The organism is Georgenia alba, from assembly GCF_042665525.1.
GTDB classification, from domain to species: domain Bacteria; phylum Actinomycetota; class Actinomycetes; order Actinomycetales; family Actinomycetaceae; genus Allobogoriella; species Allobogoriella alba.
Genome location: NZ_JBHTCQ010000002.1, coordinates 223,525 through 337,692 on the forward strand (window position 1 = coordinate 223,525; position 114,168 = coordinate 337,692).

Below are 114,168 nucleotides of genomic sequence, written 5' to 3' on the forward strand. Positions count from 1 at the left end.
TCCCTCCTGGACCAGCCCGAGCCGTTGAACTTCCAGCCGGAGCTCGCCACCTCGATCGACACCGAGGACAGCCAGACCTACACGGTTCACATGAACCCCGAGGCCACCTGGTCCGACGGCGAGCCGGTCACCGCCGAGGACGTGGCGTTCACGCTGAACCTCGTGGCCCACCCCGACTCGTTGACCGCCCTCGGCACCAACATCGCATCTCTCGAGGGGACCGACCCCGTCACCGGCAAGCTTCCGGACGGCCAGACCGAGATCCCGGGAGTGAGCGTCGTCGACGAGCACACCCTCGAGATGCGGATGGCCAACCCGGTGGACCCGAACCTGGTCAAGGAGCTCATCGGCAGCCGGATGTTCATCCTGCCGTCCCACCACCTGGCGGACATCCCGCCGGCGGAGTTCGGCGAGAGCGAGTTCGCCCAGCTCCCCGACGTCGGGTCCGGCCCGTACACGATCTCGAACTACACCGACGACGTCTCGATCGAGTTCCAGGCCCGCGAGGACTACTACGAGGGGACCCCGCAGGTCCCGAGCATCGCGGTGCGGATCATGCCGGCGGCGAACCTCACGGGCGACCTGCAGGCCGGGGCGATCCACATGAACTCCGGCGGCGGCATCGGGAACATCCCCGTCCAGGACCTGGAGACGGTCGAGGGACTGCCGAACGTGGACCTCCGCATGGACGAGAGCCTGAGCGTGCAGTTCATCTACTACAACACGGCCAACCTGGACGTGGAGGTCCGTCGCGCGCTGTCCCACGCCATCAACCGGCAGCAGATCGTGGACCAGCTGCTGCGCGGCAACGGCGAGGTCATCGACGGCCCGTACACCTCGCAGCACCCGTACCTGGACGAGAGCCTCGAGCTGCTCGAGTACGACCCCGACCTCGCCTCCCAGCTGCGTGAGGAGAGTGGCTTCGACGGGACCCTGGACTTCCTGGTGCCGACCGGGAACCAGGTCCGTGAGCAGTCGGCGGACATCATGGTGCAGAACTTCGAGGCCGCCGGGTTCGACGTGGAGCAGACGAACGTCGACTTCCCGACCCTGCTGAGCATGGCCCGCGAGGGCGACTACGACATGCTGCTCATCGGCAACTCGTTCAACATCGAGCCGGACGTGTCCTTCATGTACGGCACCGGCGGCTCGCAGAACTACACCGGCTACTCCAGCGAGCGGGCGGACGAGCTGCTCGCCGCCGGCAGGACCGAGCCGGACCCGGAGGTGCGCCGGGAGATCTACAACGAGCTCCAGGCGCTCATCCAGGAGGACCTGCCCCAGCTCAGCCTCTACTCCGACCACGCGGCCTCGGCCGTGAGCACCGAGGTGGGCACCGGCGGCCCGACCCCGTTCTGGCGCGGCTCGCTCGCGAACCTCCCCGAGTGGAGCTTCGGCCAGATGTGACCCCCTCCCGCTGAGACGGCAGGTGCTCTGTGGGACGTCGCTCTCTCGTGGGACCGCGACGTCGTGGGACCCGCTGTGCCGAGCCGCCCGGTGACGAGATGTCCGACTCCGTCCGAGTGAAAGGTGCCCCGTGGGGTTCGTCGACGACGCCGCAACGATCCAGGAGGACCTCGTCGCCCTGCGGCGGCGCCTCCACGCCCGGCCCGAGGTGGGCAACGACCTGCCGCTGACACAGGCCGCCGTCCTCGAGGCGCTCGACGGGCTGCCGCTGGAGATCACGACCGGCGAGCGGGTGAGCTCGGTCGTCGCCGTGCTGCGCGGCCGCGGCCCGGTGGCGGGCGAGCGGCGCACGGTGCTGCTGCGGGGCGACATGGACGGCCTCCCGGTGACCGAGGAGACCGGGCTCGACCACGCCGCGACGACCGGCACCATGCACGCCTGCGGGCACGACCTGCACGTGGCCGGGCTGGTCGGCGCCGCACGGCTGCTGTGCGCGCGGCGGGACACGCTGCCCGGTGACGTGATCTTCATGTTCCAGCCCGGCGAGGAGGGACCTGGCGGGGCGCTGCCGATGATCGAGGAGGGCCTCCTGTCCGTGGCCGGCGGCGCGGTGGACGCGGCGTTCGCCATCCACGTCTTCGGGATGCTGGAGCGTGGCGTCTTCACCACCCGGCCGGGCCCGATGATGGCCGGGTCGAACCAGGTGCACGTCACCGTGCACGGCCGCGGCGGCCACGGCTCGATGCCCTACAGCAGCGTCGACCCCGTCCCGGTCGCGGCCGAGATCGTGCTCGCGCTGCAGTCGTACGTCACCCGGCGGATCAACGTCTTCGACCCCGTCGTCATCACGGTCGGGAGGGTCGAGGCCGGCACCGCCGTCAACGTCATCCCGGACACCGCCACCCTCTCCGCGACGGTCCGGACCCTGTCCACGGCGTCCCGCGAGCAGCTGCAGCGCGAGTTGCCGCGGCTGGCCGAGGGCATCGCCTCCGCGCACGGCTGCACGGCCGAGGTGGAGTTCATCGTGGGCTACCCCGTGACCGTGAACGACGGCGAGGCGCACCGGCACACCGTGGCGCACCTGCGTGAGCTCTTCGGCGAGGAGCGGGTCGTGCCCATGCCCGAGCCGCTCATGGGCTCGGAGGACTTCTCCTACGTGCTCGACCGCGTCCCCGGCACGTTCGTCATGCTCGGTGCCCGCCCGGCGGACGTGGCCGCGGAGGACGCGCAGGCCAACCACTCCGCCAAGGTGGTCTTCGACGACGGCGTGCTCGGCGACCAGGCGGCCGCACTGGCGTCGCTCGCGGCCTCGACGCTGGAGCGGCTCACCGCGCGCTGAGCGACCGGCGAGCCGGACGGCCCGCCCTGCCGCCGTCCGGGAGCCGTCGGCGCGGTCGCCCTGGAGGACGGCACCTTCCTCGACGTCGCCATGGTCGAGCGGGCGCGGGCGGTGCTCGGCCTCGCGGAGCCGGCCCCACGGGGCCTCACCGGTCGTTGACCGCATGCGATCCCGGGGACCCGTGCGGGCCCGACGCAACCGGATAGCTGGGGCCTAGCTGTTGCGGGTCAGGACGTTGAGGTCGCCGTGTAGTGATCGGCGAGTTCAATGGCGAGGTCGCGAAGCCGATCCTTGGCTTCGCGCGGACTGTGCACCGTGATTGAGCTTCCGAAGGGAAGGAGCGCACGAACGTCCTCCAGGGACTGGAAGTAGATCGTGACTTGACCGCTGGCATCGCAGCCGTCCTCGTTGGCCCTGAGGAGCTGCTGGCCGAAGATCCGCTGAGCCCGCTCAGCTTGGGATGGATCGATGGTGGCGCTTACTTCAACGGCGTGGTCGCGTTCCCACTGCTCCAGGAGCGCATCGACGACCGAGGTCAGGGTCTCACTCTTCCGGGTGCGTCGTGGACGGGCGAGTTCGGACCATGTCGCGATCCGCTCAAGTCGGTACATGCGCGGCACCCGCGCATAGTCAGCCACCAGGTACCAGGTTCCGGCTTTGTCCAGCAGCCCGTATGGGTCCACGACGAACTCACGTGAGCCCGGACCTCGTGCGCTGGCGTATTCGATGCGCAACTGCCGGCCACGCCGCACTGGACCAATCAGTGATGCTGGCGTTGGGCCATCGGCTCTGGGTTGACGCCACGCGCGACTGTCCACGTGGACGATCTCGGCGAGTGGCAGGAGCCCCTCGGCGCGACTGGCCCGTGTCGCTGTGATCTTGGCAAGCGCGCGTTGGCTCTCGCCCGCGGCATTGAGGTCCGATCGCTGCCTCTCGTCCAGCCCGGTCAACGACAGGTGTTCGCGTTCACCAGGAGTGAGTCGTGTGAGGTCGAGCCCTGCACCGGGCAACATGGTCACCCCTCCCAGGCGTCCCCGTTGCGTGGTCAGGGGGAACCCTGCATCGCGGAGCCAGTTCAGATCGCGGGTGACGGTTCGGAGTGAGACCCCGAGCGCCGAGGCAAGATCCTGCGTGGTCACGGCCTCCCGCGACTCGAGCAGCAACACCAATGAGAAGAAGCGGTCCGGGGTCACTCGCCCAAGTCTTTCATTAATTACGACAGGATGCGGCGCATATCGCGGTCAGGCTTGAGAGTGCCAACGCAGAGCCCCAGGAAGGGAACAACCATGACCGCATCCGTCGTGACCATCGTCTACGTGAACGACGCGCCCGCCGCAGCTCGCTTCTATGGCGACCTGCTCGACATGAGCCCGTCGTTCGAGACGCCGGGATACATCGCCTTCGATCTTGGCCCCGGCGCTGACCTCGCCCTCTGGGCTGGCCAGTTCGAGAACCTCTCATCCGAAGTCCCTCGCACTAGCGAGGTCTGCCTTGCCATCGATGGCGGCCCCGACCAGCTCGACGAGATCTTCGAGGAATGGAACGCAAAGGGCGTCACGATTCTGCACGGTCCCAGCGAGGCGGGCTTCGGACGCACCTTCCTCGCAGTCGATCCTGACGGGAACCGCATTCGGGTCGCACCGCAGGACTGAGACCGAACCATCCGACATCGACAGGCGCGACGTCCCGCAAGCTCCGGCGGTGTCGCGCCTGTCGTTGGCTCACAGTGAAAGGACGACGAGTGCCTCACGCGAATGCACCTCTCAGCTTCGAGGGACGCCGACGGCTGATCGACCGGTGTCGCTCACGCCCCATCGCCCACGTCGCCGCACAGATGGGCATCTCCCGCTCATGCGCAAGCAAGTGGGTCAGCCGGTGGCGTCGATACGGAGACGCTGGCCTGAGGGACCGTTCCTCGACGCCACACCGCAGCCCTGGCGCGACACCCTCGTGGGTCATCGAACACATCGAGTCCTGGCGACGTGAGCACAAGTGGTCAGCCGAACGGATCACAGCCGAACTGGCCGACCTCGGGTTCTCGACGAACCGCCGGACCGTCAGCCGTCACCTGGCCCGACTTGGCCTCGGCAAGCGCCGGTTCATCGATCCTTGCGGTGAGAACAATCGCAAGGCAGGAACGATCACCGCCCGCCGGCCCGGGCACATGGTGCACCTGGACGTCAAGAAGGTCGGCCGAGTCCCGGACGGAGGCGGCTGGCGTGTGCACGGCCGCGACAGCGACCAAGCCAAGGTCGCTGACCGTGCGAAGTCAACCGGAGCACGTCGCGGCTATATCTACCTGCACTCCGCTGTCGACGGATTCTCCCGGCTCTCTTATACCGAGCCGCTGCCCGATGAGAAGGGAGCGACCGCGGCTGCCTTCCTCGCCCGCGCGAAGGTCTGGTTCGCAGCTCACGGCATCAATCACATCCAACGGATCGTCACCGACAACGGGGCCTGCTACCGATCCGGCGACTTCACGCGAATCGTCGGTAAGCGGACCCGGCACCAGAAGACCAAGCCCTACACTCCGCGCCACAACGGGAAGGTGGAGCGCTACCAGCGCATCCTGGCTGAGGAGTTGCTCTACGCCCGCGAGTTCACCAGCGAAGATGCTCGCTCAGCGGCTATCGAGGTCTGGAACATCCACTACAACTACCACCGACCTCACAGTGGAGCCGACGGCCGACCGCCAGCCTCTCGACTCCAGATCGGCGTCGCCAACGTCCAGCCCGCCTACACCTAGCGCCGGAAATAGATTGGCGGTCAGGTACCGATCGGACGGACCGTGTCCGTGATCGGCAAGCGGACCCGGCGGCGTCGAGCACGCTGCCCAGGGCCGACAAGAGGCGATGGGGCCGTCACGCGGCTCGACCGCGACGCGTGAACGGAGGGACGATCGATGAAGTCACGGACGCGCCTCGGCGCGACCGCTACGGGTGCGGCGATGCTGCTCCTGCTCAGCCCTGGCGTTGCCCAGGCGCACCCCGAGCGGTACGACGAGTACTACGAGTACTTCGACACGGGAGACGAGTGGATCCCGTGGCACGACACCCGCTGGGTGCCGCAGGGCCTGACGAAGTGGGGCGAGGACACGCTCGTCATCTCCTACTACGACATGTACGGCGAGGAGCCGAGCCGGATCGGCATCATCGACCGCGAGTCGGGCGAGTACGTCAAGGGCTTCCACCTCGACACCGACGGGCACGTCGGAGGTCTCGCCATGACGGAGGAGTTCTTCTGGGTCTCGACCGGCGGCGAGCTGCGCCGCTACGAGCGGACCGACCTGAGCGTGCAGCAGAGCGGCTCGACCCTGGAGGCGGAGGAGGCCGTCGACGTCGAGGCGAGCTCGTACGCCTACGCCGAGGGTGAGAACGTCTGGGTCGGCAACTACAACGCCGACGACTGGGACTACATGTATCGGTACGCCGTGGACGAGGAGGGCGGCCTCACCCATCAGGAGACGGTGCTGACGCCGTCGGCGATCCAGGGCGTCGTCGTCACCGACGACACGATCGTTTGGTCCCAGTCCGAGGGGCGGACCAACGACAGCTACATCATGTCCTGGCCCCGCGGGGTGGAGTACAACCGTGACTGGGACATCGGCAACGCCGTGGTGTCCCCGAACATGTCCGAGGGCATGGTCATCGCGGGTGGCGAGCTCCAGGTGGTCTACGAGTCGGGCTCGGACGCGTACAACGGCGGCGACGGTGAAGCCGCCGACTACATCATCCGCAGCGTCCACCACGGACAGATCCCCACATTGCCGTGAGGCGCGAGGGAAGGGGAACCATGAATCACGTACACACGTCCAGACCCTCACGCACGAGGATTCGTCTGCTCGGCCGCGGGGCCTGTGTCGTCGCCGTCGCTGCAGTCACCGTGCTCGCGGCGTCGCCCGCGTTCGCGGCGCGGTCCGACCCTGCGCCGCAGGGTGGCGATCTCGAGCAACGCTCGCTCCGGCCGTGGCACGCCGACCTCGTCGGCACCGAGGGTGACGATCGCGCCGGTGGGATCCTCGCGCTGGCGGACGGCGGCACGGTGGTGGCCCTCAACGTCCCCGCCCCGTACGAGGATGTGCCGCACGACGGTGGCGTGGACGCCGTGCTCGAGCGGCGCGACGCCGACGGCGGGGTGGTCTGGCGCCACGCCGTCGCCACCGCGGCAGACGATCACGTCCAGGACATCGCACCCGGACCCGACGGCGGGGTCATCATCACGGGCTACACGACCGGCAACCTCGACGGTGAGCACCCCGGCGTCAGCACCGAGGACGCCTTCGTCGCCGCCGTCGGAGCCGACGGCGAGCGCCTGTGGACCGTCCAGTTCGGCTCCCGGGACGCGCCGGACCGGATGAACGCCGTCGTGCCCGACGGCGAGGGACGCGCCTACGTCGCGGGCTACACCGAGGGCGTCGGGCTCGGCGGCCCGGGCAACCAGGGCAACCAGGACATCTACTACGCCCGCGTGGACGCCGACGGCACTGGCCTGACGACCACGCAGACCGGGGGAGAGAGCGACGAGGCCGCTCTCGCCATGGTGCCGGCGCCCGGCGGCGGCGTGTTCATGGGCGGGAGGACGGACGGCGACGTCGGCTTCGACGGCAACCACGGCGGCGAGGACGCCTGGGTCAGCCGCGTCACCTACATGTTCGAGGACTGGGTCCACCAGTTCGGCACCGCCCAGGACGAACGGGTCACCGGTCTGACGACGACGGCGAACGGCTCCGTCGCTGCGGCCGGTCAGACGGCCGGTCGGCTCGGTGAGCGCTCCGCGGGGGACAACGACGCCTTCGTCAGGACGCTCGACCCCGGGTCCGGCGATCCTCGGTGGACGCGCCAGCTCGGGACGTGGAGCGACGACCGGGGAGTCGACGTCCTCGACCGCCCGGACGGCTCGCTCACCCTGGTCGGCAGCACCGAGGGCTGGTTCGGCGGGCTGATCGGCGACGTCGACGTGTTCGTCGCGGACCTCGCCGGGGACGGCACACCGACCGCCGTGACTCAGACCGGGTCACTTGCTCGCGATGGCGTCGACGAGCGTGGTGTGCCGAACCTCGACGCCGCGGCCGGTCCGAACGGGTCGTTGGTCCTCGGCGGTCTGACCTACGGGGCACCGCACGGGGAGACGAATGCCGGCGCCGGTGATGTGTTCGTCTCGTCCATGAGGTGAGTCGGACCGGGCGGACGGACGCCGCACGCCGCAGTCCCGCAGAGCCGCACGGCTCTGCGGGACCGTCGGGACCGCGCCCGTCACTCGGGCCGGTACGTGGTGCGTCGTCGGGGGTACGTCCGCCGGATCGTGCGGCGTGCCCGCGCCACCTCGGCCTCGCGGACGAGGTCGCGGTGACGGATCTCGTGCAGGAACAGCCAGTCGTCCATGGTGCTCTCCGGGCCCCGTGCGGTGGGCCTCAGGCCCGCCGGCCCCAGGTGACGGCGTGCACGGGCGTGAGACTCACCGAGCCGATGTCGGTGAATCCGTGGCGCTCGAGCAACGCGTCGTAGGCGGCGCGCGGCAGCAGCTGGTCGTCGATCTGCGCCTCGAAGAACTGGATGCCGGACATGACCCGGCCGGGCACCGTGCGCAGCCCCTCGTCCGACTCCGGGAAGGGGAAGTCGGAGATGACGAACCACCCGCCCGGCACGAGGGCCTCGCGCACCAGCTCCGTGACTCGGTCGATGTCGCGGCACTCGTGCATCGAGATGTTGTTGACGACCACGTCGACCGGGACGTCCACCCGTAGCTCCTCGAGCGGACTCACCGCGACGGCGATCCGGTCTGCGAGGCCCGCGTCGGCCAGCACCCGGCGGGCGGACTCGACGGAGTGGGCGTCGCCGTCGACCCCGGAGACCGTGGCCGCGGGGTAGGCGCCGGCGAGGCGCACCAGGCCATAGCCGGAGCCGCAGGCGGTGTCGAGCACGTGGCCGCCACTCTCGAGGCGCGCCGCCAACCCGGGGACGTGGCTGAGGCCGCCCGGGACGAGGCGCGTGTAGAAGGGCCGCCCGGTCTGGGCGACGCCGGCCGTCCACGCCGGGCTGGTCTCGTCCCACCACAGGCGCTTCCCGGTGGCGAGCTCCCGCTCGAACCGGCCGAACACCTCGTCCTGCTCGACGACGGTGAACAGGCCGCCGACGAAGGCGGGGGAGTCGGGGTCGAGCAGCAGCGTCGCCACGTGCGGGGCGAGGCAGTAGCCGCCGCCGGCCCGCTCGAGGACGCCGGCCGCGAAGGCCGACCGTGTCCAGACGGAGACGTAGAACGGGTCAAGCCCGAGGGTGCCGGCGAGCTCGTCCGGGCTCGCGACGCCGGCCGTGGCCAGCTCGCGCACCAGGCCGGTGCGCAGACCGATCGCGATCGTGCGGTGGGCGATGTAGCCCGCGGCGTGCTGGAGCAGCTTGGGGGCCTGGTCGGCGATGGTGAGCGCCGGCTCCGGCTCGACGGCGGTCGCGGTCGCGGTGGTGGTCGTGGTCGTGGTCTGGTGGTCGTTCATGGTGAGTCCCTTTCGTCGTCGGGGGATTGCAGGAGCCACGCTCCGCCGTCGTCGAGCGGCGCGGCAGTGCACGGACCGGAACCTGGCCGGTACTGGATCTGTACTGCGCAAAGTGCTCCGGAACCGGCCCGGGCGCGCGTACCGTTGCTGCGTCGAGAAGGAAGTGCGCGATGGCCGGATATGGGCAGTTCTGCCCGATCGCCAAGGCGATGGAGCTGCTGGACGAACGGTGGACCGTGCTGGTGCTTCGCGAGCTGCTCGCGGGCAGCACCCACTTCAACCAGCTGCGCCGTGGCCTGCCGCACATGTCGCCCGCGCTGCTGTCCAAGCGCCTGCGCACGTTGACCCGTGCGGGTCTGCTGGTGCGGCGCGCCGACCACGGTGAGGTGCGCTACGAGCTGACCGAGGCGGGCCGGGAGCTGGGACCGATCGTTCAGGCCCTCGGCGGCTGGGCCGTGCGGTGGATGCCCGACCTCGGGGACCTGGACCTCGACCCGCACCTGCTGATGTGGGACCTGCACCGGAACATCGACCTGGCGGCGGTCCCGCCCGGACGCACGGTCATCCACGTCGCGTTCACGGATGTCACGCACTCGGCGCGCTGGTGGGTGGTCGTCGAGGACGGCGCGGTCGACCTGTGCGACTTCGACCCCGGCCACGGGGTGAGCGTCACGCTGACGACGGACCTGCGGACGATGGTCCTCATCTGGCGCGGAGACGTCCCCTGGCCGGAGGCCATGCGGGACGGCAGGCTCACCATCACCGGGCCGAGCCAGGCCCGCCGCGGCGTGCTGCGGTGGCTCACGCTCTCCCCGTTCGCCGCGGTGGCCAGGCCGCCCGCTCCTGCGCCGACGGTCCGGGTCCCCGAACCCGCGTGAGGGACTGCCGCTCGGCGGCGACGGGCGAGCACCGTAGGCTCGAGGCGACCGGCACGGGAGGAGCCCCGCGTTGCCTCGTGACCTGACGCTGAAGGCGATGAACGCGGTGCATCGCGCCTGGATGAGCGTGGCGCGCGGACGCGGCGGCTGGCGCGTGCTGAGGATGCCGGTCCTGGAGCTGACGACCACGGGGCGACGCAGCGGCCGCCCCCACCGGGTGCTGCTCACCTCTCCGGTCCAGGTGGACGGCACGTTCGTGGTCGTCGCCTCCCGTGGCGGCGACGACCGCCCGCCCGCCTGGCTGCTCAACCTCGAGGCGGAGCCGCGGGTCGAGGTACGCCTCGACGGCGGCCCGGTCCGGGCGGCCCACGCCCGAGTGGCGACGCCGGCCGAGCGCCGGGCGATGTGGCCGCGGGTCACGTCCGCCTACCGCGGCTACGCCCACTACCAGGCCCGCACCAGCCGGGAGATCGCCCTGGTGCTCATCGAGATCCCTCCGGGCCGGCCCGGCTCGTGAACAACCCTGGCTCGTGAACACCCCCTGGTGAAATCGATTACTTTCTCGATAGGGTCTGCTGCACAGCACACGTGGTGACTCGAGGACGAGCCCGTCCGCGAGGCTGGCGCCGACGAGGGAGTGAGCCAGGATGATCGACCGGAGAGCGATGCTGCGGGGCATGGCCGTCGTGGCCGGGGGAGGCGCGGTGGCCGCCGGACTGGGCGGGTCCGCCGCCGCACGACCCGGGCTGAGGATCCGCAAGATCGCGAACCTCACCGGCCCGGGCCTCACCGACGAGCTCGGCATGCCGTGGACGGACCTCGGCATCCCGGCCCGCACGCCGGACGGCAGGACGCTCTACGTCTTCGGCGACACGTTCTCCGGCCCCGGCTGGGGCGAGGGCAGGTGGATGTCCCCGACGGCCCTGTGGTCCGAGACCCGGGGGCTGCCCTCCGGCGTGACGTTCTCGGGCGCCGTCGGCGGGGAGCACGCCGAACAGCTCCTCGACTACGAGCACGGCGACGAGATCTCCACGATCATCCCCTCCGACGTCATCACGCTCGGCGACACCATGTACCTCCACGGCGTGGCCAACCAGGGGTTCGGCAACGTCATCTGGAGCGGCATCTGGTCCTCCACGGACAGCGGCGCCACGTGGCAGGACACCGGTGCCCGGTTCGACGCCGCCGCCTATGACGAGGCCTGGCAGCTGTGCACCTGGGAGGTCGGCCCGGACGGCTGGCTGTACGTCTACACCACCGAGTTCCTGCGCGAGGGACCGATGATCCTGCACCGCGTCCGCCCGCAGGACATCGCCCGCCCCGAGCGGTACGAGCCGTGGGGCCAGGACGCCGGCGGCTGGGGCTGGGGCAAGCCCGCGACGTCGGTGACGGGCGAGGAGATCATCGGCGAGATGTCGCTGCGGTACCTCGACGGACGCTGGCTGCTGACCTGGTTCAACCCCGCCGACTACCGCATCGACGCCAAGATCCTCGACCACCCGACCCAGCCCTGGGACGTCGGCCCGCGGGTGACGCTCCTGCACGGCACGGAGTGGGGCCAGGAGGACGACACGCACGTGGCCCAGCTCTACGGCAGCTACATCATTCCCGGCTCACGGCTGAACGACGTGCACATGACCGTGAGCCAGTGGAACACCTCCGACAACAGCGTCTACCGCGTCATGCAGTGGCGGGTGCAGGGGCTGGCGCACCTCTGACGGACGGCGCCGACCGAGCCGGCGCCGGCACGCCCGGCTACACCCGTGCCGGTGCTCGCCAGAGGTTCAGCACGCGCGCGAGGACGAGCAGGACCACGAAGCCCGCGCAGAACGCCAGTCCTGTCGCGAGCGCGCCGTAGGAGACCGCCAGGAGGGGGACGACGGCGGTGACGAGGCCACCGCCGACGAACGGGCTGAAGAACGGCGCACGGAGCGCATACGCCCGGCCCGCGACGGTCTTGAGCTCCGGGTCCGCGGTCCGCAGCAGCATCAGCCCCACCGAGGCGACGCCGGTGGTGCTGCCGAAGTTGATGATCGACTGCTCGAACCAGTCGCGCTGGAACACCCGCGGACCGATCCAGAAGAAGTACGCCAGTGCCAGCAGTGCCGCGACGACCAGGAGGACCGCGAGCGGTGCGGCGTTCTCGACGACGACCGGGAGCTCGATCGAGGCGACCGCCGAGACGACCAGGAAGTCGAGCGCGACCCCTTGGATCGTGCGGAAGACGCGGGACTCGATGGTGCGGGCCAGCCGCGTACGAGCCACGACGAGCTGCACCAGGGCGCCGCCGATCATCGCCAGCGGGAACAGCGGCATCCCGGGGATGACCATGTCGATGACGTGCTGCAGCACCCAGCCGATCATGATGGCGAGGCCGACGAGGGCGAGGTGGAGACCGAGGGTGTCGACCAGGTCGCGGCTCACGGTGACCTGGCCCATCGGCTCGCGGCCGTCGTCGGGAAGGATGTCCGACGTGGCCGCTCCGGCACCGGCTCCGCCGTGCCGGTACGCCTGGACGTGGTTCTTCCGGATGCCCCAGTTCAGCAGGACCATGCCCATGCAGATGCCGAACACGAGCCCGACGGTGGCGGAGGTCTGCCCGAGCGACGCCCCCTCCTCCCAGCCTTGCCCCGCGAAGACCTCGGACATGGCTCCCGCGGTGCCGTGACCACCCGGCCAGCCCACCTCCACGAGCGAGCCGAACATGTCGTTCACCCCCCAGAGCGGCACGAGGAGCACGGCCGTCACCACGAGCGGGACACCGATCATGAGGCAGGAGCCCATGTATCCGTACAGCAGCTGGGGAGCGACGAGGGAGTAGGTCTCGCGGAGGCGGGGGAGCGTGACACCCATGAGCATCGGCGCGAAGACCACGGTCGCGAGGACGCCGGGCATGTCCGCCCATGCGCTGACGACAGGGTCGGTGAAGAGACCGGCCCCGTGGGGGCCGAGAGCCAGCCCGATCGCCCCGCCGATGAGCGCGGCGGGCAGGACGAGGCGGCGTAGCCAGCCGATCGCGAGCCGGAGCAGCACCCCGGCGAGGATGAGGACGCCGAGGATTCCGACGGCGAACAGGAGGGTGTCGAGACTGCCAACGGCATCGGTGGGGGTCATGACGATCTCCTCGGGTGCGTCAGGGGACAGGGGTGAATCGGCGGTAGGCGAGCCCGGTCAGCGGCTCCGGCCGGTCGCCGGTGAGCAACCAGCGTGCGAGCAGGAGCGCAACGGCCGGCGCGATGGCGAAGCCGTGACCCGAGAACCCGGACCCGACCAGCAGGTTCGTGGTGGGCGGCAGGACGTCGATCACCGGGAGGTCATCGGCGCTGTACGTCTCGGCTCGGCTCGCCTCCGCCGTCTGGAGAGTCGCGTCGGCGAGGTCCGGGTAGACCGCGCGGGCCTCGGCGAGGTTCCCTCGGATCGCGCTCTCGACCGTCGAACCGGCCCCGGCCCTCTCGTCCCAGACACCCCGCCAGCCGCCGGTCACCATCAGCTCGTGCGGCCCGAGGGTCTTCAGCGACAGGGCACGGTTGTGGTGGCCCACGAGATGCCGGACCGGTGAGGTGCCCGTGGTCCGGACGGTCAGCGCCTGGGGCACCATGCGCCAGAACGGCAGGGGGGCGCCGTCGACCGTGGCCGCCAGCGCCGCGGCTCCCGAGTTGTTCAGCAGGACGACGGCCTCGTCGGCCTCGTGCGTCTCGCCGGACCGGGTCACCACGCCGGTGACCCGGTTCCCGGAACGGATCAGCGACGCGACCGGCGTGTGCTCCTGGACGACGGCGCCCGCCTGCCGCGCCGCGGCGGCGAGGGCACGCGTGGTCGCGGTGTGGTCGGCGACGCCGTCGAGCGGGCTCCACAGGCCGCCGCGGACGGCCGGTGCGACCCCCGGCTCGAGCTCGCGGACCTGACGCTCGTCGAGCGCCTCGGTCGGCACGCCGAGGCGATCCTGCCGCCATGCGAGCGCGCGGAGCGCGGCGAGGCCGCCACGCATCCCGGGCTGGTCCTCCTCGAACAGGTTGAGGCTCCCGACGCGTTCGTACCCGGTGTCGGCGTCGAGCTCCTCCGCGAGGCGTGGCCACAGGTCGTACGCGAGGCGCATGAGGGGGAGCTCCGTGGCGGCCCGGCGGTTGCCCCGGACGCCGCGCTTGCCCGGTCCGCCGGACGCGCCGCCCGCGACCTCGCCGGCCTCCAGGACGAGGACGTCGGCGCCCTGCCGCGCCAGGTGCCATGCGGTCGCGCTCCCGTAGATGCCCGCACCGACGATGATGAACCGATGCCTCATGAACCGATCCGGTGCCCGGTTGTGATCCACGCCATGCTGCGGCACTGTAGTGACAACTACAGAAGCGAGTCCAATAAGAAATGAACGCGACATCGCCGGAGCCTGCCCTCGATGCCCGGGTGGCCGCTCGTGCCGGAGCGCTCTCGCGCCAGGAACGGGCCGTCACCGAGTACCTCCTCGCCCACCCGCAGGAGTTCGTGACCTCCTCCGCGGCGCGCATCGCCGCCGCCACGGGCACGAGCGATGCGACCGTGGTCCGGACCGCCCGGTCGCTCGGCTACTCGGGCCTGCGCGAGCTGAAGCAGGCCGCCCTGGCCAACGTCGCCGCTCCCCGCGGCTCGGCCGCGCGCATCGAGCGCCGGATCGATCGCGTCCACGACGCCCCCGGGCGGGTCCTGGACCAGGTGCTGGCCGACACGGCCGCGGTGGTCCACGGCGTGACGGACGGCCTGGATCCGGCGGCCTGGGACCGGGCGGTGGACCTGCTGGCCGGCGCCGAGCGTGCCTGGGTGTACGGCATAGGCCCGGCCGGGCTCGTCGCGCAGCACCACGCCCTCGACCTGACCCGCCTCGGGCGTGACGTCACCGTGGTCACGCAGACGGGCTTCTCGCTGGCGGACCCGCTCCTCGACCTTCGGGGCAGCGACGTCGTGGTCGTCTTCGCCCCGCTGCGGATGTTCCACGAGATCGATGTCGTGCTGCGCCGGGCCGCGGAGGTCGGGGCGCACACCGTCCTGGTGAGCGAGGCGCTGCGAGCGGAGGTGGTCGACCGCGTGGATGCGCTGCTCACCACACCCGAGACGGCCGGCACGGCCGCGAGCGAGTACCTCGGCAGCTTCGTCGTCGCGCACGCACTGGCACTGGAACTCGCGGCGCGGGACCGGGTCGGGTCCGTGGCCGCCTGGGAGCTGCTGCTGCGTCTCCGGAACGAGATCGCGGGCCCGACGGACTGAGGTGGGGCGCACATCTCGGCCCCGCCCATGTGGCGGCGGGCCGCCTGCCACCGGTCAGTGGCTGCCGCGCAGGCGCCGCTGGATCTTGCGCGCGTGCGGCTCGAGCACGCGGGCGACCGCCTGGGCGTCGTGCGAGGTGGCCAGCCGGGTCCGCGGGGCGGAGGCCACGAGCGCGGCGCGCGGCAGGCCCAGCCCGTCGAGGATCGGGTACCCGACCGCGACGACGTCGTCCTCACCCTCGCCGATCTGGATGGCCCAGCCTCGGTCCCGGACCCGGTCCAGCTCGCAGACCAGCTCCTCCCACGTCTCGATCGCCGACCAGGGCACGTGCGTGAGCCGGTGCGTCGGGAAGCGCCGGTCGAGCTCTTCGGGCGGGAGGCAGGAGAGCATCGCCCGGCCACCGGCGGTGGCGTGCGCGGGCATGGTCCGGCCGATGGGGCTCGTCACCCGCACCGCCCGGTCGCCCTCGAGCGTCTCGACGAACCGCACGTCGCGGCCCTCGAGGACCACCACGCTGACCGTCTCGCGCAGCTCCTTGCACGCCTTGGCCACCTGCGCCGCGCCCGCGTCCCGCAGGGCCGTCGCCCGCGTCAGGCCGAGCGAGAGCTCGTGCAGCGCCGCGCCCGTCTCGTACATCCCGCCCGAGCCGTCCTGCCGCGCGAACCCGAGCTCGCAGCACGTGGTGAGCAGCCGGTGTGCCATCGACGGGCTGATCGAGAGCTCGCCGGCCACCTCGGTCAGGGTCGCCCGCCCACGCTGCGCCAGCAGCTGGACCACCCGCAGCGTGCGCTCGGCCGACTGCAGCACCGGTCTCGAGTAGTTCCGCACAGGGGAAACCCTTCCGTCCAGAACCCGCGACATCGCGGGACTGCGGGCGCCCGCGGGGGGCGGTTGTCCGTCGGTCCTTCCTGCCAGGGGAACCGGGGCACGACAGCCTTGTCACCCGTGAGAGCCGCTGGTGGGATCACCCTACACACGCACGGGCACCGCCCGTCGTGACGTTCCGACGAGGGAGTTGAACGTGAGTCTGGCGACCGACACCGACGTCGCGGCGCGCGTGGCGGAGCTCGCCCAGCGCGTCGCCGTCCTCGAGGCGCAGCAGGCGGTCCGGCGGCTGCAGCACCAGTACGGCTACTACCTCGACAAGTGCCTCTACCAGGAGGTCGTCGACCTCTTCGCGGACGACGGCGAGGTGCGGTTCTGCGGCGGTCTCTTCCGCGGCAAGGAGGGAGTGCAGCGGCTGTACGTCGGGCGGTTCCGGCAGCGGTTCACGGCCGGCCTCAACGGCCCGCGGTTCGGGTTCCTCCTGGACCACCCGCAGCACCAGGACGTGGTCACCGTGGCACCCGACGGGCTCTCCGCCCAGGGCCGCTTCCGATCGATGATGCAGGCCGGTCTGCACGACGACGCCAAGGACACCTTCCCGGGGACCGCGTCCATGGACCAGTGGTGGGAGGGCGGCATCTACGAGAACCGGTACGTCTGCGACGACGGCGTCTGGAAGATCCGGCTGCTGAACTACCGGCCCGTCTGGCACGGCCAGTTCACCACCGGCTGGGCCCACCAGAAGCCGATGTCCCGGTTCTTCGAGAAGACCTACCCGGAGGACCCGCTCGGACCGGACGAGCTCCTGGACGACGGCTACGAGTTCTTCCCCAACACCCAGGTCTTCCCGTTCCACTACCCGCACCCGGTCACCGGCCGCGAGGTGATCTCCGAGGACGACGACGCGGCCCGGCATGCCTGAGGAGCTGCCGGCCGCGACCGCGGTCGGCGCGGGCGCCGCGGTGAGCGGGGGCGAGCCGCTGCCGGTCGACGACCCCGCCACCGGCGAGGTCGTCGGCTGGTGCGTGCCGAGCGACGGTGAGGCAGTCGACCGCGCGGTCCGGGCGGCCGCCGAGGCGTTCCGGGGGTGGGCGGACCTGCCGCCGGGTGAGCGGGAGTCCGCGATGCTCGCGGGTGCCGCGGCGATCGAGGCCGAGGCCGAGGCCCTGGCGTCCACGCTCGTGGCCGAGGTGGGCAAGCCGCTCTTCGAGGCACGTGGCGACGTCGCGGGCGCCGTCCACCTGCTGCGGGCCTTCGCCGCACTCGCCGAGGAGGCCGCCGCGACGGCGGACCTCGCCGGACGGCCCGGTGCCGCCGCGGCCGACGAGGTGCTCTGCCGCCGGGTCCCGCTCGGTCCCGTCGCCGTCATCACGCCGTGGAACACCCCGGTCTACCTGACCATGAACTGCGTCGGGCCGGCGCTCGCGGCGGGCTGCTCCGTCGTCGTCAAGCCGGCGGAGGCGGCGCCCCTTGCGGTGACGGCCGCGCTGCGGCTGCTCGCCGGCGCGCTGCCGGACGGCGTCCTGCAGGTGGTCCAGGGCACCGGGAGCCAGGCCGGGACCGCCCTCACCACGCACCCGGCGATCCGCGGCGTCACGTTCGTCGGCGGCGTGGTGGCCGGGCGGAAGGTGCTGGCGGCGGCCGCCGAGACGGTCAAGAAGGTCTCGCTCGAGCTCGGCGGCAACGACCCGGCGCTGGTGCTGCAGGACGCCGACCTGGGCGAGGACACCCTGCGCGAGCTCGTCGCCGGGTGCTACGCCGTCAGCGGTCAGGTGTGTTTCAACGTCAAACGCATCTACGTCCACCGCACCCGGTACGAGGAGCTCGTGGAGCGCTTCACCGCCATGGTGGACCAGCTGGTGGTCGGACCGGGGTCCGTCCCCGGGGTGCACCTCGGACCCCTGACCACCCCGGCCGGCCACGCGAACGCCGGGCGCCTCCTCGCTGCCGCGCGGCAGGCGGGAGCGCACGTGCACGAGGGTGGCCGCATCGCCCCCGAGGCCGACCTCGAGCGCGGCCGGTACGTCCGGCCCTGCGTGGTCACCGGCATCGCGCGCGACCACGAGCTCGTCCTCGCCGAGCAGTTCGCCCCGATCATCCCGATCCTGCCCGTCGAGGACGACGCGGACGCGATCGCGGAGGCGAACCGCACGGAGTACGGGCTGTGCTCCTCCGTCTGGTCCGCCGACCCGGACCACGCCCGCGCCGTCGCGCTGCGGCTCGAGGCCGGCACCACCTTCGTGGGGGCACACCGTGTGGGGGCGAGCCCGCCGGTGGTGCCGTTCGGCGGCGTCAAGCAGTCGGGCCTGGGCCGCAACCACCTCATGCATGCGATCGCCGAGTGCACCGAGGAGCACGCGATCGTCAGCTACTCCCGCCCGTCCGAGCAGATCCGCGGCATCGAGCCGTGGCGGGACCTCACGTCGAGGACGACGGCGCCGGAAGGAGCCCGCACATGACCCTCGAGGCCCGCATCAGAGACGGACGCATGACCGGCTTCCAGCTCATGACGGTCGGCATCTGCCTGCTCGCGACCCTCTCGGACGGCTACGACATCATCGCGATCTCGTTGGCCGGGCCCGCGCTCAGCGAGGAGTGGGGGATCGACCCGGTCCGGTTCGGCTACCTGGGTTCTGCCGCCATCGCCGGCATGGTGGTCGGCGCCGTCGGCGTCGCGCCGTTCGCGGACCGGTTCGGGCGGCGGATGCTCTCGGTGGCCGGCCAGGCGCTCGTCACCCTGGGCATGGCGCTGTCCTGGGTGGCGCCCGGCTACGAGCTGATGCTGGCCGGCAGGTTCGTGGCCGGCGTCGGGATCGGCACGCTCACCGCCGTCATGGGCGTGCTCGTCGCGGAGTACTCCACCCGGCGGTGGCACGGCTTCATGATGGCGATGTTCTCGACCGGGCTCGGCCTCGGCGGGTTCCTCGGCGGGCTGATCGGGATGCGCCTGATCCCCGCGTACGGGTGGCAGAGCCTGTTCGGGGTCGGCGCGCTCATCAACGCCGTCATCCTCGTGCTGTGCGCGACCCTGCTGCCGGAGTCGATCCAGTTCCTGGCCAGCCGGCGCGGCGCGGGTGGGCTGGCACGCCTGAACCGGCTGCTCGCCCGGATGGGGAGGGAGCCGGTCACCGAGCTCGCGGGCGAGGCGTGGGGCGCGGCCGCGGCGGAGCGGGCGTCCACCTGGCAGACGGCGCGCTCGATGCTCTCGCGCGGGCTGGTCGTGGTCACGGTGCTGCTCGCCGTCGGGTACTGCCTGCTCAACGCGACCCTCTACGTCAACATCATCTGGACGCCGCAGCTCATCACCGGCGCCACCGGCGACGACGCGCTCGGCCTCACGTTCGGCACCCTTGCCCCGCTCGGCGGTGCGATCGGTGGACTGCTGTACGCGCTGGTCTCGTTCCGGGTCGCCAGCCACCCGCTGACGGTGGCGGCGCTGGGTCTCGGCGTGCTCGGTGCCGGCCTGCTCGGCCTCACCCTGCTGACGGGCGACACCGCGCTGGCCGTACCGCTGCTCATGTCCGTCGGGTTCGGGGCCGCCATCGCCGGGTACTACGCCCTCATCCCGGCCGCCTACCCCACGCAGATCCGGTCCTCCGCCTTCGGGCTGCACGTGGGCCTCGGTCGCCTCGCGGCGGCGTTCGGTCCCACCGCCACCGGCTACCTGGTGGCGGCCCACTGGAGCGCGAGCGGCATCTTCCTCGCCATCGCGGCGGCGCTCGCCGTCGGGCTCGTGGCGCTCGTCCCGCTGCGCGGCGCCGTGGGACGCGGCACGGACGACGCCGACGACGCGGCGCCGGCGCCCTCTGCGGTCGCCACGACCCCCGGTATCCCTACCGAGAGGAGCACGCCATGACGCACCACACCCGCCCTCAGGACGACGCGAAGGCCGAGGAGCTGCGCTGGACGCGCCTCGCGCCGAAGGAGCCGATCCCGGAGCCGGACAAGTGGCCGATGATCCGCTTCCCGGAGGCCCCGCACCCCTTCGACGCCCCCATGCGCGTCGAGGCGGACATCCGCGGCCTGGAGTGCATCCAGGGCGAGATCCCCACCCACCTGGACGGCACCTACTACAAGGTGGTCACCGACCGGCAGTTCCCGAAGTACGTGGACGAAGGTCCGCTGGGGAACTTCAACGACGACGGCATGGCCATCTCGTTCCGGTTCAAGGGTGGCCGCGTCGACTACAAGAGCCGCTTCATCCACACCCCGCGCTTCGACGCCGAGCAGGCGGCGGGCCGCTCGCTGTTCGGGCTGTACCGCAACCCGCTGTCGGACATGCCCGAGGTGGAGGGCATGCCGCGCGGCATGGCGAACACGAACCTCTTCTACCACGCGGGCAAGCTGTACGCCTCGAAGGAGGACTCCCCGCCGATCATCCTCGAGCCGGACACGCTGGAGACCATCGGCCACTACGACTTCGAGGGGTCGCTGACGTCGCAGACCTCGACCGCGCACCCCAAGATGGACCCCGTCACCGGGGAGATGGTGTTCTTCGGCTACTCGGCCAAGGGCGAGACCACCCGGGACGTCGCCTACTACGAGGCGGACCCGTCCGGGCAGATCATCCACGAGACCTGGTTCAAGGCGCCCTACTCCTCGATGCTGCACGACTTCTGCGTCACGCAGAACTACGTGATCTTCCCGATCATCCCGATCCGCACCGAGCTGGAGTGGCTGAAGAAGGGCGAGCCGATCTTCCAGTGGGACCCGGACGAGAGCGTCTACCTCGGCGTGCTGCCGCGCAAGGGCGACGGCCGCAAGATCCGGTGGTTCGAGGGCCCGAACCGGTTCGCCAGCCACATGATGAACGCCTACGACGACGGCCGGTACATCTACATCGACACCCCGGTAGGGGAGTCGAGCTACTTCCCGTGGTTCCCGATCATCGACGGCCGCGCGCACGACCCGGACAAGTCGAAGGGGTTCCTCTCCCGCTGGACGATCGACCTGGCGGACGAGCGCCGCACCTTCACGGAGCGGCGCATCGCCTCCACCCCGGCGGAGTTCCCGCGGATGGACGACCGCTACGAGACCCTGAAGTACCACTGGGGGATCGTCGGGCTCACCGAGCTGCCCGGGCACCAGGCCCCCGGCGGCGGGTTCCGGTGGGTCTCCTCCGTGGACCTGACCACCGGCCGGCAGCAGGTGTACTACCCGGGCGACTACGCCACCGTCGGTGAGCCGATCTTCGTCCAGGGCGACGAGAACGCGCCCGAGGGCAAGGGGTACGTGTTCGTCATCGTCTCGCGCCGGGACCTGATGCACTCCGAGCTGGTGATCCTCGACGCCGAGCACCTGGACAAGGAACCGGTGTGCACGCTCAAGGTGCCGCTGCGGATCCCGCGCGGCCTGCACGGCAACTGGGTCACGGCGGAGGAGCTGGCGGCGCGCACGGACTGAGCTGCCGCGTCCTGGGCGTCATACTGACGGCTTGGGACGAATGACGACGCGGCGGCGCCTCCTCGCGACGGCGGCCGTCGCGGCCGCGGCGCTCGCGGCCTGCTCAGGCTCACCCGACACCGACGACGGCGCGCCGCGGACGGTCCGCCTCGCCGGCGTCGCGGTGGGGGACATGGCCGCCGTGTACGTCGGGCAGCGGCAGGGGTACTTCGCGGAGGCGGGCCTGGAGCTGGACATCACGCTCGGCTCGAACAGCCCGGCGATGATCCCGGCGCTGGTCAACGACGAGTTCGACGTCCAGTACGGCGCGTCGGTCAACCTGCTGCAGGCGATCGACCGCGGCCTGCCGCTCGTGGCGGTCGCCACCGGCGGCCGCTCCACCGGCGTGCCGGGGGAGGACCACGGCGGCCTGCTCGTGGCGCACGACAGCACGGTCAGGCGCCCGGCGGACCTCGAGGGCGCGACGGTGGCGGTCAACGCGCTCGGCGGCCTGCTCGAGGTGTGCGTGCACTCCGCCATCGCGCACGACGGCGGAGACCCCGGTGGGGTCGACTTCGTCGAGCTGCCCCTGCCGGAGATGCCCGCGGCTCTGGAGTCGGGCCAGGTGGACGCGATCGCGACGGCGGAGCCGTTCCTCGGGATCGCGCTCGGCGAGGGCCACCGGCTGGTCTCCAGCGTGTACGTCGACACGGTGCCGGACCGGATGGTGACCGCCACCTACTACGTCACGGAGGAGAAGCTGGCGGCCGAGCCGGAGACGGTCGAGGCGTTCGTGCGTGCCCTCGAGCGGTCGTTCGAGTACGCGCAGCAGCACCCGGGCGCCGTGCGGGAGGAGCTGCGGAACTTCACCGACATCGCGCCCGAGCTCATCGATCAGATGGTGCTGACCGACTTCACCTGGGGCCTGAGCAGTGCCGACCTCGCCGTGGTCGCCGAGGCTGCGGCGGACGCCGGCACCCTCGAGGACCCCGAGGCGGCGACGGACCAGGCGGCGCGCTACGTCGACGGCCGTTAGCGGCGCAGGCCGGCTCGTGCTGCTACTCGGTGAGCTCGACGTCGTAGGCGTAGGAGCTGCCGACGAAGTAGGAGACCAGCAGCTCGACCGGTAGTCGCTCCGGGCCCAGGGAGATCCGGGAGACCCGCAGGTACGCGGTCTCGGCAGGCAGCTCGAGCTGGTCCGAGACCTCCGGGTCCACGACCGCCTCGATCCGTTGCCGTGCCCACGTCAGCGGCAGCCCGCGGGCGCGCAGCTCGCGGTACAGCGACCCGTGGTCGAGGTCCCACGTGTCGAGGTCGGGTGCGAGGTGGACCGGCAGCACCGCGATCTGCAGGCCGAGGACCACCTCGTCCGCCGTACGCGAGCGGACCAGCCGCCACACGTCGGAGGCACGGGAGAGATGCAGGCGCGTGGCCTCGTCGCGGGTGGCGCGACGTCTCTCGAGGCTGAGGACCTTGCCGCCCGGGTGGAGTCCCTCGCGCTCGAGGTCCTCACGGAGTCCGGAGACGGAGGACAGGCCCCGGACGAGCTTCCGCTCGGTGACGAACGTGCCCCGGCCCTGCTCCCGGCGCAGGAGCCCCTGGTTGACCAGCTCCGTGACGGCCTGCCGCGCGGTCATCCGCGAGACGCCGTGCTCGCGGCACAGCTCCTGCTCCGAGGGAACCACGTCCCCGACCGCGAGCTCGCCCGAGAGGATCTTGTGGCGCAGGCGCGCGGCGATGACCCGGTACAGCGGCCCGGTGAGCTCGCTCCGGCGGAAGTCTGGCGGATTTGCCTGTCTCACCATGGTCAACCTAAAGGTATCGGGGCTCAGCCGGCGTGTACTCCTGGCGCGAACATCGAGGTCAGCCCGCCGTCGATGCGCAGGTCGTGCCCGGTGATCGCCCCTCCGGCACGGCTCGCCAGGAACATGACCGCCGCGGCCACCTCCGCGGGATCCACGAGTCGATGCTGCGGGATGAGCCCCTCGACGTACGCCCGTCCCTGACCCGCCGGGAGGTCGTGAAGCTCCTCCATGCGGGTGAACAGCGGCTCGATCATCGGGGTCTCCACCCAGCCCGGAGAGATCGAGTTCACGGTGATGCCGCTGCCCGCGAGCTCGGCCCCGAGGACCCGGGAGGCGTTGAGCAGCGCGGCCTTGGCCGAGGAGTACGGGGCATAGGTCGGCAGGCCGAGGGAGGCCGTCATGGAGACGATGTTGACGATCCGGCCGCGGCCGGACGCGCGGAGCCGGTCGAGCACCTGCTCGGTCAGGCGCAGCGTGCCACGGCAGTTCACCGCGTACGCCAGGTCCCACGCGTCCCAGTCGATCTGACCGACCGGGGCCTTGCGCATGATGCCGGCCGTGTTCACCAGGACGTCCAGCGGGTGGTCCCCGAGGCGGTCCGCGAGCCGCCCCAGGTCCGCCGCGGAGGTGATGTCGCAGCTGACGAACTCCTGCCAGGGGCCGGACGCCGGCTCCGCCACGTCGACCGCGCGCACGGTCGCGCCGGCGTCGTGGAGCGCCCGGCACACGGCATGCCCGATCCCTCCGGCGGCACCCGTCACCAGGCACGTGACGCCGTCGAACTCCTCACGAGACCACATGGACAAGAACTCCTCCTTCGTCAGCCCTTGACGGCCCCGGCCATGAGGCCCCGGATGAAGTACCGCGCGACGAACGCCATGGCCAGGACCATCGGCACGCCGATCAGTGCGGCGCCCGCGAGCAGGTCTCCGCGCTGCAGCGCCGTCGACTCGGCGATGGTCGCCAGGCCGACCGGGATCGTCTTGCGGCTGTCCGTCGAGATGAGCATGAGCCCGAACACGTAGTCGGTGAACGAGACGATGAACGTGAAGATCGCCACCGAGGTGATCCCCGGGGTGATGACCGGGACGATCACGCGGACCAGCGCCTGGCTGCGGGACGCGCCGTCGATCCAGGCCGCCTCCTCGAGGTCGAACGGCACCGTCCGCATGAAGCTGATCATCATCCAGACCCCGAAGGGCAGGCACATGGCCACGTGGGCGAGCACGAGCCCCACGAGGGTGTCGTCCAGCCCGACCGCCACGAGCATCCCGAGCAGCGGGATGGCGAGGACCATCGGCGGCAGCATGTAGCCGACCAGCATGGACGTCCGGATGAGGGCGTTGAACCGGAACCGGAACCTGGTCAGCGCGTAGCCCATGCTGACCGAGAACACCACGGTGACCGCGGTGGCCACGAGCGCCACGATGACGCTGTTGAGGTAGTAGCGCGGGTAGTCCGTGGACGCCCAGATGTTCCGGTAGAACGTCCAGTCCGCGGCGGTCGGCCACAGCGTCGCGGCGTGGTCGAACAGTCCCGTGTAGCCGCGCAGCGCGCTGATCGTCACCCAGTAGATCGGGAACAGCGTGACGAGGACGATCAGGGCGACGAGCACCCCGAGCAGCAGGCGCTGGCCGATGGTCATCTTCATCGGGCCACCTCCCGGTTCTCCGAACGGTCCCGGCTGAGCCAGAGGAACAGCAGCAGGCCGGTGAGCATCACGAGCAGAGACACCACCGCGACGGCGGAGCCGTACCCGACGTGGAACTGCTGGAACGCCTCGTCGTAGACGAGCACCGGCAAGGTCCTGGTGCGGTCCAGCGGGCCACCCGCGGTGAGCAGGTAGATCATGTCGAACTTGTTGAACATCCAGATCCCGCGCAGCACGACGATGGTGATCACGAGGTCCCGGAGCATCGGCAGCGTGATCGAGAAGAACTGCCGCACGTGCCCGGCACCGTCGACCCGCGCACTCTCGTAGAGCTCCTGCGGGATGGTCTGCAGGCCCGAGAGGAACACGATGATGACGAACGGCGCCCACGCCCACGTCGAGAGCATGATCACGGTGGTCATGGCCCACGGGGCCGACAGGAAGTTCACCGCCTGCAGGCCGAGCGCCTCGAGCAGCTTGTTGAAGATGCCGGTGGAGGGATCGAGGATCCACTCCCAGGCGATCGTGGCCACGACGGCGGGCACGATGTAGGGCACGATCGCGGCGCCGCGCAGGAAGGTGGACCCGCGGAACTTCACGTTCAGCACCAGGGCCACCGCGATGCCGACGACCAGCTGGGCCAGGACTGAGCCCCCGGCGTAGACCAGCGTGCGCCAGAGGCTCTGCCAGAAGTCCGGGCTGCCCAGCAGGGTGGCGTAGTTCTCCAGTCCGACGAACGTGCCGCCGCCGGAGAAGCTGCTCGCCTGGTAGGTGCTGTACTGCAGCACCAGGACCAGCGGGACCACGATGACGAGGGCGACCACGGCCAGTCCGGGGACGAGCAGCACGGCGAACAGGGGCAGCTCGCGCGCGGTCAGTCTGCGAAGCATCGGCAGTCCTCCCTCGTCATCGTGTCGGGCCCGCTTCGATCACGAGTCGCCGGCGGTGCTGCGGATCTCGTCGGCCGTCTCCCGCACCACCGTCTCGGGGTCCTCGCCGTTGAGCACGACGCGCTGGAACATCTCCGGGACCACCAGTGACTGGAAGACGTCCGCGCTGCGCTGGTCCACCGCCGGACCCTCGGTGTCGATGGAGTTCAGGTTCGGGTTCGAGACGAACTCCTCCTGCGGCACCATCACCTCGTCCCACCGCTGGTCGAGCGTGTCCAGGGACCGCCACTCCTCGCTCTCGAAGACGGATCGCTGGGCCGGCATGTAGTGGTACGGAGCCGTGGCGTAGAGGTCGAGCAGGTGCTCCTGGAAGAACCAGCGCAGGAACTCGGTCGTCTCCTGCGAGTCCTGCGTGTTGAGGACGCCGATGCCGTCGTAGCCGAGGCTGGCGGTCGTGCCGTCCCCGTCCGCCATCGGCATGCCGAAGGCGACGACGTTCTGGGCGGCCTCCGGGTTCTGCGCGATCATCGAGTCGAGCATGCGACCGGAGTAGAACGCCATCCCGGACTGCCCGGACGCGAAGGACTCGATGGTCTCCCCGTACGAGGCGGAGTCCGCCTGGGGCGGCATGTGCTGGTACAGCTCGCGGAGGAACTCCAGCGCCTCGACCGTCCTCGGCAGCATCTCGTCGTTGTCGAGCACCACGTTCCAGCTGTCGTCGAAGATCCGGACGTCGTTGGCCCACAGCACCTGGCTGGTGATCCAGTTCGTGGCGCTGTCCGCCTGCAGCGGCATCATCAGGCCGTACTCGGAGTCGGACCGCTCGTCGAACGCACGCGCGACCTCGAGCATCTCCTCCCACGTCCGGGGGACCTCGAGCCCGGCCTCGTCGAGCCAGTCCTGCCGGATGAAGCCGAAGGCGATGTTGTAGTCGAAGGGCACCCACCAGACCTGGTCGTCGATGGGGAAGAGCAGCTGGCCGTCGTAGAAGTCCTCGGTACCGCCGAGATCCTCGATGAGGTCGTCGACCGGCACGAGCTTGTCCTCGCTCTGGAAGAGCGAGATGTGGCCGATGAACCCCGTGATGATGCCGTCGTACTCGGCGTTGGTCCCTGCCGCCGCGTTGACCTTGGTGTAGATCTCGTCCAGCGGGACCGCCTCGAACAGGACGGGCGTTCCGGTCTCCTCCTCGTACGCGGCGCCGGCGGCCTGCAGCGCCTCCATGGCCGCGGCGTCGGTCTCGGCACTGGCGATGCGGATGGTGGCGTCCCCGCCACCCTCCTCCCCGCCGCCGGCGGGGTCTCCGCCGCCCATGCAGCTGGCGGTCATGAGCGACGCCGTGGCCAGGGCGACCACTGCTGCTCTGCGGTGTGGATGCTTCATCGCGATCCTCTCCTAGGGGTGGGTGTGTCAGCTGTCGTTGTCCAGCTCGTAGCCCGGCTGGAGGGCCTGCTGGATGCGTTGGTACCGGGCGAAGGCCCGGTCGTAGGCGTCGGCGTCGGCGGCGCTCGGCCGGCAGGTCGTGACCGTGCCCTGCACCAGCCGTGGCGCGTCGGCGAGCCGCGGCAGCCAGCCGAGCTGTGCCGCGGCGAGCAGCGCACCGCCGAGCGAGGAGTCCGCGGCGGGGCGGACGTGGACGTCGGTGCGCAGGACGTCCGCCATGATCTGCGCCCAGACGGCGCTCTTGGCACCGCCCCCGATGAGCGACGCCTGGGGGATGGGCGGGGCGTCCGTGCCACGCGCCTCCCGCATCGACATGGCGACGCCCTCCATGACGGCGCGGGCCAGGTGGCCGCGGCCGTGCGCCGAGGCGAGACCCACGAAGGACGCACGCAGCGCGGCGTTCCAGTGCGGGGCGCGTTCGCCGTTGAGGTACGGGTGGAAGGTGACGCCGTCCGAGCCCGGGGGGACCTGGGCCGCATCGTCGTCGAGGCGTGAGTAGAAGGAGCCGTCGGACTCCCCGCCGGCGAGCGTCCTGGCGAGCCACGCGAAGGACGCGGCGGCGGAGTTAGTCGCCGAGTTCAGGTAGTACGTCCCAGCGATCAGGTAGGGGTAGCTGATCACGCCCGCCTCGGCGGACGGCTGGTCCTCGACGTGCGAGACGTTTCCGGCCGTGGCGAGCTTGAGGGTGTGGTCGCCCGGCTCGACGCAGCCGGCGGCGAGCAGCTCGACGGCGGTGTCGGCCGACCCGGTGACCACCTGGACGTCGGCGTCGAGCCCGAGCTCTGCGGCCACCTCGGGGGCGACCGTGCCGAGGGCGGCGTCGGGGGCGACGACCTCGGGCATGGCGGCGGGGGACAAGCCCGCCAGCTCCAGCAGCTCGGGCACCCAGGTACGGTCCTCCGGCGCGTACAGCAGGGTGCCCGAGGCGTCGACGTGGTCGGTCGTGTGGTGCGGCAGGAACGCGTGCCGCACGAAGTCCTTCATGAACAGCACCCGGCGGGTGGTGCGCAGGACGTCAGGCTCGTGCGTGCCGAGCCACTGCAGCTGCGGGAGCGTCCAGGTGGCCGCGGGGACGTTGCGGCACCGCGCCCAGATCAGCTCGCCGTGGGTCTCGGCGGTCCGCCGCGCCGTCGCTGCGCTGCGCTGGTCCGTCCACATGATCGCCCGCCGCAGCGGCGTCATGCTCTCGTCGCACAGGACCGCGACGTGGTGCGGCGCGGAGAACGCCAGCGCTCGCAGCCGTACCGGTTCCTCGGCGGCTGAGATCCGCAGGGCGTCGTGGAGGCCGCGGCGCGCGGCGGAGACCCAGTCGCGCGGATCCTGCTCGGCCCAGCCGGGCTGGTCGTAGTGCGTCGGGTAGCCGTGGTAGGTGGCGGCCCTGACCCGGCCGTCGGCGTCCAGCAGGGTCACCTTGCAGCCGCTGGTGCCGGTGTCGATCCCGGCGACGACGTCGATCGCGCTCACGAGGTTCCCCTCACGACGATCTTCCCGACGGCGGCCCCGGCCTCGACCCGGCGCAGGCCGTGCTCGAGCACGTCCTCGAACGCGATCTCGTGGGTGATGAGCGGCTCGAACCGGTCGCCGTGCGCCGCCAGCAGCGCCGCGGCCTCCTCGATGTCGGTCCGGGTGTAGACCCGCGAGCCGCGGAGCGTGAGCTCCTTGGAGATGACGGCCATGCCGTCCAGCTCGTTGGTCGCCTTGGGGAGACCGACCTGGCTGATCGTCCCGCCGCCGTCGACGGCGGTGACGAGGGTGCGCAGCCCCACGACGGTGCCCGTCGCCTCGAGGCCGGCGTCGTACCCGCTCCCGACGGCGGCGGCGTCCGGGATGACGTCGTGGCCGGCGGCGCGCAGCATCTCCTGGCGAAAGGCGTTGTTCTCCACGATGTGCGGGTGGTGGCCGCTGACGGTGAGGATGGTGGCCGCCAGCCACCCGATCGGACCGCCGCCGAACACGAGGACGGAGGCGGCCTCCGGCAGGGCGCCCAGTGCGCCGACGGCGTGGGACGCGACGGCGATCGGCTCGACCAACGCGCCCAGGCGAGGGCTCACGCCGTCGGGTAGCGCGATCAGCCTGTCGGCGGGGATGGCGACGACCTCGGCCAGGCTCCCGTCGGTGTCGACGCCGAGGATCTGCAGTTGGGGGCAGCGGTTGTAGTGCGGGCCCGTGCAGGCCCGGCACTGGCGGCAGGTGCGCAGCGGCTCGACGACGACGTGCTGGCCGGGCTGCCATGCGTCGGTGCCGGAGGAGACGACGGTGCCCACGAACTCGTGGCCGAGCGTGACCGGCGGACGCACCCGCGGGTGCAGACCGTGCGCGACGTGGACGTCGGTTCCGCAGATCCCGGTGTACGTGGGGTGGAGGAGCACCTCGCCCGCCGCGAGGTCGGGCCGTGGGACGGCCTCGATCCGGACGTCCTCGCCCGTGTACCGGACGGCGCGCATGGTCGCGCCGGTCACAGCGCCAGCCCCAGCTTCCCGGGGTTCATGATGCGGGCCGGGTCCAGCGTGTCCTTGATCTGCTGGACGAGCCGGTGGCCGGTGGGCGACTGCTCGGACATCAGCCAGCCGAGCTTGAGGCCGATGCCGTGGTGCTCGTTGAGCACCCCGCCGTGCCGGAGGTTGACCCGCGAGCAGTCCGCCCACACCTGGTTGTGCAGGCGCAGCGCCTCCTCCGCGGACTCCGGCGGCGAGTCGATGTAGAACCGGTCGTAGATCATGGTTCCCCACGGGTACCAGTGGGAGAAATGGGCGGTGTACTGGGGCGACCAGGCGGCGTACTTCTCGTGCAGCAGCGCCTTCTTCGCCTCGTACAGCGGGAGGATGGAGCGGTAGTCGGTGACCGTCTCGACCGTCCCGTACAGCTGCGGGTAGCCGGGCTGGAGCGGTGGCTTGTAGAAGTCGTAGCGGTGCTCCCACCAGTGAGCGCCCTCGGCCTCGCCGGCCAGCTGCCCGCCGCACTCGGTGACGATCCGCTCGATGTGCGCCATCTCGGCGCCGGCCAGGTCCTCCTCGCCGTCGGTCATCACCACGAGGTTCACGCCCGAGACGCGATGCCCCGTGCTCTGCAGCGACTTCACGGTGGCGCCCTCGTCGTACAGCCGCATGACGGCCGGGCGCAGCCGCCGGGTCATGACACGCCGGCCGGCCTCCAGCCCTTCTGCGACGCCGGGGAAGGTCACCATCTGGAACCGGCGGGAGGCCGGGATCGGGTCGAGCCGGATGCGCACGCGGGTGATGACGCCGAGCGTGCCCTCCGATCCCACGAAGAGCTGGAGCAGGCCCGGCCCGGCCGCGTGGTTCGGGTGGGCGAGGGTGTCGAGCACCTCGCCGGTCGGGAGGACGACCTCCACCGAGAGCACCATGTCCTCGGCCTTGCCGTACTTGGTCGACATCACCCCGGACCCGCGGGCCGCGAGATAGCCGCCGAGGCTCGAGATGTCGACCGACGACGGGTAGTGGGCGAGCATCAGACCGCGCTCGTTGAGCAGGTTCTCCAGCACCCGCCCGTTGATGCCAGGCTGGGCGTCGAGCACGAGCGAGGTCTCGTCGATCTCGTAGATCCGGTCCATCCGCCCCAGGTCGAGCACGATGCCGCCGTACGGGGTGGAGGCACCGCCCTGGGTGCCCGAGCCGCCGCCGCGGGGGACGACCGGGATCCGGTAGGTGTGGCAGACCCTCATGACGCCCGCCACCTCGGCGGTGGACGCCGGGCGGACGATGAAGGCGGGGCTCGGGACGTCCTCGCCGCGTGCCTGCCACATGTGCGTCAGCCAGTACTGGTCCACGGCTGCACGTGAGCGGGCCTCCTCCTCGCCGATCACGTGGTCGACACCGACGATGTCCTCGAGATACGAGCGGAGATTCGCCAGCTGGTACCCGGTGTGCGGCCTCATGCGGCGGCCCTGCGCCGCGCGGTGGTCGGGTACGTCGATGGGCCGGCCAGTTGCATCAGCTCACTCCTTCGTGACTCGTATAGACGTCTATATGTATAGACGCGCACGCAACTCGTCAAGCCCCGTCTCGAATGGCGTTGTCGATTCCGGGGAGGAGCCGGCTCTTTCGGGGACGCGAACGCCTACGGCGTCGACAGCTCGGGCTTCTTCACCCGCGCACCGGGATGGTCGCTGTCGCCGGTCACGACGTGGTGACCACGGCGCGGCCGGTGATCTCGCCGCGAGCGAGTGCCTGGTAGGCGTCGTCGACGTCGTCGAGGTCGTACCGGCGGGTCACGAGGCCGACGGCGTCGAAGTCGCCCGCCGCGGCTGCCTGCACGACGGCGGGCAGGTCCGCCCTGGTCCGGGCACCGAAGGACCCGACCACCGAGTAGCCGCGCCGGACGAGCGGGGTGATCTCGACCTCGCCCACCTCGGCGCCGGGCGCGATCCCGACCGCCACCATCCGGCCGCCGTCGGCCAGCAGGCCGAGCGCCTGGCGGAAGGTGGCCGGCCGGCCCAGCGCCTCGAAGGCGACGTCGACGCCGCGTCCGCCGGTGATCTCGCGAACGGCCTCGGCCGCGTCACGGTCCGCGGAGTTGACGGTGTGGGTCGCGCCGAGGCGGCGTGCCGCCTCGAGCTTCTCGTCGACGACGTCGATCGCGATGACGGGATCGGCCCCGGCCGCGCGGGCGAGCTGCAGCAGCCCGGACCCGACGCCGCCGGCGGCGACGACGGCGACCGACTGGTCGGCCGTGAGCTGCGCGGCCCGGTGCACGGCGCCGTAGGCGGTGAACGCGGCGCACCCGAGGACCGCTGCTGAGACGGGTTCGAGGTCCGCCGGCAGGGCGGTGAGCGCCGAGAGGGGGACCACGGCGTAGTCGGCCAGGCCGCCCATCGAGTACATCGCGAGGAACGACCCGTCGGCGCGTGTCAGCCGGCTCTCGCCGTCGTACAGCGTGCCGCGGAGACGGTTCTGGGCGAAGAAGGCGTCGCACATGTCGTCCCGGCCGCGGCGGCACGCGTCGCACCGCGTGCACGGCATGATGAACGCGCCCACCACGTCGCTGCCGACCGCGAGGTCGCCGGCCTGCTCGGTGCCCTCGCCGATCGCGACGATCGTGCCGCTGATCTCGTGGCCGAGGACGGCGGGCCGTGGGAACGCGACCTCGCTCTTGATGACGTGCAGGTCTGTGTGGCAGACCCCGCAGGACCGGATCCGCACCAGCGCCTCGTCCGCCCGCGGCGTCGGGACGGGGACCTCCTCGACCCGCAGCCGCGGCTCGTCGTCCACCAGGACGGCGGCGCGCATGGTCGCTGGTACGGGGGTGGCCGCTGTGGGTGCCTGCTCGGTCATGGTTCCTCCACGTCCTCGTGTCGGTGGGTTCGCCGCTCAGCCTGGCCCGGCCGGCGCCGGGCGGCAACGACAGTCCAGCACATCCGGCACGGACCGGTGCCGATCCGGCCCGGCGGCGGCCCCGGGTCGCCATACTGGAGAGGCGTGCCCGGCCGTGGCGCGCGGGCACCACCGAGGAGCGCGCATGCTGCGTCGGGCGGCGATCGTCGTGGGCGGGATCACGCTGGTGTGTGCCGGCTGGGCCGGCATGATCCTGGTGGGCATGCGGACCCAGGACCGTCGGATCCTGGGCGTGGTGCGGCGCTTCAACCGGGACGTGACCAACAAGCTGCAGCTGAGCGGTCCGGCCGGCGGGCCGGGGGCGTACGCCGCGATCATCCGGCACCGCGGCCGGAAGAGCGGGCGCGAGTACGCCACGCCGGTGGGCGCACAGCCGGTCGACGGCGGCTACCTCTTCGCCCTCCCGTACGGCCTGCGCACGGACTGGCTGCAGAACGTCCTCGCCGCGGGGACCGCCACGCTCATGCACGAGGGCCAGACCGTCGAGGTGGACAGCCCGGAGCTGTTGACCATCGAGGAGGCCAACCAGTACTTCGAGCCGTCCGACCAGTGGATGCACCGCACGTTCGGGGTGCGCAACTTCCTTCGGCTGCGGCGCGTCTCGCCGTAGCGCGCCCCGCGCGGCCAGGCACGGGCTGCCGCTAGCGTGGGGTGATGAGGTTCGGCAGCGAGAGCCGGCACGACGGCGAGGACGGCAACCCGTCGGGCCCGCCCACGTGGCGGGCCGGGGACCTCGTGGCCGAGGCGGCGCCGGTCCGCGTGGGCTTCCGCGGACGACGGTCGGTCACGGGGGTGCGGCTCGACGCCCGCGGCTGGCAGGCGCATCTGCGGGTCGATGAGCTGCGCGCCATGATCTCCGGCCGCGTCGGCGTCGTGGAGTCCCACGGCGACGGCCCGTTGCTGTTCCTGGCCCGCGTGGGGGCCGCGGCGCCCGACTCGATCGCCGCCGGGCAGACCGCCGGTCTGCCGCCGGACGCCGTCGCGCTGCTGCCGGCCAAGGAGGGCGTGCCGCCCGCGGCCGTGCTGGACGCCGAGGCCTTCGAGAGCTTCGCGCGATGGGTCGAGACGATCCCCGAGCACCGGTAGTCGCGTCCCGGCGGTACGACGCAGCACGTCGTTCCGCTCATCGGAAGTCGGCCTCCGGGGCCGTTCTGCGCACGCCACGATGCACCCGTTCGTGCCAGAACCTCGAAGGAGAGTGTTCGATGAGACGTCAGGCCATCGCGTGGATCGCCGCGCTCGCCAGCTCCGTGTCGCTCGCCGCGTGCTCCGGCTCGTCCGGGTCCGACGAGCCGGAGGGAGGAGGCGGGGGAGAGGGCGAGGAGCTGCAGACCGTCCGCCTCGCCGCCGTACCCGTGGTGGACCTGGCGGCGATCTACATCGGGATGAACGAGGGCTACTTCGAGGAGCAGGGCCTTCAGATCGACATCACCTACGGGCAGGGGAGCGCGGCGATGATCCCGGCCCTGCTCAACGACGAGTACGACATCCAGTTCGCCGGCTCGGTCAACCTCCTGCAGGCGACGGACCAGGGCCTCCCGCTGCAGGCGATCGCACCCGCGGGCCGCTCCACGGGCGTGCAGGGCGAGGACCACGGCGGGGTGCTCGTCCCACCCGACAGCGACATCCAGCGGCCCGCCGATCTCGAGGGTCGCACCGTCGCGGTCAACGCGCTCGGCGGCCTGCACGAGGTGTGCGTCTGGGCGGCGGTCGCCGAGGACGGTGGGGACCCGAGCACGATCGACTTCGTCGAGCTGCCCCTGCAGGACATGAACTCGGCGCTCGGGTCCGGCCAGGTGGACGCGATCTCCACCTCCGAGCCGTTCTACGGGATCGGGTTGGACGAGGGGAACCGGCTGGTCACCAGCGTCTTCGTCGACACCGTGCCGGATCACATGGTGACGGCGGTCTACATGGTCACCGAGGAGAAGGCGCAGGCCGACCCGGAGATGATCGACGCCTTCGTCGCCGGGCTGGAGCAGTCCTTCGCCCACGCGCGTGAGCACCCGGACGAGGTGCGTGCGGAGCTGAGCAACTTCACGGAGATCGAGGCCGGTCTGACCGAGTCGATGATCCTCACGGACTTCACCTGGGGCCTGACCCGGGAGGACCTGGCGGTCGTCGCGGACGCCTCGGCGCAGGCGGAGACCATCGACGACCCGGAGGCAGCCACCGACCGCGCGGCCGGGTACCTCGACGGGCAGGGCTGAGCCGGCCTCGGGACGCGGCGGCGGCGAGCATTGCCGCCGTCGCGTCGTCGTGCCAGGCTGCCTCCTGGGACGGCAAGGGGGCTGACCATGACCACGACGACGGAGACGTCCTCGACGACGGCAGCCGGGCTGCCCCACCAGCTGATGCTCGTCGTCGTCCGGCGCCTCCTCGTCGGGGTGCTGGTCATGGCGTTCGTCTACGCGTTCCTGACCACGGCGTCGGCGGGCTCCTGTGCCGGCGCGGGACAGTCGACCGACGTGGTTCCGCAGTGCGTCGACCTGACGATGGGACCGAGCAACGCCGTCTTCGTCGCCCTGGCCGCGATCGTCCTGTGGGGTGTGGCCGCGGCCGCGAAGCGGATGACCGAGGTGGCGGCCGTCGAGGTCCTCGACCGAGCACGGTTCCTCGCCCTCGGACTGGTGATGCTCTCGATCGTGATCGCCCAGGTGTGGCTGCGCCTGATCCCGATCCAGGAGTGGTTCGAGCTCAGCTGGGTGGTCTACCCGTTCCCCTTCGCCGACGTCGAGGTCGACGTGACGCCGATGCGGCGCTGATCTCGATGAATTTTCATCGAGGGTTTGCGGGACCACGGTGCGGATCCCGCGGGTTCGGGGTCACGTCGGCGATGTGCCATGCGGCCGGCGGCTCCCTACTATGGCCGACCAGCTCCGGGGCGACTGCCGGAGCAGTCGCCGACCGGGAAGGACAGCTCTGCCCATGGAGAGCTTGACCGCGAGCCTCGCGAGCTTCAACGACGGGCTCTGGCTCTACCTCATCATCCCCATCCTCGCGGCGCTGAGTCTGTACTTCACGGTCCGCTCGGGCGTGGTGCAGATCCGGATGCTGCCGGACATGTTCCGGGCAGTGGTCGCCAAGCCGCGGCAGGAGGAGGGGCGCGGGGAGCCGGTCTCCTCCTTCCAGGCCTTCGCGATCTCCGCCGCCGCGCGCATCGGCACCGGCAACATCGTCGGCGTGGCCACGGCCATCGCGCTCGGGGGCCCGGGCGCCATCTTCTGGATGTGGGTCATGGGCACCCTCGTCGGCGCCGCCAGCTTCGTGGAGTCCACGCTCGCCCAGCTGTACAAGGTCAAGGACGGGCAGGACTACCGCGGTGGACCGGCGTACTACATGGAGCGCGGTCTGCGAGCCCGGTGGATGGGTCTGCTGTTCGCCGTCGTGATCATCCTGACCTTCAGCTTCGTCTTCAACTCGGTTCAGGCCAACACGATCGCCGGCGCCATCGGCACCTCCGCCGAGGCGGCCCTCGGCCAGACGCCGGGCTGGCTGGCCGCCGTGGTCGGTGTGGCGCTCGTGGCGCTCGTCGCGGCGATCGTCTTCGGGGGCCTGCACCGGATCGCGAACACCGCCCAGATGCTCGTGCCGCTCATGGTGATCATCTACCTGGTGCTCGGCATCGTCGTCGTGGCTCTGAACATCGACCGGGTGCCCGGTGTCGTCGAGACGATCTTCGCCCACGCGTTCGGCCTGCGGGAGATCGCCGCGGCCGGCATCGGGACCGCGATCTCGCAGGGTGTGCGCCGCGGCATGTTCTCCAACGAGGCGGGCCTCGGCTCCGCCCCGAACGCGGCGGCGACCGCGACGGTCTCCCACCCGGTGAAGCAGGGCCTCGTGCAGACCCTCGGCGTCTACCTCGACACCCTCATCGTCTGCTCCATCACCGCGTTCATCGTGCTGGTCTCCAACCCCAGCTACGGCGAGAACGCAGGCCCGACCATGACGCAGCGGGCGCTCGAGACCAGCCTCGGCGGCTGGTCACTCCACGTGCTGACGGTCGTCATCCTGCTTGTGGCCTTCACCTCGGTGCTCGGGAACTACTACTACGGCGAGTCGAACGTCGCGTTCCTGAGCCGACGGCGCAGCGTGCTGACCGGCTACCGGGTCATCTTCCTGGTCATCGCGTTCCTCGGGGCCATCACCTCGGCGGAGCTGGTGTGGACCCTCGCGGACACCACGATGGCGCTCATGGCCCTGGTCAACCTGGCCGCGATCGCCCCGCTGAGTCCGGTGGCGTTCCGGCTGATGCGCGACTTCGTCGCGCAACGCAAGCAGGGGCGTGACCCGGTCTTCACGCGCGACCTCATGCCGGACATCTCCGGCGTCGAGTGCTGGGAGCCGGAGAAGCCGCACACACCACCCGCCGACGAGCCTCGTGAGGGTCGAGCTCTGCCCTAGGGTTCCGCCATGAGCTACGGCCCCGGGCCGGCACAGTCGCCCGCTCCCGGCGAGTCCGACGCACGCCTCACGCACCCTGCGCAGCCGTCGCCGTGGGGGAGCGGGGGTACGCGGGAGACGGCCGAGCGCTGGGCCGTGGCCGCGGTCCTGGTACTCGCGGCGAGCGAGTACGTGACCGTCGGACGGCAGCTTGCCTTCTCGGGGACGGACCTGGATCTCGGGTTCACCCAGAACAACGTCGTGTGGATCATCGCGGCGAACGCCATGTGGGCGACCGCGCTGCTCGCCGCGGCCGCCGCTGCCACCCGTGCCGCCCGTGTGGTGGTGCTGGCCGGCGTGGTGGCGGGCCTGCACCTGCTCGCCCTGCTGGGGATCCTCGTGGTGCAGGCAGTCCTGGGCGCCGAGAGGCATCTCATGGCCCAGACCGTGGACGGGCTCGTCCTGGTGGTCGCGGCTCTGGTGGCGGTGCTGCTGGGCGGTCTCGGCCGGAGCCGGGACAGGACCGGACGGCGCTCGACGTCGTTCGCACTTGGCGGCGTCCTGCTGCCGTTGGGGGCGATGGTCGTGCTGGACGTCCTCCGGATGGTCGAGCTCGCGACCGAGAGCGACTTCCTGACGTCGTTCGTGCTGAGCGAGCTGTACGGCGCCGCGGCGTTCTTGGGGGTGCTGCTGACAGGTCTGCGGTCCCGGGCCACCCGGTGGGCCGGCGTCGCGGTCTTCGTCCTGGGCGCCGTCTACACGGCCTACTACCTCGTGCAAGCCGTCCTGGGGGGCTATCCCGGGGCGGAGGTCGACTTGGTAGCCAACGTGCTCTACCTCGTCGGCTGGCTCGCGGCGCTCGTGCTCGGGATCCTCGCGGCGCGGAGCACACGGAGCACGCGGAGCAGCGGGCGCCTGTAGCCGTTCCGTCTGGGTGGTCTAAGGCGTGCTGTCCCGTCAGCCCGGTGCGGTGAGGCGTGTGTCGTGCTGGCGGACCTCGAACGGCTCGGTGGTCTGAGTCGTGATGCCGATGCCGGCGACCGGCTGCCACGGTCCGCCGGCGACGCTGTACTCACCAATCCAGCGCGTGCTCAGCGTGATCTGCCGCATCACCGCGGGACCGCCCGCGTCGGTGGCGTCGGTGTAGGTGTGATGGACGGTGTGGTGTGGATAGGGCGCGCCAGGATCCTCGGTGGTGAATACGGTGCCGTCGCCGTAGTCCCAGGTGTAGTCGAACGGAATCACGTGGACCTGGACAGGGGTGCCTAGGACCTCGGTGTCGATGTACTGCTCCGAAGCCTGCGTGTAGGCGATCGTCTCGATGTTCACGAGGACCCAGTCGCTGGCGGGCTGCATCACCAGGCCGCCCGGATCGATTGGCAGGCTGGCGAAGTCCTCTGCGGTGAAGACGATCGGCTCGGGTGCTGCGGCGTCAGGTTGCCCGGTCTCCTCGTCCTCTTCTGGTGGACCTTGCGCCCACGCGCACAGCGGGTCGACACTCCATCCCTCCGAGTTTGGCTCCGGGCAGTCGAGCTCCTCGGTCGCGACGGCTTCCGTCGCGTCGGGCGCCTGCGAGGGCGAGCTGGATCCAGCCGGCACAGTCGGCGGCTCCGGCGGTGCTGGGGGATCGGACGTTGCCGGTTCCTCCTCCGGGGCGCCGCCCTCGGTCCAGCCCTCGACATTTGCCCGGTCGCCGGTGATGTCAGCGACCACATCGGCCTCGGGGACAGGCAATCCCTCCGCGGAACTCGCCGTGGTCGCCGCGCCGGCGAGCAGCGTGATCGTCGCGACTATAGTCAAGACCGGACGTCCCATCAGCCGTCCGCCTCGCCTTGCTCTTCGTTGTTGTTAGCGACTTCGCGCACTAACCAGCCGTCGGCATCGCGCGCGAGCGCCATGTCGGCGTTCATCTCCGTACCGCTGGACTCAGCGAGGGTGTCGCCTCCTTCGCCAATGTGCGTCAGTGGTTCCTGAGTGCCTTCGACATGGACGTTGAAGTAGAGGTCGCCCTCACCGGGGGGCGTGGCCTCGATGACGTCGAGACGGATCATCCCGCCTTCCGCATGGCCGCCCGCATCGTGGAGTTCAGTGACGCGGTCGACCACGGTTTGACACGTCGCACACTCGGGATGGGACAGGTCTCGCCATTCGTCGAGATCCCCGGTGGCATAGGCGTAGGAATAGAGGCTCCAGAAATACCGCGCCGCCTCTTCGGCGCCGTGCTCATCGTCGCGGGCGATTGCCGCTCCGGGCTCGGGGTGGCGGGTCTCGGGCGGTGGGTGAGTCGGGGTCTGCGTGGGGTCTTCGCTCCCGCCGTCGCAGGACGCGATTCCGATGGTGACCAGCACGGCCGCACAGAGGACTGCAAGTCTGGGACGACGTCGGACCCCCTGCATGGCAGGTGACCGTATCCGACCGTGACCCTTCGCGGCCAGAGAGCGGGGCCACCTGTGGACGAGCTCGGCTCGCGCTTCCGCGGAAGCGCGTCAGCTGGCTCGTCGTCTGGCCATCGCCCAGTTCTCGGCCACCACGGAGACGCTGTATTCGAGGTCGAGGTGGCCGCCGTTGATCGGTGCCAGCGAAGGAGCGTCGGCAGTCGCGGGCAGCACGTCGGGAGCGGTCGGCGCAGCGGACTCCGGTACAGCCGTCACCCGAGAGCCGTTCTCTGAGACGAACGCGAGGTCGTCTCCATGGCCGCGGGCAATCTCGAACCCGCCCTCGTGATGCAGCCTGTGGTGCTGACCGCAGAGCAGGACCAGATTGTCCAGGTCGGTCGGCCCGCCGTCCGCCCAGTGCACGATGTGGTGCGCATGGACATACCGCCGGCGTTCGCAGCCCGGGAACCTGCAGCCCTGGTCGCGGTCCCAGAGCGCCCGGAACTGGGCGGCGTTCGGGGTCCTCCGACGTCGCCCGACGTCCAGCGTCCGTCCGCGGAGCCGGTTCGGCGTGAGCGAGCATCCGGGCTCCTCCTCGTGGAGCTGGACGACGACTCCGGTGTCACACGTGAGGCGTCGCGCCGTCTCGGGATGGAGTGCGAGGCCCTGCTCCAGCCGCGGACCGAGCAGGTCCTTCTCCTGCCGTTCCGATTGCTGCGCCTCCGCGGAAGCGAGGTCGCCGGGGGTCACGTGGATGACGGTCTCGCTCCGCCGTGAGCCGCGAGCCACGGCGTGCTCGAGCTGACCAGGCAACTCGGGTTCCTGCGCCCCGACGTCCGACTGCTCGCACACCAGGACCAGCGCGTCGACGAGAGCACGACCGGCGACGACGTGCCGGTCTTCACGGGACTCGGCGAGGTGGGCGCGGTCCAGCTCATCCTGCGCCCTGCGCAGTGCCTCGAGGATCGCCGCGCCATCCTCGGGAGAGCACCTGCCGCTGAAGGAGATGGAGCCGTCCGCCTCGTTGCGAAACGTCAGGTGCCGCCGGTCGTGACGCTCGTTCACGTCCACGACGGACATCGCTGTCCGGACACCCGAGCAGAACCGGTCGAGCTGGTTCGCGGTGGCCGAGTGGGCGATCTGCAGCAGATCCTCTTCGGTCTCCGTCGTCGCGACCCGCGAGATCGCGCGGACCTTGGAGTACGACAGCCGCCCAGCCGCGAACGCTTCCGTGACCATCGGCAGCGCGGGCAGTGCTCGCGCGATCCGGACATGCTCCCTCGCCGTGCTGGCGGACATGCCGCAACGCCAGGACAGCCACTGTGCCGTCGACACCATCCCGCGGGCACGAGCCCATCCCCCGCGGGCGTCGAACTCGGCAAGGACCAGCAGGAATGTGCATGTGGCTGCGGCGATACCTGCCGCAAGGGAGCTGAGCTCGGACTCGACCTCGTCCAAGCTCCGCTGTTTGCGGGGCTGCTGCTTGCAGGGCTGGTTGCCGAGCTCCTCATCACGCGCCGGGGCCGGCGCGTCCATCACCACGACCATGTGGCACCTCCTTCGAATACCTGTTCGAAGTCTACGAGGCGGGTCTGACGTGCCGCGGTCGGGCGTCCGGTGTGCGCTTCAGCGGAAGCGCGGGAGGTCGAAGGCGGCCGGGGAGTTGCACCCATCGGCACACCGCACGCTGTGCTCTATCGTCCCTGGTCATGAGCTCACCGCCAGGGTCGCCCTACCAGCCGTACGCCGCGGCGTCGTGGGGATCTGCGAACGCTTCGTCACCGTGGGGGAGTGGGGGAACGAACGACGCGGCCAACCGCCTGGCGCTCGCCGCCGCCGTCGTGCTGGCCGCGCTGGAGCTGGTGACTGTCGCGCATCACCTGCTGTGGAACGCGGGCGCCGCCTCCGCTTTCGGCCTCGCGACCCCGTGGTGGGTCCTGGCGATGACGGCCGTGTGGGCAGTCGCCGCATTCGGCGCGGCAGCCGCCGCCACTCGTTCGGGAAGCCTGGCGCTGGCGGCCGGTGCGATCGGCGGACTCAACCTGCTGCTCCTGCTGGTGCTCGTCGTCGCGCGGCCGGGCCTGGGAGCGGAGGAGACGCTGCCGCGTGAGGCGTTCGAGGGCCTCGTCGTCATGGTCGCCGCCCTTGTGGCCGCCACGATGGCGTACCTCGGCCACCGGCGCGACAGAGCCGGCCGCGCGTCGGCGGCGTTCGCCGTCATCGGTGTGGGGGTGCCGCTTGCGGCGGCGGTCGTGACCGACGTCGTGCGCATGTCCCAGGGCGTGGGCGCGAGCTTCATGGGGCCATGGGTCCTGCTGGCCCATCTCTACACCGTGGTCTGGTTCGGGGCGATCCTCCTGGTCGGCCTGCGCGCCCGGGCCACGCGGTGGATGGCGGTGGCAGCCTGCGTCGTCGGCCTGCTGCGTGGGTCCGTGTACGTCATCGAGTGGGTGATCGGGGAGGTGTCGGGCACGTCCCTCCAACTCATGACGGACGCGCTCTACCCCCTCGGCTGGCTGGTCGCCCTGGTGCTCGCCGTCCTCGCCGCCCGGCGGACCCGGAACACCGGCAGGCTGTAGCCGCCGGCAGGTCGCTCACCTGGCCCGCAGCACCGCCGGTCCGGGCCGCCCGGCCGCCAGCTCGACGACGACGCGCCCGTCCCGGGCGGTCGCCGAGCACCACGCGGGCTCCACCGGGGTGACGCGGAGCTGGCCCGCCCCGGTCAGGGCGACCGCCCCGCCCTCGCCGTCGAGCCGATCCACGAAGACGAGGGTCTCCCCGCCGTTGCGCACGGTGCGGACCCAGCCGTCGGCGGCGTCGAGCTGGACGGAGGTCGGCTCGGCGCCGGCGAGGGCGGGCTTCGCGACGGCCATCCAGCGGCCCATCTCGCTCAGCGCCGCACGCTGGTTCTCCGGGATGGTCCCGTCGGCCTTCGGACCAATGTTCAGCAGGAAGTGACCGCCGCGGGAGACCACGTCCGTCAGGTGCCGGGCGATCGCCGGGCCGTCGAGGCAGTGCTCGGGTCCCTCGACCTGGTTGTAGCCGAAGGACAGGCCGATCCCGCGGTTGTTCTCCCACTGCGCCTCGGCCTCGGCCGCGCGGCCCGCCTGGTACTCGCTGGTGGCGTAGTCGTGGTGGAAGTCGCGGCCCCCGAACCGGTCGTTGACCAGGCCGTCGGGGTTCTTCGCGTAGAAGTCCTCGAAGAGGGCGCCGAGGCCGTGCTCGCCGAAGTGCTTCCCGGCGTCGGGCCAGTTGATGTCGTTCCAGAGGATGTCCGGGTCGAACCGGTCGATCAGGTCCCGCAGGTGGAGGTAGGCGTAGCGCGCGTACTCGGCGTCCTTCGGGCGGCCGGTGTCGTGGACGCTGGCGTCGTCCAGGTGCGGCGGCATCGGGCGGTAGTGCCAGTCCAGGCCGCCGGAGTAGTACAGGCCGAGGTGCAGGCCCTGCCGCTCGGCGGCCTCCGCGATCTCCCCGATCAGGTCCCGGCGCGGCCCGCGGTGCACCGTGTTCCGGGTGCCGGTCTCGGGTGCGTCCCACAGGGCGATGCCGTCGTGGTGCTTCGTCGTGGGGACCACGTAGTCGGCGCCCGCCTCGGCGATCAGCCGCATGACGTCGTCGGCGTCGAAGTGCTCGGCGCGCCACGCGTCGAGGAAGTCGTCGTAGTCGGCGTCGCTGTAGACCTCGCGGTGGTGCTGCTGCGCCGGGCTGCCGTCGATGCGGATCGTGTTGAAGTACCACTCGGCGTAGGCGTTGTGCGCGAACCACTCGCGGGAGTCCTCCACGGTCCCCAGCTCGCCGGTCGGCTCCGCCCAGGCGGGCACGGAGTACGCGCCCCAGTGGATGAAGATCCCGAACGGGGACGTGCGGTACCAGTCCGGCGTCGGGCGGCGGAGGGCGTGCCAGCGGGCGGTGTCCGTCATCGAGTGGGTCCCTTTCGTCGTGGTCGTGCGTGCGGGAGTCAGCGGCCGCCGAAGCCGCCGAGGTTGACGCCGTGCGCCAGCTGCTTCTGCATGGCGACGACGATGAGCAGGCTCGGGATGACGGCGAGCGTGGCGGCCGCCATGAGCGGTCCCCAGTCGGTGCCGCGCTCGCCGGAGAACATCTGCAGGCCGAGCGGGAGGGTTGCCATCTCCTGGTCATACACGATGATCAGCGGCCACAGGAAGCTGTTCCAGTACTCGATGAACAGGAACGCGCCGACGATGGCGAGCGGGGCCCGCAGCAGCGGCGCGATGACGTGGATGAGGGTCCGCAGCTGCCCGGCGCCGTCGATCCGGGCTGCCTCCTCGTAGTCCCGCGGCAGGGTGAGGAGGAACTGGCGCAGCATGAACGCGCCGAAGGCGCCGAACGCGAACGGCAGGATGAGCGCGGCGTAGGTGTTCACCATCTCGGCGCGGCTGGCCATGATGTACAGCGGGATGACGAGGACCTCCTGCGGCAGCACGAGGGTGCCGAGGAAGACCAGGAACAGCCGGTCCCGGTACCGGAACCGCAGCCGGGCGAACGCGTAGGCCGAGAGCAGCGAGACGATCACCGCGAGCAGGGCGCCGCCGGCGGCCACGAGGAAGCTGTTGAGCAGGATCCGGGCGAACGGCGTGTCCGTCCACACCGCGGCGTAGTTCGACCACTCCACGCGGGAGCCGACGAGGCTGCCGCCGCTGGAGAGCACCTCGAGGCTCGGCTTGAGGGAGCTGGCGAACATCCACAGGAACGGGAAGAAGAACCCGATCCCGACGACGATGATGCCGATGCGGCTGAGCACGGACTTAGCTGTCATAGCTCACCCACCTCCTCTGGCCCGCGAACTGCAGGGCGGTGACGAGCATGACGAAGACGAACAGCACCCAGGCCAGCGCGGAGGCGTAGCCCAGGTCGTGGAACGAGAAGCCCTGGCTGTACAGGTAGAGCACCAGGGTGTTGGTGGCATCGCCGGGTCCGCCGGCGGTGAGCATGTACGGCTGGGTGAACACCTTGAAGGCGCCGATGACCGTCATGATCGTGCAGAAGAAGATGGCGGGGGACAGCAGCGGGAAGACGACGCGCGCGAACCGGGTCCAGCCGATCGCGCCGTCGACGGTCGCCGCCTCCAGGACGATCGGGCTGATGTTGTTCAGGCCCGCGCTGAGCACCACGATGTTGTAGCCGATGCCCTGCCAGATCGACATCGCGACCAGGGAGACCATCGCCAGCGCCGGCTCGCCGAGCCATGACGGACCGTCGATCCCGAGGAGGCCGAGGGCCGAGTTGACGATGCCGCCGTCGTCGAGCATGAGGCGCCAGACCAGGGCGTTGGCGACCATCGGCACGACGACCGGGACGAAGAACAGGATCCGGAAGAACGGCGCCCAGGAGCCGAGGCGCTGCAGCCAGACCGCCAGCGCGGTGGCCAGGACCAGGTTGAGCGCGGTGTAGGCGACGGTGAAGAGCACCGTGTTGAACAGGACGCGCCAGAACACCGGGTCATCGGTGAGCATCTCCCGGTAGTGCTCGAGCCCGAGGAACTCCCCGACGCCGAAGAGCGGCCAGTCGAAGAAGCTGATCGTCAGCGACGCCAGCAGCGGCACCACGATGAACAGCACGAAGCCGGTCATCCCCGGGGCGAGGTAGCGCAGCGCCAGGCGGCCGTCGCTCATCGGACGGACTCCTGCAGCATGGTGAGGATCTCCTCCGCCGAGCGGTTCCCGCGGTAGCCCTCGCTGGAGTAGCGGGTGAAGGTGGTCTCCAGCTCGTTCCAGGTGGGTGTGGTCTCCAGCGGCACCCCGGAGGCGAGCAGCGTCTCGACGACGGCGACGTCCTCCTCGGGCTTGCCCTCCGCCCAGGCGTCCACGGACTCCTCGATGGACGGCACGGTGCCGCGGGTGCGCCCGACCTCGCCGACCACCTCCGGGGTGGTGATCTGCATGATCTTCTCGAAGGCGGCCTCGGGGTCGTCGCAGGAGTGGGAGATCCCGAAGCCCGAGCCCTGGATGTTGCCCTGCGGCTGCCCGGACCTGGACGGCACGACGGCGATCCCCACCTCGGCGTCGGTCTCGGTGGTGAGCGTCTCGTAGAACCAGGGGCCGTCGATGATCATCGCGGCGTTGCCGGAGGTGAACTCCTGCAGGTGGATGTCGGACGGGTCGCCGGACTGCGGCGGGCTGGCCACGCCGTGCTCGGCGACGAGGTCGAAGGAGAACTGCATGTCCTCCACGAACCCGGGGTCGGTCAGCTGCAGCTCGCCGTCCGCGACGGGCACGTTGCCGTTGGCGGACGCCAGAGGGACGCCGGGTCCGCCGGTGAAGACGGGCGGCACCGCCAGGCCGTACCGGCCGTCCCGGGTCAGCGCCTGGGCGTCGGAGAGGAACTGCTCGGTGGTGTAGTCCAGGCCGGGCTCCTCCAGGCCGGCCTCGGCGAAGAGGTCCTTGTTGTAGTACAGGACCACCGGCTCGGCGTCGTAGGGGATGGCCCGCACGGTGCCGTCGATGGTCAGCGCGTCGATCATCGCGTCGTTGTAGTCGTCCAGGTCCAGGCCGTGCTGGGCGGCGAGGTCGTCGAGCGGCATGAGGATGTCGTCGAGCTCCTGGGCGCGGGCGGCCTGGGTGGTCAGGAGGCACGGGGCGTCCGCCGCTCCCATGCGGGTGTGCACCGTGGTCCAGTAGTCGTCGTAGCTCGGTCCCTCGAGGCGCAGGCGGAAGTCGGGGTCCTCCTGCTGCGCCGCGGTGATGAAGGCCTCCCACTGCGCGCGGTCGCTCGCGTTGCTGATCCACGTGTACATCGAGGAGGCCTCGTCACCGGTACCACGGTTCCCGCAGGCGGCGAGCAGGACGGTGGCCAGGCCCGCAGCGCCGACGACGGCGAGCTTCCGAGCGTTCGTTGCCATGCTCTGGGATCGGCCTTCCGAGTGTGACCGCACCGGGCTACGTTGCTGTGCAGGCGCGGCTCAGATCCGCTGGGGACGAGACCTCCGATGTGTAGCACGCGGGTCGACAGATGTCACACGAGCGTCCCGGTCAGCGGGACGGTGGCGCTGCCAAGACGTCGGATGTCTGCTGGGCGGGGCAAACCGACTCCACGGGACCCGGCTGTCACACCCGGAGCGTCGGGCCAGTACGGGGCGTCGAGCCAGCAGAGCAGCCAGCGGATCTCGCCCATACCGCGCAGGCTCGGTCCGACGTCGTCCCCGTTGCCGTACCGGACCAGGTGGGCGGCGGCACTGATGCGGCCGCGTTGCTCGGCGACGAGCGTCACCCGCTCCTGTACCCACGGGTCGACGATGAACTCGCCGGGCTGGCGCTCGATCTGGCTCAGGGCGGCGTTGACCGGGACCGACACCCCCGGCACGACGGCCTGGGCGTGGGCGTTGACCAGCGCCGTCAGCTGGTCGCGGTCGCCGCGCCGGAACGCGCGGATCTCGACAGTGGACATGGCTCCCGCTCGATCGAAGGTCTTCCGAGGAAAGCCGCCACCGGTGCGGTACGGGGTCAGGTTAGCGCGTGACGCGCTGTCCAGGCCGGTGTCGATGCCTGCGGTACTCACCGGGCGAGCACGCGCACATCCGACGGAAGTGCTCGTAGAACGAGCTCTGCGACGAGAACCCCGCCTCGTAGGCGATGTCTCCGGTGGTCAACGTCGTGGTGATGAGGAGGCGCTGCGCCTCCGCCAGGCGGCACTTCAGGATGTAGCCGCCCACCGTCGTCCCGACGGCCTTTCGGAAGAGCCCCATCGCATATGTCGGCGCCAGATGGACCGCTTGGGCGACGTCGGTGGTCGTGATGGGCTGTCGGAACGTGGTCGCGATGAACCGTGCCATCGTGGCGACGTGCTGCACGGCCACGGCCCGCTCGCCCTCGGAGATGTGGTGCGCGGGGGCGTCGGGCCCCGGCGGTGACTCCCGGTGATGCTTCAGGACCCGGCGCACGACCGCCTGGGCCTCGAGCAGTGCGATCTCGGCGTGGTCCTCGGTGAGCTCGTGACGCCACGACTCGAACAGCGCCTCCACGTCCCCGGGAACCGCGTCCATGGGCACGACCGCCGGATCCATGCGGAGCAGCGTGGAGACGTCGTCCTCGGGCAGCGGCCAGCTCAGCACGGTGGCCAGGGGGACGTGCACCCAGCACACGTCACCCTGCTGCGGGTCGATGAGCCGGTGCGGAGTGGCCGCCCAGAAGACGGCGATCTGTCCGGCCGCGACCGAGACGTGGGAGCCGCCGAAGAGGTAGTCGAGCCGTCCGCGCAGCACCACGTTGAGCTCGAGGTCGTCGTGCCGATGCGGCCGCTCCATCGTCGGCGGAGCACCGCGCCGGACCCACAGCGCCGGCTCCATCTCGATCACACCGGACGCGAGCGAGGAGGTGTTCAGCGCGTCGTCGGGCACGGTCTGAGCCTAGCCGCCCACCTGAGGATCCCGGAGAGATGCCGCCGAATCGCGGAAGTCTCACCGGATGGTGCAGGCATAGCGTGACGGGCATGGTCATGACGACGGCGCAGCCCAAGATCGCCATCATCGGCGCCGGGGGCTTCGTGTTCCCGTTCCGGCTCATCGGTGACCTGGTCAGCTTCCCGGCCCTGCGATCGGCGCGGCTCACCCTCATGGACATCGACGCCGACCGTCTCGCACGCGTCGCCGGCGCCGCCCGTGAGCTGGTCGACCACCACGGGTTCGACACGACCGTGGAGGAGACGACGGACCGCAGGCAGGCGCTCGCCGGGGCCGACGTCGTCATCATCACGTTCCAGGTCGGCGGCGTCGATTCCTACCGCCACGACGTGGAGATCCCCCGGCGCTACGGCGTCGACCAGACGGTGGGTGACACCGTCGGGCCGGGCGGGGTCTTCCGGTTCCTCCGCTCCGTCCCCGCCTACGAGGCCATCGCCGCCGACGCCCGAGAGGTCTGCCCGGACGCGCAGTTCATCAACTATGCGAACCCGATGGCGATGGCGACGGCGTTCCTCAACGCCCGGGGGCTGCGCACCGTCGGGCTGTGCCACAGCGTCCAGGGCACCACGCGGATGCTGGCCCGCACCCTCGGTGTCCCGTACGAGGAGGTCAGCTACCGCTGTGCCGGCATCAACCACCAGGCCTGGGTGCTGGAGTTCCGGCGCGGCGGAGAGGACCTGTACCCGCGGCTGCGGGAGACGATGCGCGCCAGGCACCTGCGGGGACGGGCGGCGGACGGGCTCGTCGAGGACGACGGCGACCACAGCGAGGCGGCGGAGGGGGCCAGCACCTACGAAGGCGGCAACGAGCAGGTCCGCACCACCATCATGGACCGGTTCGGCTTCTTCCAGACCGAGTCCAGCCACCACGCGTCCGAGTACCTGCCCTACTTCCGGAAGACCCCGGAGGTGGTCACCGAGTACATCCCGGAACGCTGGGACTACTACGAGATCTGCGCGAACCACGACGAGAGCGGTGACGTCGAGAGTCAGCTCGAGAAGCTCAAGGAGCGCCTCGCGCCGTCGGTGGAGTACGGCGCGAGCATCGTCAACGCGATGGTCACCGGAGTGCCCACCGTGGTCTACGGGAACGTCCCGAACGGGCCGGGCATCATCTCGAACCTCCCTGAGGACGCCTGCGTCGAGGTTCCGTGCCTCGTCGACGCCGGTGGCGTCCAGCCGACCGCCGTCGGTGACCTGCCGGCGCAGCTCGCCGCACTGAACCGGACCAACATCGGGGTCCAGACCCTCGCGGTCCAGGCGGCCCTGACCGGCCGGCGCGAGAACGTGCACCACGCCGTCGCGCTCGATCCCCTGACCGGCGCACTGCTGACGCTGGAGCAGATCCGTGACATGACCGACGAGCTCTTCGACGCGCACGCCGCGCTGCTTCCCGAGTCCCTGCGGCCCGAGCAGGAGCTCACCCCGTCCGGCGTGTAGTCACCGACCTCCTCACCGTGCGAGGCCTCGAGGGAGAGGACCGACGATGCACATCCCAGCAGTGGCGGCACGAGCTGTCGGTCCCACGCGCCGCCGGTTCCTGGCGGTCGCCGGGATCTCCGTGGCCGGTGCGCTCGCGGCGTGCGCGGGCGCACCGACCGAGACCAAGCACCTGAGGTTGTCCTCGTGGAACATCCCACTCGACCTGCAGTCCTACCAGCGGATCGCCGACGACTTCGTCGCTGACCACCCCGGCACGAGCGTCGCCGTCGAAGTCACCACCGGGCAGTTCCACCAGTGGTTCATCACCCGGCTCGCCGCCGACCTCGCGCCCGACATCATCCGGATCACGCCGCAGCAGATCGGCCGGTACGCGGCCAACGGGAGCCTCGTGGACATCTCGGCGGCGGTCCCGGCGGCGTACGAGCAGGACTACTCCGACGCCTTCTGGGCGATCGGCGCGCGTGAGAACGGCCTGTTCGGCATCTTCCAGCACACCGACAACTTCATCACCTACTACCGCCGCGACGTGATGGAGCAGATCGGCGTCGAGCCACCGCGGTCGCTGGAGGACGCGTGGCACTGGGACGAGTTCCTCGAGATCGCCGACGAGGTTCGGCGGGCGACCGGACAGTACGCCTTCGGCTTCGGCTGGTCCGGGTCGGAGACCGCGTACCGGTGGCTGCCGATCATCTACCAGAACGGCGGAGCCTTCCTCGGCGAGGACGGTGAGACCCCGAGCATGGACACGGCCGAGGCCGTCGGGGCGCTCGAGTTCGGCCGGCGGTGGTACGCCGACGGGCTGGTCTCGCCCTCCAACATGTCCAAGTCCGGCGGGGGAGACGTCGCACGGAACCTGTTCCTGACGGGGCAGATCGGCATGATGCTCAACAACCCTGAGTCCATCGCGCAGCTGGACGAGGAGATGCCCGGTGAGTGGGGGACCGCCCCCATGATCCGCAACACCGGTGAGGCGTCGGACCTGGGCGGCAACGCCTTGGCGGTGACGAAGTCGTCGAAGTACCCGGAGCTGGCGGCCGAGCTGGTCGCCTACCTCACCAGCAGGGCGAATGTGATCCGGTTCTGTCACGACGGCAACTGGTTGCCCGCCCGGTCCTCGCTGACCGCGGAGGACATCGAGTACGCCGCGAACGTGGACACGATGCAGCGGTTCATCGACCAGGGCACGACGATCCCGATCGAGATGGTGCGCGCCGAGACGGGCCAGTACTTCAGCTCGCTGAACATGGTGTTCGCCGACTACGCCGACCTGTGCTTCCTCGGCGAGCTGACGCCGCGCGAGACGTCCGAGCTGATGATGGAGGCGATGCGCAGTGTCACGGAGCGATGAGGCCGCGGCAGGTCGCCGAGGCGCCCGCCGCACGATCGCGCCGTACGTCTTCGTCGGCCCGGCCGCCCTGCTGTTCCTGTGCTTCTCCCTGGTGCCCATCGTCATCGCCGTGACGCTCAGCTTCCAGGAGACCGCGACCCTCGGCGAGGGCCGGTGGGTCGGGCTCGACAACGTCGCCACCATGGCGGGCGACGCGCTGCTGCGCACCGCCCTGCTGAACACCCTCGTGTTCACCGTGGGAACCGTGCCGACGGCGATGGTCATCGGCCTCACCCTGGCGGTCGCGCTGAACCGACCGCTGCCGGGCAGGTCCGTGCTGCGCGCCGCCTTCTTCGTGCCCATGGTCGCCGCCGGCGTGGTGGTCGGCGTGGTCATGTCGTGGATCTTCAACGGCGACTACGGCGTGCTGAACAACCTGCTCGAGACGGCCGGGCTCGGCAGGGTCCCGTGGCTCACGTCCCCGAGCTTCGCGATGCTGACGCTCGTCATCGTGGTCGTGTGGACCCGGATCGGCTTCTGCATGATCATCTATCTCGGAGCTCTGCAGTCCATCCCGTCCGACCTGCACGAGGCCGCGTCCATCGACGGCGCCTCACCCTGGACGCGGTTCCGCCGGGTGACCTGGCCGCTGCTCGGGCCGACGACGTCCATCCTGCTCATCCTCAACGTCGTCTTCTCCCTGCAGGCCTTCGACGTCATCTACGTCATGACGGGTGGCGGCCCGGGCTTCTCGACCACCGTGCTGATCCAGTACATCTTCCGCACCGCGTTCGCGGACGCCCGGATGGGGTACGCCGCCGCGCTGGGGCTTCTGCTCGTGGCCATCCTGCTGGTCTTCACGCTTCTCAGACACCGAGCGTCCCGACGGGCGGAGGAGCTGCTATGAGCTCGACCAGGCGCAACCGGCGCTGGCTGCTGACGGCGGCCCTGACCGCGCTCGCGGCAGTCATGGTCTTCCCCATGTACTGGATGGTGGTCTCCGCGCTGACCCCCGGTGGTCAGTCCCAGAGCCGCGAGTTCTACCTCTGGCCGGACGAGCCGACGACGGCGAACTTCGTGGAGGTCTTCGCCACGCAACCGGTCTGGCAGTGGCTCAGCAACTCGATGCTCGTGGCCGGCGTCGGCACCGCGTTGAGCGTCTGCGTCTCGCTCGGCGCCGGATACGCGCTCGCGAAGTTCCGGTTCCGCGGCCGGGGTCTCATCTACTCGGCCTTCCTGGTGACGATCATGATGCCGATCCAGGTGACCCTTGTGCCCGCGTTCCTCGTGGTCGCCCGGATCGGGCTCGTGGACTCACCCTGGGCGGTGATCCTCCCGACGCTGTTCGACGTCGTCGGCATCTTCATCGCCCGCCAGTTCATGCTCGGGGTGCCGGACCCGTTGCTGGAGGCGGCGCGGCTCGACGGCGCGAACGAGTTCAGAACGTTCGTCAGCGTCGTCCTGCCGACCTGTGGTCCGCTGATCGGGGTGCTCGTGATCCTCGGGTTCATGACCCGGTGGAACGACTTCCTGTGGCCGCTCGTCGTCCTGCAGGGCAACGAGAACCTCACCGTCCCCGTCGGTCTGTCGACCCTGACCGCGAACCCGGCCTTCTCCTCGCCGTGGGGCGCGGTGATGGCCGTCGCGACGGTGACGGTCCTGCCGCTGCTCGCGGTGTTCCTGGTCTTCCAGCGTCAGTTCGTGCAGGGCATCGCGAACACGGGCATCAAGTAGTACGTGGCGGCCCGGTCGCGTCCGCCTCCACCCGCAGCCGGCCCAGCGCCTCGCGCACGCGGCCGGCGCACGAGGTGGCCCGCTCGATGTAGTAGTCCGGGTCCTCGCCGGGGATGCGGCTGTCCGGGCCGGCGATGCTGAGCACCAGCGCGTCCGGGGAGCCGCTCACCACCGGTACCGAGCAGGCCCAGACGCCCTCGTCGACCTCGCTGCGGGAGACGGCGTAGCCGCGCTCGATGACCGCGGCGACCTCGCCGGCGAGGTCGCCGCGGCGCTTCGCCGGGACGGTGGCGAGCGCCTCCTTGCGGAGCTTCTCCGGCAGCGCGGCCAGGAGCATGCGGGAGGACGCGCCGCCGTGCAGCGGCAGCGGGTGGCCGAGCATGAACGTGAAGCGCATCGGTCGCTGGCACTCGACCCGCTGCACGCACACGGCCTCGTCGCCGCGCAGCTCGAAGAGCATGACGGTCTCGCGGACCTCCTCGGCGAGCTCCTCCATCAACGGCAGTGCGAGGCGAGCGCGGTCGTTGACCAGCTGCGCGGCCCGGGCCAACGGCATCACGCGCGGGGTCAGCTGGTACTGCCGGCCGGGCGCCTCCTCGAGGAGGTCGAGCTCCCGCAGCAGCGCGACGTACCGATACGTGGTCGCCAACGTGGCGCCGATCGCCTCGGCCAGCTCGGCGACCGTGGCGCGCGGCCGCGTCTCCGAGTAGCTGAGGAGCAGCTCCAGGACGCGTCGCGAGCTGGACGCGCCGGCCACCTGCTTGGTCATCGGGCCCTACCTTTCCGCGCGGCCGAGGCTCCGGCGGACCACCGTACCGACGTCGTCGGGAAGCGACGGGCCGCGCCAGGCCACGTGCAGGTCCGGCCGGACCAGCAGCAGGCCCTCGCCGTAGACGGCGCGCGCGTCCTCGCCCGTGAGGTCCACCACCGAGAACGGCGCCCCGAACTCGCCGTAGGCCGCCGCGAACGGAGCGGCGTCCACCCCCGTCGCGGCCCCCACCCGCAGCAGCGCGTACTCCTTGCCGACCAGGTCCTGCACCGCCACGCCCGGCTCGGCCCACACGTGGGGGAGCCGTGCCCCGGGCCAGGTGGTCGGGGTGTACTGGAAGCTGTTCGCATCCGGCGGCTGCTGGTCGCCGCCGTCCTCGGGGACGATGAGCGGCGAGCCGTCGTACCGGTAGCCGAGCTCGATGCCGTACAGGTCGTTGCTCCAGCGCTGCTCCCGGTCGGCCACCTCGGCCAGCCGGGCGCGGGCCCGGTCCCCGGCCTCCGAGCGCTCGGCGATCTCCGGCGTCCATTCCGCCCGCCAGGTGCGCCGCCCGCTCGCGGCCTTGCGCGACGCCGCCACGTTGCGCAGCCCGATCGGCCGGCGCTCGGCCTCATAGCTGTCCAGCAGACCCGGCCCGCCCCAGCCGTGGACGGTCCCGGCCAGCTTCCATGCCAGGTCCACCGCGTCCCCGGCGCCGGTGTTCATGCCCAGGCCACCGGTCGGGATGACCAGGTGCACGGCGTCGCCGGCCATGAGGACCCGGCCGGACCGGTAGGCGTCGGCCACCATGAGGCGCTGCTGCCAGGTGCCCACGTAGAGGGTCTCGTAGTCGACGTCGAACCCGAGGATCCGCTCGAACAGCGCCGGCATCTCCTCGTCCGTCTCCACCCTCGCGTGCAGGGAGAAGTGCTTCTTGTCGTCCTGGACGATGAGGAAGGAGTGCTCCTGGTCGGCGAAGTGGTAGTGCCGGCCCTTGCCGATGGGGATGCGCTCGAAGAGGTCCTCGGAGTAGAAGAGCGCCTGCCGCATCTGCAGCAGCGACTCACCACGCAGCTCGATGCCGAGCCGGCGGCGCACCACGCTGCTGCCCCCGTCGCAGCCCACGAGGTAGCTCGCCCGGATCTGCTCCTCCACGCCGCGGTGGTCGACGGTCGCGACGACGCCGCCGTCGACCTCCTCGAACGAGACCAGCTCGCACGCGGGCACCACCTCGACGCCGTCGGTCTCGCCGAGCACCTCCATCAGCAGCGGCTCGAGCGTGTACTGCGAGATGAGCTGGTAGGGCTCGGCCGGCAGCGTGCCGTCGTGGCTGTCCGCGACCGTCCCCTGCATCGCCGACACCGACGGGTACTCGTGGTGGACCAGCGGCGGGTTGGTCAGGTCACCCCAGCAGATGAAGACGTCCATCGGGACGTCACCCGCCAGGCCCGCGGCGCGGATCCGGTCGGCGATGCCCAGCCGGCGGTAGTTCTCCATGGTGCGGGCGTTGCACCGCTCCATCTTCGGCAGCTTGCCCGGCGCCGGCCGCTTGTCGATCAGCCGGGTCCGCACGCCCTGCCGGCCGAGCTCGAGCGCGAGGGTGAGCCCGACCGGGCCGCCGCCGACCACCAGGACGTCGACGTCGTTCGTGCCGGGGGTGGGCCCTCTCACCGCGGCGCCCCCGCCGGTTCCGGCAGCCCGAGCAGCCGGGTGACGTTGCCGTGGAAGATCTGGGCGCGCTCGGCGTCGGTGAGGTCCAGCTCCTGGAGGTTCGCGATGGTGGAGCGGATGTAGCCGGGCCCCTTCTCCGGGTCGTACGGGCTGTCGGAGGAGAACAGCACGTGGTCCACGCCGTAGAAGTCGATGGAGCAGCGCAGCGACGGGGCGGACCCGAACAGCGCCGTGTCCGCGTACATCATCCGGAAGTAGTCGATCGGCCGCTTGGTGAGCGGGTAGCCGGTCACGTCCTCCTTCTGGTGCTCCGGGGTGCGGGCGCCGAGCTGGTCCCAGCCGGGGCCGACGCGCCCGGCGAAGAACGGCACCATGGATCCGCCGTGGTGGATGAGGAGCTTCAGCTCCGGGTGCCGCTCGAGCACCCCGGCGAAGACGATCCGCGCCATGAACGCGGACAGGTCGTACTCCCAGCCGAAGGTCCACCAGATCTCGAACTTCGACCGCTCCTCAGTGGGGTAGTCGGCCCACGCGGAGGACCGGCACGGGTGCACCTGGAGCAGCCCGCCCGAGGCTGCCACCGCGGCGTAGAACGGCTCGAAGTCCGGGCTGTCCATCGGGTGGCCGTGCACGTGGGTGTAGATCTGCGCCCCGAGTGCGCCGAGCTCGCTGGTGGCGTACTCGTACTCGGCGACGGCGGCCTCCGGGTCGTCCATCGGGACGCACGCGGTGAACCCGGCGAACCGGTCCGGGTGGTTCGCGACGAGCTCCGCCATCGCCTCGTTGCCGATCCGGGACATCTCCTTGGAGATGGCGGGGGAGCCGATGTCCTCCACCGGGGGTGCGGCGATGTTGATGATCTGCCGGTAGTCGCCGAACTCGTCCATCTGGCCGAAGCGGACGTCCATGTCCACCAGGCACGGGATGTTCGAGACCCGCTTGCGGAGGTTCTGCGCGTGCAGGCCCACGTCGAGGCTCATGAACCTGTCGTAGTACGGGCGGGGCATGATGTGGCAGAACGCGTCGATCTTGTGCATGTGTCGCTTTCTCTCGATGGGGCGTGGGTGCGTGCGGGTCAGTCCTGCAGGACGTAGTCCTCGACGGGCGGGACCTCCTCGGCGAAGCCGAACTCGACCATGAGGTCGCCGAGGGTCTCCAGCGAGGCGACGTCGACCGAGTCCGTGTAGTCCGGCAGGACCATCGCGTCGACCACGGCCTGAGGGGTGTCGCTGTTCTCGACGAGCCAGTCCCGCAGCGCCTGCGGGTCCTCGGTCACGCGCTCCGCGGTGGCGGCGAGGCCGGCCCGGAAGCCCTCGACAGCCTCGGGGTTCTCCTCGGCGAACTGGCCCGAGGTGACGTAGGACCCGATCTGCAGCGAGGGCTGGACGGCGGCGGTGGTCCCGCCGTCGAGGAAGCGGGCGCCGCCCTCCTCGGCGATCGTCGCGAACGGCTCGATGATGCGGACGGCGTCCACCTGCCCGCCCTGCAGGGCGGCCTCCATGTCCGGGAACGGCATCTCGACGAGCTCGACGGTGGAGTCGTCGACGCCGTTCTCCCGCAGGGAGGCGCGGATGAGGACCTCGTCGATGTTCTGGAGCGTGTTGATCGCGATGGTGGCGCCCTCGAGGTCGGCCATCGACTGGATCTGCGGGTCGGTGACCATGACGTTCTGGTAGCCGTGCCCGGTCTCGTCGCCACCGAAGGTGCCGGGGCCGACCATCGTCACGTCGAGGCCCTGCTGGACGCCGAGCATCACCGAGACTACGTTCGAGCCGGCGAACTGCGCGTCCCCGGAGACCACCTGCGGCATGTTCGCGGCGCCGCCGGCGCCGGCCCGGACCTCCACGTCCAGGCCCTGCTCCTCGAAGTAGCCCTCGGCGATCCCGAAGGTGAGGTACTCGGCGGGCAGCCCCTGCACCTCCGCGACGGTGACGGGCGTCAGGCCGTCCTCGCCCTCGGTGGGTGTGCCGCCGGGCTGGCCCTGGCTGCTGCAGGCGGCGAGCAGCAGCGCTGCGCTCGCGAGCCCGAGCGCTCGAACGGTCAGCGCTCGCATGTGTCGCTTCCTCACCGGACCTCCTCGACCAGTCGCACTATGTGAAACGAGACTTGCAGATAGTGCGAACGACTCTAGGATGCCGGGGAAGGGATCGCAACGACCTGGTCCTCGTGTGGACCGGTCCAGCTCTGCAGAGAGGGAGGCTGAGACGTGCACGTCACCGAGGACTCCGTGGTCGTCATCACGGGTGGGGGTCGAGGGATCGGCGAGCAGCTCGTGCGTGCCTTCGCGGCGGACGGCCACCGCGTCGTCGTCGCGGACGTCATCGACGAGGCCGCGACGCTCGCGGCGGAGCTGTCCGACGGCGGCGCCGAGGTCACCTACGTCCGCACCGACGTCGGGGACGAGGATGCCGTGGCGGACCTCGCCGCCGCCTGCCGCGAGAGGTACGGGCACGTCGACGTGCTGATCAACAACGCCGGTATCTACCAGGATCTCGGGTCCAAGCAGCCTTTCGAGCAGATCGCCCTGCCGGACTTCGAGCGCGTGCTGCGGGTCAACACCGTCGGGGTCTGGCTCGTCACCAAGGCGCTGGTGCCGCTCATGCGGCCCCGCGGTGCGGGCCGCGTCATCAACACCGCGTCCTCCACGGTCCACATGGGCGTGCCGAACTTCCTGCACTACGTGGCCTCCAAGGGCGCCGTCATCGCGATGACCCGCAGCCTCGCCCGCGAGCTGGGCCGGGACGGCATCACCGTGAACGCCATCGCGCCGGGGCTCGTGGAGACCGAGGCCACGCGCACGCTGAACGACCCCGACTACCTCCCGGTCGCCGCCAGTCAGCGCGCCATCGCGCGCGCCATGACGCCGCAGGACCTGGTCGGCACCGCCCGCTTCCTCGCCTCCGCGGACGCCGGCTTCGTCACCGGCCAGACCATCGTGGTCGACGGCGGGGTGACGTTCTCATGAGCCTCGCCGTCCACGACAAGACCACCGGCGAGCACATCGAGACGGTCCGGCTCGACGACGCCGACTCGACCGCCACCGCCATCGGCCGGGCCGAGCAGGCCTTCACCTCGACCCCCTGGGCCAGGGACGCGCGGCTGCGGCAGGAGGCGCTGCTGGCCTGGTCCGACGCCGTCGCAGGCGCCCGGGCCGAACTGGTGGCGCTGCTGCTGCGCGAGACCGGCAAGGTCCGCGCCGAGTGCGAGCGCGAGATCGACTTCACCGTGGACGCGCTGCGCTTCAACGCCGGCATGGCCCGGCTCGTCAGCGGCTCCGCCCACGAGCTGTGGGACGGCTCGGCGGGCCACCTGGTGCGCCAGCCGGCCGGCCCGGCGGCGTTCATCGTCCCGTGGAACTGGCCGCTGTTCCTGCTCTTCCGGGACCTGGCGCCCGCGCTCGCCGCCGGTGTGACCGCCGTCGTGAAGCCGGCGCCGGCCACGCCCCTGGCGACCCGGCGGGCCCTCGAGCTGATGCCCGAGATCGTGCCGTCCGACGTCGTGACCCTCGTGTTCGGGGACGCGGAGGTCGGCGAGGCGCTCGCGAGCGACCCGCGGGTGAAGGTCGTGGCGTTCACCGGCTCGACGGCGGTGGGCCGCGCGGTGGCCCGCCACGCCGTCTCCCACTTCGCCAAGCCGTTCCTGGAGCTCGGCGGCAAGGGGGCGAGCCTCATCCTCGACGACGCCGACGTCGAGGCGGCGGTCGAGGCGTGCCTCGCGAACGCGTTCATCACCTCCGGCCAGATGTGCATGGCCAACTCCCGGATCCTGGTCCAGCGGCCCCTGCTGGGGCGCGTGCGTGACCTGGTGTGCGACCGCGTGTCCGCGCTGCGGGTGGGCGACCCGAGCGATGCCGGGACCGACCTCGGCGCGCTCATCTCCCAGGAGCAGGCCGACCGGGTCAGCGGGTACCTGGACATCGCCCGCGGCGACGGGACGCTGCTGCTCGGCGGCGGGCCGGCGGGGACGGACCTCGGCGGGGCGTTCCTGGCGCCGGCGGTCATCAGCGGGGAGCAGATCGACCCGCGGCTGCGCCGGGAGGAGATCTTCGGTCCGGTGGTGAGCGTCGAGGCGTTCGACGAGGACAAGGCCGGCGTGGCGCTGGCCAACGAGACCGACTACGGCCTCGCCGCCGCCGTGTGGACGGCGGACGCCCGCCGCGCCTGGACCCTGGCCCGGGAGCTGGACTTCGGGACGGTCTGGGTCAACCGGTACAACCGCACCTTCCCGGAGGTGCCCTCCGGGGGCATGAAGTCCTCCGGCATGGGGCGCACCCGCGGCTTCGAGGGGGTGCACGAGTTCACCGAGCTCAAGCACGTGAACTGGAACCTGGCATGAGCCTGATCCGGCAGACGAAGGAGTCTGACATGCGACGCCTGTCCTGTGGCCTGCTGGCCCTGTCCGTTGCGCTGGCCACCGCGGCCTGCGGTGCCTCCGGCGCCGAGGAGGAGGCGGGTGGCGACGACGGGCTGCGGCAGGTCACCGTCGGGGTCATCCCCATCCTCGACGTCGCCCCGATCTACCTGGGCGAGCAGCAGGGCATCTTCGAGGAGCACGGTCTGGACCTGGAGTTCCAGACCGCGGCGGGCGGTGCGGCGATCGTGCCGGCGGTGGTCAGCGGCGAGACCGAGATCGGGTTCTCCAACGTGACGTCGCTGATGCTCGGCCGGGCGCAGGGCCTGGACCTGCGGGCCATCAGCGCGGGCGCGTCCTCGACCGGTGACCCGGAGTCCGACTACGGCCAGATCGTGGTGCCGTCCGACAGCGACATCTCCGACGTGGGCGACCTGGCGGGCCGGACCATCGCGATCAACACCCTCAACAACATCAACGACACGCTGATCCGCGAGGCCGTGGACCAGGCCGGTGGGGACGCTTCGAGCATCGAGTTCGTCGAGATCCCGCACCCGGACATGAACGCCGCGCTCGAGGCCGGGCAGGTGGACGCCATCTGGCAGGTGGAGCCGTTCCTGACGATGGCCCGCCAGGACGGTGTGCGGGACGTGTTCGCGCTCTACGCGGACGTGGTCGAGGACCTGACGGTGGCGACGTACTTCACCACGGGGGAGACCCTCGAGTCCGACCCGGAGCTGGTGGAGGCGTTCACCGCCGCGATCCAGGAGTCGTTGACGTACGCCAGCGAGCACCCGGATGAGACCCGGGCCGTGCTGTCGGAGTACACCGACATCGAGCAGGGCACCATCGAGGAGCTGACGCTCCCGGCCTTCCCGAACGAGATCAACCGGCCCGCGGTGGAGCAGGTGGGCGAGCTCGGGGACAAGTGGGGCCTGTTCGACCTCGAGGCCGTGGACCTGGAGACGATGCTGCCGTGAGGTAGCGGGACCAGCACGCGGCGCTGTCGGTCCGTCCCCAGGCACCGATGTCACCGCACCGAGGTAGTCTCCCCGGCAGGTCACGAGACCCGACGCCAAGCCCACCGGCTGGTCGGGCGCCAACCCGCTTCCGCGGCGGGTGGTTCCGGTGGAAGACCTGGCTCGTACCGACCGGCACGGGCAAGCGCGGGATCCGAACGTGGTCCCCGGTATGTCGAGGAGACCGCTTGTGTACACGTGTGTGATCCCGCTGCCCTGCGAGGCTGGAGACTGCCGGACGGAGCACCCCGGCCACAGCATGGCGTTTCATCTGTGGCGCGGCTCGACCAAGAGCGGAACCTGGATACGGGCCACCGTGACCTCGGTCGACGACCACCTCGTCGCGATCGAGTACCCGGGCGGTCGCCAGGCGTGGATGTGGTCGCACACGTCGTTCGCCTCCGACCTGTTCGCCGGCGACGAGGTCGAGATCTGCCCAAGCTTCGGCACCGCGCGTGAGGTGGGCACACGCCCGATCGAGATCGACGGCATGGCCCTACGGAGGCAGTGGATGCGAAACGTCGCGATCATGGAGATCGCACCCGAGCCGGATCGTCACGGCGGCTGACTCGGACAGGCCGATCCGTCGCTCCGCCGGCACATGCTCCGCGCGAAAGAACTCATGATCGGTTCGATACGATCCGATCAATCGCTGGGTGCCTCTGGGAGGGAGTGTCGTGGGTTCGGAAGGGGGGTCCATCCGCGCACAGCCCACCCGGACCCGGCCTATCCCGATGGCCGAGCGGGTCTACGAGACACTCCTGAGCCGGATCCTCTCGCCCGATCTCAAGCCCGGCGAACGCATCACGATCGATGCCGTCGCCCGATCGCTCGGGGTGTCCCAGACGCCGATCCGCGAGGCCCTGCACCGGCTCGACAACGAAGGGCTCGTTGTCCGCACCCATAACTCCGGGTACCGGGTGGCGGAGCCCATGAACCGGGAGGAGTTCGAAGAGCTCATCGACATGCGACTTCTCCTCGAGCCTGCGATCGCGCGACGGGCGGCCGAGCACATCGAGCCCGAGGCCCTGGCCGAGCTTCGTGACATCAATGCCAAGATGGCAGAGCCGGCAGCCGAAGGGCAGGGCTCCGGGTACGCCGTCTTCGCCCGGCTCGACGCGGAGCTGCACGACCGGATCGCACAAGGGGCCCGGAACCGCGTCATGCGGACGGCGCTGACCCGCCTGCACACGCACGTCCAGCTGTTCCGTCTCAACTACACCGTCCAGATCACCTCCCTGGCCATCGGCGAGCACGACGCCGTGATCGACGCGATCGGAGCCAGGGACCCGGACGGTGCTGCCTACGCCATGCGGAGCCACATCCTGGCGTCCGCCGAGCGATTCCGGGCGGGCTATCCAGACGAGGCGTAGCGCGTGCGGCCGTTCCGCGCCGCCCTTGGGCACGACCCGCACCGGACGCCTTGACACCGCGATGTGCAGCGCCCTAGCGTCCGCAAAATCCGATCCGATCGAGTTTGGCGAACGAAGGAGTTCCCTCCGTGCGAATCGGCTTCATCGGCGCCGGCGGCATAGCCGGGCATCACGCCACCTCGCTCAGCCGGCACGCCGACGCCCGGATCGCGGGCGTCGTCGACGTGGACGCCACCGTCGCCCACGCCCTGGCTGAGCAGGTGGGGGCCTGCGTGTACCCGTCCGTCGCCGACCTGCTACGCCACGTCGACGCGGTCTACGTGCTCACCCCGCCGCGGAGCCGCCTGGAGATCATCCGGCAGGTAGCGGCCGCCGGAAAACCGATCCTTTGCGAGAAGCCTCTCGCCGCGACCGTCGACGACGGCGAAGAGATCGTCCGCGTCGTCGAGCGCGCCGGCGTCCCGCTGATGATGGGCTTCATGCGTCGCTGGCACCGGCCCGCGCAGCAGCTGAAACGCATTGTCGAGACGGGCGAGCTCGGCCGTCCGCTGCAGATTGTCCGTACGCGCGTCGGCACCGTGACGCCATCGGCTGGGAACTGGCGTATCGAGCCGGGTCAGCGGTGCGGTGTGACCATCGAGTCCCTGTCCCACGACGTCGACCTCGTGCGCTGGCTGGGCGGTGACGTCGTCGCGGCGAGCGGGATGACCCTCGAGTCACGACCGGACCTACCTGGCTTCGACGACAACGTCGCGGCGACACTCAGATTCGTCGACGGTCCGATCGGATCCGTCCAGCTCTCGTGGACCTCTGCCGTCGGCTACAACCAGACCGCGGTGGTCGGGGAGCGGGGCTCGGCCATCCTCGAGGGCCGCCACATGTGGGCCTCGCAGACCCTGCGGACCCGTGTCGAGGGCGGCGGCGAACACGTCGTCGAGTACCCGCCCGAGGTGGCGAACGACATGGGCTACGACGGCGAGAACTCTGCGTTTGTCGATCTTGCCCGCGGCCGGGACGTCACCCATCCGACGGCGCGGGACGGGCTCGCGGCACTCGTGGTCGCTGAGGCCGTCCTCGACTGTGCGATGGAGTCACTGCCACATGCACCCGCCTCGTCTGCGGACAGACCCTTGCGCGGGTAGTGGGCGAGGAGTAACTTCCGATCCGATCCGATCGGATAGGAACGGCCCGCCAGATCACGACACCGCTCGAGGTTGACCGGATGTCGGCGGTAGCCAGTTTCGCCCGCCATATAGATCGCTCCTGATCATCGTCCTGGCCGTGACCGAAGGAGTTCACCGTGGTTCAGCACAACGATCGAAGGACCTTCCTCAGGATGTCCGGTGCGACCGCGCTCGGCGCCGGTCTCATGGCGCTCTCCGCGTGCACCGGGACCCGCGACAGCGGCACCGGCGGCGGCGGTGGTGCCACCGTGCGCGTCTCATGGTGGGGAGGCGACGTCAGGCACGCCAAGTTCAACGAGATCTACGACCTCTACGAGTCCGAGAACGCGGGCACCACGATCGAGCGCGAGTACGCCGACTACGACGGCTACTTCGAACGGTTGCCCACGCAGTTCGCCGGCGGGAACGCCCCCGACGTGCTGCACGTGACCGAGCGCCAGGTCGCCGACTATGCCCAGCATGGCCAGCTCGCCGACCTCGAGGCACTGGCCGACGAGGGACACCTCGACCTGTCCCACTTCTCCTCCGCCTCGCTCGAGGCCGGGCGCTACCAGGGCACCCTCGTGATGCTGCTGATCGGCGCCACCATCCCGGCGACGATGTACAACCGGCGGATGTTCGAGGACGCCGGGATCGAGCTGCCTTCGGTGGACTGGGACTGGAGCACCTTCTACGAGGCGTGCGAGGGCTTCCGCGACGCCCTCGAGGACAACCAGACCGGCACCACCTACCAGGCGATCGCGGGGCCGCCGTTCGAGACGATGCTCGTGCAGAACGGCAAGAGCATGTTCGCGCCGGACGCCTCGGCCGCCCTCAACTTCGACGCCCGGGACGCCGAGGAGTGGTTCCAGTACTGGCGCGACATGCTCGACGAGGGCCTGTGCCAGTCCGCGGAGTCGGCGTCGGAGAACCAGAACGCGCCGTTCGAGGACACGATCTTCGCCCAGGCGAACGCCGCCATGCATGTGCAGAACTCGAACCAGCTCGTCACGTTCCAGACCGCGCTCGGCGAGGGGAACCCGCTCGGACTCGCCCCGTTCCCCCAGATCGGTGCCGAGCCGGTCGCCTTCGTCATCGGCAGCTACGCCTGCGTCAACGAGAGCTCGAGCCTCCGGGCGGAGGGGGCCGGCATCATCGACTTCTTCGTCAATGACCCCCGCGCCAACGAGATCTTCGGTCTCGAGCTCGGCACACCCGGGAACAGCAACTGGGCGGAGGCCGTCGAGGGGCAGCTCTCGGAGGTCGACCAGCGCGTCATGGACTTCGCCGCCGAGGTCGAGCCCATCTCCGTCTTCGCGACGCCACGCCCGCCGGGCAGCGGCCAGTCCGACACGATCATGAGCGAGGTCGGCCTCGCCGTCGCCTTCGGAGACCTCACGCCGGCCGAAGCGGGAGCCCGCCTTGTCGACGACCTCGCTGCCGCGATCGGCGCCTGATGCGGGAAGCGGACGGATCGCTCACGCGAACCCGGCCGCGCCCGCCCGGGGGTGCAAGCAGCGTCGGAGCGAGCACCGATGAAACGGATGCGATGACCAAGAAGACTCCGATCTCGAGGCAGAACCGACTCGAGGCCCGGGCGGCCTGGATCATGCTGCTCCCCTGGCTGCTGGGCTTCGTCGGCATCACGGCCATCCCCATGATCGCCTCGCTGGTCATCTCGTTCACCGACTACCCGCTGGTCGCCATGCCGACGTGGGTCGGGCTCGAGAACTACCGGGAGCTGTTCCAGGACCCGAAGTTCCTCACCTCCGTGAGTGTGACGCTGCGCTACGTCTTCATCTCGGTGCCCTTGCAGCTGGCGTTCGCGCTGGCGCTCGCGCTCGTGCTCAACCGGGGCCTGAGCGGCATGAGCATCTACCGCAGCGCCTTCTATCTCCCGTCGTTGCTCGGGGCCAGCGTGGCGATCGCCATCCTCTGGCGGGAGGTGTTCGGCTCGGAAGGGATCTTCAACGCCTTCCTCGGCCTGTTCGGGATCGAAGGGATCAGCTGGATCGGCAACCCGCAGTGGGCGATGTCGACCCTCATCGTGCTCAATGTGTGGACGTTCGGTTCCCCGATGGTCATCTTCCTCGCGGGACTGCGGCAGATCCCGCGCGAGTACTACGAGGCCGCCTCGGTCGACGGCGCAGGCCGGGTCCGCCAGTTCTTCCGGATCACGCTGCCGCTGCTGACTCCGGTGGTCTTCTTCAACGTCGTCCTGCAGTTCATCCAGGCCTTCCAGGCGTTCACACCGTCCTACATCGTCAGTGGCGGGAGCGGCGGTCCGGTCGACTCGACGCTGTTCTACACGCTGTACCTCTACCAGCGCGGATTCGTGCAGTTCGAGATGGGCTACGCGTCCGCCATGGCATGGGTGCTCCTGCTGGGGATCGGGATCTTCACCGCCGCGAACTTCATCGGGTCGCGCTACTGGGTCTTCTACGGGGACGGGCGATAACCATGACCGTGCTCCAGGCACGCGAACGCAGCCGGAAGGCGGCCGAGGCGCCGCACCCCACGTCGACCGGCCCAACGCCGTCGCGTTTCAAGCAGATGCTCAAGCACATCGCGCTGATCGCAGCGCTCGTGGTGATGCTCTACCCGCTGCTGTGGATGCTGTCGAGTTCGTTCAAGCCCCAGAACGAGATCTTCTCCAGCCCCGGACTCTGGCCTGAGCACTGGACGCTGGAGAACTACGTCGAGGGCTGGACGGCGTTGGAGTACGGCTTCGACGTGTACTTCCAGAACTCGCTGTTCGTCGCACTCGCCAGCGTCGTCGGGAACCTGTTCTCCTGCTCCCTCGCCGCGTTCGCCATCGCGCGACTGAACTTCCGCGCCGCGGGCTGGATCCTCGGCGTCGTGCTGCTGACGATCATGCTGCCGTACCACGTCGTCGTGATCCCGCAGTACGTCATGTTCTCTGCGATCGGGTGGGTGGACACGTTCTGGCCGCTGGTCCTGCCGAAGTTCCTCGCCACCGATGCGTTCTTCATCTTCCTCATGGTGCAGTTCATCCGCTCGCTGCCGCGGGAGCTGGACGAGGCGGCCAAGATCGACGGCTGCGGGCCGTTCCGCATCTACTGGCGCATCATCATGCCGCTGACGCTGCCGGCGCTGGCGACGACGGCGATCTTCACCTTCATCTGGACGTGGAACGACTTCTTCACGCCGCTGATCTACCTCAACGAGCCGGTCATGCACACCGTGCCGATCGCGGTGCGGAACTTCCTCGACGCCACGGGCCAGTCCTCGCACGGCGCCCTGTTCGCGATGTCCATGGCGGCCCTGGCGCCCGTCGTCGGGTTCTTCATCGCGGCGCAGAAGTATCTCGTCGAGGGCATCGCGACGACGGGAGCCAAGGGATGACGGGGGCTCCGTCGGGCTCCGCCGCCTTCCCGGCCTCCGACCTGATCCGCACCACGAGAACAGAAGGAGAACCGTGATCTCACTCCATCAGGGACGCGCCACCGCGACCCTCGACGGCACGTGGAAGTACCGCCTGGAAGACGGGTACAAGGCGTCCGACGGCGCGCCGAGCGAGTACGCGCGCGCTGCCCACGACGACGGCGACTGGCCCGAGCTCGACCTGCCGACCAACTGGTACCTGACCGAGATCGGGGACTTCTTCGGGACCGTGTGGTTCCGGCGACACTTCACCGTCCCGGCCGACCTGGCCGGCCAACGTCTCTTCGTGCGGTTCGAGGCTGTGGACTACTACGCCGACGTGTGGGTCAACGACGTCTACCTCGGCCATCACGAGGGCATGTTCAACCCGTTCGAGTTCGACATCACCGACGTCGTCGACCCGGGAGGCGACAACGTGATCGTGCTCAAGGACGGCGCGCCTCGGGACGAGACGGAGTACGTCCAGGCGGTCTTCTCGGACAACCCGCTCTCGGACGAGTACCAGCGGCATCAAGCCGTGGCGATCAGCCAGATCAAGGGCCACATGATCGACGCGATGCACCGCCCTGGGTCGATGACGAAGTTCCGCCAGGACGGCACCTCCGGCGGGCCGTGGGGGAGCATCGACCTCGTTGCCCGCCCCGACGTCTACGTCGACAACGTCCGCATCTTCACGCGCATCGGCATCAAGAAGGACTGGCTGGGCGACCAGCTCGACAAGCCCGACGGCACGGGCCTCGTCGCCGTCGACGCGACCGTCGTCAACACGACCGGGGAGACCGTCGTCGCCCGTGCCGACCTCACGATCACCCCGAAGACCTTCGACGGGCCCGCCACCCGCGGCGGGGAGCGCACCCTCGTGCTGCCGCCGGGGCGCTCTGTCGTCAAGCTGGTCCTCACCGTGCCCGAGGCGCGGCTGTGGTGGACATGGGACCACGGTCGGCCCGACCTGTACACCGCGACCGTGCGGGTGCACGAGGACCATCTCGACCAGAGCTTCGGCATCAAGGAGATTCGGCACGACGACGCCACCGGCCAGTGGTACCTCAACGGCAAGCGGATCTTCCTGCGCGGGATGCGCTACATCACGTCGCAGTGGCTCAGCGAGGGCAACCGGGAGCTGTGGGACGCGGATCTGCAGAAGATGCTCGACATGCAGATCAACTCGATCCGCATCGGCAGCCACGTCGAGCCGGACGACTTCTACACGATGTGCGACGAGCTGGGGTTCCTCGTCTGGCAGGTGTTCCCGCTGCACTACTGCGTCTCCGACAGCGACGACTTCATCGCGCGTGCGTCCGAGATGATCCGAGACATGGGCGAGATGCTCGTCAACCACGCGAGCCTGGGCATGTGGTCGGTCTTCAAGGAGCCGGAGATCTACCTGCTCCCGGACAAGCCGAACAACTACTTCCGGCTGTGCCAGATCCTCAAGGAGACCCTCGGGACCGTCGACCCGACGCGGTGGATCCACCTCGGCGACTATCGCGAGGGCGCGCAGAACCTCATGATCGGTGGTGTCCAGCCGGGCGACAAGGACATGCACACGACGATCGTCCAACCGCAGATCGTCGAGTTCGGCGCCGCGTCGATCCCGAACCTGGAGACGCTCAGGACCTTCATCCCGGAGGACAAGCTCTGGCCGCCGGACTGGGACACGTGGGAGTACCACGGCCTCTTCTACGACCTCGCGTTCAAGGGGGCCAAGGTCGAGCTGGGCAGCTCGCTCGAGGAGTTCATCGACAACTACCAGTCGTACGAGGCGCTGGTGGTCAAGGAGCAGATCGAGTTCTTCCGGCAACGCAAGTACGGCCCGGTCGCCTCCATGTACCTCTACTACTGGAGCGACTCGTGCCCCATCATCGGCTCGGGGCTGCTCGACTACTACCGGCGCCCGTACAAGGTCTACGACTGGATGAAGGCCGTCTACACGCGGGTGCTCGTCAGCTTCGAGCGCGACGCGTCCCCGTACGTGCTCGGTCGCGAGAAGGTCTACACCCGCGGTAGCACGTTCGCTGGGAAGCTGTGGGTGACCAACGACGTCGACACCGCGTACGACGGCGCCCGGATCGCCTGGGAGATCCGGGCGGGAGGGGCGAGCGAGCCCGTAACCGGGCGGACCTTCTCGGGCACGCTGCCGGCCGACTCGGTGGAGCAGGCGGACAACGTCGTCTGGGACATCCCGGCCGACGCGGAACCCGGCGCCCACCGGCTCACCATGTCCGTCATGGACGGCGGCGGTGAGGTGCTGTCGGAGAACTTCCTGGACTTCGAGGTGAGGTAGCGGCGCACCAGGCCGTGGCGGTCACGCGCTCGGACGTTCGCTACCAGCACCCCGGTCACCGAGCAGCGACCTCATCTTGTCCGCGATCATCTCGGTGGCCCGCCGCGGGGCGAGGCGGGCGAACCGGTCCAGCATCCGTGCGTCGCTGCCGATGGTGATGCGGTAGGGGCCGCTCTGCACCGCCTCGACGATCTGCCGGGCGGCGAGCGGCGCCGGAGTCGTCTTCGGCGTCGTCTGCTCCGCCGGCTGGTCCCGGCCCGCGATGTCCACACCAGAGTTCGTGGCAATGCCGGTGGCCACCGCGCCGGGGAAGACGACCGTGACCCTGACGGGCGTGTCCTTGAGCTCGGCGTACAGGCCCTCGGTGAAGAGCTTCACCGCCGCCTTGGACGCCCCGTAGGCCGACTGCCCGGGCACGGGCGCGAGCGCGCCCATGCTGCTGACGTTGACCAGGGCGGCCTCGGGCCGCCCGAGCAGGTGCGGCAGGAACGCCTTGACCGAGTTGACGACACCCCAGAAGTTCACCGCCATGACCTTCTCGATCTGCTCGTGGGTCAGGTCCTCGACGCGGACGAACGGCTGGATGATGCCGGCGACGTTGAGGAGACCGTCCACCTGCCCGTGCGCGGCCGTGACGGCCTCGGGAAGCGCGTCGACGGCGGCGCGATCCGTCAGGTCGACGGCGTGGGTCGACAGCCGCGTACCGGCGTCGGCGAGCTTGGTGGTCTCGGCCAGACCCGCCTCGCTGACGTCGACGCCGGCGACCCGGGCGCCGCGGCCGAGCAGGGCGAGCACCACCTCGCGGCCGATGCCGTTGCCGGCTCCGGTGACGACGAACACCTTGCCTGAGATCTCCACTATTCGCTCCTCGACTCTCGATTCGGGCTGCCAGTCTCTCGCAAACGGCACTCCATCACCTTGGGGGCGCTCAGCGGTCCCGGACCGGGTAGTACGGGCGGAGGAAGTCGTCGACGCGAAGGCGAGCGAACTCGGCGGTACCGAGGTCGATCGGGCTGGTTGCGTCGATCCGGGCCGCACGCGCGTCGAGTGACGCGCTCGTCGCCAGGTCACCCCACCGACCGGTCGTGATGCGGTCCTCGAGCGCCGTCAGCGCGGCCAGGGTCTCGGCGGCGGTGTAGCCGCAGTGGCCGGGACGGTCGACGAACGCCTGCCGGAGCAGGCGGGCGTTCCCGGACGCGGCGACGGCGTCGGCATAGGCACTCGCCTGGGTGACGGTCGGTGCGGTGTCGCCGGACTCGTGCAGCGTCAGCACCGGGTCGGCGATGTCGCCGCTCGGCGTGGCGTTCGCCAGCATGTACTCCACGGCGTCCGGGTCGGCCTCGATGCGTTCGGTGGCGTTCAGGCGGTCCAGATCGGCCTGGAGGTCCAGCCCGGCGTCCCGGTACAGCGCGCGGACCAGCCGGACGTTCCCGGACCGTGCCAGCTGCTCGCGGTAGTCCACGCCGGTGTTCCAGGAGAAGTTGCCGCCGGCACGTGCTTCCAAGGGCTGCCGCGGCGAGAAGACGGACCACATGAAGGCCGCGTACTGCTGCTCCTGCTGCGCGGCCCAGTCGCGCGGGCCGGGCCGGTCGGTGCCGGGCTCGGTCCAGGTGGGGAGCTGGGCGAAGGCCGCGGCCAGGGCGATTCGTGCGCGACCGGCCGCGCTGCCCTGCGCGGCGTCGAGCACCTCTCGCGCCGCGGCCGCACGGCCGACCTCGTCGTCGACGTCGACCAGCTCGATCGCCTCGTTGTCCGGGGCGAGCAGGGTGCGGAACGCGAACGAGGCGTCCAGCCCGGCGTTGAGCATCCCGACCGCCCCGGCGACCGACCCGCACAGGGGAAGGGCGCCGTCGAACACCTCCGGATGGACCTCGAGCAGGGCCGCGGACGTCAGCCCGCCCATGGACGTGCCCCAGGCGATGGTGCGGTCCGGTGCTCCGAGGTGCTCTGCCGCGACGGCGACGACGTCGTCCTGGTCCCGCAGCAGGTCCGCGACCGCCCAGCCGGCGGTGGGCGGCTGCGAGCCGGACAGGGCGTACCCCTCGGCCAGCAGCCACGAACGCGTGGCGGCGGACGGCGCGCTCTCCGCGGGCCCGCCCCCGTCACCGCCGATGTACCCGGGGCTGAAGACCAGGAGGGTTCCGTTCCAGCTCTCGGGGACCTCCAGGACGTACTGGGCGCCGCTGTCCAGCTCGCCGGTCACGGTCGAGGACGCCCCGGCGGCCGGCGGTACGGCGGCCTGTGGGACGGCGGGCGTGGCGGCCAGCAGCGTGAGGCCGACGGCGGCGGCGGTGGCGATGAGAGGTCTCACGGCGATCTCCTTCGACCGGTGGGGGCGGTCTCGGCACGGTGGCCCCGGAAGGTGTGGTGGGTGACCAGACCGGCGAGGTCCGGGGCGTGCTCGGCGACGATGCCGCGGAACCGCCGCTGCGCCGTCGGGCCGAGCCCGTCGTAGATCCGCACGCAGGCGGCGCGCGCCGCCGTCCCGGGCCACCCGGGCGGCAGCAGCTGCTCGGGGAGCTGCGGGTCGTCGGCCATGACACGCCGCCAGGCCGCCATGGTCTCGGTGCGGACGCGGAGCGCCCGCGACGGGTCGGACGCGCCGGGCTCGGCGTCGACGCCGCGGACCTTCTTGGTGAACGCTCGGTACCGCGCCGCGATGGAGTCCAGGTCGAACGCCTCGGTGAGGTCCCGCTCGCCGCCGAGGGGGACGTGCTGGCCCCGGAAGACCGTGAGCCGGCCCGTGGTGGCGTGGGCATCGAGCGTGGCGAGCTCGTCCGGTCGGTGCCAGGGCGAGATCCAGGAACCGTCGTCGAGCCGCCCGAACCGCAGCCGCCGCAGGGACTCGCGCAGCAGCCGGCGGGTACCGGGGTCCGGTGCCGAGAACGACACGACCGTCCACTGCCCGTCCCACGACTCCGGCCCGGGCGGGCCGAACACGTTGCGCACGTGCCGCTGGATCACGTCCTCGCTCTTGGGCGGCACCGCGTACCACGTCTGCCGGCCGCGCCGCTCGCTGACCAGGAAGCCCCTGGCCGCCAGCCGCTGGATCGCCGCCCGGGCACTCGCGCTGGTGATGCCGAACTCGCCGAGCAGCTGGACCAGGACCGCCGAGGGCAGCGGGTCCGAGCGCGCGAACCAGTAGTCCCCGAGCAGGGTGGTGAGCAGCCGCTGCGGCTGCGCCCCCCGCTGGCGGCGGGGGAGGTGAGCGGCTCGTTCGCTCATGGCGCGTCCTCGGTGGCGGGCACCAGGCGGAGCGGCACCGAGCGCGGCCCGAACTCGAGCCAGTTCATCATCTCGACCTCGCCGTCGAGCCCGAAGGACGCGGTGCGGGTCAGCAGCACGTCCAGGGCGATGACGAGCTCGGACCGGCCCATGGACGCCGCGGGGCAGCGGTGCGCGCCGCGGCCGAACGCGAGGTGCTTGTTCGGACGGCGGTCCAGCCGGAACGTGTCGACGTCGTCGAACCTCGTCTCGTCACGGTTGGCCGACGGGTAGATCAGGGTGATCGGCTCACCCGCGCGGACCAGCCGGCCGCGGACCTCCACGTCGCGGTTCGCGGTGCGCGCGAACACCCGGTACGGCGCGTACAGGCGCAGCAGCTCCTCGACCGCGGCGGGCAGCAGCGCCCGGTCCCGGCGCAGCCGGTCCTGCAGGTTGGGATCCTGGGCGAGGTGGGCGACGGCGCTGCCGAGCACCGCCTGCGGTGCGCCCATCCCGGCCACGATCAGCTGCCGGACGGTGGCGACGGCGGTCTGCTCGGTGACCACCGCGTTGTCCGGGTCGGTCGCCGCCCGGCGCAGATCCCGCACCAGGGTGCCGGGGTCGTCGGCGTCGTAGAGGTCTCGGGCGATGGCGTAGAGCTCGTCGCTGGCGGCCAGGACGGCCAGCTTGTCCATGTCCTGGATCGCGAAGGCGTACCGCACCCCGATCTCCCGCACCCGTAGCGCGACCTCGGTCGGCACCCGGAGGTACTCGGCGAAGCACTGCGCCACGTAGGGCATCGCGACGTCCTGGGCGTAGTCGCAGGCCCCGTGCGCGAGCCACGGGTCGAGCAGTGTCTCGGCCGCCGCGGTGAAGCGGGGCTCCAGCGCCTTCACCTCGGCCCGGCGGAAGCTCGGATCGATCACCTCGCGGAAGGCGGTCTGCTCCGGCGGGTCGTAGTGCAGCGGCGGCCGGCGGGCGGTGCGCGGCACGTGCGGGACCACGTTCTGGGTGGCGGTGCTGAAGGTCTCCGTGTCGCGTGCGATGGCGACGACGTCGTCGTACGTGGTCGCGGACCAGAAGCCGCCGAACGCCTCGCTCCACGGGAACGGGTTGTCCCGCCGCAACCGGGCGTACGTGACCTGGGCACTGCCGAAGGTCTCCGGCTCGGTGGGGTCCCACTCGGAGTCACGGACGGGGCAGCCACCCGGCGGGATCTGGTCACTCATCGTTCTCATCCACCTTTCCGGTCACCTCAGAAGACCTTCCGCCGGACCCACCGGGCCGCCGACTCGATGCCGAGCACCACGACGACGAGCAGGACGAGGATCGCGCTGGTGGTCTCGTAACGGAGCGTGCCGACCGACTCGTGCAGCAGGAACCCGATACCGCCCGCGCCGACGATGCCGAGCACGGTGGACTCACGCAGCGCCAGGTCGGAGGTGAACAGGCCGTTGCCGAGGAAGGAGGGCACGAACTGCGGCCAGACAGCGCTGACGAACACCTGGACGCGGGAGGCCCCGGTGGCCTCCAGCGCCTCGCGCGGCAGCGGGTCCAGGCTCTCCAGCGCGTCCGTGAAGAACTTCGCCGCTAGGGCGGTGCACGAGATCGCCAGCGCCAGGAAGCCGGGGAACGGGCCGAGCCCGAGGGCGGCCACGAACAGCAGCGCGAAGACGAGGTCCGGGACGCCGCGCATGAGCACGACCACCAGCCGCACCGCGCCGTTGAACGCGCGACTCCGGACCAGCAGGTCGGTCGAGAGCACGGCGAGGACGAGGCCGGCCACGACCCCGACGGTGGTCGCGCTGATCGCCATGAGCAGGCTTTCCAGCACCCCGAGGAAGACGGCGCCGCTGAGCGCGGGCGGCACCATCCCAGTGAGCAGCCGCCCCACCGCCGGGATCGACTCCCGCACGCGGGCGAGGTCGGCGTCGAGCGACCAGAGCGAGACGGCGAACAGCGCCACGACGGCGAGACCGAGCGCGAGGCGCCGCCGCCGTGGCCCGTCCCAGCCGACCGCGTGTGGCACGCGGCCGGCGGGCAGCAGGTGGGCGGTGGTGCCGGAGTGGCGGTGCACGGACAGGCGACGTCGCACCGTGACGGAGATGACCTCGAGGAGCAGGATGAGGCCGATGATGACCAGCACGATCCCGGCGGCGCGGCGGTAGTCCAGGCTGCCCATCGCGGTCTGCAGGGCCACGCCGATCCCTCCGGCGCCGACGATGCCGAGCACCGCGGAGGCGCGGATGTTGATGTCGAGCCGGTACAGCACGATCCCGGTGAGCGCGGGCAACGACCGCGAGAACACGGTGGCGACGAACGTCTGGAGGCGGCCCGCACCGGTCGCGGTCACCGCGTCCTGGGGGCGTCGGTCGAGCTCCTCGAGGTGGTCGGCGTACAGCTTGGCGATCATCCCGACCGAGTGCACCGTGACGGCGAGCCCGCCGGCCATCGGGCCGATGCCGAAGAGCCGGACGAAGATGATCGCGAACACCAGGCTGGGGATGGCACGGGTGATGACGACGACGAGGCGCGCCGCACCCTGCACCACGCGGTTGCCCGTCCAGGTCGCCGCGCAGACGGCACCGAGCGGCACGGACGCCAGGGCTGCCAGGGACGTCCCCGCGACCGCGATCAGCAGAGTCTCCAGGACCAGGCGCGCAACCGTCGCCGGCGAGCCGAACGTGGGGGGCGTCATCCGGCCGAGCAGGTTCCGGGTGTCCTCCCACCCGGCGACGAGGGACGAGGGGGAGACGTCGATCCACCAGAAGCCGAAGAGGGACACGCCCACGTAGACGACCGGCAGCAGGGCGACGAGCCAGGCCTGGGACCTGGGCGCCGCGCCCGCGGCCGACCCGGCCCGGACGGGCTGCGCCACTGCCGTCTCAGCCATGCCCGGCCTCGGCGGCGTAGACCGCGCGCATGGCGGCCTCGTCGAGCTCGCCCGCCGGCCGGTCGAGGACCTTGTGCCCGCCCCGCAGCGCGACCACGCGGTCCGCGACCTGGAGCGCGAGGTCGACCTGGTGCAGGGAGCACAGCACCGTCCGGCCGTCCTCCTTCGCGATGCGGCCGAGGACGTCGAGCACGGCCACCGAGGTGGCCGGGTCGAGGGAGGCGACCGGCTCGTCGGCGAGGATGACCCGCGGGTCCTGCATCAGCGTCCGGGCGATGGCCACCCGCTGCTGCTGACCGCCGGAGAGGGTGTCGCACCGCTGGAAGCGATGCTCGACCAGGCCCACCCGCTCGAGGTTCTCCACGGCCCGGGCCCGGAGGCTCGCCGGGTAGGTCATCACGCCGTACCGGGGCAGCCGGAGCGTGGCCAGCGCACCCATGAGGACGTTCTCCAGCGCGGTCAGGCGGCCCACCAGGCCGAAGTCCTGGAAGACGAAGCCGACGTCGCGGCGCAGTGTCCGCAGCGCTCGCCGCGAGCAGGCTGCCGGGTCGGTCCCCAGGACCTCGACCGTGCCGGAGTCCGGCGCGTGCATGCCGTTGAGAAGCCGCAGCAGCGTGGACTTCCCCGCGCCGGAAGGGCCCACGAGCGCGACGAACTCGCCCTGGGCGGCGTCGAGGCCGACCCGGTCCAGCACCGGGCCGGCACCGAAGGACTTGGTCACGTCGGCGAGGCGGACGCGCGTGGGCGATGTGTCAGTCACCTTCGGTGCAGACCTCCGCCTCGGTGACCTCGCAGATCTCCCGGATCGGGTCGTACGCGGCGTCGTCGGTGGGCACGAACGCATAGGCGCCGGTGCCACCCCACATGCAGGACGGCTCTCCCGCGACGTCGCCCCACGGCTCGGGGGCCGGTTGCTCGGCGCCCTCGCAGAAGCCCGCCTCGGCGGCAGAGACGGCGTCGTAGCTGGTGAGTGCGTCGGTGATCTGGGTCCGCAGCTCCTCGTCCAGCCAGTTGCCGACGACGAACGGCGGGCCGGGGACCACAGAGGACTCCCAGACGACCTCGACCTCGTCCGGGTCGAGCTCACCCCTGGCCGGGAGGAGCACGTCGACGAACGTGGCGGCCGCGAACGCCAGGTCGCAGTCGCCGGCGAGCATCGAGGAGAGCGCGGTGTCGTGACCGCCGGCGTACGTCGGGCTGACGTCGGCCTCCGGGTCGACGCCGGCCTCGATCAGCCCCGCTGCCGGAGCCAGGTACCCGGTGGTGGACGCCGGGTCGGTGAAGCACACGTCCGCGCCGGCGGCGTCGCCCAGGGAGGTGATGTCCGAACCGGCAGGGACCACCCCGTAGGCGGGGACGCCCGGGTCCATGCCAGGGCCGAGGACGTCGACGGCGACCGGGGTGACGTCCGCCCTGGTGCTGGCGAGGAAGTAGCTGAACGCGCCGTAGACGGCGATGTCCACGCGCTCGGAGACCTGCGCCTCGATGACACCGCTGTTGCTGCTGACGGCCTCGAACGTGACCTCGCGACCGAGCTCGTGCTCGAGGGCGGCAACCACCGGCTCGAACGAGGCCTCGAGCTCCTCGCTGGCCTCCGCGGGCACCGCCGCCAGCACGAGCGCGTCGTCCCCGCCGCGGGCGTTCGGGCTCTCGCCGCAGGCGGCGAGGGCGGCGGCCATCGCCGCGCCCAGCGCCGCGGCGACGATCTGCTTCTTCTTCATGGGACGCGACCTTCTTCTTCGTGTCGGGAGGGGAGATGGAGTTCGTGACAACCGACCACACCTACGTGGTCGATCGGGCGGAAAAGTGTTGCCTGTCGCTGCTGCGTCACTGCCTCGAGCGATGTGGTGTGTGCGCCAGGATGGCAGTGATCGTTGAAGGCGTCAACGATTCATCGCGGCCGTCGCAGCCCGGACGGAGTATCAAGTTCTATGATATTTTCCGTTGCGCATGACTCGGCCGTGAACCCCTCCAACCACGACGATGTGGAGATGTCATGACACGGACAAGACTGGCTCCCACCGCCGCGGTCGCGGGCGTGCTCCTCGCCCTCGCCGCATGCACGTCGGGCACCGGCGGCGGCGATACCGGCGGTGACGCCGGCGGCGGCTCGCCGGGCGCATCGGGTGAGGTCAACCCGGACGCGCCCCTGTACGACCAGCTTCCCCCGGAGATCCAGGACGCGGGCGCCATCACGATCGCGACCGACACCCACCCGCCGTACCGCACCGTCGAGGACGGCGGCGAGGTCACCGGGATCGACCCCGACCTGCAGGTCGCGCTCGCCGAGCAGCTCGGCGTCCCGTTCGAGCCACAGCTCACCAGCGGCCTGGACGCGATCCTCACCGGGATGCTCTCCGGCCGGTACGACGCCTTCAACGGCCCCGTCCGCACGACCCCGGAACGGGAGGCGGACTTCGACGCCGTGGTCTGGATGACCACCCGGACGTCCTACGTCTACTCCGCCGAGCGGCAGGACGAGCTCGGCGAGCCGACCGCACTCTGCGGTGCCCGCGTGGCCGGCGTGACCGGCTCGGTCACGGAGAGCCAGCTCGAGCTCTACAACGAGTGGTGCGCGGGCGAGGGGCTCGAGCCGGCGGAGTTCATGGGCTTCGACGACACCAACTCGACCTTCCTCGCCGTCAACTCCGACCGGGCCGACTACGCCGGCACCACCGAGTCGGCCGCGCTCGATCTCCAGGCGAGCGACCCCGGCACGTACGAGTACATCGTCCAGACGGACGAGCAGGGCGCAGGCACCGACCAGCTCGCCATGTTCATGCCCAAGGGCAACGGCCTGGCCGAACCCATGCACGCCGCCTTCGAGGCCATCTTCGAGAACGGCGAGTACGAACGGGTCATGGGCGAGTGGGGCCTCGAGGACGTCATGGTCGACGCGCCCACGCTCAACCCGATGAGCGGCCAGTAGGTCTGCGGAGGTCCCCGATGTCGCACGCAACGGCCGCCGCGGCCGGTCCTCGGACCGTCGACGTGGCGGCGGCACGGAGCCGAGTCAATCCTTGGCGGATCGTCGGCACGGTGGTGCTCGCCGTCGTCGCGCTCGCGGTGATCGCGTTCCTGGTGACCAACGAGCGCTTCGAGTGGCACGTCGTCGCCGAGTACCTGTTCCACCCGAGCGTCCTGCTCGGGCTCGTGATGAGCGTGCTGCTCACCGTGATCGGCATGGTGCTCGGCTCGATCCTGGGCACCGTGCTGGCGGCCGGGCAGCTGAGCAGCTTCGTCCCGGCCCGGGTCGCATCGATCGTCTTCGTCGGGTTCTTCCGCGGCGTCCCGCCCCTGGTGCAGCTCATCTTCTGGTTCAACCTGGCCTACCTGCTGCCGCGCATCTCCATCGGCCTGCCCGGCGGCCCGGAGCTGTTCGGCTGGTCCACGAACGACCTGATCACGCCGCTCACCGCGGCGATCATCGGGCTGTCGCTGCACGAGGCGGCCTACATGGCGGAGATCATCCGCGCCGGCATCCTCTCGATCGACCAGGGTCAGCGCGACGCCGCGGCCGCGATGGGCTTCAGCCGGTGGCACACCTTCAGCCGCATCGTCCTCCCGCAGGCCATGCGCGTGATCATCCCGCCCACCGGCTCGCAGGTCATCGCCCTCCTCAAGGGCACCTCACTGGTGAGCGTCATCGCGATGGGCGACCTGCTGCACTCGGTCCAGGTCATCTACAACCGCACGTACGAGGTCGTGCCGATGCTGATCGTGGCCGTCGTCTGGTACCTCGTGGTCGTCACCCTGCTGACCCTGGTGCAGCGACGGGTCGAGCGGCACTTCGGCCGGGGCACCGAACGGACCGCGCCGGCGCGGCGCGCCAGGCTGGAGGCGGGAGCGTGAACGAGGCACGCACGACGGCGGAGCGCAGCCCGCTGCTCGAGGTCGTCAACGTCACCAAGCAGTTCGGCGACCTCGCCGCGCTCGACGGCGTGAACCTCGCCGTCCACCCGTCCGAGGTGGTCGCCGTCCTGGGCCCGTCCGGGTCCGGCAAGTCCACCCTGGTGCGCTGCATCGACCTGCTGGAGTCGATCGACGGCGGCGCCATGTACCTGGACGGAGAGCTGCTCGGCTACGAGGAGCACCGCGGCCACGTCCGCCCGCTGACGGAGGCGGGACGTGAACGCCAGCGCCGGCGCATGGGCATGGTCTTCCAGCAGTTCAACCTGTTCCCGCACTGGACCGTGCTGCGGAACATCACCGAGGCACCGGTCAGGGTCCACGGCGTCGCGCCCGCCGCCGCGCGTGAGCGCGCCCTGGAGCTGCTGGAGAAGGTCGGCCTGTCGGACAAGGCGGATGCCTATCCGCGCCACCTCTCCGGCGGTCAGCAGCAGCGGGTGGCGATCGCGCGGGCGGTGGCGCCCAACCCCAGGATCCTGCTGTTCGACGAGCCGACCAGCGCCCTCGACCCCGAGCTCGTGGGCGAGGTGCTGCAGACGATCAAGGCGCTCGCCGCCACCGGCATGACGATGGTCGTGGTCACCCACGAGCTCGACTTCGCCCGGGACGTGGCCGACCGCTGCGTCTTCATGACCGACGGGCACGTGGTCGAGGACCGTCCGGCGGCGGAGTTCTTCTCCGCCCCCCGTTCGGACCGGCTGCGCGGGTTCCTGGCCCGCTCCTCGGCGTCACCGGCACCCGCGGAGCAGCCGTGACCCTGATCTACGCGACCGGTGACCTCATCCTCGAGCGGCCGGATGCGACCGCGCTGCTGCGGGCGGCCGCCCCGGTGCTCGCCGAGGGGGACGTCGTCGTCGGGCATCTGGAGGTGCCCCACACGACGGCGAGCGAGGTCATGACCACGGACGTCCCGGCGCGTCCGGCGCCGCCGTCGGCGCTGGACGCGGTCGCCGCGGCGGGGTTCGACGTGCTGACCCTCGCCGGCAACCACGTCTTCGACCTCGGTCCCGCCGGCATCGCCGACACGAGGCGGCACTGCGCCGAACGCGGCCTGCTCACCACCGGCGCCGGACCCGATCTCGAGGCGGCGTGGGAGCCGGCCGTCGTCGAGCACGGCGGGCGGCGCGTCGTCGTGCTCAGCGTGAACTGCGTCGGCCCGCGCGAGACCTGGGCGACCGCGACGAAGCCCGGCGCGGCCCACGTCGAGGTCCTGACGCACTACGAGACGCTCGGCGCGAACCCCGGCGGCCCGCCCCGGATCCACACCGTCGTCGAGCCGGGGTCCCTGGCGGAGCTGCGCCGCCGCATCGCCGGGCACGCCGCCGCGGACGCCACGATCATTCTCGCCCTGCACAAGGGCCTGGTGCACGTGCCCGCCGAGCTCGCCGCCTACGAGCACGAGGTGGCCCGCGCCGCCATCGACGCCGGCGCGGCGGCCGTCATCGGGCACCACGCGCACATCCTCAAGGGCGTCGAGGTCTACCGCGGCCGGCCGATCCTGCACGGCCTCGGCAACTTCGCCACCGTCACCGGCGCGCTCAGCGTGACCGAGGCCGTTCCCGAACGCGCCGCCTGGGCGCGCCGGCGCGCCGCGCTGTTCGGTTTCGAGCCCGACCCGTCGATGCCCGAGTATCCGTTCCATCCCGAGAGCCGCAACACCGCGATCGCCGCCCTGGAGGTCGGTGACGACGGCGCCGTGGCCGCAAGCCTCGTGCCGTGCCGGATCGACGACGACGCCGCCCCGGTGCCGCTCGCCCGTGACGCGGGCGGCGGGCAGGTGGGGGAGTACATCCGCCGCATCACCCGCGATGCCGGGCTGCCGAACCGGTTCGCCTGGCGCGGCGACCGACTGACCGTTGAGACCGAACACTGAGGTGACCATGACCGCTCCGCTCGAGGGCAAGACCGTGATCGACCTGACGACGGCCCTGGCCGGCCCGTACGCCACGCTGCTGCTGGCCGGGATGGGGGCTCGGGTGATCAAGGTCGAGAACCCCGAGCGCGGCGGCGACACGTCGCGGAACAACTCGCCCTACCTCAGCTCGGACGGGCTGAGCCTGACTCGCCGGTCACCCGACGACATGTCCGTCTCGATGATGGCGCGCGGCCGGGGCAAGGAGAGCATCACCCTCAACCTCAAGCACCCCGAGAGCAAGCAGGTGTTCTTCGACTTGGTGCGCGACGCCGACATCGTCGTGGAGAACTACAGCGCCGGGGTGACCAGGCGGCTCGGGGTCGACTACCAGGCGGCGCGGCAGGTCAACGAGCGCATCGTGTACACCTCGATCTCCGGCTTCGGCGCGACCGGTGACGCCGGGGACCGCAAGGCGATGGACACCATCATCCAGGCGCTGAGCGGCGTCATGATGACCGCGGGCGAGCCGGGCGAGCCGCCGGTGCGGTTCGGGCTCCCGGTGGGGGACCTCGTTGCCCCGCTCTTCGCGGTGATCGGCACCATGGCCGCGGTGCTGCACGCCGAACGCACCGGCGAGGGCCAGCACGTGGACGTCTCGATGCTCGGGGCGCTCACCTCCCTCGTCGCGTGCGAGCCGTTCGACGCGCTGGAGTCCGTCGGCTTCCCGCTGCGCACCGGTGCGCACGTGCCGCGGCTCGCCCCGTTCGGGACCTTCCGCGCCGTGGACGGCTGGTTCGCCCTGTGTGCGCCGACCGACCCGTTCTCCCGGGGGGTGTTCCGCGCCATGGGCCGTGAGGACCTGCTCGAGTCGCCGGACTTCGCCACCCGCGACGCCCGGGTCGCGAACGCCGACCGGCTGCACGGCCTCATCGCCGGCTGGGCGGCGGAGCGGGCGCTGGCGGAGGTGCTCGAGGCGCTGGACCGGCACGGTGCGCCGGCGGCGCCGGTGCGGGACACGGCCGAGGCCGTGCGCGATGCCTCGGTGCTCAGCCGCGGCGACGTCGTGCCCCTGGTGCACCCGCGGTTCGGCCACCACGACGGCTTGTACGGCAGCGGCCTGCCGGTCGTGTTCTCGCGCAGCACCGTCGACCTGACCCGTCCCGCGCCGGGCCTCGGGGAGCACACCGAGACCGTCCTGCGCGAGCAGCTCGGCTACGACCCCGACCACATCGACCGGTTGCGCAGCGCCGGGGTGCTCTGAGGTGGGCCGGCCGGCGCAGCGGCTCGGCGTCGTCGGGAACGACGTCCCGCGTCCGGTCGTGCTCGCGCACGGTGCGGTCCCGGTGCGGCTGTCCGGAGCCTGGTCGGGGCCGGTCTCGGCGCGGGCGGCGGCCCTGCTCGGCGCCGTCGACGCCGCGGCCGCGCGGCTGCTGGACGGCCTGCTGGAGGGGCCGAAAGACGGCCGGCTGGAGGGTCTCGCGGGACTCGTGGTGTGCCACGACTCCGCGGCCCACCTGCGACTGTTCTACGTCCTGCGCGTCCTGGCCGACCGGGGGGACCTGCCCGTCCCGGTGCATCTGCTGGACGCCCCGCGGTGCGACGACCCGGTGACCGGCCGCCCCGACCCCGAGGGCCCTCGCGTACGGTTCGTCGAGCGGAGCTACCACCGGCTCGCCGAGTTCTGCGCGGGCCTCACCGGGCGGCGGCCGACCAGCCACGACCTGGCGGAGGCGTGGCGTTCGGACGAGCAGGTCGGCACCGCGCTGGCCCGCCTGCGCGACCGGCGGGCCGGGCAGCACGTCACGGGGACCGCCGCGCTCGGCGCGTACCGCGCCGCCGCCACGCTGCCACCGACCGACGCCCTCGCGGCCATCGCCGGGGAGGTAGGCGACGACGACGCTGTGCCGATCGTGGTCACCGGCAGCAACCACCCCGACGCGAGCGTGTACGCGGAGATCGAGCGGCACGGGGCCTGCGTCGTCGCCGAGGACCACGACACCGGGGACGCGACGTGGATCGACGCGGCCGACGAGGGGGGCTGCGATGGCGACGGCGACTTGGACGCCCTGATCGGTGCGCTGGCCCGCAGGCACGCGCGGCGGCCGCCGGCCGCCAGCCGGTCCCGGTCGTCGGTGCGCGCGGAGCATCTTCTCGCCACGGTGCGCCGGACCGGAGCGCGCGGGGTGCTGTGCCTCGCGCGCGCCCATGACGACGCACCGGCGTGGGATGCCCCGGTCCAGGACGCCGCCCTGCGGCGAGTGGGTATCCCGTTCGTCGCGCGCACCCGGATCGGCGACGACCCGCTCGCGGTGGCCGCCGCGGCCACGGACGAGCTCGTCGCGGCGGCCACGGCAAGGGAGGCAGGCCGATGACCGCCGACCGGCTCCACGCGGCCACCGCGGCGATCCGCCACCAGAAGCAGTGGTTCGCCGAGACGGCGCGGCGCGCGCGAGCGGGCGAGCCGCTGGCCCTCGTCAGCGCCGACGTGCCGCACGAGATCTTCCGCGCCCTCGACATCCCCTACGTGGTCAGCCAGTGGTGGGCCTCCATCATCGCCGCCAAGCGGGCCGGCCCGGCGAGCATGGCGCGCGTCGCCGCCCGCGGGCTGCCGGACTTCAGCCAGCAGTACGACGCCATGCCGCTGGGCGCCCAGGACCTGCCGGAGCAGGACCAGCCGTGGGGCGGGCTCCCCGCGCCGACGTTCGCCGTCGCCGAGAAGAGTGGTGACGTGACGCAGAAGATCTTCGAGCAGTGGGGCGAACGCCCCGGGACGCGGGCGTTCCTGCTGTCCCGCACGGGTGCCGACCCCGCGCCGTCGCGCTGGTGGGACCTCGTGCCGCACGCGTGGGAGGAGGTCTTCGGCCCGGACCGGATCGACCTGCTCCAGGACGAGATCAAGGAGCTCATCGCCTGGCTCGAGCACGGCACGGGCCGCCGGCTGGAGAGGGACCGACTGGCCGAGGTCATGGCGCGCGGCAACGAGCAGGCCGAGTGGAACCGCCGCACCCGCGACCTCATCGCCGCCGCGCGGCCCACCCCGGTGCTCGTGAACGACACCATGCCCGCGGTCATGGTGCCGCAGTGGCACCGCGGCTCGGCCTGGGCCGTGGCCGCCGCCCGGTCGCTGCACGAGGAGATCGCCGCCCGGATCGACCGCGGTGCCGCGGTCTGCGCCGAGGAGCGGCGCCGGCTGATGTGGATCGGCCGCGGCCTGTGGGGCGACCTCGACACCTACCGCCGCTTCCACGAGGAGTTCGGCGCCGTGTTCGTGTGGTCGATGTACCTCGCCATCGCCGCGGACGGCTACCCGCGGTACGGCGAGGACCCGGTGCGGGCGCTCGCGGCCCGCTTCGTCGGCCTCACCGACCTGCTCTACGTGCCGCCGTTCTCCAGCGAGTGGTACGTGCACCAGGCCCGCACCCACGGGATCGACGGCGTGGTGCACCTGGTCGCGGACGACACTCCCGGTGGCACCCTCATCACCGAGGCGCTCGAGGTCGACGGGGTCCCGGTGCTGGAGATCCGCGCCAGCAACGCCGACTCGCGCTCGACCGGTGCCGCGCGGATCCCCGAGCGGATCGCCACGTTCCTGCGCGATCGGGTCCCGGCCCGGGCATGAGGGCGGGGTCCGGGGGAGTGCTGGCCGCGTTCGGCCGGGGCAACTTCTCGGTCTACTTCGCCGGTCAGGTCGCCACCAACACCGGCTCGTGGTTCCAGAACCTGGCGCTGTCCCTCGTGGTCCTGGAGGTGACCGGCAGCGCGGCGGCGCTCAGCGGCGTCACGGTCGCCCAGTTCACCCCGATCCTGCTGCTCAGCATCCCGGCCGGCCGCCTCGCGGACCGCATCGCGCCGCGGACCATCCTGCTGGTGGCCGCGGGTGCCTCGGCAGCGATCGTCGGGGCGCTCGCCGTCGTCGTCGCCGGGGAGTCGCCGTCGGTGTGGCTGCTGTACACGCTCGTCGCCGCGCTCGGGTCCGTGCACGCGTTCGAGCGGGTCGCCGCGCAGGCGATCATCGTCGAGCTGACCGGCCCCGCGCTGCTCTCGAGGGCCGTCTCGATCAGCACCATCTCCCAGGCCGCGGCCCGCTCCATCGGGCCGGGGCTCGCCGGGGTGGCGTTCGAGAGCCTCGGGCCGGCGAGCTGCATGCTGCTCAACGCCGCCTCGTTCGTCCTCGTCCTGCTGTCCCTGCTGGCCATCCGCCCGTCCGGCCTGTACCCCCGTCCGGTCCAGCGCGAGGACGCCGCGGTGCGAATCGGCGACCTCCTGCGCGAGCGGCGGATCGCCACGTTGCTGGTGGTGAACGTGGTCGTCGCGCTGCTCGCGACGAACCTCATGCTGGTGCTGACCGCCACGGTCACCCTGACCTTCGCGGGCAGCGCGAGCGCGGTCGGCGCGATCCACGCGCTCAACGCCGTCGGCGGTGTGGTCGGCGGGCTGCTCGCCGCGGCACGCCCGACGGTCTCGGTGCGCACGCTCGCCGGTGGCGCGGCCCTGTACGGGATGGGGCTGCTCCTCAGTGCCGCCGCGCCCACGCTGACGCTGCTGCTGTGGTTCGGGCCGGTCCTCGGCCTCGGGTTCGGCTACTACCTCGGGGTGCTCCACGCGGCGGCGCAGGTCTCGGCGCCGCCGCGGGCGCTCGGCCGGGTGATGTCGCTGGTGACCCTCGGCAACTACGGCATGGCCCCGTTCGGGGCACTGCTCATGGGTGCGGTCATCGACGCCACCTCCGGGCGAGTGTCGCTCGCCGTCGGGTGCGCGGCGGCGTTCGGCGTCGCGGCGTTCGTGCTGGCGCGACACCGCGGCTGAATGCTCAGCTCCGGCGTGCCGGGCGCCCACGGGCGGGCCGGCGCCGTCGCGCCACGGCGGCCGCCTCCGCCTCGGCGTCGCCGAAGTAGCCGCCGGCCAGCACGTCGGCCGTGTGCGTGAGGATCTCGGTCAGGGAGTCGCCGGGCGCGGTGCCGAGCCGGCGCTGCAGCTCGTCCTCGACGGCGACCAGCTCCTGGGTGCACCGGTCCAGGACGGCCCAGCCGGCCTCGGTGAGCCGGGCGAGCCGGACCCGCCGGTTGGTCGGGTGGTCGCGGTACTCGACCAGGCCCTGCGCGATGAGCTCGGTCAGGACGATGTGGGCGGCCTGGGAGCTGACGAACGTGCGCCGGGCGAGCTGGGCGTTCGACAGCGGCACGCCCTCACCCAGCACCTGGATCATGAGGAGCTGGGCGAGCGTCACCCCGTTGGCCAGGGCGGTGTTCTCCGCCGCCCTGTTGAACGCGCGCGCGAGCCGGTTGGCGGTGTAGTTCAGCCGCGCGGGTGCGGGGGAGCCCCGCGGGTCGCGTTCGAGGTCGGCCATTCCTGAGACCCTAGCGGCCGGGCCAGTGCCGGGACGGGGCGGCATCAGTACGGCCGGTTGAACCGGTCGGGCTGGTACGTGAGGAACCGCGCCGCACCGAGGCCGAAGGACTCCGCGGTGCGGTTCATCTCCTCGCTGGACTCGCCACCGGTCCACCGGCCGCGGTCCAGCCGGTCGAGCAACAGGTGCGCCGCGGCGAGACGTTCGGCGTCGGAGAAGCCGCAGTGTGCGGGGGAGGCGACGTAGGTCTGCCGCAGGAGCCGCGCGTTGCCGGCCTCCCGGACCTCGCGCTGGTACTCCTGCTGCTGCGCAACGGTGGAGATCTGGTCCCCGATGTTGTTCATGGTCACCACGGGCACGTCGAGCTCGCCGGTGACGTCGAGCCGGGCGAACCGCGTCAGCGCGTCCGGGTCGGCGCTGATCCGCGGCGCGTCGCGCAGGGCGGCGAGGTCTTCCTGCAGCGAGAGGCCGGCCTGGCCGTAGAGGCGCTCGACGACGGCGCGGGCCTCGTCGGAGACCCGCTCCAGCTGCACGGCGTAGTCGATCCCGACGTTCCAGGACGGGTTCCCGCCGTACACCTGGGTAAGCGTGTGGCGGCTGCTCATCGCCTGCCCGATGTAGGGGAGGCTGTCGCCCGAGAGCGCGCCGTACCACCCGGCCTGGTAGGAGGCGGTGTCCCGGGGGTCGGGTCGTGGTGCCGACTCCGACCAGGCGGGGAGCTGGCCGATGGCCGCGGCGAGGGCGATGCGGGCCCGGCCCTCGGGGGTCTGCTGGGCGTCGGCGAGGTGCGCCTGCCAGGCCGCGATGGCCGCGTCCCGGTCGGGGATGTCGATGACGGGGAGGTCGCCGGCGGGGTCGGTCAGCTCGGAGAGCACGAAGACGGTGTCGAGCTTCTGGTTCCACTGGGCAACGGCGCCGGACAGCCCACCGCACATCGCGACCGCGCCGTCGATCTCCTCCGGGTGCTCCTGGGCGACGCCGGCGGCGACGAATCCACCCATAGAGGCGCCCATCGCGATCACCCGCGAGGGCTCGCCGGCCTCGGCGGCGAACCGGTGGACCGCCTCGACCTGGTTGTCGATCGCCTGGGAGATGTCCCAACCGGTCACGGCCCGGCTGGTGCCGCCGTAGGCCGCGCCGTCCTCGAGCAGCGCCCGATGGGTGGGCGTCACGGTCCCGCCCGCGAAGTCGAGGTCGACGAAGACCGTGCCGTTCCAGTCCGGTGGGACGAGGAACTCGTACGGGGTGGTGTCGTCGAGCGTGCCCGAGACCTCGGTCGGTTCGTCGGCGGAGGCCGGCGCGACGGCGAGCACCGAGACGGCGAGCGTCGCGGCCAGGACGCCGGCCACCCGGGTGCGGGGGCGACGGGTCGTGCGGTTCACGGGCTGCCTCCATCGTTCAACGTCATCGTTGCGGCGCGTCCGGCGGCCGTGCGCGGTGGTGAGCGGCGGGCACGACAGCGGACGCAAGGAGCATGGCGAACGGTGGATCGAGTGTCAAGGAACTTGATACTGAGCCCAGCTGCATGGTGGGGCGCGGAGAGCCGCGGCGGCGGACGTTGACGGTCTCCGGGTGACCCAATACGGTGCGTGCGATATCAGGTAGCTTGATAAGTGTCGCCTTCGATGGAGAAGCGCCATGGACCTCGGCTCGCCGCAGCCTCACGTCAGTCGCCGCCCGCTTCGCGCCCTCGCCCTGCTCGGGGCGCTGGCACTGAGCACCAGTGCCTGGGGCGCCACCGCCGTCGGGACCGGGGAGCCGGCCGCCGCCGGGTCACCCGCCGACGGTGGTGGTGGCGGTGTCGCGGGCCTGCCCGACGGCGTGCCGCCGGCCGCGCTGGCCGCGGAGCCCGCGCTGCCCGAACCGGATGGCTGGCCGTTCTCGGAGGACTTCCCGCGCACCTCGGGAACGCACCGCCTCGATGACGGCGCACTGCTCTGGTCGGACTGGCTGTACGACGACACCGGAGCGGGGCGCTACTCCTACGAGGACCCGGACGCCGTCGCCAACGGCGCGGACATCTTCCGTGCCGGCATCGGGCTGGCCGGGTCGCGCTCGTACTGGCGCGTGGACTGGAACAGCCTGGTGGACCCGGACCTGCCCATCGCGGCGTGGGCGCTGGACGTCGACGACGATGCCGGGACCGGAACCGCCGAGTGGCCCGCGGACGCGAGGGTCTCCTCGCCCGGCGTCGACCGGACGCTGGTGGTCTCCTCCCGCGGCGCCTGGCTCATCGGCGCCGACGGATCGCGCACCGACCTGCTGGACGCCGGCGCGGAGCTCGTCGTGGACGTCGAGGCCCGGTCGTTCGTCCTGTCCGTCCCGAGAACTGCCCTTCGGGTGAACGGCGAGTGGCGCGTGCGCCTGGCCGCCGGCGTCGCGAACGAGGCAGGCACGGGCTTCGCCGCACCGCCCGAGGCGGCCGGTGGCACCCGCGTCTACAACGCGGCCTTCCGCGACCGGGAGGACGAGCCGTACCTCGTCGGAGGCTTCGGCGGCATGGAGACGCGCTGGAACAACGGCGCCCAGTCGGCCGCCCTGACGGAGGGCACGGTCGCCGACTTTGCGCTCGACGTCGACTGGCGCGCGCTGGCCAGGGGCGCGACGACGCCGCAGCCCCGCCCGACCGGGTTCTCCACCCGCTGGTACGTCTCGTCGGTGGACCTCGGCCAGGGCCTCGAGCCCGACGTGCGCGAACCGCAGGGGATGCCGCCGGACAACCGCCCGCGTGTCTACGGCAGGGTGCAGCCGTACGCGATCTACGTTCCCACCGGCTACGACCGGCGGTCGCCCGCGCCGCTGACGATCCTGCTCCACGGCGGCGGCGGGAACCACAACTCCTACGCCGGCACGGGCGCGGGCGAGCTGTACGGTCCGATGTGCGAGGACCGCGGCTCGATCTGCATCACGCCGCTTGGGCGCGGGGACGGCACCTGGTTCATCAACGAGGCCGAGCTGGACGTCTGGGAGGTGTGGAACCGCGTCGCCGTGACGTACTCGCTGGACCCGGAGCGCACCGTCGTCGCCGGACACTCCATGGGCGGCGTCGCGACCACGCGGTTCGCCGCCACCCACCCGGACCTGTTCGCCGCCGCGGGCATCGTCTCCGGCGGCGGGTACATCAACACCGACGGCGTCCGGTCCCAGGAGGGTGACCAGCTGCGCGCCGAGAACCTCCGCACCCTGCGGACGTTCCTCGACGCCGGCACCGAGGACATCGCCCTCGAGAACACCCTCCAGTGGGAGGACGCGATCCGCGCCGCCGGCTCGCCGTACCGCGCGCACTACTACGACGGCGCCACGCACGGCGACTTCGGCGTGCTCGGTTGGCCCGAGCTCGCGGACTATGTGGCCGATGTCCCGCGCGAGGTCCGGCCGCCGCAGGTCATGTTCCGGTGGCAACCCGGCGACGAGCGTGCGGACCTCGGCATGCCGGTCGACCGCGCGTACTGGGTCAGCGAGCTCGACGAGCGTGATCCGGACGCGCGCTGGAGCCGGATCGAGGCGACGTCGGCCGCGCTGGATGACACGGAGTACGAGCCGAGGGTGACCGAGGAGTCGCTCACGATCGACGGCCAGGCGGTGGAGGCCCGCGAGCTGCGGCTCGAGCCGGTCGGGGAGCGGGAGACCGCGAACGCGGTGAGCGTCGACCTCCAGAACGTCGCCCACGCGCGGATCGACCTGCTCACCGCCGGGCTGGACCCGGACCGGCCGATCGCCGTGCGGGTCACCTCCGACGGCGCCGCGACGCTCGAGCTGGACGCGGGCGGCCGGCGCACGACGGTCAGTGTGACGGCCGGAAGTCGGACGTTCGTGGACCTGCTCGACTAGGCGGCCGGTGCAGGACGAGCGCACGCCGGGATCGCGACGCCGCCTCTCGTCCCGGCAAGGTGCAGGTGAATCCTGTTTTCGGCAGGAGGGCTCTTGCCGACAGCGGGATGCCGTACCGACACGGAGGCGAGGCTAACCGTCGGACAGGGCTGGTTCGATGATCGTTTGCGGTTCCGTGCTATGCACAGGCGGCGTCGGCACACGCGTAAGACCCGGGAGGCACGCACCACAGACGGTCGCATCAGCATGGTCGGCCTCGAGCTTCTGGACCACGGCCAGATCCTTGCCTTGGCGAGCATAGTGGGCACGCCGTCCGGAAGTGTCAGGCCCTACCAATAGCGTCCGATCCATGTTCGAGCACGGAAAGGCCGACGTCGGTGACGAAACGCTCTCGCTCAGGCCTGTGAAGACACCGATTGTATTGGTCACCATCTATGGGGCCGCGTACTCCATCGCAATCTTCGCCTTGGCCGCGAGTCACCCGTTGGTCGGAGGAATCTCCGGCGTCTGGGAACTCGCAACGGTCGCCGGCGCGGCCGCAAAGCCGCACATCGGTTGGGGCATGGGAGCTCTGATAACTGGTCTGCTCGCGATCTATGCGATCGTCCTCGGCGGGCAACGATCCGCGGCGCTCGATGGGATCGAGGCAGAGCAGGTCCGTACGCTCCTAGCCAGGTTCGCCGTCCTAACCGCCGCAGCATTCGTGCCCCCGCTCCTGATGGTCGTCGCGTACTGCCTGAGCGAGCCGGACCAAGCGGGCGCACTATTCGTCGTGCTTCCCGTCGCCTCGCTGATGTACTTCCTTTCCGTCCAGGTCGGAAGGTTCGACTTCTATGGCGAGACGAAGAGGATCGAGATCGCGTTGGCGCGTAAATCGTGGGCGGAGGGTCGTTTGCGCCAGCTCGGGTCTAACGAACACCATCCGATGTTCCTGGTCCTGGTGGTGCTCGCGAACACGCTTGTCGTCAGCTCGGTCGGTTACCTCGTGGGGTTGGCAATCGTTGGCGTCCCGGGGCCCGGTTTCGAATGGTGGCTTGTGCTGACGGTGGTTCCTACGGTGCTCGCACTCGGTGGCGCGTATGGAGCGCTCGTGACACGAACGGTCCGACTACGAGTGGAACGCATGATGGCTTGGCTGGTTGCCGGGGCGGTCTGCTGCCTGACACTCCCGGTCGCCCAGGCAGTGTTTGAGGTGTCGACAGCCCCGGGCCTGATCATCGTTGGCCAGGCTGTCGTCTTGGCGCTGTCCACCTGCTGGCCATCGGGGAAGCAGGGACGCCCGCCCGTCTGGACGATATCGGGAGCTGCCAGCGCGGTTGCGGCGCGAGTATTGGGCCACACTCTCCGAATCGCCCAGAGTGAGCTGCGAGAGCTCGGGCCGAAAGCGCCGGGGCCGAACAAGAAGCTGAGCGACCGGCTTCGCGCCGCGGTGCGAGCGTTGATGGTCTCCTGACGCAAGCGACTCAGTCGGTGAGCTGTCCGCTGGACGGTGAGCGGTGACTTGTACAACTACTCTGCACGGTGTGGTCACCGGTGAGCTGAAGAGCAAGATCGACAGAGTTTGGGACGCGTTCTGGTCGGGCGGGATCTCCAACCCGCTGGAAGTGATCGAGCAGATCACCTACCTGCTGTTCCTGCGTCGGCTGGATGACATCCAGATCGGAAAGGAGAACAGGGCGCGCCGCACCAAGCAGCCGGTCGAGAAGCCGGTGTTCCTGCCGGACCAGGAGCACCTGCGCTGGTCCCGGTTCAAGGACGTCGAGCCCGGGGTAATGCACCGGACGGTCAGTGAGAAGGTCTTCCCGTTCCTGCGTGAGCTGGGCGGCGACGGCTCGACGTACTCGGAGCACATGAGGGACGCGCGGTTCACGATCCCGACGCCAGCGCTGCTCGCCCGTGTGGTGGACATGCTCGACGACGTCCCGATGGCGGACCGGGACACCAACGGCGACCTTTACGAGTACATGCTGAGCAAGATCGCGACGGCGGGGACCAACGGCCAGTTCCGCACGCCGCGGCACATCATCCAGCTCATGGTGGAGATGACGGCGCCGCAGCCCGACGACGAGATCTGCGACCCGGCCTGCGGTACGGCGGGATTCCTGGTGGCGGCGTCCGAATACGTGCGGGATCGGCACCCGTCGGTGATGACGGACGACAAACAGCGCCGCCACTACCACCGCTCGATGTTCCACGGCTACGACTTCGACTCCACCATGCTGCGGATCGGCAGCATGAACATGCTGCTGCACGGGGTGGAGCAGCCGGATATCCGATACCGCGACTCGCTCTCCGAGGGCGCTTCCGCCGAGGCGGGCCTCTTCTCGCTGGTGCTGGCCAACCCGCCGTTCGCCGGGAGTCTCGACTACGAGTCGACGTCGAAGGACCTGCAGCGGATGGTCAAGACCAAGAAGACCGAGCTGCTGTTCCTCGCCCTGTTCCTGCGGCTGCTCAAGAGCGGCGGCAGAGCCGCGGTGATCGTGCCCGACGGCGTCCTGTTCGGTTCGTCCAAGGCGCACAAGGAGCTGCGGCGCACCCTGGTGGAGGACCAGAAGCTCGACGGCGTGGTCAAGCTGCCGTCGGGAGTGTTCAAGCCGTACGCGGGAGTCTCGACGGCCATCCTCTTCTTCACCAAGACCGAGTCCGGCGGCACGGACCACGTGTGGTTCTACGACGTGCAGGCGGATGGGTTCAGCCTGGACGACAAGCGCAACCCGATCGAAGCGAACGACCTGCCCGACGTGCTCGCGCGGTGGGCCGAGCGCGACGGTGCCGAGCGGGCGCGGGCGCGGGCCGAGCGGTCATTCTGCGTGCCGAAGGACGAGATCGCGAATAACGGATACGACCTGTCGCTCAACCGGTACAAGGAGGTCGTCCATGAGGAGGTCGAGCACCGGCCGCCGCTGGAGATCCTTGCGGACCTGGAGAAGTTGGAGGGCGAGATCCAGCAGGGGTTGAAAGATCTGAAGGCGATGTTGTCGTGAACACGATTGGTGACCTCCTCGTGGAGTTCAAGGAGAAGCCAGCGCGTAGCGGTGAAGAGCCGGTGCTGACGCTCACCGAGCGCAACGGATTCGTGCGCCAAGCTGATCGGTTTCACAAGCGCCTCGCGACTGAAGACACGAGCAACTACAAGCTTGTCCGCAGGCATGACATCGCGTTCAACCCCTACCTCCTCTGGGCGGGAGCGGTCGCTCAGAACACGATCGTGGACGCAGGGGTGATCAGTCCGCTCTACCCCACCTTCCGCGTCCGGGACGGCCACGACCCTCGATTCGTAGCGCGACTACTCCTGACGCCACAACTCATCTCCGCGTACGACGGCATCGCTTTCGGATCTGTTCCGCGGCGAAGGCGGTCTTCAGTCCGAGACTTTCTTAATCTGCCTCTGCCAAGCATTCCGAACCACGACGAGCAGCGCCGCATCGCCGCGATCCTCGACCAGGCCGACGCCCTCCGCACCAAGCGCCGCGAGTCCCTCGCTCTCCTCGACACCCTCGCCCAGTCGACCTTCCATGACATGTTCGGCGACATGGCCCCGTCTGCGACGGTTGATGAGATCGCCGCCGAAACGAAAGGGTCGATTCGTACAGGCCCGTTCGGGAGCCAACTTCTACATTCGGAATTCGTGGACGAAGGGATCGCCGTCCTCGGCCTCGACAATGTCGTCGGAAACGAGTTCAATTGGTCGCACCAAAGGTTCATTACGCCGTCGAAGTACGAGGAACTCCGGCGATACACGGTCTCACCCGGCGACGTACTCATCAGCATCATGGGTACCGTCGGCCGTTGTGTCGTCGTTCCGGACGACATTCCAACCGCAATCAACACCAAGCACATTTGCGCTATCACGGTCAACGATAAACAGGTCCTACCGGAGTTTGTTCGTGCATGCTTCCTCTGGCACTCCGGCTCACGGGCGCACCTCCGGCGGCAGACCAAAGGCTCGATCATGGACGGCCTGAACATGGGGATCATCAAGGCGATGCCGATCCCAGTTCCGTCGTTTCCGCTCCAACGAGACTTTACTCATCGTGCGCAGATGATCAGCGCCAATCGCATTGGCTTAGTTCGTGCTAGCCAGAAGGCCAACGACCTCTTCACCTCCCTCCAAGCCCGCGCCTTCTCGGGAGCGCTCTGAGCCGATTACTCCTTCGGCCACGGCTCACCAGGCGGCCACGGATCGGGTAGGCCGAAGAACTGCGAAGGACTGATCACGGGCGGGTGCTCGACGACCTTGGAGCCTTCCGTTGCCAGTGTCGTGACCGGAAGACGTGTTTCGCCCAGTGGGTAGGTCGGAGCAGGATGCTTCCACAGGGCGGCATCTGCTCGTCCGACGTACCAGGGCATCAGTTGGTCCACCAGGAGCACCGCTGATACGTGCTGGCACTTCCAGTCCGGCGGCGCACCGAAGTAGCCATCCGGTTGGCGAGCTGGCCGGGTGACAACCTGTCCGCTGCTTGTCCACTGAATCTCTACACCGTCCCGTCCGTACAGGGCGTTGGCGCTGCCCCATCGATCGTGATCAGAGGTGTAGATGCCAACGGCAATGATGAATGGGGCGTCCGGGACTCCGTACACGCGGTGCTTCTTGCCAAGCGCGGTGCGAATTGTCCCAGCATCGTCAATCCACTGTGCCTCGGCGTCGGCATACAGGCCGATGGCACGGTGACCCGGCCGGGCACCGCGGCGCTCGGGCCGCACGGCGATCGCACCGAATCTGACAACCCACCCTTCGTCATGCCAGTCGAAGTAGGGGCCCCTGATGCCATCGCCATGCCGGTCAGGGTCAAGCCCTCGGAGCCAGCTCATGACCTTCCTGCGCATCTTCGCCGCCGGCAGCGGCTTGGGCCCTACTTCGAGTCGCTCGAGTGACAGGTAGAAGTTCGGATCCGCGAGTGCGTCGATGACGTCGAGCGCGTCAGCCCGTCGCCGTTGCGCGCCGATCGCTGCCTTGCTCGCTCCAGGAACGGTCGCTTCTAGGTAGAAGCACACGTCTCGTCGTTCGGCGTAGAAGTCGGGCTGCCGGTCGCTGCCAGCAACCATTGGATGGAACGTCACGTCGAAACCCGCGCGGATCAGGCTCTCGTGCAGGTACAGCTCAAGGAAGGCGCTTCGGAACTCACCGTCATGGTCAGATCGCAGCCGCGAACGGAGGTCACGGTACGCCGCTGGCTCGGCGATGTGATCCGCCCACTCCTGGATCAAACACCTTGCATGCTCCCAGTAGTCGCCTGCCACCCGGTTGAGGAACGTGAAGGTCCCTTCGGCGTGCCTGCCGGGCCGCCGATCGTCACGCTCGCTGTCATCAAAGACCGGTGACCGTTCGACTGCCATGCTCCGAGTGTCTCAATCAACACCAGTCGTCGTTGGGCTTATAGACGGGATCGAGGAAGGATCGACGATGGGACCCAAAGGCCGGAGCAAGGAGATCGAGGAGTACGACCGACAGGTCAAGGAGTGGCAGGATTGCACTGCCGGCGAACTCCGCTACCTCCACGCACACGTTCGAGCTGACTCCGAGTTCTACAACTCGGTTCAGATAACCGCTGGTGCGGTGATCGCCGTGATCATTGGGGTCTTTGGTGTCCGGCTCGAGAATGCGGGCTGGAATCTACTAGGTACGGCCCCCGTTGCGGTGCTGCTGCTCATCAGCTATCGGCTCCCCTCTTGGCGCGCAAAGGCCGTTCGCGATCTCGCGACATTGGAGCACCTCATCCCGCTGGCGCAAGCTCGTGATGACGACCGCGCAAGGCGATCCAAGCGTGGCCCCGATGAGGTGCTACGGACGAGCGTCGAGCGCCTACTCGCGCACGAACGGACGTCAGCCGGGCGCTGACGCTCATGCTTCGCTCTTTCGGGCCAACGCCCGTGACTGCGTGAGACTGTGCGAAGCCTCGGCAAAGAGCGGTACCCGAGGTCTTGCGCGTGCCGTGCGTGGGCGTCGACCATGCTGCGACCCGTGCCGTACGGTGCTGTGCGGAGATGCTCCGATTCAGAACAGATCGCACTTGAGTGACATGGGTTGCCTGACAATGTCACTCAGTGCCCCCTAGAGTGACATTGTGGACGTGGGCATGTTCGTCAAAGACGCTCCGGGGTCACTTGTTGCGATCCATGGAAGCGACCAGACGGGAGACTGGTCGCACCGTGCTTTTGTGCCGCACCCGCTGCCGGAGCGCAGTCCTGAACTGACCGGCGCCACCTACCGCCGTGTCGCGGATGCACGTGCCGCTCTCGCCGCGCTCGACAGCACCGCCCGCCAGCTTCCTGACCCGACGTTGTTCCGCCAACCGGCGCTGCGGCGAGAGGCCCAGAGTACGAGTGCGTTGGAAGGCACGTACGCCCCGCTTGACCGGGTTCTGCGAGCCGACGAGGACGCACCCGGCGACCTGGAACTCACGGAGATCCTCAACTACGTGCGGATGGCCGAGCACGGCTATGGCTGGGTCGAGGAGGGGCGACCCCTCAACGCCACACTGCTGATGGACCTTCAGCGGATCCTCATGGCGGGAACACCCCTGGCCCCGACCAGCGGCGCGATCCGAGACATCCAGGTCGTTATCGGCGTTCGTGAGGGCGCACCCATGACAGCGCACGCCATCCACGCAGCCCGCTTCATTCCGCCGCCCCCTGGGCCGACGCTCGAGAGTGGTGTACGAGACCTGCTCTCGTGGATGGGGAGCGACCTCCGTCGGCATATCGATCCCGTCGTGTCGGCAGCAATGGCGCACTATCAGTTCGAGGCCCTCCATCCGTTCCGCGACGGCAATGGTCGTCTCGGGCGTCTGCTCATCGTGCTCCACCTCCTCCAGAACGGAGTCCTGCACGAGCCGACCCTGACCGTCTCGCGCTGGTTCGAGGCTCGCCGTGCCGACTACTACGACCGCCTCCTCGAGGTCAGTACCCGCGGCTCCTGGGACCCATTCATCTCGTTTTTTGCCGCGGGCCTGACCGATGCCGCACAGGAGACGCGACGGCAGATGCTGGCGCTCAGCGAGGTTCGAGACGCACTTAAGGAATCCGTTCGCGAATCTCCGTTGCGCGCGGAGAGTGCGGTCGCGCTCATCGATATAGCGGTAGCACGGCCGTCCTTCACCGTTCGCCAGGTCGAGTCGGACCTCAATCTCTCCTACGGCCGAGCCAACAGGCTCGTCTCTCAGCTCACCGAGATCGGCATCCTCGAGGTCCTCGACCCGAACGCCTACAAGCGCCGGTTCATCGCGCCTCGCGTGCTCGACGTCCTCCTGGATCGAACTGACCCGGGATCGGAGGCTCCGACGTGAGCAACTTCGACTTCATCAAGGCCGAGTGGCCGGAGATCCACGCCGACTGCCTTCGCGCCGAGAGCTACCTCCACTCGGACCCGCGGTCCGCGTGCTTCTATGCCAGGCGCTCCGTCGAGCTGCTCGTCGGATACATCTACGACGTCAACCGGCTCCGGCTCCCTTATCGCGACGACCTGTCCGCCCTCATCAGCGCGCCAGCGTTCCGCAACAAGGTCGGTGGCCCGATCAGTCAGAAGCTCACCCTGATCCGCAAGGTCGGCAACCGCGCCGTCCACGATTCGCGCCCGATCAACCCGCAGACCGCACTCAACCTGCTTCGCGAGCTGCACCACGTCATGATCTGGGCGGCGTTCCGCTACTCGACCGACCCCGCAGCGGTCCCGACTGGCGCAGTGTTCGATCCCGCCGTCGCCCGCCGGCGTGCGCCTCTCACCCGCGAGGAAGTCGCGAGGCTCGCCGAGCGGTTCCGTGCTCAGGACGAGCAGCACGCCCGCGAGCTCAAGGAACGCGATGATCTCGCCGCCGCGAAGGACGCCGAGATCGCCCGCCTCCGCGAGCAGATCAAGGCCGGTCAGGCAGCCGCACAACCGCTCGCCGACACCCGCGACTACACCGAGGCGCAGACCCGTGAGCACCTCATCGACGAGGACCTTCTGAGTGCCGGCTGGAACCTCACTGATGAGCGTGACCGCGAGTTCGAAGTCAGCGGGATGCCCAACGCGAATGGCGTCGGCTACGTCGACTACGTGCTCTGGGGAGCGGACGGACTGCCGCTCGCCGTCGTCGAAGCGAAGCGCACCACCAAAGACGCCACGATCGGGCAGCAGCAGGCCAAGCTGTACGCCGACCGCCTGGAGGTCATGACAGGACGCCGGCCCGTCACCTTCTTCACAAACGGCTATGAGACCTGGTTGTGGGACGACGGCGCCGGCTACCCGCCGCGAAAGGTCGAGGGGTTCCTCACCGCCGACGAGCTCGAGCTCATGATCCAGCGGCGGACAAGCCGCCAGGTGCTCGCCGACGTGCCGATCGACAGCGACATCGTGGAGCGTCACTACCAACAGCGCGCGATCCGTGCCATCGACGACGCATTCGCCAGGAAGCAACGGTCCGCGCTTCTCGTCATGGCGACAGGCACCGGCAAGACCCGTACGGTCATCGCGCTCGTCGATCAGCTCATGCGCGCGGGCTGGGTGAAGCGTGCGCTCTTCCTTGCCGACCGCACAGCACTGGTCAACCAAGCCGTCAGCGCCTTCAAGAAGCACCTGCCCAACGCCACCGCGGTCAACCTCGTCACGGACAAGGATGAGGAGGGACGGGTCTACGTATCGACGTACCCGACGATGCTCAACCTCATCAACGAGGTCGATGGCGGCCGTCGGCGATTCGGCCCCGGCCACTTTGACCTCGTGGTCATAGACGAGGCGCACCGGTCCGTGTACCAGAAGTACCGGTCGATCTTCTCCTGGTTCGACTCCCTACTCGTCGGCCTCACCGCAACGCCAAAGAACGAGGTCGATCGGAACACCTACAGTCTCTTCGACCTCGAAGACGGTGTTCCTACCGATGCTTACGGCCTCGACGAGGCAGTTCGGGAAGGGTTCCTCGTCCCTCCGGTAGCTGTGTCCGTCGGCACCAAATTCCTGCGTGAGGGCATCAAGTACGACGAGCTCTCCGAGGACGAGAAGGACGAGTGGGACGCCCTCGAGTGGGACGAGGGCGGTGACCCGCCGGACGTGGTCAGTGCAGAGGAGCTCAACCGATTCCTCTTCAATGCAGACACCGTCGACAAGGTGCTAGCGACACTCATGACCGACGGTCAGAAGGTCGCCGGCGGGGACCGAATCGGCAAGACGATCATCTTCGCGAAGAACCAGCGGCACGCGCTGTTCATCGAAGAGCGGTTTAACGTCAACTACCCCGAGCACGCCGGACACCTCGCCCGCGTCATCACACACGGAGTGCCCTACGCGCAGACCCTCATCGACGACTTCTCGATCAAGGACAAGGCGCCACATATCGCCATCTCCGTGGACATGCTCGACACCGGCATCGACGTGCCTGAAGTCGTCAACCTGGTCTATTTCAAGCTCGTACGGTCCAAGACCAAGTTCTGGCAGATGCTCGGGCGCGGTACCCGACTTTGCCACGACCTCTTCGGGCCGGGAAGCGACAAGCGCAACTTCTACGTCTTCGACTTCTGCAGCAACCTCGAGTTCTTCAGCCAAGACCTACCCGACACCGACGGATCGTTGGAGAAGTCGCTGAGCGAGCGCCTCTTCGAGGCCCGGCTCGGTCTCGTCTCGGCGCTCGACCAAGACCACGCGGTAGACGACGAGGACCCGCCTGTGGGGAACGGCGAGACGTCCGACCGCGGATTGCGGGTCGACGTAGCTTGGGACCTCCACCGAATTGTGGGCGGCATGAACCCGCAGAACGTGCTGGTGCGTCGCTCGCGCCAATGGGTCGAGCGCTATTCGGACTGGAAATCGTGGACGAGGCTATCGCCACAGGATGCCGGCGACATTGCCGCCAACCTTGCAGGCCTTCCTTCGGCGGTTCGCGACGACGACGAGGACGCCAAGCGGTTCGATCTCCTCTTGCTCAACATTCAGCTCGCCCGTGTCGAAGGCGACGTCCTGGCGTTCGAGCGGCTCCGCACCAACGTACAAGGCCTGGCAGAGGCCCTGCTGACGCGGACAACCGTGCCCTCTATTCGCGCCCAGCAAGGACTCCTTGACCAGATCGTCGGTGACGAGTGGTGGGTCGACGTCACTCTGCCCATGCTCGAGATGGTGCGCCGTCGCGTGCGTGCCCTGGTGAAGTTCGTTGACAAGAAGGGACGCAACACCGTCTACGCGGACTTCGTCGACGAGGTCAGGGAAGGAACCGTGGTTGACCTGCCAGGCATAACGCCTGGTACCAACTGGGAGAGGTTCCGTGAGAAGGCGCGAACCTACCTCCGTCAACACGAGAACCACGTTTCGCTGCAGCGCCTTCGCCGCAATCAGCCTCTGACCGCAGGGGACCTCGGTGAGCTTGAGCGGATGCTTGTCGAGTCTGGGACCGGAACCGAAGAGGACGTCGCTCTGGCCCGGGAGAACTCTCACGGGCTCGGGCTCTTCATTCGGTCCCTGGTCGGGCTCGATCGGCAGGCGGCAACCGAGGCATTCAGCCATTACCTCGTCGACGGTATGTTCACTGCGAACCAACTCGACTTCGTCCACCTCATCATCGAGCACCTCACCGCCAACGGCGTTCTGGACGTTGCGCGACTCTACGAGTCGCCGTTCGTCGACGAGGCGCCGCAGGGTCCGGATCAGATCTTCAGCGAAGACCAGGTTGACGACATCGTGCGGATCCTTGGTGAGGTGCGGGCCAATGCCCAGCCTGAGTTGACGGTGGCCTGACGCTCCCGGAGAGTCCGCCGGACTGGTTCGTTTCCTTGCCTAGGAAGTCGCGATGCCTCGTGCTGACGGACCCTGGCCCGATCCGTCGGGTCTCACGCCGGGATTCGGGGTGTGTTTGGCCCGTCCCGCCGTGGGAGCAGGTTCTTGGCGGTGACTGTCTGTACAAACCAATAGAATGATCCGGCGTCACCAACCTCAGGACCTCCTGCCGTGAGGCGTGTTGGTTCCTCGCCGGCACGTGGTTGTCGAGGCACGAGGTCCATGGGCGCGGGGTACTTCATTTGAGACCGGCAGAACGATGTAGCAGTAAGCCACAAGCGGCCGCCGTCCCATAGTGGTTCCACCTTCGGATCTCCTACTCCGCGTTGCGATTGTGGCGGCCAGTACGGATTGTCGTACGACACGACAATGTCGACGTCCCACGCCATGTTCGGACCGAAGATGGTTGATTGCCTGTAGCCTGCTCGGCCCTCGACGAGTGTGGGAGCGGCGGTGGCCACGCTGGCTCGGAAGCGTTCGCGCTGTAATGCCCAGCTCCAACGCAATCTCGCCACGAGCCATGATCTCGGACCGATCGACTCACCGTCGAGTCGGGCTCCCTTCTTTGGAACGGCGTGTTCAACGACATGCCCCGCACTCCTGGCGTGTGCGACCGCCTGCCGATCGACCTTGACGTGAAACCTATGCCCAGCGAAGGAATGGCCTGGCCCATGGAGTGAGAGATGCATTGTGTCGCCAGCGTTTCCGAGAGCGTCCAGGTAGAAGCCGCTCCGCTTGGCCGTGATCCGCCACGCCGAACCAAGTGCGGGTGAGTCATTTGCGGTTCTCACGAGAAAGATCTGTCTATTGCGCGTGCTGCCGCTCACGGGATGAGAATAGCCGTCGGCCGTTGACGATTTGCCCGATTCGGTCGTGTGACTCCTTACGGTCCGACCTGGTCGGCGGCAGAAGTGATCGATGTAGGGAACCTAGATTTGGCGGCGATTGGCGTGTGTAGCCGATGGCACGTCACTACGAGTCCGCGTGCCTTCTGGAGCTCCGTCGCCTCGACAACGGTCGCTACACCGGGATTCCCATCTGCCGCCGCGACGATGTATCACGGATACCGTTGGCCCATGGAGGTTCTACGAGACGCGCGCGTCCGTGCTGGCATGACTCAGCAGGAACTCGCCGACGTCTCCGGGGTTGCCCGCGCCAACATCGCGGCCTACGAGTCGGGCGCACGGCCCTTGACGCCCGCGATGAATGCCCGATTGCTGGCCGCGATCCGGCGTCCCTCGGACAGCCTCGCGGAGCATGCGGACGAGGTCCGGGCGATCCTCGCCGCAGCCGGGGCGAGGAACCCGCGTGTCTTCGGCTCCGTTGCGCGCGGGACGGACTCCGCCACGTCCGACATCGACCTCGTGGTCGATCTCGACGGCGATGCCGATGCCTTCACGCTGGCAGGCGCATGGCGGCGAGTCGTCGACCTTGTCGGGCATCACGTCGACCTCGTGCCGTCGTCGGGCCTGGAGGCTAGGCGCTCGAGGATCCTGGACGAAGCCATCCCGCTGTGACCGGCGAGGACGGTGCCAGGGTTTCGCGCACCTCGCAGAGACGTGTCGAGATCGCTGGTGTCTACGGCGAACGGACGGTGGCGGCCATCGATGCATCGAGCACGCCGCTATGGCGGATCGCCTGATCGCCCGAGGAGCTCACGGCGACGACGGAGAGGCAGTTTGGCTCGACACCTTGGCGCCGCCGGCGGATGGGTGATGCGTTCGTGGTGACTGTCCGCCGCACGTCCGGCCCGGCTCCGCGCCGTCTCAGTCGGCTCTGGAAATGGCCCGTGCGGCGACGTATGCGTTGAGTACGACCTCGAGATTCCTGCCTTTCGTGACGGCTGTGGGGATCGGACTCGGGTGAGGGGAGTCGATGACGAGCACGCCACGCTGGGTCAGATCGCCCACCAAACCGGACACCGCGGCTTGAGCTTTGTTACCCATGGGAACGACGACCCGCACGGCGGGCATCAGGTCCAGGAGTTCTAACAGGTAGCCGCGGCCGGCCTTCACATCCGCGAGGCCGGGGGCCTTGACCTTTGCGCCCTCACCTACCTGCCAAGGAACGGCATTCCAGTGAAGCCCCTGGTTACGGGGTAGGCCACTGTCGCGGTAAGCGACCCACATGTTCTTCGCGGTCTCGTCGTTGTTGTCGACCGAGATCATTCCTGAGGTGACTGCCTTCGGCCCCGGCGATTCAAGCAAGAAGAGGACACGTGAGCGGATACCGCCTGAGTCCGGGTCGACATACGGCACCGGCGCGCCCACTTGCTTGCCGATCTGGTGGACGAACTCATTGATTGGCGCGATGTGCGGCTCCCAAAGCCTGGCCTGCTTAGCGGCCAGGAAGCCGGGATCGCCGTGCATCTTCGGTTCCGTGGAAAAGTTCGTCGGCAGGTTGATGGCGGCAGGTGCCGCCTTTGATGCGGGTGGATTGTCGCCGGCGTAGACATCTGGGCGCTTGCGGACAGCAGCGAGGACGTCTCTCCACTCCGCACGCAAACTGTCTCCTCCAACGTGGTGGTCGACGCTCGCCAGGAAGAAGGCCCAGCCCTTGAGTAGGTCTACGCCGCACCAGTCCGGCACCTGGCCACGAACCAGGTAGGAGTTTCGCGCGGGTCCGATGAGCCTCCCGAGTTCCTCGGGAGTCTTGGCCAGGCGCAGATAGCCGTCGTACTCCCGCGCCCACGCGACCTCGTCGTGGGTGGCCCACTCAGCCATGCTCGTCTGCCTCTCCCGCCGTCCCGAATGCTGTCGCCCAATGTTGCAGTATCGCGCCATCCACCTGGCGACCACGCGACACGTGGGCGCGACCCGTTGAAGTCTGCGTGAGCCAGCGTGGATTGCCATTGGCGCGCCCGCGAACCTGGGGCGCCGCGGGCGCGTTGTCGACGCCCGGGTATTGGAGTGGTGGGGGCATCACCTTCCAGCAGTAGCCTCCGCAGGTGGGTCTGGACCTGAACCTCCTGCGTGTTCTGGTCGCCGTCATCGAAGAGGGCACCTTGACGGCGGCCGCCGAACGGCTGCACGTCACGCAGCCATCGGTGAGCCATTCCCTTCGGCGGCTCCGACGCGCGACCCACGACGACCTCTTCGTGAAGAAGGGACGCCTGGTGCAGCCGACTCGCGTCGCCTTGGAGCTGTACGCGCAGTTCGGGGACATCCCGCGCCGGCTCGACGACGCCTTCGGTCGCGCGGCGGTCTTCGATCCGTCCTCGAGCGACCGGGTCTTCCGCGTCGGGCTCACTGACCTGGGCGAGATCACCGTCCTGTCGCCCCTCGTCCGGCAGCTGCAGCAGCGGGCGCCGCGCACCGGTGTGGAGGTCATGCGCGTGCAGATCGACACCCTCGAGGACCAGCTCGCCACCGGGCAGCTCGACGTGGCGGTCGCCTCGTGGAAGCCGGAGGGCCGGCTTGCGTCCATCCCGATGCGGCAGGAGACCTACGTATGCATCGCGCAGCGCGGCATGTTCGGCGCCGACGGCCCGACCGTCGAGGAGGTCGAGCGCACGCCGCGGGCCCAGGTCTCCCCGTCCACCGGACACGTGACGCCGTCGTACCTGTGGGAGTCGACGCCGCCCGGGTCGGCGACCGTCCAGAGCTTCGCGGCGATCCCGCCGCTGCTCGCCTCCAACCGGATGCTCTCCGTGGTGCCCTCGATCGTCGCACCCGACTGGACTGAGCGGTGGCCGCTCGAGAGCTGGACGCTGCCGGTCGAGCTCCCGGACGTGATCGTGTACTGCCACGTGCGGGCCGGCCCGCTGCAGCCCGCGCAGCGCTGGTTCATGCGTCAGGTCATGGAGGCCGCCCACTCGGCCTGGGAGTGACCCATGAACACTGTCTATGAATAACCCCAAAAATCTTTCGTAGTGCTGAGGGATCCCCGCGGATACGTTGTGGCGCATCCCGGGGCACCGCCGCTCCGGACCGTTCGACGGCGAACGATCGAGGAGCACCGTGAGAATCACCGACGTCCAGGTCGACCAGCTTCGGGTACCGGTCCGATACCCCCTGCACGAGAAGGACGCCTACGCACCCGTCGTCCTGCTGCGGCTCATCACCGACGACGGACGCGTCGGCACGGCCGCGTCGACGCACCCGCAGCCCGAGTCGCTCGCCGCGTTCTGCCGCCACACCCTCGCGCCGCAGGTCATCGGCATGGACCCGCGCCGTCCCACCCAGCTGCGGTCCAAGCTGCTCGTGAAGACATCCCAACGGTCCGTCCAGGGCGTCTGGAGCCGGGCCGCCTCCCTCCTCGACGTCGCGTGCTGGGACCTCAAGGGACTGGCCGCGGGCGAGCCGATCTGGCGACTTCTGGGCGGAGCCCGCTCGACCGTCCAGACCTACGTGACCTTCGGCCTCGCCTCCTACTCCCAGGACGAGCTGTGCGAGGCGGGTCGGCTGCTGGTCGCCGCGGGGCACAAGGGCCTGAAGATGGTCGTCGGCGCGGGCTCGAGCGCCAGCGGCGACGACCTGTTCGGCCTGCCCAGCGACGACGACGTCGTGCGCGACGCCCAGCGCGTCGCGGCTCTGCGCGAGGCGGTCGGACCGTCGGTCAAGCTCATGATCGACGCCAACAAGAACTTCACCCTGCCGCAGGCGCTGCGGCTCTCGAAGCTGGTGGAGGACCTCGACCTGACATGGTTCGAGGACCCCATCCTCATGGCCGACGCCCGTCTCATGGGCGAGCTGCGCCGCCGCACCGACCTCGCCATCGCGGCCGGCGGCCTGGGAACCGGGGACGTCGTCTACATGCGCGAGTACATCGAGCACCGTGCCGTCGACGTCATCCAGCCCAACGTCCGCGACATCGGCGGGTACACGGGCGCGCTGGCGACGGCGCACCTCGCCGAGGCGTACAACATGGCCGTCGGCATGGGCGGCAGCGAGCCGCACCTGAACATCCACCTCTATGGGGCCATCGCGATGGACGGCCCCGTCGAGTACCACATCCAGGGCTGGGAGTTCGCGAAGAAGCTCTACTCCGGCCTGCCGGAGCCCGAGGACGGGCTCGTCCGGCTCACGGAAGAACCGGGCCTGGGCCTCATCCTCCGCGAGGACGCGGTGGCGGAGTTCCGGGTCGAGACCCACTGAGAGGGGAACCGAGATGCGCAGGAACGGCCTGGCAATGGCGCTGGCCATCAGCACCGCACTGGCCCTGGCGGCCTGCTCGGAGAGCCAGAGCAGCACCCCGGAAGGCGGCGGCGAGGGCGGGGGTTGGACGCCCGAGGAAGACGTCGAGGTCGCAGTGGGTGCCCAGCCCGGCGGCGGCAGCGACATCCTGGGCCGCGAGTTCGCGGCCGCGTACGAGGGCGTGACCGGGGTGACCGCCGTCGTCGAGAACTACGACACCGTCGCCGGGGTCCTGCTGCTGAAGGAGGAGCCCGGCCGCGGTGAGATCATCGGCGTCGGCAACACCGCGAACATGATCGTCCGCCCGAGCGAGCAGGACATCGGCTACACGTGGGAGGACTTCACCCAGCTCGCCGTCATCGCCGAAGACGTCTCCTACATCGTGGCCAGGGCGGGCGCGTACTCCTCGGCCGAGGACATGATCGAGCAGGCCCGGTCCGGCAACCTGACCGTCGGGCAGGTCGGCAGCGGCTCGGGCGACACCCTGGTCGCGGACCAGGTCGCGGAGGCGTTCGACCTGACGTTCCAGCCCGTCGTGTACGAGGGCGGCGGCGACGTGGTCCGCGGCGTCATCGCCGGAGACATCGACCTCGCGGTGCTGGAGCCGACGGAGTTCCTGCCGCAGGTCGAGGCGGGCGAGATCGACGTCGTGCTGAGCACCGGCAGCGAGCCCGCGCCGCACCCGCTGCTCGCCGACGTGCCGCTGGCCAACGAGCTCGGCACCGACCAGGAGTTCGCCACCCAGGTCCGCCTGTTCTTCGGCGCGCCGGAGCTGAGCCAGGAGCAGGAGGACTACTGGATCGACGTCCTCACCGAGTGGACCGAGTCGGACGGGTACGCCGAGTACATCGAGGAGAACGCGCTCACGCCGCGGCTCATGACCGGGGACGAGCTCGACACGTTCCTCGCCGATCAGGTCGAGACCCTGGCCGGGAATGGTGGCTGAGCGCGAGTCACGGGCGCCGGCCGCGGAGTCGCCGGCCGCCCGGTGGATCGGCATCGGGTTCGCCGCGTTCCTCGCCGCGGCCGGCGTCTACTTCACGCTGACCGCCTTCGGGTTCGGGATCACCGCCGAGGGCACGCCGATCGGTCCCGGCGCCGTGCCGGCCGGTCTGGGTGTCCTGCTGGTCGTCTCCGCCGTCGTCGTGCTGGTCGGCGACGCGCGGGCCCTGCGGGGCGGCGCCCGACGCTCCGCTCCCGCAACCGGCGGGCTCGGCACCCCCGACGGCGGCACGCCGGACGAGCCCACGCCGGAGGCACCCGACGACGGTGCGGGGCGCACCGAGCACCGCACCCTGCTGCGGGCGGCACTCGTCGTCGCCCTGCTCGGCTGCGGCCTCGCGCTCACCCAGGTCGTCGGCATGGTCCTCGGCCTGGCCATGGCCGTCGTGGCGATCTGCCTCGTGGTCGAGCGCATGCCGCCGGTGCGGGCGCTCCTCCTCGGTGCCGTCACGGCGGTGCTGCTCTGGCTGGTCTTCGGCGTCCTGCTCTCCGTCAACTTCCCGAGCAGCATGATCGGGCTCTGACATGGACATCCTGCAGGGCATCCTCACCGGCTTCAGCGTCGCCCTCCAGCTGGAGAACGTGCTGTTCTGCCTGCTCGGCGTGGTGCTGGGCACCTTCATCGGCATGCTGCCCGGCCTCGGGTCGGCGTCGGGCGTGGCGGTCATGCTGCCGCTCACCCTCACGCTCGACCCGGTGACCGCGCTCATCATGCTCGCGGGCATCTACTACGGCACTGAGTACGGCGCGACCATCAGCGCCGTGCTCATCAGCACCCCCGGCGACGGCGCATCGATGGTCACCGTGATCGACGGCCACAAGATGGCCCTCATGGGCCGGGCGGGCCAGGCGCTCGCCGTGGCGGCCATCGCCTCGTTCGGGGCGGGCACCTTCACCGTCCTGCTCATGTCCGTGCTCGCACCGGCGTTCGCGGCCGTCGCGCTCAACTTCGGTCCACCGGAGATGTTCGCCCTGATGGTCCTCGGGCTCCTCACGGTGGGCGGGATCGTCGGCCGCAACCCGCTGAAGGGCGTCATGATGGCGGTCGTCGGCGCCATGATCGCCATGGTCGGCATCGACACGCAGACGAGCGTGCTGCGCTACATCTACGACTTCTCCGAGCTCTACTCCGGCGTCAGCCTCGTCGCCGTGGTGGTCGGCATCGTCGCGCTCGCCGGGCTCGTCTCCCAGGGAGCCAGCGGGCACGTCGCCCCGATCCGGACCCGTTTCCGCGACATGACGCTGTCCCGGAAGGAGCTCCGCACCGTCGGCGGCAGCATCACGCGAGGCGGCCTGCTCGGCTTCCTCGTCGGCATCCTGCCGGGTGCGGGGCCGACGCTCGCCTCGTTCTTCGCCTACGGCGTCGAGCGACGCGCCGCGAAGGACCGATCGATGTTCGGCCACGGCGACATCCGCGGCGTCGCCGCACCGGAGGCCGCGAACAACGCCGCCGTGAACGGCGCCTTCATCCCGACCCTGACCATGGGCATCCCCGGCTCGGCCACCACCGCGATCCTGCTCGGGGCTTTCGTCCTCTTCGACATCCAACCCGGCCCGCTCCTGTTCGAGCAGCAGCCCGACGTCGTGTGGGGACTCATCGCGTCGTTCTACCTCGGCAACATCCTGCTGCTGGTGCTGAACCTGCCGCTCGCGCCCGTGTTCGCCTCGGTGCTGCGCATCCGCTACTCCTACCTGTACCCGGTCGTGTCGGCGGTATCGGTCGTGGCCGCGTTCGCCGTCTCCGGCCTGATGTTCGACGCCTGGCTGGCGCTCGGTCTGGCACTCTTCGGGATCGTCATGAGGCAGCAGGGCTATCCGGTGGCGCCACTGGTGCTGGGGCTCGTGCTCGGCGGCATGCTCGAGGCCGAGCTGCGTCGCTCTCTGGCGATCAGCGGAGGCTCCTTCGGGATCTTCGCGGAGCGGCCCATCGCCATCGCGATCTTCGTGCTCGGGGTCGCCCTCGTCGCCGTGCCGGCGATCGTGCGGACCATCCGACGCCGTAGCGTCACAGAGACGGTAGGAGTGTGATGAGCGAGACCTCGGCAACCATCATCGGCGCCGCGGGCGGCATCGGGGCGAGCGTGACGACCGAGCTGGTCCGGCAGGGCCTCTTCGACGTGCTGCACCTGGTGGACGTGCGGACCAACGTGCTCGAGGCGGACCGGATCGACCTGCGCGAGTCCGCCGTCGTGGCGGGAGGAGTGCCGCCGCGGATCACGGTGCACGACCCGCACTCCGCCCGAGAGCTGGACCGCCCGTCGGACCTCGTCATCTGCGCGGCGACGCTGGGGGAGCGGCCCGGCCGGTCCCGCAGCAGCTTCGCGGCCACGAACTGGGAGCTGCTGGAGTCGCTGGCGGAACCCATCCGGCACGCGGCGGGGGAGAGCGGGATGGTCCTGGTCATCACCAACCCGATCGACGCGATGGCCGCCCGGCTGGCCCGCGCCGTCGGGATGCGGGACCGGATCATCGGGTACTCGCTCAACGACTCGACGCGCCTGCGCCTGGCCGTCGCCGACGAGCTCGGGGTGACGCCGGACCGGGTGCACGCCGAGGCGCTCGGCGTGCACGGCGAGGAGCTCGTCCCGGCGTTCAGCCGGGTGCGGGTGGACGGCGAGCCGGTCGAGCTGGCGCCCGAGCAGCGGGTCCGCGTCGTCGAGGCCATGGACGGGTGGTGGGAACGATGGCACGCGCTCAACAGCGGCCGCTCCTCCACCCGGTCGACCGCGGCCGGCGTCGCGGCGTCGGTGACCGCCATGCGGCAGGGCCGGACGCTCCCCATGTCGGTCGCGACGGACGGGATCGACTACCTGCCCGACGACGCGTTCGTCGGCTACCCGACGTCCTTCGCCGGCGGCCGGGCCGCGCCCGACACCGAGGTCGACCTGGCAGGGGCCGAGCGGGCGGAGCTGAGTGCCGCCGCCGAGAGCGTGCGACGGCTGGCCGACAGCCTCGGCTGAGCCCTGCACAGCAGAACGGGGCGGCGGCGGTCGCCCGGTAACGACGTACGAGCGTGAGGAAGAAGAGATGAAGGTCGATGAGGCAGTAGGGCTGGCGATCGCGAAGATGGGCGCCTCGAGGGTGTTCGGCGTGGTCGGCAGCGGGAACTTCCGCACCACGAACGCGCTGACGGCGGCCGGGCTCCCGTTCGTCGCCTCACGCCACGAGATGGGTGCCGCCTGCATGGCCGACGCCTACGCGAGGTCCACCGGCCGCCTCACCGTGGTCAGCGTGCACCAGGGATGCGGGCTGTCGAACGCGCTCACCGGCATCGGCGAGGCGGCCAAGTCCCGCACGCCGGTCCTGGTCGTCTCTGGTGACACGCCGGGCGGCGAGTACGAGAGCAACTTCTGGATCGACCAGGACAAGGTCGTCGAGGGCATGGGCGCGGTCCCCGAGCGGATCCACACGCCCGCCACCGCGATCCGGGACACCGTCCGGGCCGTGCGCACGGCCGTCAACCGGCGGCGGACCGTGGTGCTCTCGCTGCCGCTGGACCTCCAGCGCCAGGACCTGCCGCCGTCCCAGCAGGACCTCCTCGAGCGCCTCGCGCCCCCGGTGCCGCCCACCGTCCCGGTGGCGGCGCCCGAATCCGTCTCCCGCCTGGCGGACCTGCTGGCCGGGGCGGAGCGCCCGGTGATCGTCGGCGGTCGCGGCGCCGCCCACGCCGTCCCGGAGATCCGCCACCTGGCCGAGCTGGCCGGGGCGCTGCTCACCACGAGCGCCGTCGGCCGCGGGCTGTTCCACGAGGACCCGTGGCACCTGGACGTCATGGGCGGCTTCTCCACCGAGGGCGCCGCGGAGCTGATCTCGCAGGCGGACGTCCTCGTGGCGTTCGGGGCGGCCCTGAACCGCTGGACCACGCGCGACGGCTGGTTCCTGCGGAACAAGACCGTGGTGCAGGTCGACGACACCCTCCGCGCCTTCGGCTTCCACTACCCGGTGGACGTCGAGGTGCTGGGGGACACGGCCCTGACGGCCGCCGCGGTCGCGGCCGAGCTCGAGTCCCGCGGGGGCGTCCCGCACACCGGCTACCGCACCGAGGACGTGTCGCGGAAGGTGGCCGAGTCGCTCAACTGGAGCGACCAGCCCTACGACGACACCTCCGAGCCGGTGGACCCGGCGGTGCCCGGGTCGGGGCGGATCGACCCCCGCACCCTGACCAACGCGATCGACCGCATGGTCCCGATGGAACGCGTCGTGGTCCCCGACGGCGGCAACTTCAACGCCTACCCCGCGATGAACCTCAGGGTTCCGGACAACCGCGGCTACTGCGTGCCGCTCGCGTTGCAGTCCATCGGCCTCGCGCTGTCCAGCGCCATCGGATCCTCGGTGGCGAGCCCGGAGCGCGTGACGATCGCCGGCATCGGCGACGGCGGGTTCATGATGTCGCTCGTCGAGCTGGACACAGCCGTCCGTCTGCAGCTGCCGCTGATCGTCGTGGTCTACAACGACAACGCCTACGGCGCCGAGGTGCACCACTTCGAGCACGAGACCGACCGGCTCGACACGGTCGTCTTCCCGGAGACCGACATCGCCGCGATCGCGCGCGGCTTCGGCTGCGAGGGCATCACCGTCCGTGCCGAAGAGGACCTGGAGCCGCTACGCGCCTGGCTCGACGGCGCCCGGGACCGCCCGCTCGTCATCGACGCTAAGATCACGGCGTTCCCGTCATGGGTGCTCGCGCACAGTTTCGCGGAGCACGAGTAGGGGCACGACCGGTCTGCCGCTCAGCCCACCACCGCACTGAGCAAGAGCGCCATCGTGCAGCCGGTCAGGCCGACGATGGTCTTCATGACGGTCCAGGACTTGAGTGTGTCCGCGACGGACATGCCGAAGTACCGGTTCGCCATCCAGAAGCCGGAGTCGTTGACGTGGGAGAAGGCGGCGGCGCCGCTGGCGATGGCGATGCACGTCAGTGCGGTGACGGTGTCGTTGACGCCCAGCGTGTTGGCGATGGGGGCGGTGAGGGTGGCGCCGGTGATCATCGCGACCGTCCCGGAGCCCTGCGAGATGCGCAGCACCGCCGCCACCAGGAAGCCGAACAGGACGATGGGCATGTTGGCGCTCGCCATCGTGTTGGCGAGCATGTCGCCGACCCCGGACTCGACGAGGAGGCCGCCGAAGACGCCGCCGGCGCCGGTGATGAGGATGATGACCCCGGCCGGGGCGAGGGCCTTGGTGGCCATCTGCTGCAGCTCGTCGCGCGACCGGCCCAGGCGGAGGCCGAAGAACCAGAGGGTGAACAGGCAGGTCAGCAGGAGCGCGATCACCGGGTTGCCGACGAAGGTGAAGAACGTCCGGGCCGAGCTGTTCTCGGGCAGGACGGCCTCCGCCGTCGTGCCGGCGAGGATCAGCGCGAGGGGGAGCAGCAGGGTCGCGACCACGGAGCCGAATGACGGCAGGTCGCGCGGCTCCCGCGGCTCGGGCGGGGCCGCGAGCTCCTCGGGGACCGGCACGAAGATGCGGCTCGAGATCCACCGGCCGAACAGCGGGCCGGCGATGAGCATCGCGGGGATACCGCAGATCGTGCCGTAGAGGATGATGAGGCCGAGGTCCGCCTCCATGATCCCGGCGGTCGCGATCGGCCCGGGCGTCGGCGGGATGAAGGTGTGCGTGACGCTCAGGCCGGCGCACAGCGGGATCCCGTAGAACAGCAGCGACCGCTTGGTGCGTCGGGCGATGTTGTAGAGCATCGGTACGAGGATCACGATGGCGACGTCGATGAAGACCGCGATCGAGACCAGGAAGCCGGCGAACCCCAGCCCCCAGGCGACGTTGCGGTCGGAGAACTTGGAGATGAGCGTCGTCGCGAGGCGCTCGGCGGCCCCGGCCCGTTGCAGGACCTCACCGAACACCGCGCCGAGCCCGATGACGAGCGCCACCTGCCCCAGTCCGCCGCCCATCTCCTCGACCACGAGGTCGAGCAGCCCGACGGGGTCGATCCCGACCGCGATGCCGAACGCGATGCTCACCACGAGCAGCGCGATGAAGGCTTGGATCTTCGCCCAGATCACCAGCACGAGCAGCACGGCGACCGCGAGCACAGCGGCGATCAAGGTCCAGGTGGTCGGCTCCACAACATCTCCGTCGATGGTTGGTGCCCGGGTGGTCACCGGGCGGGTACGGATGGGTCAGCGGGTCCGTGGCACCGAGCCGCGGACGTCCTCGGCCTGGAGGAAGCGGAAGTCGACCCCGGCCTCGGCCTGGGTGACCTCCTCCAGGAAGAGCTTTCGGTAGCCCCGGCCCCCGGTCGGCACCGTCTGCGGAGTCTCGCCCGCGCGTCGCGCGAGCTCCTCGTCCGAGACCTCGACCTCGATGGCGCGGTCGCGGACGCTGAGGCGGACGACGTCGCCCGTGCGCACGTGCGCCAGCGGTCCGCCGACCGCCGCCTCAGGGGAGACGTGCAGAACGATCGTGCCCGCCGCGGTACCGGACATCCGGCCGTCGGACAGCCGGACCATGTCTCGGACGCCCTGGCGGGCGAGCTTCTTCGGGATCGGGATGTAGCCCGCCTCGGGCATCCCCGGTGCGCCGACGGGTCCGATGCCCTTCAGGACGAGGACGTCGTCAGCGGTCACGTCGAGATCGTCGTCGTCGATCCGTGCCGCGAGGTCCGCGGAGCCCTCGAAGACGACGGCGCGGCCGCGGTGCTCCAGCAGGTCCGGTGACGCGGCCGCCCGCTTGATGATGGCGCCCGACGGCGCGAGATTGCCGCGGAGGACCGCGATGCTCCCGGCCGGGTAGATCGGGTTCTCCCGCGGCCGGATGACGTCCTGGGGGAACGGCGTGAAGGCGTCGATCTCCTCGCCGACGGTCCGGCCGGTGACGGTCATGATGTCGCGGTCGAGCAGGTCGCCAAGCTGGTGCAGGAGCATCGGGACGCCGCCCGCCCGGTGGAAGTCCTCCATGTAGTGGCTTCCCGCCGGCTTGAGGTTCACCAGCACCGGCGTCTCCTCGCTCATCCGGTCGAACGCGTCGAGGTCGAGCGAGAGGCCGAGGCGACCGGCGACGGCGGCGAGGTGGACGATCCCGTTGGTGGACCCGCCGATGGCGAGCATCACCCGCAGCGCGTTCTCGAACGCGGCCGGGGTGAGGATCTGCTCGATGCCCACGCCGTCCTGGGCCAGGCCCACCGCCCGTGTCCCGGTCATCTCGGCGATCCGCATCCGGTCGGCGGTCACCGCCGGGGGAGAGGCGCTGCCCGGCAGGGCGATGCCGAGCGCCTCGCTCACGCACGCCATGGTCGAGGCCGTGCCCATCACCGAGCAGGTGCCCACGCTGCCGACGAGGCGGGAGTTGACCTCGTCGATCTCCTCCTGGTCGATCTCCTCCGCGCGGTAGCGGCCCCAGAAGGCCCGGCAGTCGGTGCAGGCCCCGACGCGCTCGCCGCGGTGCCCGCCGGTGAGCATCGACCCGGTGACCAGCTGGATCGCCGGAACGCCCGCGGAGGCGGCGCCCATGAGCTGGGCGGGGACCGTCTTGTCGCACCCGCCGATGAGGACCACGGCGTCCACGGGCAGCGCGCGGATCATCTCCTCGGTGTCCATGGACATGAGATTGCGCAGGTACATGCTGGTCGGGTTCGAGAAGCTCTCGTGGAGGGAGATCGTCGGGAACTCCACGGGAAGCCCGCCGGCCAGCATGACGCCCCGCTTCACCGCCTCCACGAGCTGCGGGACGTTGCCGTGGCACGGGTTGAACCCGCTGCCGGTGTCCACGATGCCGACGACGGTGCGGTCGAGCGCGTCGTCGGTGTAGCCGGCGCCCTTGATGAACGCCTTGCGCAGGAAGAGCGAGAACCCCGGGTCCCCGTAGTTGGGAAGGCCGCGGGTGATGCCCTCGGCGGACGTGCTCTTCCTCGTCATCTCTTC

100 protein-coding genes and 1 riboswitch (1 of these 101 only partly in view) are annotated in these 114,168 nt (G+C 70.3%); of the genes, 59 read left to right on the forward strand and 41 right to left on the reverse strand.

Annotation, left to right across the window (positions count from 1 at the left end; translation table 11 throughout):
• Together ACFQQL_RS11000 and ACFQQL_RS11005 are read left to right on the forward strand one after the other, a co-directional pair.
• Positions 1-1,407, forward strand: the 3' portion of a protein-coding gene (locus ACFQQL_RS11000) for an ABC transporter substrate-binding protein (RefSeq protein WP_382394253.1). 243 nt of this gene lie to the left of the window's left edge; the window shows 1,407 of its 1,650 coding nt (coding positions 244-1,650); the start codon falls outside the window, past its left edge; its stop codon occupies positions 1,405-1,407.
• 130 nt (positions 1,408-1,537) lie between these two features.
• Complete coding sequence (locus ACFQQL_RS11005) at positions 1,538-2,746, forward strand: M20 metallopeptidase family protein (protein ID WP_382394255.1); 1,209 nt, start codon at positions 1,538-1,540, stop codon at positions 2,744-2,746.
• Between the two features lie 227 nt (positions 2,747-2,973).
• Here the strand turns inward: ACFQQL_RS11005 and ACFQQL_RS11010 are convergent, their stop codons facing one another.
• Positions 2,974-3,939 carry a helix-turn-helix transcriptional regulator gene (locus tag ACFQQL_RS11010; protein WP_382394257.1) on the reverse strand — a complete coding sequence of 322 codons (966 nt, stop codon included), beginning with the start codon at positions 3,937-3,939 and terminating at the stop codon, positions 2,974-2,976.
• Between the two features lie 93 nt (positions 3,940-4,032).
• Here ACFQQL_RS11010 and ACFQQL_RS11015 point away from each other — a divergent pair, with 93 nt between their 5' ends.
• The 4 genes from ACFQQL_RS11015 to ACFQQL_RS11030 all read left to right on the forward strand — a co-directional run bounded on the left by ACFQQL_RS11015 (position 4,033) and on the right by ACFQQL_RS11030 (position 7,918).
• Entirely contained in the window at positions 4,033-4,398 is a 366-nt protein-coding gene (locus ACFQQL_RS11015; RefSeq protein ID WP_382394259.1) for a VOC family protein, read from the forward strand.
• Between the two features lie 89 nt (positions 4,399-4,487).
• Entirely contained in the window at positions 4,488-5,492 is a 1,005-nt protein-coding gene (locus ACFQQL_RS11020; protein WP_382394261.1) for an IS481 family transposase, read from the forward strand.
• A 156-nt stretch (positions 5,493-5,648) separates the two neighbouring features.
• Positions 5,649-6,518, forward strand: a complete 870-nt coding sequence (locus tag ACFQQL_RS11025) for a hypothetical protein (RefSeq protein WP_382394263.1) — start codon at positions 5,649-5,651, stop codon at positions 6,516-6,518.
• Between the two features lie 110 nt (positions 6,519-6,628).
• Positions 6,629-7,918 carry a hypothetical protein gene (locus tag ACFQQL_RS11030; protein WP_382394265.1) on the forward strand — a complete coding sequence of 430 codons (1,290 nt, stop codon included), beginning with the start codon at positions 6,629-6,631 and terminating at the stop codon, positions 7,916-7,918.
• 80 nt (positions 7,919-7,998) lie between these two features.
• Here ACFQQL_RS11030 and ACFQQL_RS11035 read toward each other — a convergent pair whose 3' ends face one another.
• Positions 7,999-8,127 carry a hypothetical protein gene (locus tag ACFQQL_RS11035; protein ID WP_382394267.1) on the reverse strand — a complete coding sequence of 43 codons (129 nt, stop codon included), beginning with the start codon at positions 8,125-8,127 and terminating at the stop codon, positions 7,999-8,001.
• A gap of 29 nt (positions 8,128-8,156) precedes the next feature.
• Entirely contained in the window at positions 8,157-9,233 is a 1,077-nt protein-coding gene (locus ACFQQL_RS11040) for an SAM-dependent methyltransferase (protein ID WP_382394269.1), read from the reverse strand.
• A 170-nt stretch (positions 9,234-9,403) separates the two neighbouring features.
• On the opposite strand from ACFQQL_RS11040, the gene ACFQQL_RS11045 reads away from it, so the two are divergent.
• From ACFQQL_RS11045 to ACFQQL_RS11055, 3 genes are all read left to right on the forward strand, one after another.
• Entirely contained in the window at positions 9,404-10,111 is a 708-nt protein-coding gene (locus ACFQQL_RS11045; protein WP_382394271.1) for a winged helix-turn-helix transcriptional regulator, read from the forward strand.
• Between the two features lie 70 nt (positions 10,112-10,181).
• Positions 10,182-10,628 carry a nitroreductase/quinone reductase family protein gene (locus ACFQQL_RS11050; protein WP_382394273.1) on the forward strand — a complete coding sequence of 149 codons (447 nt, stop codon included), beginning with the start codon at positions 10,182-10,184 and terminating at the stop codon, positions 10,626-10,628.
• 130 nt (positions 10,629-10,758) lie between these two features.
• Positions 10,759-11,829 carry a DUF4185 domain-containing protein gene (locus ACFQQL_RS11055; RefSeq protein WP_382394275.1) on the forward strand — a complete coding sequence of 357 codons (1,071 nt, stop codon included), beginning with the start codon at positions 10,759-10,761 and terminating at the stop codon, positions 11,827-11,829.
• A 37-nt stretch (positions 11,830-11,866) separates the two neighbouring features.
• Here ACFQQL_RS11055 and ACFQQL_RS11060 read toward each other — a convergent pair whose 3' ends face one another.
• On the reverse strand, positions 11,867-13,225 hold the full coding sequence (locus tag ACFQQL_RS11060) for a sodium/glutamate symporter (RefSeq protein ID WP_382394277.1): 1,359 nt from the start codon (positions 13,223-13,225) through the stop codon (positions 11,867-11,869).
• A gap of 19 nt (positions 13,226-13,244) precedes the next feature.
• Positions 13,245-14,390: an NAD(P)/FAD-dependent oxidoreductase gene (locus tag ACFQQL_RS11065; RefSeq protein ID WP_382394279.1), complete on the reverse strand. Its 1,146-nt coding sequence runs from the start codon at positions 14,388-14,390 to the stop codon at positions 13,245-13,247.
• Between the two features lie 80 nt (positions 14,391-14,470).
• Between ACFQQL_RS11065 and ACFQQL_RS11070 the strand changes: the two genes are divergently transcribed.
• Complete coding sequence (locus ACFQQL_RS11070; protein ID WP_382394281.1) at positions 14,471-15,343, forward strand: MurR/RpiR family transcriptional regulator; 873 nt, start codon at positions 14,471-14,473, stop codon at positions 15,341-15,343.
• Between the two features lie 54 nt (positions 15,344-15,397).
• On the opposite strand, the gene ACFQQL_RS11075 is transcribed toward ACFQQL_RS11070, so the two are convergent.
• Positions 15,398-16,150 carry an IclR family transcriptional regulator gene (locus ACFQQL_RS11075; RefSeq protein WP_382394283.1) on the reverse strand — a complete coding sequence of 251 codons (753 nt, stop codon included), beginning with the start codon at positions 16,148-16,150 and terminating at the stop codon, positions 15,398-15,400.
• A 214-nt stretch (positions 16,151-16,364) separates the two neighbouring features.
• Here ACFQQL_RS11075 and ACFQQL_RS11080 point away from each other — a divergent pair, with 214 nt between their 5' ends.
• Genes ACFQQL_RS11080 through ACFQQL_RS11100 form a run of 5 tightly spaced genes read left to right on the forward strand, consistent with a single transcriptional unit; the run spans position 16,365 to position 22,586 of the window.
• A complete protein-coding gene (locus ACFQQL_RS11080) occupies positions 16,365-17,090 on the forward strand; it encodes a nuclear transport factor 2 family protein (protein WP_382394285.1) in 726 nt (241 codons plus the stop codon).
• Positions 17,083-18,627, forward strand: coding sequence for an aldehyde dehydrogenase family protein (locus tag ACFQQL_RS11085; RefSeq protein WP_382394287.1), 1,545 nt, complete (start codon positions 17,083-17,085; stop codon positions 18,625-18,627). Before ACFQQL_RS11080 ends, ACFQQL_RS11085 begins: the two co-directional genes overlap by 8 nt.
• Positions 18,624-20,024, forward strand: coding sequence for an MFS transporter (locus tag ACFQQL_RS11090; RefSeq protein ID WP_382394289.1), 1,401 nt, complete (start codon positions 18,624-18,626; stop codon positions 20,022-20,024). Before ACFQQL_RS11085 ends, ACFQQL_RS11090 begins: the two co-directional genes overlap by 4 nt.
• Positions 20,021-21,571 carry a carotenoid oxygenase family protein gene (locus ACFQQL_RS11095; RefSeq protein WP_382394291.1) on the forward strand — a complete coding sequence of 517 codons (1,551 nt, stop codon included), beginning with the start codon at positions 20,021-20,023 and terminating at the stop codon, positions 21,569-21,571. The genes ACFQQL_RS11090 and ACFQQL_RS11095 overlap by 4 nt, the downstream gene beginning before the upstream one ends.
• A 40-nt stretch (positions 21,572-21,611) precedes the next feature.
• Positions 21,612-22,586 (forward strand): ABC transporter substrate-binding protein, encoded by a 975-nt coding sequence (locus ACFQQL_RS11100; protein ID WP_382395366.1) that lies wholly within the window; start codon positions 21,612-21,614, stop codon positions 22,584-22,586.
• 22 nt (positions 22,587-22,608) lie between these two features.
• On the opposite strand, the gene ACFQQL_RS11105 is transcribed toward ACFQQL_RS11100, so the two are convergent.
• From ACFQQL_RS11105 to ACFQQL_RS11145, 9 genes are all read right to left on the reverse strand, one after another.
• The gene (locus ACFQQL_RS11105) at positions 22,609-23,355 is read right to left on the reverse strand and encodes a GntR family transcriptional regulator (RefSeq protein WP_382394293.1); all 747 of its coding nucleotides are present in this window, start codon (positions 23,353-23,355) and stop codon (positions 22,609-22,611) included.
• A 23-nt stretch (positions 23,356-23,378) separates the two neighbouring features.
• On the reverse strand, positions 23,379-24,155 hold the full coding sequence (locus ACFQQL_RS11110) for an SDR family NAD(P)-dependent oxidoreductase (protein ID WP_382395368.1): 777 nt from the start codon (positions 24,153-24,155) through the stop codon (positions 23,379-23,381).
• A 20-nt stretch (positions 24,156-24,175) separates the two neighbouring features.
• A complete protein-coding gene (locus ACFQQL_RS11115; RefSeq protein WP_382394295.1) occupies positions 24,176-25,006 on the reverse strand; it encodes a carbohydrate ABC transporter permease in 831 nt (276 codons plus the stop codon).
• A complete protein-coding gene (locus ACFQQL_RS11120) occupies positions 25,003-25,896 on the reverse strand; it encodes a carbohydrate ABC transporter permease (RefSeq protein WP_382394297.1) in 894 nt (297 codons plus the stop codon). Before ACFQQL_RS11120 ends, ACFQQL_RS11115 begins: the two co-directional genes overlap by 4 nt.
• 39 nt (positions 25,897-25,935) lie before the next feature.
• Positions 25,936-27,279, reverse strand: coding sequence for an ABC transporter substrate-binding protein (locus tag ACFQQL_RS11125; RefSeq protein ID WP_382394299.1), 1,344 nt, complete (start codon positions 27,277-27,279; stop codon positions 25,936-25,938).
• Between the two features lie 27 nt (positions 27,280-27,306).
• Entirely contained in the window at positions 27,307-28,803 is a 1,497-nt protein-coding gene (locus ACFQQL_RS11130) for a xylulokinase (protein WP_382394301.1), read from the reverse strand.
• Positions 28,800-29,798: a zinc-dependent alcohol dehydrogenase gene (locus ACFQQL_RS11135; RefSeq protein WP_382394303.1), complete on the reverse strand. Its 999-nt coding sequence runs from the start codon at positions 29,796-29,798 to the stop codon at positions 28,800-28,802. Before ACFQQL_RS11135 ends, ACFQQL_RS11130 begins: the two co-directional genes overlap by 4 nt.
• Positions 29,795-31,234: an FAD-binding oxidoreductase gene (locus ACFQQL_RS11140; RefSeq protein WP_382394305.1), complete on the reverse strand. Its 1,440-nt coding sequence runs from the start codon at positions 31,232-31,234 to the stop codon at positions 29,795-29,797. The genes ACFQQL_RS11135 and ACFQQL_RS11140 overlap by 4 nt, the downstream gene beginning before the upstream one ends.
• 241 nt (positions 31,235-31,475) lie before the next feature.
• Entirely contained in the window at positions 31,476-32,630 is a 1,155-nt protein-coding gene (locus tag ACFQQL_RS11145; protein WP_382394307.1) for a zinc-binding dehydrogenase, read from the reverse strand.
• A gap of 184 nt (positions 32,631-32,814) precedes the next feature.
• Here ACFQQL_RS11145 and ACFQQL_RS11150 point away from each other — a divergent pair, with 184 nt between their 5' ends.
• From ACFQQL_RS11150 to ACFQQL_RS11175, 6 genes are all read left to right on the forward strand, one after another.
• Complete coding sequence (locus tag ACFQQL_RS11150) at positions 32,815-33,300, forward strand: PNPOx family protein (protein ID WP_382394309.1); 486 nt, start codon at positions 32,815-32,817, stop codon at positions 33,298-33,300.
• 44 nt (positions 33,301-33,344) lie between these two features.
• Positions 33,345-33,776 carry a hypothetical protein gene (locus ACFQQL_RS11155; RefSeq protein ID WP_382394311.1) on the forward strand — a complete coding sequence of 144 codons (432 nt, stop codon included), beginning with the start codon at positions 33,345-33,347 and terminating at the stop codon, positions 33,774-33,776.
• 119 nt (positions 33,777-33,895) lie between these two features.
• Positions 33,896-34,900 carry an ABC transporter substrate-binding protein gene (locus tag ACFQQL_RS11160; protein WP_382394313.1) on the forward strand — a complete coding sequence of 335 codons (1,005 nt, stop codon included), beginning with the start codon at positions 33,896-33,898 and terminating at the stop codon, positions 34,898-34,900.
• A gap of 87 nt (positions 34,901-34,987) precedes the next feature.
• Positions 34,988-35,455 carry a hypothetical protein gene (locus tag ACFQQL_RS11165; RefSeq protein WP_382394315.1) on the forward strand — a complete coding sequence of 156 codons (468 nt, stop codon included), beginning with the start codon at positions 34,988-34,990 and terminating at the stop codon, positions 35,453-35,455.
• A 163-nt stretch (positions 35,456-35,618) separates the two neighbouring features.
• Positions 35,619-37,094, forward strand: a complete 1,476-nt coding sequence (locus ACFQQL_RS11170; RefSeq protein ID WP_382394317.1) for an alanine/glycine:cation symporter family protein — start codon at positions 35,619-35,621, stop codon at positions 37,092-37,094.
• Positions 37,095-37,103: 9 nt separating this feature from the next.
• The gene (locus tag ACFQQL_RS11175; protein ID WP_382394319.1) at positions 37,104-37,994 is read left to right on the forward strand and encodes a hypothetical protein; all 891 of its coding nucleotides are present in this window, start codon (positions 37,104-37,106) and stop codon (positions 37,992-37,994) included.
• Positions 37,995-38,030: 36 nt separating this feature from the next.
• Here ACFQQL_RS11175 and ACFQQL_RS11180 read toward each other — a convergent pair whose 3' ends face one another.
• The 3 genes from ACFQQL_RS11180 to ACFQQL_RS11190 all read right to left on the reverse strand — a co-directional run bounded on the left by ACFQQL_RS11180 (position 38,031) and on the right by ACFQQL_RS11190 (position 40,996).
• Entirely contained in the window at positions 38,031-38,888 is an 858-nt protein-coding gene (locus ACFQQL_RS11180; RefSeq protein ID WP_382394321.1) for a hypothetical protein, read from the reverse strand.
• Positions 38,888-39,421: a DUF6318 family protein gene (locus tag ACFQQL_RS11185; protein WP_382394323.1), complete on the reverse strand. Its 534-nt coding sequence runs from the start codon at positions 39,419-39,421 to the stop codon at positions 38,888-38,890. The genes ACFQQL_RS11180 and ACFQQL_RS11185 overlap by 1 nt, the downstream gene beginning before the upstream one ends.
• Positions 39,422-39,559: 138 nt before the next feature.
• Complete coding sequence (locus tag ACFQQL_RS11190) at positions 39,560-40,996, reverse strand: HNH endonuclease signature motif containing protein (RefSeq protein WP_382394325.1); 1,437 nt, start codon at positions 40,994-40,996, stop codon at positions 39,560-39,562.
• Between the two features lie 161 nt (positions 40,997-41,157).
• Here ACFQQL_RS11190 and ACFQQL_RS11195 point away from each other — a divergent pair, with 161 nt between their 5' ends.
• A complete protein-coding gene (locus ACFQQL_RS11195) occupies positions 41,158-42,027 on the forward strand; it encodes a hypothetical protein (RefSeq protein WP_382394327.1) in 870 nt (289 codons plus the stop codon).
• 15 nt (positions 42,028-42,042) lie between these two features.
• Here the strand turns inward: ACFQQL_RS11195 and ACFQQL_RS11200 are convergent, their stop codons facing one another.
• From ACFQQL_RS11200 to ACFQQL_RS11225, 6 genes are all read right to left on the reverse strand, one after another.
• Positions 42,043-43,368, reverse strand: coding sequence for an alpha-L-fucosidase (locus ACFQQL_RS11200; RefSeq protein WP_382394329.1), 1,326 nt, complete (start codon positions 43,366-43,368; stop codon positions 42,043-42,045).
• Positions 43,369-43,406: 38 nt separating this feature from the next.
• Positions 43,407-44,225: a carbohydrate ABC transporter permease gene (locus ACFQQL_RS11205; protein WP_382394331.1), complete on the reverse strand. Its 819-nt coding sequence runs from the start codon at positions 44,223-44,225 to the stop codon at positions 43,407-43,409.
• A complete protein-coding gene (locus tag ACFQQL_RS11210) occupies positions 44,215-45,081 on the reverse strand; it encodes a carbohydrate ABC transporter permease (protein ID WP_382394333.1) in 867 nt (288 codons plus the stop codon). The genes ACFQQL_RS11205 and ACFQQL_RS11210 overlap by 11 nt, the downstream gene beginning before the upstream one ends.
• Positions 45,078-46,307 (reverse strand): ABC transporter substrate-binding protein, encoded by a 1,230-nt coding sequence (locus ACFQQL_RS11215; protein ID WP_382394335.1) that lies wholly within the window; start codon positions 46,305-46,307, stop codon positions 45,078-45,080. Before ACFQQL_RS11215 ends, ACFQQL_RS11210 begins: the two co-directional genes overlap by 4 nt.
• Positions 46,308-46,420: 113 nt before the next feature.
• Positions 46,421-46,852 (reverse strand): hypothetical protein, encoded by a 432-nt coding sequence (locus ACFQQL_RS11220; RefSeq protein ID WP_382394337.1) that lies wholly within the window; start codon positions 46,850-46,852, stop codon positions 46,421-46,423.
• A gap of 61 nt (positions 46,853-46,913) precedes the next feature.
• Positions 46,914-47,801: a helix-turn-helix domain-containing protein gene (locus tag ACFQQL_RS11225; protein WP_382394339.1), complete on the reverse strand. Its 888-nt coding sequence runs from the start codon at positions 47,799-47,801 to the stop codon at positions 46,914-46,916.
• Positions 47,802-47,893: 92 nt separating this feature from the next.
• Between ACFQQL_RS11225 and melA the strand changes: the two genes are divergently transcribed.
• From melA to ACFQQL_RS11245, 4 genes are read left to right on the forward strand one after another with little or no spacing between them, the layout of a single operon-like run.
• A complete protein-coding gene (gene melA, locus ACFQQL_RS11230; RefSeq protein ID WP_382394341.1) occupies positions 47,894-49,303 on the forward strand; it encodes an alpha-glucosidase/alpha-galactosidase in 1,410 nt (469 codons plus the stop codon).
• A gap of 46 nt (positions 49,304-49,349) precedes the next feature.
• Positions 49,350-50,654: an ABC transporter substrate-binding protein gene (locus ACFQQL_RS11235; RefSeq protein ID WP_382394343.1), complete on the forward strand. Its 1,305-nt coding sequence runs from the start codon at positions 49,350-49,352 to the stop codon at positions 50,652-50,654.
• Complete coding sequence (locus tag ACFQQL_RS11240) at positions 50,638-51,540, forward strand: carbohydrate ABC transporter permease (RefSeq protein WP_382394345.1); 903 nt, start codon at positions 50,638-50,640, stop codon at positions 51,538-51,540. The genes ACFQQL_RS11235 and ACFQQL_RS11240 overlap by 17 nt, the downstream gene beginning before the upstream one ends.
• Complete coding sequence (locus ACFQQL_RS11245) at positions 51,537-52,367, forward strand: carbohydrate ABC transporter permease (RefSeq protein WP_382394347.1); 831 nt, start codon at positions 51,537-51,539, stop codon at positions 52,365-52,367. Before ACFQQL_RS11240 ends, ACFQQL_RS11245 begins: the two co-directional genes overlap by 4 nt.
• On the opposite strand, the gene ACFQQL_RS11250 is transcribed toward ACFQQL_RS11245, so the two are convergent.
• From ACFQQL_RS11250 to ACFQQL_RS11265, 4 genes are read right to left on the reverse strand one after another with little or no spacing between them, the layout of a single operon-like run.
• Positions 52,360-53,136, reverse strand: coding sequence for an IclR family transcriptional regulator (locus ACFQQL_RS11250; RefSeq protein ID WP_382394349.1), 777 nt, complete (start codon positions 53,134-53,136; stop codon positions 52,360-52,362). The two genes, ACFQQL_RS11245 and ACFQQL_RS11250, sit on opposite strands and share 8 nt — an antisense overlap.
• 6 nt (positions 53,137-53,142) lie before the next feature.
• Entirely contained in the window at positions 53,143-54,786 is a 1,644-nt protein-coding gene (locus ACFQQL_RS11255) for an FAD-dependent monooxygenase (RefSeq protein WP_382394351.1), read from the reverse strand.
• Complete coding sequence (locus ACFQQL_RS11260; protein ID WP_382394353.1) at positions 54,783-55,823, reverse strand: amidohydrolase family protein; 1,041 nt, start codon at positions 55,821-55,823, stop codon at positions 54,783-54,785. The genes ACFQQL_RS11255 and ACFQQL_RS11260 overlap by 4 nt, the downstream gene beginning before the upstream one ends.
• A 38-nt stretch (positions 55,824-55,861) precedes the next feature.
• Positions 55,862-56,854, reverse strand: coding sequence for an ABC transporter substrate-binding protein (locus tag ACFQQL_RS11265; protein ID WP_382394355.1), 993 nt, complete (start codon positions 56,852-56,854; stop codon positions 55,862-55,864).
• 138 nt (positions 56,855-56,992) lie between these two features.
• Between ACFQQL_RS11265 and ACFQQL_RS11270 the strand changes: the two genes are divergently transcribed.
• From ACFQQL_RS11270 to ACFQQL_RS11315, 10 genes are all read left to right on the forward strand, one after another.
• Entirely contained in the window at positions 56,993-57,751 is a 759-nt protein-coding gene (locus tag ACFQQL_RS11270; protein ID WP_382394357.1) for an SDR family NAD(P)-dependent oxidoreductase, read from the forward strand.
• The gene (locus tag ACFQQL_RS11275; protein WP_382394359.1) at positions 57,748-59,121 is read left to right on the forward strand and encodes an aldehyde dehydrogenase family protein; all 1,374 of its coding nucleotides are present in this window, start codon (positions 57,748-57,750) and stop codon (positions 59,119-59,121) included. The genes ACFQQL_RS11270 and ACFQQL_RS11275 overlap by 4 nt, the downstream gene beginning before the upstream one ends.
• Before the next feature lie 29 nt (positions 59,122-59,150).
• A complete protein-coding gene (locus tag ACFQQL_RS11280) occupies positions 59,151-60,116 on the forward strand; it encodes an ABC transporter substrate-binding protein (RefSeq protein ID WP_382394361.1) in 966 nt (321 codons plus the stop codon).
• A gap of 78 nt (positions 60,117-60,194) precedes the next feature.
• Positions 60,195-60,309: riboswitch (SAM riboswitch) on the forward strand.
• Positions 60,310-60,414: 105 nt separating this feature from the next.
• Complete coding sequence (locus tag ACFQQL_RS11285) at positions 60,415-60,723, forward strand: hypothetical protein (protein WP_382394363.1); 309 nt, start codon at positions 60,415-60,417, stop codon at positions 60,721-60,723.
• A gap of 166 nt (positions 60,724-60,889) precedes the next feature.
• On the forward strand, positions 60,890-61,528 hold the full coding sequence (locus ACFQQL_RS11290) for a GntR family transcriptional regulator (RefSeq protein WP_382394365.1): 639 nt from the start codon (positions 60,890-60,892) through the stop codon (positions 61,526-61,528).
• 128 nt (positions 61,529-61,656) lie between these two features.
• Positions 61,657-62,670 (forward strand): Gfo/Idh/MocA family protein, encoded by a 1,014-nt coding sequence (locus tag ACFQQL_RS11295; protein WP_382394367.1) that lies wholly within the window; start codon positions 61,657-61,659, stop codon positions 62,668-62,670.
• Between the two features lie 158 nt (positions 62,671-62,828).
• Complete coding sequence (locus ACFQQL_RS11300; protein ID WP_382394369.1) at positions 62,829-64,148, forward strand: ABC transporter substrate-binding protein; 1,320 nt, start codon at positions 62,829-62,831, stop codon at positions 64,146-64,148.
• A 92-nt stretch (positions 64,149-64,240) separates the two neighbouring features.
• Entirely contained in the window at positions 64,241-65,149 is a 909-nt protein-coding gene (locus ACFQQL_RS11305) for a carbohydrate ABC transporter permease (protein WP_382394371.1), read from the forward strand.
• A 2-nt stretch (positions 65,150-65,151) separates the two neighbouring features.
• The gene (locus tag ACFQQL_RS11310; RefSeq protein WP_382394373.1) at positions 65,152-66,057 is read left to right on the forward strand and encodes a carbohydrate ABC transporter permease; all 906 of its coding nucleotides are present in this window, start codon (positions 65,152-65,154) and stop codon (positions 66,055-66,057) included.
• Positions 66,058-66,130: 73 nt separating this feature from the next.
• Positions 66,131-68,380 (forward strand): glycoside hydrolase family 2 protein, encoded by a 2,250-nt coding sequence (locus tag ACFQQL_RS11315; RefSeq protein ID WP_382394375.1) that lies wholly within the window; start codon positions 66,131-66,133, stop codon positions 68,378-68,380.
• Positions 68,381-68,401: 21 nt separating this feature from the next.
• Here the strand turns inward: ACFQQL_RS11315 and ACFQQL_RS11320 are convergent, their stop codons facing one another.
• From ACFQQL_RS11320 to phnD, 7 genes are all read right to left on the reverse strand, one after another.
• On the reverse strand, positions 68,402-69,238 hold the full coding sequence (locus ACFQQL_RS11320; RefSeq protein WP_382394377.1) for an SDR family NAD(P)-dependent oxidoreductase: 837 nt from the start codon (positions 69,236-69,238) through the stop codon (positions 68,402-68,404).
• Positions 69,239-69,308: 70 nt separating this feature from the next.
• Positions 69,309-70,691: a prolyl oligopeptidase family serine peptidase gene (locus tag ACFQQL_RS11325; RefSeq protein ID WP_382394379.1), complete on the reverse strand. Its 1,383-nt coding sequence runs from the start codon at positions 70,689-70,691 to the stop codon at positions 69,309-69,311.
• Positions 70,688-71,605: a PaaX family transcriptional regulator gene (locus ACFQQL_RS11330; RefSeq protein WP_382394381.1), complete on the reverse strand. Its 918-nt coding sequence runs from the start codon at positions 71,603-71,605 to the stop codon at positions 70,688-70,690. Before ACFQQL_RS11330 ends, ACFQQL_RS11325 begins: the two co-directional genes overlap by 4 nt.
• Positions 71,602-72,813 carry a cytochrome P450 gene (locus tag ACFQQL_RS11335; protein WP_382394383.1) on the reverse strand — a complete coding sequence of 404 codons (1,212 nt, stop codon included), beginning with the start codon at positions 72,811-72,813 and terminating at the stop codon, positions 71,602-71,604. Before ACFQQL_RS11335 ends, ACFQQL_RS11330 begins: the two co-directional genes overlap by 4 nt.
• A 26-nt stretch (positions 72,814-72,839) precedes the next feature.
• On the reverse strand, positions 72,840-74,477 hold the full coding sequence (phnE, locus tag ACFQQL_RS11340) for a phosphonate ABC transporter, permease protein PhnE (RefSeq protein WP_382394385.1): 1,638 nt from the start codon (positions 74,475-74,477) through the stop codon (positions 72,840-72,842).
• The gene (phnC, locus tag ACFQQL_RS11345; RefSeq protein ID WP_382394387.1) at positions 74,470-75,237 is read right to left on the reverse strand and encodes a phosphonate ABC transporter ATP-binding protein; all 768 of its coding nucleotides are present in this window, start codon (positions 75,235-75,237) and stop codon (positions 74,470-74,472) included. The genes phnE and phnC overlap by 8 nt, the downstream gene beginning before the upstream one ends.
• Positions 75,230-76,198: a phosphate/phosphite/phosphonate ABC transporter substrate-binding protein gene (phnD, locus tag ACFQQL_RS11350; RefSeq protein ID WP_382394389.1), complete on the reverse strand. Its 969-nt coding sequence runs from the start codon at positions 76,196-76,198 to the stop codon at positions 75,230-75,232. Before phnD ends, phnC begins: the two co-directional genes overlap by 8 nt.
• 275 nt (positions 76,199-76,473) lie before the next feature.
• Here phnD and ACFQQL_RS11355 point away from each other — a divergent pair, with 275 nt between their 5' ends.
• From ACFQQL_RS11355 to ACFQQL_RS11390, 8 genes are read left to right on the forward strand one after another with little or no spacing between them, the layout of a single operon-like run.
• Entirely contained in the window at positions 76,474-77,406 is a 933-nt protein-coding gene (locus ACFQQL_RS11355; RefSeq protein ID WP_382394391.1) for a transporter substrate-binding domain-containing protein, read from the forward strand.
• Between the two features lie 17 nt (positions 77,407-77,423).
• Positions 77,424-78,329: an amino acid ABC transporter permease gene (locus tag ACFQQL_RS11360; protein WP_382394393.1), complete on the forward strand. Its 906-nt coding sequence runs from the start codon at positions 77,424-77,426 to the stop codon at positions 78,327-78,329.
• Positions 78,326-79,141: an amino acid ABC transporter ATP-binding protein gene (locus ACFQQL_RS11365; RefSeq protein WP_382394395.1), complete on the forward strand. Its 816-nt coding sequence runs from the start codon at positions 78,326-78,328 to the stop codon at positions 79,139-79,141. Before ACFQQL_RS11360 ends, ACFQQL_RS11365 begins: the two co-directional genes overlap by 4 nt.
• Positions 79,138-80,259: a CapA family protein gene (locus ACFQQL_RS11370; RefSeq protein WP_382394397.1), complete on the forward strand. Its 1,122-nt coding sequence runs from the start codon at positions 79,138-79,140 to the stop codon at positions 80,257-80,259. The genes ACFQQL_RS11365 and ACFQQL_RS11370 overlap by 4 nt, the downstream gene beginning before the upstream one ends.
• A 7-nt stretch (positions 80,260-80,266) precedes the next feature.
• Entirely contained in the window at positions 80,267-81,502 is a 1,236-nt protein-coding gene (locus tag ACFQQL_RS11375) for a CaiB/BaiF CoA transferase family protein (protein ID WP_382394399.1), read from the forward strand.
• A 1-nt stretch (position 81,503) separates the two neighbouring features.
• Positions 81,504-82,613, forward strand: a complete 1,110-nt coding sequence (locus ACFQQL_RS11380; RefSeq protein WP_382394401.1) for a 2-hydroxyacyl-CoA dehydratase — start codon at positions 81,504-81,506, stop codon at positions 82,611-82,613.
• Positions 82,610-83,860 (forward strand): 2-hydroxyacyl-CoA dehydratase, encoded by a 1,251-nt coding sequence (locus tag ACFQQL_RS11385; RefSeq protein ID WP_382394403.1) that lies wholly within the window; start codon positions 82,610-82,612, stop codon positions 83,858-83,860. Before ACFQQL_RS11380 ends, ACFQQL_RS11385 begins: the two co-directional genes overlap by 4 nt.
• Complete coding sequence (locus ACFQQL_RS11390; RefSeq protein ID WP_382394405.1) at positions 83,857-85,047, forward strand: MFS transporter; 1,191 nt, start codon at positions 83,857-83,859, stop codon at positions 85,045-85,047. The genes ACFQQL_RS11385 and ACFQQL_RS11390 overlap by 4 nt, the downstream gene beginning before the upstream one ends.
• Positions 85,048-85,051: 4 nt before the next feature.
• Here the strand turns inward: ACFQQL_RS11390 and ACFQQL_RS11395 are convergent, their stop codons facing one another.
• Both ACFQQL_RS11395 and ACFQQL_RS11400 read right to left on the reverse strand, forming a co-directional pair.
• On the reverse strand, positions 85,052-85,588 hold the full coding sequence (locus ACFQQL_RS11395) for a MarR family winged helix-turn-helix transcriptional regulator (RefSeq protein WP_382394407.1): 537 nt from the start codon (positions 85,586-85,588) through the stop codon (positions 85,052-85,054).
• 44 nt (positions 85,589-85,632) lie between these two features.
• A complete protein-coding gene (locus ACFQQL_RS11400) occupies positions 85,633-86,970 on the reverse strand; it encodes an alpha/beta fold hydrolase (protein ID WP_382394409.1) in 1,338 nt (445 codons plus the stop codon).
• Positions 86,971-87,226: 256 nt separating this feature from the next.
• Here ACFQQL_RS11400 and ACFQQL_RS11405 point away from each other — a divergent pair, with 256 nt between their 5' ends.
• The 4 genes from ACFQQL_RS11405 (at position 87,227) to ACFQQL_RS11420 (ending at position 93,560) form a co-directional block, all read left to right on the forward strand.
• A complete protein-coding gene (locus ACFQQL_RS11405; protein WP_382394411.1) occupies positions 87,227-89,419 on the forward strand; it encodes an alpha/beta hydrolase-fold protein in 2,193 nt (730 codons plus the stop codon).
• A gap of 349 nt (positions 89,420-89,768) precedes the next feature.
• Positions 89,769-90,872, forward strand: a complete 1,104-nt coding sequence (locus ACFQQL_RS11410) for a hypothetical protein (protein ID WP_382394413.1) — start codon at positions 89,769-89,771, stop codon at positions 90,870-90,872.
• A 70-nt stretch (positions 90,873-90,942) separates the two neighbouring features.
• The gene (locus ACFQQL_RS11415; RefSeq protein ID WP_382394415.1) at positions 90,943-92,403 is read left to right on the forward strand and encodes a type I restriction-modification system subunit M; all 1,461 of its coding nucleotides are present in this window, start codon (positions 90,943-90,945) and stop codon (positions 92,401-92,403) included.
• Between the two features lie 20 nt (positions 92,404-92,423).
• Positions 92,424-93,560, forward strand: a complete 1,137-nt coding sequence (locus ACFQQL_RS11420) for a restriction endonuclease subunit S domain-containing protein (RefSeq protein WP_382394417.1) — start codon at positions 92,424-92,426, stop codon at positions 93,558-93,560.
• 5 nt (positions 93,561-93,565) lie between these two features.
• Here ACFQQL_RS11420 and ACFQQL_RS11425 read toward each other — a convergent pair whose 3' ends face one another.
• Positions 93,566-94,756 carry a hypothetical protein gene (locus tag ACFQQL_RS11425; RefSeq protein ID WP_382394419.1) on the reverse strand — a complete coding sequence of 397 codons (1,191 nt, stop codon included), beginning with the start codon at positions 94,754-94,756 and terminating at the stop codon, positions 93,566-93,568.
• Positions 94,757-94,823: 67 nt separating this feature from the next.
• Here ACFQQL_RS11425 and ACFQQL_RS11430 point away from each other — a divergent pair, with 67 nt between their 5' ends.
• From ACFQQL_RS11430 to ACFQQL_RS11445, 4 genes are all read left to right on the forward strand, one after another.
• Positions 94,824-95,258, forward strand: coding sequence for a hypothetical protein (locus tag ACFQQL_RS11430; protein WP_382394421.1), 435 nt, complete (start codon positions 94,824-94,826; stop codon positions 95,256-95,258).
• A 238-nt stretch (positions 95,259-95,496) separates the two neighbouring features.
• Positions 95,497-96,705, forward strand: coding sequence for a Fic family protein (locus ACFQQL_RS11435; RefSeq protein WP_382395370.1), 1,209 nt, complete (start codon positions 95,497-95,499; stop codon positions 96,703-96,705).
• On the forward strand, positions 96,702-100,118 hold the full coding sequence (locus ACFQQL_RS11440; protein WP_382394423.1) for a DEAD/DEAH box helicase family protein: 3,417 nt from the start codon (positions 96,702-96,704) through the stop codon (positions 100,116-100,118). The genes ACFQQL_RS11435 and ACFQQL_RS11440 overlap by 4 nt, the downstream gene beginning before the upstream one ends.
• 1,115 nt (positions 100,119-101,233) lie before the next feature.
• On the forward strand, positions 101,234-101,674 hold the full coding sequence (locus tag ACFQQL_RS11445) for a nucleotidyltransferase domain-containing protein (RefSeq protein ID WP_382395372.1): 441 nt from the start codon (positions 101,234-101,236) through the stop codon (positions 101,672-101,674).
• A gap of 249 nt (positions 101,675-101,923) precedes the next feature.
• Here ACFQQL_RS11445 and ACFQQL_RS11450 read toward each other — a convergent pair whose 3' ends face one another.
• Entirely contained in the window at positions 101,924-102,880 is a 957-nt protein-coding gene (locus ACFQQL_RS11450) for a uracil-DNA glycosylase (RefSeq protein WP_382394425.1), read from the reverse strand.
• A 224-nt stretch (positions 102,881-103,104) separates the two neighbouring features.
• Between ACFQQL_RS11450 and ACFQQL_RS11455 the strand changes: the two genes are divergently transcribed.
• From ACFQQL_RS11455 to ACFQQL_RS11485, 7 genes are all read left to right on the forward strand, one after another.
• Complete coding sequence (locus ACFQQL_RS11455; RefSeq protein ID WP_382394427.1) at positions 103,105-103,986, forward strand: LysR family transcriptional regulator; 882 nt, start codon at positions 103,105-103,107, stop codon at positions 103,984-103,986.
• Positions 103,987-104,116: 130 nt separating this feature from the next.
• Entirely contained in the window at positions 104,117-105,253 is a 1,137-nt protein-coding gene (locus ACFQQL_RS11460; protein WP_382394429.1) for a mandelate racemase/muconate lactonizing enzyme family protein, read from the forward strand.
• Between the two features lie 13 nt (positions 105,254-105,266).
• Positions 105,267-106,238 (forward strand): Bug family tripartite tricarboxylate transporter substrate binding protein, encoded by a 972-nt coding sequence (locus ACFQQL_RS11465; RefSeq protein ID WP_382394431.1) that lies wholly within the window; start codon positions 105,267-105,269, stop codon positions 106,236-106,238.
• Positions 106,228-106,818, forward strand: a complete 591-nt coding sequence (locus tag ACFQQL_RS11470; RefSeq protein ID WP_382394433.1) for a tripartite tricarboxylate transporter TctB family protein — start codon at positions 106,228-106,230, stop codon at positions 106,816-106,818. The genes ACFQQL_RS11465 and ACFQQL_RS11470 overlap by 11 nt, the downstream gene beginning before the upstream one ends.
• Before the next feature lies 1 nt (position 106,819).
• Positions 106,820-108,322: a tripartite tricarboxylate transporter permease gene (locus ACFQQL_RS11475; protein ID WP_382394435.1), complete on the forward strand. Its 1,503-nt coding sequence runs from the start codon at positions 106,820-106,822 to the stop codon at positions 108,320-108,322.
• Positions 108,322-109,254, forward strand: a complete 933-nt coding sequence (locus ACFQQL_RS11480) for a lactate/malate family dehydrogenase (RefSeq protein WP_382394437.1) — start codon at positions 108,322-108,324, stop codon at positions 109,252-109,254. Before ACFQQL_RS11475 ends, ACFQQL_RS11480 begins: the two co-directional genes overlap by 1 nt.
• 67 nt (positions 109,255-109,321) lie before the next feature.
• A complete protein-coding gene (locus ACFQQL_RS11485; protein ID WP_382394439.1) occupies positions 109,322-111,004 on the forward strand; it encodes a thiamine pyrophosphate-binding protein in 1,683 nt (560 codons plus the stop codon).
• 20 nt (positions 111,005-111,024) lie between these two features.
• Here the strand turns inward: ACFQQL_RS11485 and ACFQQL_RS11490 are convergent, their stop codons facing one another.
• A complete protein-coding gene (locus ACFQQL_RS11490) occupies positions 111,025-112,374 on the reverse strand; it encodes a GntP family permease (protein WP_382394441.1) in 1,350 nt (449 codons plus the stop codon).
• A 54-nt stretch (positions 112,375-112,428) separates the two neighbouring features.
• The gene (locus tag ACFQQL_RS11495) at positions 112,429-114,162 is read right to left on the reverse strand and encodes an IlvD/Edd family dehydratase (protein ID WP_382394443.1); all 1,734 of its coding nucleotides are present in this window, start codon (positions 114,160-114,162) and stop codon (positions 112,429-112,431) included.
• Between the last annotated feature and the right edge of the window lie 6 nt (positions 114,163-114,168).

What these genes read in the sequence shown, in the direction of transcription:
- ACFQQL_RS11305 (WP_382394371.1), top strand. Translation starts at nt 64,241, where the DNA reads ATGACCAAGAAGACTCCGATCTCGAGGCAGAACCGACTCGAGGCCCGG.
- ACFQQL_RS11435 (WP_382395370.1), top strand. Translation starts at nt 95,497, where the DNA reads ATGTTCGTCAAAGACGCTCCGGGGTCACTTGTTGCGATCCATGGAAGC.
- ACFQQL_RS11245 (WP_382394347.1), top strand. Translation starts at nt 51,537, where the DNA reads ATGAGCTCGACCAGGCGCAACCGGCGCTGGCTGCTGACGGCGGCCCTG.
- ACFQQL_RS11385 (WP_382394403.1), top strand. Translation starts at nt 82,610, where the DNA reads ATGACCGCCGACCGGCTCCACGCGGCCACCGCGGCGATCCGCCACCAG.
- ACFQQL_RS11095 (WP_382394291.1), top strand. Translation starts at nt 20,021, where the DNA reads ATGACGCACCACACCCGCCCTCAGGACGACGCGAAGGCCGAGGAGCTG.
- ACFQQL_RS11065 (WP_382394279.1), bottom strand. Translation starts at nt 14,390, where the DNA reads ATGAGGCATCGGTTCATCATCGTCGGTGCGGGCATCTACGGGAGCGCG.
- ACFQQL_RS11205 (WP_382394331.1), bottom strand. Translation starts at nt 44,225, where the DNA reads ATGACAGCTAAGTCCGTGCTCAGCCGCATCGGCATCATCGTCGTCGGG.
- ACFQQL_RS11375 (WP_382394399.1), top strand. Translation starts at nt 80,267, where the DNA reads ATGACCGCTCCGCTCGAGGGCAAGACCGTGATCGACCTGACGACGGCC.
- ACFQQL_RS11310 (WP_382394373.1), top strand. Translation starts at nt 65,152, where the DNA reads ATGACCGTGCTCCAGGCACGCGAACGCAGCCGGAAGGCGGCCGAGGCG.
- ACFQQL_RS11330 (WP_382394381.1), bottom strand. Translation starts at nt 71,605, where the DNA reads ATGAGCGAACGAGCCGCTCACCTCCCCCGCCGCCAGCGGGGGGCGCAG.
- ACFQQL_RS11090 (WP_382394289.1), top strand. Translation starts at nt 18,624, where the DNA reads ATGACCCTCGAGGCCCGCATCAGAGACGGACGCATGACCGGCTTCCAG.
- ACFQQL_RS11125 (WP_382394299.1), bottom strand. Translation starts at nt 27,279, where the DNA reads ATGAAGCATCCACACCGCAGAGCAGCAGTGGTCGCCCTGGCCACGGCG.
- ACFQQL_RS11495 (WP_382394443.1), bottom strand. Translation starts at nt 114,162, where the DNA reads ATGACGAGGAAGAGCACGTCCGCCGAGGGCATCACCCGCGGCCTTCCC.
- ACFQQL_RS11015 (WP_382394259.1), top strand. Translation starts at nt 4,033, where the DNA reads ATGACCGCATCCGTCGTGACCATCGTCTACGTGAACGACGCGCCCGCC.
- ACFQQL_RS11110 (WP_382395368.1), bottom strand. Translation starts at nt 24,155, where the DNA reads ATGTGGTCTCGTGAGGAGTTCGACGGCGTCACGTGCCTGGTGACGGGT.
- ACFQQL_RS11105 (WP_382394293.1), bottom strand. Translation starts at nt 23,355, where the DNA reads ATGGTGAGACAGGCAAATCCGCCAGACTTCCGCCGGAGCGAGCTCACC.
- melA (WP_382394341.1), top strand. Translation starts at nt 47,894, where the DNA reads ATGGTCATGACGACGGCGCAGCCCAAGATCGCCATCATCGGCGCCGGG.
- ACFQQL_RS11140 (WP_382394305.1), bottom strand. Translation starts at nt 31,234, where the DNA reads ATGAGGCCGCACACCGGGTACCAGCTGGCGAATCTCCGCTCGTATCTC.
- ACFQQL_RS11025 (WP_382394263.1), top strand. Translation starts at nt 5,649, where the DNA reads ATGAAGTCACGGACGCGCCTCGGCGCGACCGCTACGGGTGCGGCGATG.
- ACFQQL_RS11190 (WP_382394325.1), bottom strand. Translation starts at nt 40,996, where the DNA reads ATGGTCGTGGTGATGGACGCGCCGGCCCCGGCGCGTGATGAGGAGCTC.
- ACFQQL_RS11070 (WP_382394281.1), top strand. Translation starts at nt 14,471, where the DNA reads ATGAACGCGACATCGCCGGAGCCTGCCCTCGATGCCCGGGTGGCCGCT.
- ACFQQL_RS11410 (WP_382394413.1), top strand. Translation starts at nt 89,769, where the DNA reads ATGTTCGAGCACGGAAAGGCCGACGTCGGTGACGAAACGCTCTCGCTC.
- ACFQQL_RS11470 (WP_382394433.1), top strand. Translation starts at nt 106,228, where the DNA reads ATGGTGGCTGAGCGCGAGTCACGGGCGCCGGCCGCGGAGTCGCCGGCC.
- ACFQQL_RS11165 (WP_382394315.1), top strand. Translation starts at nt 34,988, where the DNA reads ATGACCACGACGACGGAGACGTCCTCGACGACGGCAGCCGGGCTGCCC.
- ACFQQL_RS11480 (WP_382394437.1), top strand. Translation starts at nt 108,322, where the DNA reads ATGAGCGAGACCTCGGCAACCATCATCGGCGCCGCGGGCGGCATCGGG.
- ACFQQL_RS11280 (WP_382394361.1), top strand. Translation starts at nt 59,151, where the DNA reads ATGCGACGCCTGTCCTGTGGCCTGCTGGCCCTGTCCGTTGCGCTGGCC.
- ACFQQL_RS11060 (WP_382394277.1), bottom strand. Translation starts at nt 13,225, where the DNA reads ATGACCCCCACCGATGCCGTTGGCAGTCTCGACACCCTCCTGTTCGCC.
- ACFQQL_RS11235 (WP_382394343.1), top strand. Translation starts at nt 49,350, where the DNA reads ATGCACATCCCAGCAGTGGCGGCACGAGCTGTCGGTCCCACGCGCCGC.
- ACFQQL_RS11335 (WP_382394383.1), bottom strand. Translation starts at nt 72,813, where the DNA reads ATGAGTGACCAGATCCCGCCGGGTGGCTGCCCCGTCCGTGACTCCGAG.
- ACFQQL_RS11040 (WP_382394269.1), bottom strand. Translation starts at nt 9,233, where the DNA reads ATGAACGACCACCAGACCACGACCACGACCACCACCGCGACCGCGACC.
- ACFQQL_RS11195 (WP_382394327.1), top strand. Translation starts at nt 41,158, where the DNA reads ATGAGCTCACCGCCAGGGTCGCCCTACCAGCCGTACGCCGCGGCGTCG.
- ACFQQL_RS11115 (WP_382394295.1), bottom strand. Translation starts at nt 25,006, where the DNA reads ATGAAGATGACCATCGGCCAGCGCCTGCTGCTCGGGGTGCTCGTCGCC.
- ACFQQL_RS11425 (WP_382394419.1), bottom strand. Translation starts at nt 94,756, where the DNA reads ATGGCAGTCGAACGGTCACCGGTCTTTGATGACAGCGAGCGTGACGAT.
- ACFQQL_RS11360 (WP_382394393.1), top strand. Translation starts at nt 77,424, where the DNA reads ATGTCGCACGCAACGGCCGCCGCGGCCGGTCCTCGGACCGTCGACGTG.
- ACFQQL_RS11285 (WP_382394363.1), top strand. Translation starts at nt 60,415, where the DNA reads ATGGCGTTTCATCTGTGGCGCGGCTCGACCAAGAGCGGAACCTGGATA.
- ACFQQL_RS11085 (WP_382394287.1), top strand. Translation starts at nt 17,083, where the DNA reads ATGCCTGAGGAGCTGCCGGCCGCGACCGCGGTCGGCGCGGGCGCCGCG.
- ACFQQL_RS11475 (WP_382394435.1), top strand. Translation starts at nt 106,820, where the DNA reads ATGGACATCCTGCAGGGCATCCTCACCGGCTTCAGCGTCGCCCTCCAG.
- phnD (WP_382394389.1), bottom strand. Translation starts at nt 76,198, where the DNA reads ATGAAGAAGAAGCAGATCGTCGCCGCGGCGCTGGGCGCGGCGATGGCC.
- ACFQQL_RS11275 (WP_382394359.1), top strand. Translation starts at nt 57,748, where the DNA reads ATGAGCCTCGCCGTCCACGACAAGACCACCGGCGAGCACATCGAGACG.
- ACFQQL_RS11430 (WP_382394421.1), top strand. Translation starts at nt 94,824, where the DNA reads ATGGGACCCAAAGGCCGGAGCAAGGAGATCGAGGAGTACGACCGACAG.
- ACFQQL_RS11215 (WP_382394335.1), bottom strand. Translation starts at nt 46,307, where the DNA reads ATGGCAACGAACGCTCGGAAGCTCGCCGTCGTCGGCGCTGCGGGCCTG.
- ACFQQL_RS11035 (WP_382394267.1), bottom strand. Translation starts at nt 8,127, where the DNA reads ATGGACGACTGGCTGTTCCTGCACGAGATCCGTCACCGCGACCTCGTC.
- ACFQQL_RS11170 (WP_382394317.1), top strand. Translation starts at nt 35,619, where the DNA reads ATGGAGAGCTTGACCGCGAGCCTCGCGAGCTTCAACGACGGGCTCTGG.
- ACFQQL_RS11485 (WP_382394439.1), top strand. Translation starts at nt 109,322, where the DNA reads ATGAAGGTCGATGAGGCAGTAGGGCTGGCGATCGCGAAGATGGGCGCC.
- ACFQQL_RS11155 (WP_382394311.1), top strand. Translation starts at nt 33,345, where the DNA reads ATGAGGTTCGGCAGCGAGAGCCGGCACGACGGCGAGGACGGCAACCCG.
- ACFQQL_RS11250 (WP_382394349.1), bottom strand. Translation starts at nt 53,136, where the DNA reads ATGACCAAGCAGGTGGCCGGCGCGTCCAGCTCGCGACGCGTCCTGGAG.
- ACFQQL_RS11465 (WP_382394431.1), top strand. Translation starts at nt 105,267, where the DNA reads ATGCGCAGGAACGGCCTGGCAATGGCGCTGGCCATCAGCACCGCACTG.
- ACFQQL_RS11405 (WP_382394411.1), top strand. Translation starts at nt 87,227, where the DNA reads ATGGACCTCGGCTCGCCGCAGCCTCACGTCAGTCGCCGCCCGCTTCGC.
- ACFQQL_RS11180 (WP_382394321.1), bottom strand. Translation starts at nt 38,888, where the DNA reads ATGGGACGTCCGGTCTTGACTATAGTCGCGACGATCACGCTGCTCGCC.
- ACFQQL_RS11445 (WP_382395372.1), top strand. Translation starts at nt 101,234, where the DNA reads ATGGAGGTTCTACGAGACGCGCGCGTCCGTGCTGGCATGACTCAGCAG.
- ACFQQL_RS11100 (WP_382395366.1), top strand. Translation starts at nt 21,612, where the DNA reads ATGACGACGCGGCGGCGCCTCCTCGCGACGGCGGCCGTCGCGGCCGCG.
- ACFQQL_RS11450 (WP_382394425.1), bottom strand. Translation starts at nt 102,880, where the DNA reads ATGGCTGAGTGGGCCACCCACGACGAGGTCGCGTGGGCGCGGGAGTAC.
- ACFQQL_RS11160 (WP_382394313.1), top strand. Translation starts at nt 33,896, where the DNA reads ATGAGACGTCAGGCCATCGCGTGGATCGCCGCGCTCGCCAGCTCCGTG.
- ACFQQL_RS11175 (WP_382394319.1), top strand. Translation starts at nt 37,104, where the DNA reads ATGAGCTACGGCCCCGGGCCGGCACAGTCGCCCGCTCCCGGCGAGTCC.
- ACFQQL_RS11145 (WP_382394307.1), bottom strand. Translation starts at nt 32,630, where the DNA reads ATGACCGAGCAGGCACCCACAGCGGCCACCCCCGTACCAGCGACCATG.
- ACFQQL_RS11290 (WP_382394365.1), top strand. Translation starts at nt 60,890, where the DNA reads ATGGCCGAGCGGGTCTACGAGACACTCCTGAGCCGGATCCTCTCGCCC.
- ACFQQL_RS11210 (WP_382394333.1), bottom strand. Translation starts at nt 45,081, where the DNA reads ATGAGCGACGGCCGCCTGGCGCTGCGCTACCTCGCCCCGGGGATGACC.
- ACFQQL_RS11390 (WP_382394405.1), top strand. Translation starts at nt 83,857, where the DNA reads ATGAGGGCGGGGTCCGGGGGAGTGCTGGCCGCGTTCGGCCGGGGCAAC.
- phnE (WP_382394385.1), bottom strand. Translation starts at nt 74,477, where the DNA reads ATGGCTGAGACGGCAGTGGCGCAGCCCGTCCGGGCCGGGTCGGCCGCG.
- ACFQQL_RS11045 (WP_382394271.1), top strand. Translation starts at nt 9,404, where the DNA reads ATGGCCGGATATGGGCAGTTCTGCCCGATCGCCAAGGCGATGGAGCTG.
- ACFQQL_RS11355 (WP_382394391.1), top strand. Translation starts at nt 76,474, where the DNA reads ATGACACGGACAAGACTGGCTCCCACCGCCGCGGTCGCGGGCGTGCTC.
- ACFQQL_RS11260 (WP_382394353.1), bottom strand. Translation starts at nt 55,823, where the DNA reads ATGCACAAGATCGACGCGTTCTGCCACATCATGCCCCGCCCGTACTAC.
- ACFQQL_RS11120 (WP_382394297.1), bottom strand. Translation starts at nt 25,896, where the DNA reads ATGCTTCGCAGACTGACCGCGCGCGAGCTGCCCCTGTTCGCCGTGCTG.
- ACFQQL_RS11220 (WP_382394337.1), bottom strand. Translation starts at nt 46,852, where the DNA reads ATGTCCACTGTCGAGATCCGCGCGTTCCGGCGCGGCGACCGCGACCAG.
- ACFQQL_RS11150 (WP_382394309.1), top strand. Translation starts at nt 32,815, where the DNA reads ATGCTGCGTCGGGCGGCGATCGTCGTGGGCGGGATCACGCTGGTGTGT.
- ACFQQL_RS11055 (WP_382394275.1), top strand. Translation starts at nt 10,759, where the DNA reads ATGATCGACCGGAGAGCGATGCTGCGGGGCATGGCCGTCGTGGCCGGG.
- ACFQQL_RS11200 (WP_382394329.1), bottom strand. Translation starts at nt 43,368, where the DNA reads ATGACGGACACCGCCCGCTGGCACGCCCTCCGCCGCCCGACGCCGGAC.
- ACFQQL_RS11395 (WP_382394407.1), bottom strand. Translation starts at nt 85,588, where the DNA reads ATGGCCGACCTCGAACGCGACCCGCGGGGCTCCCCCGCACCCGCGCGG.